The 115,343-nt window shown below is 74.2% G+C and carries 96 protein-coding genes, 1 tRNA gene, 1 pseudogene and 2 riboswitches (2 of these 100 running past the window's edge); of the genes and pseudogenes, 39 read left to right on the forward strand and 59 right to left on the reverse strand.

Annotated elements, in window-relative coordinates; genetic code table 11:
• Both JIG38_RS14785 and JIG38_RS14790 read right to left on the reverse strand, forming a co-directional pair.
• Window positions 1-546: the beginning of a DUF262 domain-containing protein gene (locus tag JIG38_RS14785; protein WP_199424588.1), read on the reverse strand. 1,653 nt of this gene lie to the left of the window's left edge; the window shows 546 of its 2,199 coding nt (coding positions 1-546); it begins with the start codon at window positions 544-546; the stop codon falls past the left edge of the window.
• Window positions 547-1,206: 660 nt separating this feature from the next.
• A complete protein-coding gene (locus tag JIG38_RS14790; protein WP_199424589.1) occupies window positions 1,207-1,839 on the reverse strand; it encodes a hypothetical protein in 633 nt (210 codons plus the stop codon).
• Between the two features lie 373 nt (window positions 1,840-2,212).
• Here JIG38_RS14790 and JIG38_RS14795 point away from each other — a divergent pair, with 373 nt between their 5' ends.
• The gene (locus tag JIG38_RS14795; RefSeq protein ID WP_199424590.1) at window positions 2,213-2,515 is read left to right on the forward strand and encodes a hypothetical protein; all 303 of its coding nucleotides are present in this window, start codon (window positions 2,213-2,215) and stop codon (window positions 2,513-2,515) included.
• Between the two features lie 143 nt (window positions 2,516-2,658).
• On the opposite strand, the gene JIG38_RS14800 is transcribed toward JIG38_RS14795, so the two are convergent.
• Together JIG38_RS14800 and JIG38_RS14805 are read right to left on the reverse strand one after the other, a co-directional pair.
• Window positions 2,659-3,435 (reverse strand): hypothetical protein, encoded by a 777-nt coding sequence (locus JIG38_RS14800; protein ID WP_199424591.1) that lies wholly within the window; start codon window positions 3,433-3,435, stop codon window positions 2,659-2,661.
• A complete protein-coding gene (locus JIG38_RS14805) occupies window positions 3,432-4,415 on the reverse strand; it encodes a hypothetical protein (RefSeq protein WP_199424592.1) in 984 nt (327 codons plus the stop codon). The genes JIG38_RS14800 and JIG38_RS14805 overlap by 4 nt, the downstream gene beginning before the upstream one ends.
• A 323-nt stretch (window positions 4,416-4,738) precedes the next feature.
• Between JIG38_RS14805 and JIG38_RS14810 the strand changes: the two genes are divergently transcribed.
• A complete protein-coding gene (locus tag JIG38_RS14810) occupies window positions 4,739-5,602 on the forward strand; it encodes an IS5 family transposase (protein ID WP_199424593.1) in 864 nt (287 codons plus the stop codon).
• Window positions 5,603-5,712: 110 nt separating this feature from the next.
• On the opposite strand, the gene JIG38_RS14815 is transcribed toward JIG38_RS14810, so the two are convergent.
• Window positions 5,713-6,177 carry a DUF4265 domain-containing protein gene (locus JIG38_RS14815; protein ID WP_199424594.1) on the reverse strand — a complete coding sequence of 155 codons (465 nt, stop codon included), beginning with the start codon at window positions 6,175-6,177 and terminating at the stop codon, window positions 5,713-5,715.
• A gap of 154 nt (window positions 6,178-6,331) precedes the next feature.
• Window positions 6,332-6,883, reverse strand: a complete 552-nt coding sequence (locus JIG38_RS14820) for a hypothetical protein (protein WP_199424595.1) — start codon at window positions 6,881-6,883, stop codon at window positions 6,332-6,334.
• A gap of 468 nt (window positions 6,884-7,351) precedes the next feature.
• Here JIG38_RS14820 and JIG38_RS14825 point away from each other — a divergent pair, with 468 nt between their 5' ends.
• Complete coding sequence (locus JIG38_RS14825; protein ID WP_199424596.1) at window positions 7,352-8,704, forward strand: hypothetical protein; 1,353 nt, start codon at window positions 7,352-7,354, stop codon at window positions 8,702-8,704.
• Between the two features lie 272 nt (window positions 8,705-8,976).
• Complete coding sequence (locus JIG38_RS14830; protein WP_199424597.1) at window positions 8,977-9,294, forward strand: hypothetical protein; 318 nt, start codon at window positions 8,977-8,979, stop codon at window positions 9,292-9,294.
• 338 nt (window positions 9,295-9,632) lie between these two features.
• On the opposite strand, the gene JIG38_RS14835 is transcribed toward JIG38_RS14830, so the two are convergent.
• Window positions 9,633-10,472: a hypothetical protein gene (locus JIG38_RS14835; protein WP_199424598.1), complete on the reverse strand. Its 840-nt coding sequence runs from the start codon at window positions 10,470-10,472 to the stop codon at window positions 9,633-9,635.
• A gap of 505 nt (window positions 10,473-10,977) precedes the next feature.
• Between JIG38_RS14835 and JIG38_RS14840 the strand changes: the two genes are divergently transcribed.
• Window positions 10,978-11,280, forward strand: a complete 303-nt coding sequence (locus JIG38_RS14840) for a hypothetical protein (protein ID WP_199424599.1) — start codon at window positions 10,978-10,980, stop codon at window positions 11,278-11,280.
• A 236-nt stretch (window positions 11,281-11,516) separates the two neighbouring features.
• Here JIG38_RS14840 and JIG38_RS14845 read toward each other — a convergent pair whose 3' ends face one another.
• From JIG38_RS14845 to JIG38_RS14855, 3 genes are all read right to left on the reverse strand, one after another.
• Complete coding sequence (locus JIG38_RS14845; protein ID WP_199424600.1) at window positions 11,517-12,140, reverse strand: hypothetical protein; 624 nt, start codon at window positions 12,138-12,140, stop codon at window positions 11,517-11,519.
• A 2,120-nt stretch (window positions 12,141-14,260) separates the two neighbouring features.
• Entirely contained in the window at window positions 14,261-16,672 is a 2,412-nt protein-coding gene (locus tag JIG38_RS14850; protein WP_199424601.1) for a Helicase associated domain protein, read from the reverse strand.
• 564 nt (window positions 16,673-17,236) lie between these two features.
• Complete coding sequence (locus JIG38_RS14855; RefSeq protein WP_199424602.1) at window positions 17,237-18,133, reverse strand: DUF6011 domain-containing protein; 897 nt, start codon at window positions 18,131-18,133, stop codon at window positions 17,237-17,239.
• Between the two features lie 1,346 nt (window positions 18,134-19,479).
• Here JIG38_RS14855 and JIG38_RS14860 point away from each other — a divergent pair.
• Entirely contained in the window at window positions 19,480-19,923 is a 444-nt protein-coding gene (locus JIG38_RS14860) for a hypothetical protein (RefSeq protein ID WP_199424603.1), read from the forward strand.
• Between the two features lie 94 nt (window positions 19,924-20,017).
• Window positions 20,018-20,215 (forward strand): hypothetical protein, encoded by a 198-nt coding sequence (locus JIG38_RS14865; protein WP_199424604.1) that lies wholly within the window; start codon window positions 20,018-20,020, stop codon window positions 20,213-20,215.
• 64 nt (window positions 20,216-20,279) lie between these two features.
• Here the strand turns inward: JIG38_RS14865 and JIG38_RS14870 are convergent, their stop codons facing one another.
• The 13 genes from JIG38_RS14870 to JIG38_RS14930 all read right to left on the reverse strand — a co-directional run bounded on the left by JIG38_RS14870 (window position 20,280) and on the right by JIG38_RS14930 (window position 36,006).
• On the reverse strand, window positions 20,280-21,374 hold the full coding sequence (locus JIG38_RS14870) for a DUF7662 domain-containing protein (protein ID WP_199424605.1): 1,095 nt from the start codon (window positions 21,372-21,374) through the stop codon (window positions 20,280-20,282).
• 271 nt (window positions 21,375-21,645) lie between these two features.
• Complete coding sequence (locus tag JIG38_RS14875) at window positions 21,646-21,957, reverse strand: hypothetical protein (protein WP_199424606.1); 312 nt, start codon at window positions 21,955-21,957, stop codon at window positions 21,646-21,648.
• Window positions 21,958-22,137: 180 nt separating this feature from the next.
• Window positions 22,138-23,394, reverse strand: a complete 1,257-nt coding sequence (locus JIG38_RS14880) for a hypothetical protein (protein ID WP_199424607.1) — start codon at window positions 23,392-23,394, stop codon at window positions 22,138-22,140.
• A gap of 127 nt (window positions 23,395-23,521) precedes the next feature.
• The gene (locus JIG38_RS14885; RefSeq protein WP_199424608.1) at window positions 23,522-23,914 is read right to left on the reverse strand and encodes a hypothetical protein; all 393 of its coding nucleotides are present in this window, start codon (window positions 23,912-23,914) and stop codon (window positions 23,522-23,524) included.
• Window positions 23,911-24,264: a hypothetical protein gene (locus JIG38_RS14890; RefSeq protein ID WP_199424609.1), complete on the reverse strand. Its 354-nt coding sequence runs from the start codon at window positions 24,262-24,264 to the stop codon at window positions 23,911-23,913. Before JIG38_RS14890 ends, JIG38_RS14885 begins: the two co-directional genes overlap by 4 nt.
• An 84-nt stretch (window positions 24,265-24,348) precedes the next feature.
• Window positions 24,349-24,846 carry a hypothetical protein gene (locus tag JIG38_RS14895; RefSeq protein WP_199424610.1) on the reverse strand — a complete coding sequence of 166 codons (498 nt, stop codon included), beginning with the start codon at window positions 24,844-24,846 and terminating at the stop codon, window positions 24,349-24,351.
• 722 nt (window positions 24,847-25,568) lie between these two features.
• A complete protein-coding gene (locus JIG38_RS14900) occupies window positions 25,569-30,257 on the reverse strand; it encodes a PDDEXK-like endonuclease domain-containing protein (RefSeq protein WP_199424611.1) in 4,689 nt (1,562 codons plus the stop codon).
• A 415-nt stretch (window positions 30,258-30,672) separates the two neighbouring features.
• Complete coding sequence (locus JIG38_RS14905) at window positions 30,673-30,972, reverse strand: hypothetical protein (RefSeq protein WP_199424612.1); 300 nt, start codon at window positions 30,970-30,972, stop codon at window positions 30,673-30,675.
• The gene (locus JIG38_RS14910) at window positions 30,965-31,288 is read right to left on the reverse strand and encodes a WXG100 family type VII secretion target (RefSeq protein WP_199424613.1); all 324 of its coding nucleotides are present in this window, start codon (window positions 31,286-31,288) and stop codon (window positions 30,965-30,967) included. Before JIG38_RS14910 ends, JIG38_RS14905 begins: the two co-directional genes overlap by 8 nt.
• Window positions 31,285-31,743, reverse strand: a complete 459-nt coding sequence (locus JIG38_RS14915; protein ID WP_199424614.1) for a hypothetical protein — start codon at window positions 31,741-31,743, stop codon at window positions 31,285-31,287. The genes JIG38_RS14910 and JIG38_RS14915 overlap by 4 nt, the downstream gene beginning before the upstream one ends.
• A gap of 76 nt (window positions 31,744-31,819) precedes the next feature.
• Window positions 31,820-32,224 carry a hypothetical protein gene (locus JIG38_RS14920; protein ID WP_199424615.1) on the reverse strand — a complete coding sequence of 135 codons (405 nt, stop codon included), beginning with the start codon at window positions 32,222-32,224 and terminating at the stop codon, window positions 31,820-31,822.
• A 453-nt stretch (window positions 32,225-32,677) separates the two neighbouring features.
• Window positions 32,678-32,751 (reverse strand) — tRNA-Met (locus JIG38_RS14925).
• 255 nt (window positions 32,752-33,006) lie between these two features.
• Window positions 33,007-36,006: a UPF0182 family membrane protein gene (locus tag JIG38_RS14930; RefSeq protein WP_199424616.1), complete on the reverse strand. Its 3,000-nt coding sequence runs from the start codon at window positions 36,004-36,006 to the stop codon at window positions 33,007-33,009.
• A 155-nt stretch (window positions 36,007-36,161) separates the two neighbouring features.
• Between JIG38_RS14930 and JIG38_RS14935 the strand changes: the two genes are divergently transcribed.
• Window positions 36,162-36,773 carry a PPA1309 family protein gene (locus tag JIG38_RS14935; RefSeq protein ID WP_233405066.1) on the forward strand — a complete coding sequence of 204 codons (612 nt, stop codon included), beginning with the start codon at window positions 36,162-36,164 and terminating at the stop codon, window positions 36,771-36,773.
• A 17-nt stretch (window positions 36,774-36,790) separates the two neighbouring features.
• Here the strand turns inward: JIG38_RS14935 and JIG38_RS14940 are convergent, their stop codons facing one another.
• Complete coding sequence (locus JIG38_RS14940) at window positions 36,791-38,002, reverse strand: YlbL family protein (protein WP_307844954.1); 1,212 nt, start codon at window positions 38,000-38,002, stop codon at window positions 36,791-36,793.
• 27 nt (window positions 38,003-38,029) lie between these two features.
• Entirely contained in the window at window positions 38,030-39,130 is a 1,101-nt protein-coding gene (locus JIG38_RS14945; RefSeq protein WP_307844955.1) for a Rossmann-fold NAD(P)-binding domain-containing protein, read from the reverse strand.
• A 69-nt stretch (window positions 39,131-39,199) separates the two neighbouring features.
• Between JIG38_RS14945 and JIG38_RS14950 the strand changes: the two genes are divergently transcribed.
• Window positions 39,200-40,690 carry a zinc-dependent metalloprotease gene (locus tag JIG38_RS14950; protein ID WP_199424617.1) on the forward strand — a complete coding sequence of 497 codons (1,491 nt, stop codon included), beginning with the start codon at window positions 39,200-39,202 and terminating at the stop codon, window positions 40,688-40,690.
• A gap of 211 nt (window positions 40,691-40,901) precedes the next feature.
• On the opposite strand, the pseudogene JIG38_RS20340 reads toward JIG38_RS14950, so the two are convergent.
• A pseudogene (locus JIG38_RS20340) lies at window positions 40,902-41,471 on the reverse strand (M48 metallopeptidase family protein); the annotation flags it as partial.
• A gap of 269 nt (window positions 41,472-41,740) precedes the next feature.
• Here JIG38_RS20340 and JIG38_RS14960 point away from each other — a divergent pair.
• Entirely contained in the window at window positions 41,741-41,899 is a 159-nt protein-coding gene (locus tag JIG38_RS14960; protein ID WP_199424619.1) for a DUF5679 domain-containing protein, read from the forward strand.
• A gap of 165 nt (window positions 41,900-42,064) precedes the next feature.
• Complete coding sequence (locus JIG38_RS20345; protein WP_199424620.1) at window positions 42,065-43,096, forward strand: ThiF family adenylyltransferase; 1,032 nt, start codon at window positions 42,065-42,067, stop codon at window positions 43,094-43,096.
• Window positions 43,097-43,168: 72 nt separating this feature from the next.
• Here the strand turns inward: JIG38_RS20345 and JIG38_RS14970 are convergent, their stop codons facing one another.
• The 3 genes from JIG38_RS14970 to JIG38_RS14980 form a co-directional block, all read right to left on the reverse strand.
• Window positions 43,169-43,528 carry a WhiB family transcriptional regulator gene (locus JIG38_RS14970; protein WP_199424621.1) on the reverse strand — a complete coding sequence of 120 codons (360 nt, stop codon included), beginning with the start codon at window positions 43,526-43,528 and terminating at the stop codon, window positions 43,169-43,171.
• A 134-nt stretch (window positions 43,529-43,662) separates the two neighbouring features.
• Complete coding sequence (locus JIG38_RS14975) at window positions 43,663-43,848, reverse strand: hypothetical protein (protein WP_199424622.1); 186 nt, start codon at window positions 43,846-43,848, stop codon at window positions 43,663-43,665.
• Window positions 43,849-44,010: 162 nt separating this feature from the next.
• Window positions 44,011-46,008 carry an ATP-dependent helicase gene (locus JIG38_RS14980; RefSeq protein WP_199424623.1) on the reverse strand — a complete coding sequence of 666 codons (1,998 nt, stop codon included), beginning with the start codon at window positions 46,006-46,008 and terminating at the stop codon, window positions 44,011-44,013.
• Between the two features lie 219 nt (window positions 46,009-46,227).
• Between JIG38_RS14980 and JIG38_RS14985 the strand changes: the two genes are divergently transcribed.
• Window positions 46,228-46,497: a mycoredoxin gene (locus JIG38_RS14985; RefSeq protein WP_199424624.1), complete on the forward strand. Its 270-nt coding sequence runs from the start codon at window positions 46,228-46,230 to the stop codon at window positions 46,495-46,497.
• Between the two features lie 30 nt (window positions 46,498-46,527).
• On the opposite strand, the gene nudC is transcribed toward JIG38_RS14985, so the two are convergent.
• Window positions 46,528-47,517 carry an NAD(+) diphosphatase gene (nudC, locus tag JIG38_RS14990; protein WP_199424625.1) on the reverse strand — a complete coding sequence of 330 codons (990 nt, stop codon included), beginning with the start codon at window positions 47,515-47,517 and terminating at the stop codon, window positions 46,528-46,530.
• A 138-nt stretch (window positions 47,518-47,655) separates the two neighbouring features.
• Here nudC and JIG38_RS20350 point away from each other — a divergent pair, with 138 nt between their 5' ends.
• On the forward strand, window positions 47,656-48,993 hold the full coding sequence (locus JIG38_RS20350) for a phosphotransferase (protein ID WP_307844956.1): 1,338 nt from the start codon (window positions 47,656-47,658) through the stop codon (window positions 48,991-48,993).
• Window positions 48,994-49,045: 52 nt separating this feature from the next.
• Here JIG38_RS20350 and JIG38_RS15000 read toward each other — a convergent pair whose 3' ends face one another.
• A complete protein-coding gene (locus JIG38_RS15000; RefSeq protein WP_199424626.1) occupies window positions 49,046-52,366 on the reverse strand; it encodes an ATP-dependent helicase in 3,321 nt (1,106 codons plus the stop codon).
• Window positions 52,363-55,581: an ATP-dependent helicase gene (locus JIG38_RS15005; protein WP_199424627.1), complete on the reverse strand. Its 3,219-nt coding sequence runs from the start codon at window positions 55,579-55,581 to the stop codon at window positions 52,363-52,365. The genes JIG38_RS15000 and JIG38_RS15005 overlap by 4 nt, the downstream gene beginning before the upstream one ends.
• A 159-nt stretch (window positions 55,582-55,740) precedes the next feature.
• Here JIG38_RS15005 and JIG38_RS15010 point away from each other — a divergent pair, with 159 nt between their 5' ends.
• Entirely contained in the window at window positions 55,741-56,577 is an 837-nt protein-coding gene (locus tag JIG38_RS15010) for a class I SAM-dependent methyltransferase (RefSeq protein WP_199424628.1), read from the forward strand.
• 34 nt (window positions 56,578-56,611) lie between these two features.
• Here JIG38_RS15010 and JIG38_RS15015 read toward each other — a convergent pair whose 3' ends face one another.
• The gene (locus JIG38_RS15015) at window positions 56,612-57,631 is read right to left on the reverse strand and encodes a DUF3152 domain-containing protein (RefSeq protein ID WP_199424629.1); all 1,020 of its coding nucleotides are present in this window, start codon (window positions 57,629-57,631) and stop codon (window positions 56,612-56,614) included.
• 137 nt (window positions 57,632-57,768) lie between these two features.
• Here JIG38_RS15015 and JIG38_RS15020 point away from each other — a divergent pair, with 137 nt between their 5' ends.
• A complete protein-coding gene (locus JIG38_RS15020; RefSeq protein ID WP_307844957.1) occupies window positions 57,769-58,419 on the forward strand; it encodes a TetR/AcrR family transcriptional regulator in 651 nt (216 codons plus the stop codon).
• A gap of 130 nt (window positions 58,420-58,549) precedes the next feature.
• A complete protein-coding gene (locus JIG38_RS15025; protein ID WP_233405067.1) occupies window positions 58,550-58,780 on the forward strand; it encodes a DUF3107 domain-containing protein in 231 nt (76 codons plus the stop codon).
• 65 nt (window positions 58,781-58,845) lie between these two features.
• Here the strand turns inward: JIG38_RS15025 and JIG38_RS15030 are convergent, their stop codons facing one another.
• Window positions 58,846-59,571: a ferritin-like fold-containing protein gene (locus tag JIG38_RS15030; RefSeq protein WP_199424631.1), complete on the reverse strand. Its 726-nt coding sequence runs from the start codon at window positions 59,569-59,571 to the stop codon at window positions 58,846-58,848.
• A gap of 254 nt (window positions 59,572-59,825) precedes the next feature.
• Between JIG38_RS15030 and JIG38_RS15035 the strand changes: the two genes are divergently transcribed.
• The 4 genes from JIG38_RS15035 to JIG38_RS15050 all read left to right on the forward strand — a co-directional run bounded on the left by JIG38_RS15035 (window position 59,826) and on the right by JIG38_RS15050 (window position 64,356).
• Complete coding sequence (locus tag JIG38_RS15035; RefSeq protein ID WP_199424632.1) at window positions 59,826-61,535, forward strand: DEAD/DEAH box helicase; 1,710 nt, start codon at window positions 59,826-59,828, stop codon at window positions 61,533-61,535.
• A 220-nt stretch (window positions 61,536-61,755) separates the two neighbouring features.
• On the forward strand, window positions 61,756-62,277 hold the full coding sequence (locus tag JIG38_RS15040; protein ID WP_199424633.1) for a sigma-70 family RNA polymerase sigma factor: 522 nt from the start codon (window positions 61,756-61,758) through the stop codon (window positions 62,275-62,277).
• On the forward strand, window positions 62,274-63,665 hold the full coding sequence (locus JIG38_RS15045) for a hypothetical protein (protein WP_199424634.1): 1,392 nt from the start codon (window positions 62,274-62,276) through the stop codon (window positions 63,663-63,665). The genes JIG38_RS15040 and JIG38_RS15045 overlap by 4 nt, the downstream gene beginning before the upstream one ends.
• A 31-nt stretch (window positions 63,666-63,696) precedes the next feature.
• Window positions 63,697-64,356 carry a hypothetical protein gene (locus JIG38_RS15050; protein ID WP_199424635.1) on the forward strand — a complete coding sequence of 220 codons (660 nt, stop codon included), beginning with the start codon at window positions 63,697-63,699 and terminating at the stop codon, window positions 64,354-64,356.
• Here the strand turns inward: JIG38_RS15050 and JIG38_RS15055 are convergent.
• Both JIG38_RS15055 and JIG38_RS15060 read right to left on the reverse strand, forming a co-directional pair.
• Window positions 64,340-64,960: a MarC family protein gene (locus JIG38_RS15055; RefSeq protein ID WP_199424636.1), complete on the reverse strand. Its 621-nt coding sequence runs from the start codon at window positions 64,958-64,960 to the stop codon at window positions 64,340-64,342. The genes JIG38_RS15050 and JIG38_RS15055 overlap by 17 nt on opposite strands.
• Window positions 64,957-65,799, reverse strand: coding sequence for a PHP domain-containing protein (locus tag JIG38_RS15060; protein ID WP_199424637.1), 843 nt, complete (start codon window positions 65,797-65,799; stop codon window positions 64,957-64,959). The genes JIG38_RS15055 and JIG38_RS15060 overlap by 4 nt, the downstream gene beginning before the upstream one ends.
• Before the next feature lie 96 nt (window positions 65,800-65,895).
• Between JIG38_RS15060 and JIG38_RS15065 the strand changes: the two genes are divergently transcribed.
• Window positions 65,896-67,470, forward strand: coding sequence for an aminopeptidase P family protein (locus tag JIG38_RS15065; RefSeq protein ID WP_199424638.1), 1,575 nt, complete (start codon window positions 65,896-65,898; stop codon window positions 67,468-67,470).
• A gap of 20 nt (window positions 67,471-67,490) precedes the next feature.
• Here the strand turns inward: JIG38_RS15065 and JIG38_RS15070 are convergent, their stop codons facing one another.
• On the reverse strand, window positions 67,491-68,144 hold the full coding sequence (locus tag JIG38_RS15070; RefSeq protein ID WP_233405068.1) for a YflT domain-containing protein: 654 nt from the start codon (window positions 68,142-68,144) through the stop codon (window positions 67,491-67,493).
• 136 nt (window positions 68,145-68,280) lie between these two features.
• Here JIG38_RS15070 and JIG38_RS15075 point away from each other — a divergent pair, with 136 nt between their 5' ends.
• Together JIG38_RS15075 and JIG38_RS15080 are read left to right on the forward strand one after the other, a co-directional pair.
• Window positions 68,281-69,573 (forward strand): magnesium transporter MgtE N-terminal domain-containing protein, encoded by a 1,293-nt coding sequence (locus JIG38_RS15075; protein WP_307844958.1) that lies wholly within the window; start codon window positions 68,281-68,283, stop codon window positions 69,571-69,573.
• Window positions 69,566-70,078 (forward strand): DUF1003 domain-containing protein, encoded by a 513-nt coding sequence (locus tag JIG38_RS15080; protein WP_199424640.1) that lies wholly within the window; start codon window positions 69,566-69,568, stop codon window positions 70,076-70,078. Before JIG38_RS15075 ends, JIG38_RS15080 begins: the two co-directional genes overlap by 8 nt.
• 1 nt (window position 70,079) lies before the next feature.
• Here JIG38_RS15080 and JIG38_RS15085 read toward each other — a convergent pair whose 3' ends face one another.
• Window positions 70,080-70,931 carry a maleylpyruvate isomerase N-terminal domain-containing protein gene (locus JIG38_RS15085; RefSeq protein ID WP_199424641.1) on the reverse strand — a complete coding sequence of 284 codons (852 nt, stop codon included), beginning with the start codon at window positions 70,929-70,931 and terminating at the stop codon, window positions 70,080-70,082.
• 75 nt (window positions 70,932-71,006) lie between these two features.
• Here JIG38_RS15085 and JIG38_RS15090 point away from each other — a divergent pair, with 75 nt between their 5' ends.
• The 8 genes from JIG38_RS15090 (at window position 71,007) to JIG38_RS15125 (ending at window position 80,785) form a co-directional block, all read left to right on the forward strand.
• Entirely contained in the window at window positions 71,007-72,149 is a 1,143-nt protein-coding gene (locus JIG38_RS15090; protein WP_199424642.1) for an Mrp/NBP35 family ATP-binding protein, read from the forward strand.
• Between the two features lie 79 nt (window positions 72,150-72,228).
• Window positions 72,229-73,068, forward strand: coding sequence for a DeoR/GlpR family DNA-binding transcription regulator (locus JIG38_RS15095; RefSeq protein ID WP_199424643.1), 840 nt, complete (start codon window positions 72,229-72,231; stop codon window positions 73,066-73,068).
• Window positions 73,065-74,303: a galactose-1-phosphate uridylyltransferase gene (galT, locus tag JIG38_RS15100; protein ID WP_307844959.1), complete on the forward strand. Its 1,239-nt coding sequence runs from the start codon at window positions 73,065-73,067 to the stop codon at window positions 74,301-74,303. The genes JIG38_RS15095 and galT overlap by 4 nt, the downstream gene beginning before the upstream one ends.
• A complete protein-coding gene (galK, locus tag JIG38_RS15105; RefSeq protein WP_199424644.1) occupies window positions 74,300-75,526 on the forward strand; it encodes a galactokinase in 1,227 nt (408 codons plus the stop codon). Before galT ends, galK begins: the two co-directional genes overlap by 4 nt.
• A gap of 280 nt (window positions 75,527-75,806) precedes the next feature.
• On the forward strand, window positions 75,807-76,850 hold the full coding sequence (locus JIG38_RS15110; protein ID WP_199424645.1) for a hypothetical protein: 1,044 nt from the start codon (window positions 75,807-75,809) through the stop codon (window positions 76,848-76,850).
• Window positions 76,851-77,031: 181 nt separating this feature from the next.
• Window positions 77,032-78,645, forward strand: coding sequence for an efflux RND transporter periplasmic adaptor subunit (locus JIG38_RS15115; protein ID WP_199424646.1), 1,614 nt, complete (start codon window positions 77,032-77,034; stop codon window positions 78,643-78,645).
• Window positions 78,646-78,713: 68 nt separating this feature from the next.
• The gene (locus JIG38_RS15120; protein ID WP_372419901.1) at window positions 78,714-79,376 is read left to right on the forward strand and encodes an ABC transporter ATP-binding protein; all 663 of its coding nucleotides are present in this window, start codon (window positions 78,714-78,716) and stop codon (window positions 79,374-79,376) included.
• Window positions 79,376-80,785, forward strand: coding sequence for an ABC transporter permease (locus JIG38_RS15125; protein WP_199424648.1), 1,410 nt, complete (start codon window positions 79,376-79,378; stop codon window positions 80,783-80,785). Before JIG38_RS15120 ends, JIG38_RS15125 begins: the two co-directional genes overlap by 1 nt.
• Window positions 80,786-80,809: 24 nt before the next feature.
• On the opposite strand, the gene JIG38_RS15130 is transcribed toward JIG38_RS15125, so the two are convergent.
• The gene (locus JIG38_RS15130; protein WP_307844960.1) at window positions 80,810-81,472 is read right to left on the reverse strand and encodes an ArsR/SmtB family transcription factor; all 663 of its coding nucleotides are present in this window, start codon (window positions 81,470-81,472) and stop codon (window positions 80,810-80,812) included.
• A gap of 55 nt (window positions 81,473-81,527) precedes the next feature.
• Here JIG38_RS15130 and JIG38_RS15135 point away from each other — a divergent pair, with 55 nt between their 5' ends.
• Window positions 81,528-82,793: an MFS transporter gene (locus tag JIG38_RS15135; RefSeq protein WP_199424649.1), complete on the forward strand. Its 1,266-nt coding sequence runs from the start codon at window positions 81,528-81,530 to the stop codon at window positions 82,791-82,793.
• Here the strand turns inward: JIG38_RS15135 and JIG38_RS15140 are convergent.
• From JIG38_RS15140 to JIG38_RS15165, 6 genes are all read right to left on the reverse strand, one after another.
• Window positions 82,781-83,575, reverse strand: a complete 795-nt coding sequence (locus JIG38_RS15140) for an exodeoxyribonuclease III (RefSeq protein ID WP_307844961.1) — start codon at window positions 83,573-83,575, stop codon at window positions 82,781-82,783. The two genes, JIG38_RS15135 and JIG38_RS15140, sit on opposite strands and share 13 nt — an antisense overlap.
• Before the next feature lie 108 nt (window positions 83,576-83,683).
• Window positions 83,684-84,163, reverse strand: coding sequence for a VOC family protein (locus JIG38_RS15145; protein ID WP_199424651.1), 480 nt, complete (start codon window positions 84,161-84,163; stop codon window positions 83,684-83,686).
• A gap of 115 nt (window positions 84,164-84,278) precedes the next feature.
• Entirely contained in the window at window positions 84,279-85,175 is an 897-nt protein-coding gene (locus JIG38_RS15150) for a bifunctional methylenetetrahydrofolate dehydrogenase/methenyltetrahydrofolate cyclohydrolase (protein WP_199424652.1), read from the reverse strand.
• Window positions 85,172-86,488, reverse strand: coding sequence for a serine hydroxymethyltransferase (gene glyA, locus JIG38_RS15155; protein ID WP_233405069.1), 1,317 nt, complete (start codon window positions 86,486-86,488; stop codon window positions 85,172-85,174). Before glyA ends, JIG38_RS15150 begins: the two co-directional genes overlap by 4 nt.
• A gap of 71 nt (window positions 86,489-86,559) precedes the next feature.
• Window positions 86,560-86,646, reverse strand: a riboswitch (ZMP/ZTP riboswitch).
• Window positions 86,647-86,686: 40 nt separating this feature from the next.
• Entirely contained in the window at window positions 86,687-87,190 is a 504-nt protein-coding gene (locus JIG38_RS15160) for a GNAT family N-acetyltransferase (RefSeq protein ID WP_199424653.1), read from the reverse strand.
• 92 nt (window positions 87,191-87,282) lie between these two features.
• Window positions 87,283-87,996, reverse strand: a complete 714-nt coding sequence (locus tag JIG38_RS15165) for a TetR/AcrR family transcriptional regulator (protein WP_199424654.1) — start codon at window positions 87,994-87,996, stop codon at window positions 87,283-87,285.
• A 144-nt stretch (window positions 87,997-88,140) separates the two neighbouring features.
• On the opposite strand from JIG38_RS15165, the gene JIG38_RS15170 reads away from it, so the two are divergent.
• Together JIG38_RS15170 and purU are read left to right on the forward strand one after the other, a co-directional pair.
• Entirely contained in the window at window positions 88,141-90,390 is a 2,250-nt protein-coding gene (locus JIG38_RS15170) for an MMPL family transporter (protein ID WP_199424655.1), read from the forward strand.
• 307 nt (window positions 90,391-90,697) lie between these two features.
• Entirely contained in the window at window positions 90,698-91,570 is an 873-nt protein-coding gene (purU, locus tag JIG38_RS15175; RefSeq protein ID WP_199424656.1) for a formyltetrahydrofolate deformylase, read from the forward strand.
• A 120-nt stretch (window positions 91,571-91,690) separates the two neighbouring features.
• Here purU and JIG38_RS15180 read toward each other — a convergent pair whose 3' ends face one another.
• From JIG38_RS15180 to JIG38_RS15195, 4 genes are read right to left on the reverse strand one after another with little or no spacing between them, the layout of a single operon-like run.
• On the reverse strand, window positions 91,691-92,932 hold the full coding sequence (locus JIG38_RS15180; RefSeq protein WP_199424657.1) for a sugar ABC transporter permease: 1,242 nt from the start codon (window positions 92,930-92,932) through the stop codon (window positions 91,691-91,693).
• Window positions 92,929-93,741 (reverse strand): ATP-binding cassette domain-containing protein, encoded by an 813-nt coding sequence (locus JIG38_RS15185; RefSeq protein ID WP_307844962.1) that lies wholly within the window; start codon window positions 93,739-93,741, stop codon window positions 92,929-92,931. Before JIG38_RS15185 ends, JIG38_RS15180 begins: the two co-directional genes overlap by 4 nt.
• Window positions 93,738-94,820 carry a substrate-binding domain-containing protein gene (locus JIG38_RS15190; protein ID WP_199424658.1) on the reverse strand — a complete coding sequence of 361 codons (1,083 nt, stop codon included), beginning with the start codon at window positions 94,818-94,820 and terminating at the stop codon, window positions 93,738-93,740. The genes JIG38_RS15185 and JIG38_RS15190 overlap by 4 nt, the downstream gene beginning before the upstream one ends.
• Window positions 94,817-96,001 carry an ROK family transcriptional regulator gene (locus JIG38_RS15195; protein WP_199424659.1) on the reverse strand — a complete coding sequence of 395 codons (1,185 nt, stop codon included), beginning with the start codon at window positions 95,999-96,001 and terminating at the stop codon, window positions 94,817-94,819. Before JIG38_RS15195 ends, JIG38_RS15190 begins: the two co-directional genes overlap by 4 nt.
• 217 nt (window positions 96,002-96,218) lie before the next feature.
• On the opposite strand from JIG38_RS15195, the gene JIG38_RS15200 reads away from it, so the two are divergent.
• Window positions 96,219-97,490: an ABC transporter substrate-binding protein gene (locus tag JIG38_RS15200; RefSeq protein ID WP_199424660.1), complete on the forward strand. Its 1,272-nt coding sequence runs from the start codon at window positions 96,219-96,221 to the stop codon at window positions 97,488-97,490.
• A gap of 3 nt (window positions 97,491-97,493) precedes the next feature.
• Here the strand turns inward: JIG38_RS15200 and JIG38_RS15205 are convergent, their stop codons facing one another.
• The 6 genes from JIG38_RS15205 to JIG38_RS15230 all read right to left on the reverse strand — a co-directional run bounded on the left by JIG38_RS15205 (window position 97,494) and on the right by JIG38_RS15230 (window position 107,817).
• Window positions 97,494-98,198, reverse strand: coding sequence for a hypothetical protein (locus JIG38_RS15205; RefSeq protein ID WP_199424689.1), 705 nt, complete (start codon window positions 98,196-98,198; stop codon window positions 97,494-97,496).
• A 261-nt stretch (window positions 98,199-98,459) separates the two neighbouring features.
• Window positions 98,460-104,351: a pullulanase-type alpha-1,6-glucosidase gene (gene pulA / locus JIG38_RS15210; RefSeq protein ID WP_199424661.1), complete on the reverse strand. Its 5,892-nt coding sequence runs from the start codon at window positions 104,349-104,351 to the stop codon at window positions 98,460-98,462.
• A 332-nt stretch (window positions 104,352-104,683) separates the two neighbouring features.
• Entirely contained in the window at window positions 104,684-104,950 is a 267-nt protein-coding gene (locus JIG38_RS15215; protein WP_199424662.1) for a DUF167 domain-containing protein, read from the reverse strand.
• 110 nt (window positions 104,951-105,060) lie between these two features.
• A complete protein-coding gene (locus JIG38_RS15220) occupies window positions 105,061-105,561 on the reverse strand; it encodes a hypothetical protein (RefSeq protein WP_199424663.1) in 501 nt (166 codons plus the stop codon).
• A gap of 5 nt (window positions 105,562-105,566) precedes the next feature.
• Window positions 105,567-106,553 carry a malate dehydrogenase gene (locus JIG38_RS15225; RefSeq protein ID WP_199424664.1) on the reverse strand — a complete coding sequence of 329 codons (987 nt, stop codon included), beginning with the start codon at window positions 106,551-106,553 and terminating at the stop codon, window positions 105,567-105,569.
• 46 nt (window positions 106,554-106,599) lie between these two features.
• A complete protein-coding gene (locus JIG38_RS15230) occupies window positions 106,600-107,817 on the reverse strand; it encodes an NADP-dependent isocitrate dehydrogenase (RefSeq protein WP_199424665.1) in 1,218 nt (405 codons plus the stop codon).
• Window positions 107,818-108,082: 265 nt separating this feature from the next.
• On the opposite strand from JIG38_RS15230, the gene JIG38_RS15235 reads away from it, so the two are divergent.
• The gene (locus JIG38_RS15235; protein ID WP_199424666.1) at window positions 108,083-109,096 is read left to right on the forward strand and encodes an aquaporin; all 1,014 of its coding nucleotides are present in this window, start codon (window positions 108,083-108,085) and stop codon (window positions 109,094-109,096) included.
• Window positions 109,097-109,111: 15 nt separating this feature from the next.
• Here the strand turns inward: JIG38_RS15235 and JIG38_RS15240 are convergent, their stop codons facing one another.
• The gene (locus tag JIG38_RS15240) at window positions 109,112-109,390 is read right to left on the reverse strand and encodes a DUF3017 domain-containing protein (protein WP_199424667.1); all 279 of its coding nucleotides are present in this window, start codon (window positions 109,388-109,390) and stop codon (window positions 109,112-109,114) included.
• Between the two features lie 23 nt (window positions 109,391-109,413).
• Between JIG38_RS15240 and JIG38_RS15245 the strand changes: the two genes are divergently transcribed.
• On the forward strand, window positions 109,414-110,667 hold the full coding sequence (locus tag JIG38_RS15245; RefSeq protein WP_307844963.1) for an NAD(P)/FAD-dependent oxidoreductase: 1,254 nt from the start codon (window positions 109,414-109,416) through the stop codon (window positions 110,665-110,667).
• A 75-nt stretch (window positions 110,668-110,742) separates the two neighbouring features.
• Here the strand turns inward: JIG38_RS15245 and purH are convergent, their stop codons facing one another.
• Complete coding sequence (gene purH, locus JIG38_RS15250; RefSeq protein ID WP_199424668.1) at window positions 110,743-112,380, reverse strand: bifunctional phosphoribosylaminoimidazolecarboxamide formyltransferase/IMP cyclohydrolase; 1,638 nt, start codon at window positions 112,378-112,380, stop codon at window positions 110,743-110,745.
• A gap of 73 nt (window positions 112,381-112,453) precedes the next feature.
• A riboswitch (ZMP/ZTP riboswitch) is annotated at window positions 112,454-112,546 on the reverse strand.
• A gap of 4 nt (window positions 112,547-112,550) precedes the next feature.
• Window positions 112,551-113,405: a TetR/AcrR family transcriptional regulator gene (locus tag JIG38_RS15255; RefSeq protein ID WP_199424669.1), complete on the reverse strand. Its 855-nt coding sequence runs from the start codon at window positions 113,403-113,405 to the stop codon at window positions 112,551-112,553.
• A 143-nt stretch (window positions 113,406-113,548) separates the two neighbouring features.
• On the opposite strand from JIG38_RS15255, the gene JIG38_RS15260 reads away from it, so the two are divergent.
• A complete protein-coding gene (locus JIG38_RS15260) occupies window positions 113,549-114,511 on the forward strand; it encodes an NAD-dependent epimerase/dehydratase family protein (protein WP_199424670.1) in 963 nt (320 codons plus the stop codon).
• 7 nt (window positions 114,512-114,518) lie between these two features.
• Here JIG38_RS15260 and purN read toward each other — a convergent pair whose 3' ends face one another.
• Window positions 114,519-115,151, reverse strand: a complete 633-nt coding sequence (gene purN, locus JIG38_RS15265; RefSeq protein WP_199424671.1) for a phosphoribosylglycinamide formyltransferase — start codon at window positions 115,149-115,151, stop codon at window positions 114,519-114,521.
• Between the two features lie 144 nt (window positions 115,152-115,295).
• Between purN and JIG38_RS15270 the strand changes: the two genes are divergently transcribed.
• Window positions 115,296-115,343: the 5' end (the start) of a hypothetical protein gene (locus tag JIG38_RS15270; RefSeq protein ID WP_199424672.1), read on the forward strand. 411 nt of this gene lie beyond the right edge of the window; only the first 48 of its 459 coding nucleotides appear in the window; its start codon is at window positions 115,296-115,298; its stop codon lies beyond the right edge, outside the window.

A 115,343-nucleotide genomic window follows, 5' to 3' on the forward strand; every position in this document is an offset into this window, starting at 1 on the left:
GTAGCGCCGTGCTTGGAGGTACAGGTGGTCCTTGCTCCCGGCGTAGGCCGGGACCACATCTGCCATCGCGGTGGGCCACACCTCGCGGTCCCGTCGCCGCGGCCACAGCTTGTGTACCTCCTCTGGCGAGTCCACGACGTCGTCGGGGTTGAAAAGCATGCGACGGACGGACTTGCGCCTGTCCGACCCGGTCTCTTGGAGGACGTCCAGCAGACCTCGAACCAGAAGTTGGATCGTTGTCAGCCTCTGTTGCCCGTCGATGACGGAGCGCAGCGCGACGCCGCCAGTGGCGAACGGGAGACTCGCGCACACGATCGCCCCCAGGAAATGGGGCGTAACGTTCTGCTCCTTGTTTTTCAAGACGACAGCGTTATCAACTTGACCCGCGCGCGCATCGACCAGCTTGTCCGCCGTGCTTTCCAGGTCCTCGAACAGGAGCCTCCACTGACCGTCGAGCGTCCATTCGTAGTCGCGCTGAAACGTCGGGATGATGTATCGGCGCTCAGGCTTGAGGATCTCCTGCAACGGGTAGGTCTTGGCGTCCACGGGGCTCCTTCGCATCTGCGGCGATGCTCATGATGCCAGCGGCACGCCCGACGGCGTCCGCGGCATGAACGAGCCCGGAGCCGAGCAGTGTCGCCGGCCTCGAAAAGTGCGCCTCATTGCACGGACGACGAAGGCCCGGACCGTGTGGCCCGGGCCTTCCTCACTGTGGAGCGGGGGGATCACCGACATCTGCGACCGCGCACTTCCCTGTCGTCTATCACCGCAGGTCAGTGGCTCGTGCATGGGCTCTGCAACCCGCTTCCGTCGTGTCCACGAATCGTCGCACACGGCCGGGACACGACCTGATCGCCCGGCCTCACGCAGTCTTCGATGTCAGCGGCAGGGCGGACGTTCACACGCGCCCGATCCGCAACACATGAGCGTGAGGTGCTGATGCCCCGAGGCGAACGTTTCGCAGGCGATCGTCGGGTTCCGTGGGCTCGCGCCCGCCCTCGGACATCCCGCCATCGGGGCTGGCGGGCAACGGTTGCTGCGCGACTGACGTGGCTGCCGGCGCGGCTACGCCAGCAACTCGGCTGGCTGGTCCGGCTGGAGCGCCACCCGGAGCGTCGGCGTGACCATCCCGAGCGGCCGCTACTACTGATCGGGGAGCACCACGGCCCGCCACCTCGATGAGGTGCCGGGCCGTGGCTGTTGGGCTCAGTTCTCGATCACGATGATGTCCCATGCGGCCGGGTTGGACTTGGTATCGATCCAGGCCTGGGCGGCGGCCACGGCGGACTCGCGGTCCGGACGGTCCATGGGCAGGTCCGCGTCGAAGTGCGGGGTCCCGATGAAGTACGACCAGACCGGCGTGTAGTCGCTCTCGAGCGTGTACCCGAACAGTCGGTGGATGACGACGAGTTTCTTGCCGGTCGCGTCCTCCTGCTGGTCCATGTAGCGGGCGAAGGTCTGGGCGAGCTGGCTGAGCTGCTCGTTGCTGTTGGGGTCCGTGAGCTCGGCGACCTCCGCGTCGTAGGCCGCCACGGCCGCCTTGCGCACCGCGTCGGGCAGCGGCTGGTCCTCGGCCACCGCGACGAAGGTCCCGTCGAGCATCGGGTACGAGGTGAAGTCCTTCGGCAGCGCCTCCGGCTCCTCAGGCAGAACCTGCCCGGGTGTGACGTCCGCGACCGGGGCCGTGGCGGAGGCCGTCGGCTGCGACGTGGGCGCCGCGGCGGGAGGTGACGTGACGTCACCGTCGCCGGACGTCCCCGAGTAGACGGCGAACGCGCCGCCGGCAATGAGTGCAGTGGCGATGGGAACTGCGACCATGATCTTGCGGCTGGTCCTCACAGAACCCACCTCCATCTTTGCGTTGGTCGAGTCCGCCGTTCGCGGACCGGGGTCGACCACGCACACCGTGACCGGCGACCGGCGACCGGCGACCGGCCGGAAGCAATGAGACTTGCGGACTGCATCGGCAGCGGACGCGTCCTCTTGACGCAGTGCCGGCCCGGGCGTTTGTCACACGCGCGCAGCCCCCGCTCCCGGTGATATCAGTGGGGGCTCACCTGGGTCGGGCCTATCGCTGCCCTATCGTCTTACGACGATCAACGCGATCTCGCTGGCCGATCTGACCACCCCGCTGTGCTTCGTGCTCGTTGGCGCCGGTGTCACCTCGTTCCTCGCGAAGCGCCCGACGCTCCGCGGTCGCAAGACCGCGACCATGGTCGCCGCACTGGTGGCGCTGTGGACGCTGGAGAGCGCCTGGGGTCTGGGCTCGCCGGTCAATCCGGCGACCACGACCGTCTCGTACACCGCCTCGGCGATCGCGCTGAGCGTGGAGGTGCTGCTCGTCTTCAAGGACTTCGGCTACCTCACCCTGGGCGAGGACCTGCCCGCGCGTGCGCGGGCTGAGCGACTCGCGGCTCGCAAGGCTGCCGAGTGGGACACGGCCCGACGGGCCGAGCGAGAGCGCCGCCGGCGCAACACCGCAGCGCGCAGGGCCGTCCTGGCCTTCCACCGCTGACCTCCACCCCGTCGTGGGGCGATCTGCCGATACCCGGCTCCCTTGTGGGGTGCGGGGCATCGCCGTCGCCTCTGTCCCGGGCCTCGTGCGCCGGGGGCGCGCAGGAGCACGACGGCGCGTGGAGCCCGAGAGTGGGGCCGGCGCTACGCGTCCGGGACGACGCGCAACGCCAGCGCGCGGACGCGTTCCTGGTCGGCGCGGCGGGCGCTGGCTCGGGTGGGGCCGGTGGCGTTGGGCGCCGCGAAGAACTCCCGAAGGATCTGGGCGGCCTCACGCGAGCCGGACGTCGTCGGCCACGACGTGGCGGTGTGCGACGCGGCGTGCGCCGCTTCCAGCAGCCGCCACACGTCAACCGCGTCGCGGTCGGCGAACCGGTCCCGGTAGGCGTAGGCCTTGAGCACCAGCGCTGCGCGCACGTCGGGAACCGCGACGCTCATCTTCAGGTGCGTTCCGTCGGTCAGTTCCGCGGCCACGTCCACGGTAGTCGCCGGGAGCATCAGGGCGGTGTGGATCCCGGGGAACGCATCGGCTGCGATCGGGCCGGCCGCCACCTCCCGCCTCCCCGACCAGGACACAGTCAGGACCTCGACCGTGATCGGCGGGTCGTCGCGGCCCTTGGTGAACTCGTTGCCCAGCAGGTCACCGTCGCGGCGGACGGGGCCGTAGCCGCGGCCAGCCAGGGCGTCGGCCAGGCCGGTGTCGGCGCACACGTCGCGCGGTACGGCCATGTCGGCGTCGGAGGTCTCTCGGGATGGGACGCGTGCCTCGACGCCGTGGTGGTGGGTCAGGAGGGTGACCGCCAGGCCGCCCACGAGCCGGTAGCCGATGCCGAGCTCGGCGGCTACCGCGGCGACGTCAGCGGCTGCGGTCCAGGCCTTGTCAGTAGCTCGGGACGGCGACACCAGCAGCAGCGCGCTCATCGCGTCAGTCGGTTCAGCAGCGCGTCGGCGGCCGCGGTGCTGCCCTGGTGGGCGAGGTCGACCCACACCCGCCATGGGGCGAGCAGCGGTGGGCTGTCGTCCGTGGTGCGCACCGCGTCCAGCAGGTGCGGGTCGTCGCTGACGGCGAGGGTGACGGTCGCAGACTCCGGTGCGGCGGGGGTCGCCGAGACGGCGGCGAGGTCAACGAGGGACGAGGTCCAGATCCATGCGCTGGCCGGTCGGGCCCACGGCGCCCAGGTGTCGGCTGCGACGTCGCCGCTGACGGCGTGCGGCACTCCGAGGATGTCCAGGTGCCTGGAGATGTACGCGGCGGCGTTCACCGGTGGGTCCAGGACGGTCCAGGTAGTCGCCAGGCGTGGTGTGGCCGGGTAGTTCGCGGCGAGCCAGGAAGCCAGCTCGCGGTGGTCGGCCGGTGCCCAACCGGCCGCGGTGCGGGTCACCAGCCCGTCGAGCTGGCTCAGCACCTGGGTGACGCGTACGCGCGACACGCCGGCGCGGTCGGCCAGGGCCTGCTGGGTGCCGGGGGTCTCAAGTAGCGCGAACGCGACCGCGTACGTGCCCCACGCCACCTGGCCCGGTCCTCGGGGCGCCGGGGCGCGCGCGGGTGGGGGCGGGCTCAGGCGGTGCACGCGGCCGGCGGCGTCGACGAGCACGCCATGCACGCCGCGGCCGCTGCCCGTCGCCAGCACGGAGATCCCGGCCTCTTCGGCGAGGCGGGCGACGTCGGGGGTGAAGCTGCTCGCGAACAGCAGCAGTCGCTTCCAAGGCGCTTGCTCGGCGGCGAGCTGAGCTACGGCCGCCGGGCGCAGCGGACGGCTGAAGGTCTTGACCTGGTAGACGGTCGTAGGCAGGTCCGGGCCGCGCAGGACCAGATCCCCGTGGGCGCCCTGTCCGGGGCTGTCGACGACGATGCCGTGCTCGGTGGCGAGCTCGCTCCACGCGTGTGCTGATGTCAGCATTATGCGCCTTCCCCGAGGAATGCTTACATCCTACGGGACCGCGCGCCCGGCGCGGCAGCGGTCGGTCACCGGGCCGAAGCGGGGTGTGTGCAGGGTCCTGAGCGGATGAGCAGTGAACCGCACAGCGGCGGCCTGTGGGCCGGAGGTCGTCGGCGACCGGGGCGTCGACGGGCCGCGTCGGGCGAGTTCACCCGAGTGCACGACGCCGAGCCGCAGGTTGATGCGAACGAGGCCCATGGCGTCGACGCGACGCTGGACCCTTACTGGCTGTGTCCCTACCGGGGGCGACTGCGTCGGCAGGTCAAGCGGGCACGGTCGTCGGCATGGCGTACGCGAGTGATCTCACCGACGAGCAGTGGATGCTGCTGCGGCCCGTGTTCAGTCCGCCCAGCAAGGCCGGTCGTAAGCACGGGGAGGGCCTGCGCACGGTGGTGGACGGGATGTTGTACATCGCGCACACGGGGTGTCAATGGCGCTTCTTGCCGGAGCGCTTCGGTCCGTGGACGCGCGTGTGGTCCCAGTTCCGCCGTTGGTCGGCCAACGGAACTTGGGCCCGTGCGCTGACCGTTCTGCACGCCGTGGCCCGCACGGCAGCGCGCCGGGGTGAACCGGCGCCGTCGATGGTCGTCATCGACACCCACCTCGCCCGTGGTGCGTCCAACGGCGGGCGCACCTTCCACGACCGGGGCGGGCCGTACGGGCGCACCAAGGGCGCCAAGCGGGTCGTCGCCGTCGATGTCACCGGCCTTCCGGTAGCGGCCCTGGTGGTCCCGGCCTCGACCCACGAGAACCACGCCTGCGACCTGGTCCTCCAGCACCTGACCGAACAGGGTGCCAGCGAACGACTCGAACTGGCGCTGGTGGACCGCGGAGTCACCGCGGCTGCCGCCGGCAGGCTCGGGCGCCGTCACGGTGTGGAAGTCCGCCGGGTCGGGTGGGAGGACAAGCAGCCGGTGTTCCGTCCCATCCGGCACGCCTGGCGGGTGGAGGTGGCCCACGCACGCCTGGGTCGCAGCCGACGCCTGGCGAAGTCGTTCGAGAACACCACGTCCTCCGCGACAGCCTGGCTACAGGTCGCCTGCATAGCCGACATCCTGCGCGCCCTGCCGAAGCTCACTGCGCGGCCAGCCGGCACCACGCCCGCTCCTGTCATCGGCTTGCGGGGCGGCGTCCTGTTGGTGGCATGACCGTGCGGCTCTCGGGGTCAATTGATGGTCGCACGCGCGGAGCCCGTCGCGGCAACCACCGACTCGGCCGACGCGGTCGACCATGCTGACCGATGTCTGCCCGGCGTATTTCACCACCAGTTGAGCGGCTGGTCGTCGTCGTCATAGACGTTGCCGTAAGACCACGCCGCGGTCGACAGGGACCCCCACTGCGCCATGGCCTCTTCGATCATCGCGAAGCCCAGCCCGACTGGAACGGTTGCGACCAGCCAGCGCCCGTCCGGGTGCGTCTCCACTGTGGCTCGAGGACCAAGCAGGCGCTTGAGTGCCTCCGCGTGCGGCAGCAGGCTCCCCGGGCCGGCGGCGTAGGAAACGACCGACACATTCCCGCCTCGCTCGGCGACGGTGTATCCGCCCGTGTCGTCCACCGAAAGCAGGTCGCCCGCTGCACATCCCTGCGCGAGCGCCGGCGTTCCCCGCAGTTGCCACAGGCCGTCCGGGCGCCGCTCCGCAGGAACCACCTCGTACGCGGGCTCCCCGTCCTGCCGAAACCCGGCAAGAAGTGCGAGGTGCTCAGTGATCTGTCCGTCGGCCACGACTCGAAGGTAGTTCCCCGCATCCGCACGAGAGGCTTGAGCGACAACAGGTCATCGGCGCGAACGCGGCTTTCGGCATGACCGGGCGGTTCGCTGTCCGTCCGTCGGCGTCGCCCCCACGGATGGCGGCGGCCCGGGATAGGAACACAGCCAGTTAGTGCGGGACGTCGCCGTGACGATACGTGTCGGACTCGACAGCGCCGAAGACGTCGCTCAGGTTGACCAGGAGCCCGCGGATTGGGGCGAGGTCGAGGGCCAGATGAAGGCTGGTTGTGTCGTGGGCGATCGGCGTCCACACGCCGTGGCGGGCGGCCTCGAGGTGTCGGGCCATGACGATGCGCCGAAGTGCGTGCTCCGGTGCGAGGAACATTCCGGTCGGGCGTGACCTGCCGACGGTGAGCGCGACCCAACGACGCGGGTCGGGGTTAGCGAGAGCGTCACCGAACGATCCTGGGAAGCTCCAAGCGTCGGTGGCGTCATGGTCTGGGTCGTCGGTGATGACGGTGACCGTGAAGTGGCGTCCCTTTGTGGTCTCGGCGTGCACTTGGCTGAGCTGGTCGGTTCGCCCAGCGGCTGCGTCGGAGTCCGCATCAGGTTGCGGTTGGCGAATGCGGGCGGCAGCGCAGCGCGGCTCCTGGAGGAGCGTGGCGGCGACCCAGGCGACGGCCGCCCGCGGCGCCGGAAGGGTCTTGGGGATGTCGGGCATGGGTGATCGTGGCGCTGACCACCGACATGCGAGGCTGGTTAGGCGTCTGAGCCGAGGAGCCGAACCACCGGGCTTGACGGAACGCTTGCGTAGCGCTCGGGGCGCCGCGGGTCGCTCGTGTCGAGATCTCGCTCGAGGCGGCGCCTCGGATCGGACTGCGCCGCGTGGGTGAACCGTCGGTTGGTGTAGGGGTGGCGCTGCTGATCGACGCTTGAGCGATGGGTACTGTCGTCGGCGCTGGAGGACCGCCACGCTCTCACCGGGCAACCGTTTGCAGGTTCATCGCGCCGGGGCTTCGGGCTCAGCCAGGGATGGTGTGCGGTGGGCGCGAGTCACCCGGAAGAGCTCATGGGTTTTCCGGGGTCGGGTAGGCGCTCGCTACGCCGATGATCCGACCCGCGGGCACCCGGTGAGGCCGTGGCGGTCTTCCTTTCAGTGACTTGTATCCGAGAACGCAGGGATGTAGCCGTGAGCAACCGTCAGCCTGTGGAGTCTGGTTCGGTCGCGGAGATGGTTCGCGAGTTGGCTGAACTGAGGGAGCGGCAGTTCGTTGAGGCATTCTCGGAGAACGTCGGCGATGAGCGCCGGATCGAGACACAGGCTTTCCGGTCCCCCGAATTGGCTGTTCGCTCGTTGACTGCGGCGAGGCAGCTTGTCGACAACGTCAACAGTGCTATTCGTGCGCGTGAGGGTGAGTCGAACAAGCAGTGGCAGCGCCGTGCGGAGGGGTTCCGCGCCGCCGTGGGGCGGGAGCGTCGTCTCCTTGAGGCGATCGTGGCTGGCCTTCGCGCTCAGGAGGGCGTGTTGCCCGCCGCTCCGAATCCGCGCGCGCGGGCGTTTCGGGAGTTGGCGCGTAACCACCCGGAGGAGTACGTGCGGCTCGTGCGCAAGCACCAGCGCGAGGTTGTCGAGGAGGCCCGGGCCAGGAAGGCGGAGCGGAGGCTCGCGCGCCAGGCAGCGGCGCACGTGGCTTCGGGTCGCGGCACGGCGATGGATGGGTCGCTCGCCTCGAGCGTCCCACCGTCACGAGACGAGGGCGTGGTAACGGTGACGTACGAGGCGCCCTTTGACCTCTTCGCGGAACCAACGCTCTTTGACGACGAGATCTCGACGGCGGCTTCTGGGGGTGTCGAGAGGAATTCGCCGAGGAGCGGAGGCGTCTCGGCTCACGACCGGACCAAGGTTGCCCTCGAGGGTGGTGCGGCTGTCGCAAGAGCGAGTCAGCCGTCTCGCGCAACTAAACAACGCCTCCCTCGGCTCTTGAAGGCCGAGATTGCGAGCGAAGCCAGGGCTGAAGTCCATCGGCTCCTTGACGGCGTGGTCGATGATCGGGCGCGGCTGGAGGTGAGCCGAGCAGTGGTCGATGAGGCGGAGTGCCTCATACCAGGGCTGCGCGACCGCCGCGATGCGTTGCTGGTCTCGCTGTCCGTTTTCGAGGAGGTACGCGGCGTCTCCCACGTTGCTGGTCTCGGTCGCACGCAGGTCGCGAAGATCAAGGGCGCCGCAATCGGTGGTGGCGTTCCGGTCATGGCCGGCACGAAGCAGGCGATTGATCATGACGCGCAGCGTGAGATGGCGCGCGAACGTGGCTTCGAACGCATTGAGGACTCGTTCGACTTACTCCCCGTGGTTGCGAGAGAGTTGACACGGCTGGAAGCTCGATCTGCGGCGGCCCGCGCGATGCGTGATGAGGCGGCGCTCGCTCTGGTCGATCGAGGCGCGCTGTCGCAGTCCGATGTAGCGGCGGCGATGGGTGTAACGGCGAGCCGCTTGTCTCACGTGACTCGGCGGCGAAGTGAGAGTGACGGCTCGGCGTTCTGACGAACGCGATCGATGATCGTCCGGCAGAGTCCGGTTTGGGTTGTCGCTTGTTGAGTTGGGCCGAAGCGGATGGCAGCGAGCGGGTGCACATGCCCTCTGGCTTCGGTGCCGGTCGAGCGGTCGGTGCGCGCTCGGGCGGATCGCGTCCACGTACGCATCTCTGGCGCGCTCGTGGCGTAGAGCTCGGGCGCGGCAGCGTCGGCCGTGCCTCTGCGGCACCACCGTGCGAGCACGGCGCTCACCATCATCCTCGGTCGGCCGATAGGAGTTTCGTGCCCAGGAACTCCGTCCCTGCCGTCGCGGCGGCGTGCACCGCTGTCCTTCTCATGCTCACGCTCGCCGGGTGCGACACGGGCAGCCCAGCCGCCGGGCCGCAGGAACCGGTCGCTACTCAGGTGGAGGGCACGGCCGCAGCACCCACCACCGAACAGGACGTGGCTGCAGAGCCGACCCCCACCCAGACCCTCGTCGCGAACGAGTTTTCCCAGGTCGTCGACGGCGTCCTGTACCAGGGCACGGAAAGGGCGCCTGTCCGCATCGGGACGGACATTCCGGGCCAGCCACCCGCCCCCCCTCTGATCGCGGTGTGATCTCGCAACCCACGTCGCCCACTTAGGCCCCGGTAGGGCGGTCCTCCCCATCCATTTCTGAGGCGTGTCGCTTGGACCCGGCGTACAGGGCGAAGGTCACGACCGACAAGAACCCGAACACGCCTCCGACCCAGTTGCCCACCGAGTCGCTGACGAGGAGGCTTAGGGCGATCTTGAGAACGAAGCCCACGATCCACAGACCGAGCGGCAACTTCCATGTAGTGACTCGGGGCACGCGTCCACACCTCGGCTCGTTCATCGGCTGGTGTGAGCGCACGCTACCGACGGCCGCGCGGGACTGCGCGCCCGGGCGTGCCGACCGACGACGCAAGGGAAGCTCAACGAAGGGAGGCGACGCGCCTTCCTGTCGCTGGGTCCGTGCCGCCGTCTCGGTTGGTGCGCTGGAGGACGGGCGCTCGGCCGTCGTTGAGCGACGCCTGCTCACGAAGGATGCGGTGGTAGGTACCGACGTCGTCCGCGTTGTTGATGTGGAGGCGGGCGAGCCCGAGCAGCGCGTTCGTGCGACGAGCGTTGCGCAGCGCGAAGGCACGCTGACCGAACAAGTCCCGCAACTTCGCCGCCGCCGCCTCGGCCGCAGCGGTGGAGTAGTGCGCTGGCAGCTCGTGACGAACCACAACCTGCCTGGAGATGAGGCGGTCGTTGGCGGCGACCCATGCGGCCGTCGCGTTCAGCGGCGCGCATGCCTCACGGAACTCCGCCCAGCCTTCGGGACGCCGGAACGCGGTGTCCAAGCGCCGGCCCCATCGACCGCCCAAGGCATGCGCCTTGTCGCGCTCGAGCGCCTGAAGCGCCCTCACACGCAAGTGGTGCTCGCAGGCGAACGGCACCGGCGCCCCGGCCGCCGGCCACGCCTGCTTCACGGCGGCCGCGATGGCCGAGTCGGCATCCGACACGACCGACAGCGGAGGGCCAGGCAGCCCCAGCCCGTTGAGCAGGTCCAAGTAGTCGCTGGTCCGCGCGGTGGCGCTGGCCCGGGCTCCCAGGAGCCGCCTTCGGCCGTCGGGGAGGTAGCCGTAGGCAAGCAGCACGGCGAACTCACGGCGGCGCGTCCCGGTGCGTCGGTTGGTCCACCAGAAGTCGGTGCTGTCCAGGACCAGCGTCTCGACCGGCTCCGGGATCCTGAGAGCGTCGATGACGACCGGCCCCCAGGCGTCCACCCACTCAGCAACAAGCTGGCCAGCTCCCTCACCAGCAAGCGGGTCACGTCCTGCGGCGACTCGCGCGCGTTGGGACGCTCGCGCGTAGCTCACACCCCGACCCACCGCCACGAGCGCTTCGGCGATGAGGTGAAGCCGATGGCCGTACATGCGCGAGACGACCGGGCCAGCATGCGCGGCGACCTCGGTGTCGCACGAGGTGCAGACGCCGCCCGTAGTCAGTTCACGCGGGAGGGTTGGGGTGAACCGATGGAACGTACCGGCGGGGCCGGTGCACCGGTAGCGCTGGCGGCCCGGAGGGCGGCCGTACCGCCCATCACGCACCACCGCGAACCCATGTTCGGGAGTGTGCTCAGGCCGCGGACACGGCGGCGCTCCGACCGTGAGAGGTCGAGACACAACCGGAGCGTGCCAGGAGCTCCGAACGGCGCAGTGGGACCTCCGACGCTTGCCACATCACACCGCAATCAGAGGGGGGGCACCCGCCGCCGAGGCGTCGTTCGTCGTGGAGAACTGGGAGCAGGTCGCCCGTGACGCCGACAAGTACATCGTCCTGCTGTCCCCGGGGTACTCCGATAATGTCGGCGGAACGGCCGGCGGACACCTGGTCGGCTGGTATTGGAAGGTCTTCGGGCTCAGCCGGCACGGGTCCGTGCGTGAGCTGGACAACTCCGGGTATCAGTCGGGAACGTACCTGCCGTCGCGGGAGGCGGTCCTCGCGGGCCCTTACACCGTCGACGGTCGTGTCCTGGACCGCGCGGAGTACATCCTGTGCCCGATCAACCCGGAGTACGACGGAATCCCGTAACCCTCGCCCGACGGCCGACCGCGCGCCCGATAACACTCGCATGGAGGGAGCGAGAACCGTCGCCGCCGAACGCGGCACCAAGACGGAGATGAGCGGTGATCGGCGGGCCCGCTGTCTGGGTGTCGATCGGACCGCCGGGCAAGGGCTCATCGCTTGGGGGCGGTGATGGGGTGGCCGCCGTGACTCGATAATCCGCGTTCTGCGTTCGTGCTTGTCGGGCCGTGTCGTGGTGTCGTTCAGCTCGTCAGGTCGACGAACTCGTAGATGCTCGGGTCCGGCTGGGCGTCGATGCGCGGCTGGAGCTTGTCGCGGACCTCCTGCGGGCTGGCCGGCTTGTTTAGCGGGCCGGTGCGCAGCTCGGCCGGGATGTACGCGCCGTAGTGCGTCGCCTTCAGGTCGTCGTCGTCCCAGTCGCCGTACGTGCCGGTCTGGAAGATGAAGATGACCTTCTTCCCGGCGGCCGCGGCGCGCGTGACGACGGCCTCCAGGACGGCCATCTGGGCGTCGACGGTTGCCCGGTCCGGTGGCGCCGCGGGACCGAGACCGCTGGCGCGGGCCTCGTCGATCACGACCTGCGGGACGGGTGCCTTCGGGTCGATGACGAGCTGGGTGCCGTCGTTCGTGACGTACACCCCCAGGCCAGCGGATTGCGCTGCAGTGACCTGCGCCGGTGTGGTGACGACCTCCCCGACGGTGGGGACGACCTGCTCGGGCTCTGCGGTCACGGTCGGCATCGGCTCGTCGACCACCGCCACGGGACTGGTGTCCGGGTCGGGCGGCTGCTCGGCCGTGGCCGTGCACCCGCTCAGGGCGGCTGCTGTGACGAGCGCGGCGAGCGCCGGGATGAGCGCACGTCTCATTAAATGACTCCGTACCTTCGTGGGCGCCCGCTGACCGCGGGCCTACATGCACCCCACCGTTCCGGGCCGAGGTCCTCCAACAAGGTCGGCGGACCGGCAGGCCATCTGTAGCGGCCGAACGGGCGACGCCCCCGCCTTCGGGACACGAGCGTCCTCGCTGTGGCCCGGGATCGTCGGGTCGGGGTCAGCGATTGTTCCGGACCTGCGGCTGCTGGCGTCGTACTCAGGCCCCCTCGAGCGCGCCGGGCGGCGGAACCTGACCTGACACGCTCGGGGGGCGCAGTAGGGGGTCGCGCCGACCGGCTTCGCCCCGGCTCCCCTTCGGGCCAGTCGGCAGCGAACGTGATCGATGATCGTCTGGCATGTGACGACGGGTGCTTCACCTCTGCCACGAACGGGCGAGAGTGTGACGACCGGCGGCGATCGGGAGTCTGCGATAGGCGATCGGAGATGCCTGGAGACGGTCCTGGCGCGCTGCGGTGGGCACTTCTGTGTTGGGTCGGCGATGTGTGCCGCGTCTGGGACGCCTTAGGCGGGGTCGATCCGCTCTTGCGTCGTCGTCCAGGTGATGTCGATCAGGGTGTCTGCGGCGCGGCCCGCGCGGGTCGGCTGTGAACTGGGACAGTGACGTGGGTTGCCTGGTGAGGTGGAGCCAGCGCGGCGTCGGGCGTCGCGATGGAGCGAAACGGGGGGCGCGATTGCCAACTCCGTCGAGTGGTACCGGAGGAGCGGGGGTCCGATGAGTGGCGAGCGTGACCATGACCGTGAGCGAGCGACATACGGCGATTGCGGGCCGTGGGTGGACCATCTGAGCGCGGTGTGGCAGGCGTGCTCAGGTGCGCACCTGGCGTTTGAGCCGCCGTTCGCTACGTCGCTTCAGGGTTCAGCATTGGGACGAGGTGAGGTGGGCGCGTCGGTGTGGTCACCGCTGATGCACCTCTTGATGTTCGGCTTGGGTTGGTCGCGCCCCGATCGTGGACTTGCGCGGTGGGACCGAGCGGGGCGTTCCGTCGATGACCCTGTACTGGCGGTCGTGCGGGGGTGGTGGGGGCCCCACCTGGATGACCTGATGGCTTTCCTGTCTGGGGCTTCGTTCGGCTGCGAACAGCTCGGTCGGCGGTTTGCGGAGGCTGCGGAGCCCGTGGGCATGCGCGCGTTCAATGCGGCGCCGCTACCCGATGCGTTTGAACGTGTGCGGGCTACCGAGCGGTGGCGTGAGAACTGGGGCGGCGGGTGGGACCCGATGCACCTGTCAGGTCACGTGCTGAGCCCGGTGGAGCAGGAGGGGCACCTCGTCGTGTCGGAGCTCGGGCGTGACATGGAGGGGGTGCCGCGGGCAACTGCGAGGGCCGCGTCCTACACAGGGTGGTACCGCGCGCTGATGCGCAGCAGCGTTCCGACCCGCGTCGGCGTCCACGACGTTCGGGTCGATGTGTTGTGCGCGCCGATCGGGTGGCTGGGTAGCTACCGTCGGTCAACGGTCACTGGGCTGTGGTTCCGGTGTAGCCACGCGACTCACATGCTTGGCAATTGACGAGAGTGCTTTCATCGCGGCGCTCGCGCCTGCTCGTGCGCGCGCCCACGGGCTTGGGCTGCGGATGGCTTGGGCGGCATCGCGCGCGGCGAATTGGCCGGCTGGTGGCGGCGCGGGCCCGTTGACTCGGCCTGTTGGTGTTCAGGCCTCGTTCTGCCGGGTTCGGGCGGCGCGCGCTTCGCGCTCGAGTGCGCGGTACATCCAGTCCACGGGACGGTTGCCCGCGTCAGCGCCGAGGCTGCCCGCTGCAGGATCTCACCTGCACGGATGGCGTGGCCGGAGTGAGCAGCGACCTGCTGCTCATAACGGTTCTATCTACTTGCGGGGGCGGTTGCGCTTGTCGTGCCCGTGGAAGCCGCACACGCTGCAGGTTCCTGCGTTGGGCGAGACGGAGCACGACCGCTTGTCGTGCCCTTCGCGGCCGCACCAGGAGCATGTACGGCTTCCGGCCATTGCTTCTCCCTGCTGAGGCGCGGGTTCACGGGTTCGTGTCGGAGGCTACCGGGTGACCGAGCGTGGCGGGATAGGCCAATGGGGTGCGGGGGTGACCGACGGGCGACGCCATCAGGCGCGGGTACGGCGAGGGTCACGTGACCTGCCGGGAGCGGCCTCTCGGTGCGATCCACTGCCATCCCGGGAGCGTCTGCAGTCTGTGCACTCGGTCGGGGTCGAGAGTGCCCGTGCGGAAGGCTTGCCGCTGCGCGACGACCCAAGCGCCGAGGGGGTGACCCTGTTCCCGGTGTGCGTAGGGGACGCGGGCGTGTCCTGCGCGGTCGGTGAAGGCCTGGAGTCGTGCGAAGTGTTCGTCCCATCGTGCAGCGAGGGGGTCCCAGGTCCAGCCGGGTAGAGCCTGAAGGCGTTCGATCCGGTCGGGTGGCACCTTGCCGGCTTTGTACTCGTAGCGGTGTCGTATCACCCAGCTCGCGAGTTGGAGGTGTGACTCGGTGTGGCCTGTGGGGACGCGGGCGTGGCCTTCGCGCGCGACGAAGGCGAGCAGTGCGGTGTAGTGCTGCTCCCAGCGGTCGGTGAGTGCGTTCCATGTCCAGCCGGGCAGCGCTTCGAGGCGTTGTCGGCGGTCGGCCGCGATGGTGCCGGCGGTGTGGCGGGCGCGCTGTTCTCCGACCCAGGCACCGAGGGGGTATTGGTTGATGACGTCGTCGCGGCGGACGGCTGCGGTGCCGGTTTCGGCGACTCGTTGAAGTAGTGCGCGGAAGCCGGCTTCCCAGGCGTCTTCCTGGTGGTGCCAGGTCCAACCGGGGATGGCTTCGAGTCGCGTGGCACGGTCTTTGGGGAGTTGGCCGTGCTTGTGGCGGTCTCGTTGCCGCTTGGCCCAGGAGTCGATGTCGATGCCGCTCTCACGGTGGTGGCGGGGAGGTCGGCAGTGGCCTTCACGGTCGGTGTAGGTGCGGAGTGCTTGGAGCGCCTTGTCCCATCGGGCTTTGGTCGGCGGGGCGCTGGTCCATCCTGGGACTGCTTCGAGGCGGGCGCTCTGCTCGTCTGTCATGGTTCGTCGGCCGCCTCGGCGCCGGTGTGATCTGACCCATGAACCCAGTGGGAACCCGTCCTCGTCCCAGTAGTGCGCGGGTACTTGGAGGTGCCCTTCGCGGTCTTGGAAGGCGAGCAGGCTCTTGAGGCCGGTTTCCCACTGGAGCTCGACTGCGTCCCATGTCCAGCCCGGCAAGGCTGCAAGGGCGGCGATGCGTTGCGGGGCCATGCGGCCGCGCCGGCGCTGTGCGCGTTTGGCACCGACCCACTTGCCGAGTGGGAAGCCGTCCTCGATGTGTTCCCAGGGCACGTTGGCGTGGCCTTCGCGCTCGGCGTAGTTGGTGAGGATCCGAAGTCCGTCTGTCCAGCGGGCTTGGCGGGTGAAGGTGGGCGGTCCGGGGAGGCGGATGGACTTGCCTGGCCGCTCGGCCCGCAGCCGCGCGAGTGCTTCTTCGGTGTGGCGCGGCTCGGGTTCTTCCAGGTAGGAGGTGATGGCGCGCTGGTCAAGGTGGATCCATGTGAGTTCGAGGAGTCGACGCAGGGTGGCGTCGGCTGTCTGCTTCACGGTTGCGTCCTTGGGGATCAGGACGTCGTGGCCCGTGACGGGCTGCAGTGGTGCTTCGCGGATGCGCAGGACGCGGTACCCGTGCGTTGCCAGGAGCCGGGTCTTGGTGGTGTCACGGGTGTGCGCGTCGGGCCCGTTGTGGTGGTGGCGTCCGTCGACCTCGATGACGATGCGTTCGCGGCGTAGGAGGAGGTCGACGTGTCGGATGACGCCGTCGATGACGACCTTGTCGTCGTCGAGCTCCAGCTCTGGGAGGAAGTCGGCGAGCTCGTAGGCGAGGCAGACCTCGCGCACGGAGCGCAGGTGCTTGATGCAGTGAGGGCAGCCGCTGCCGCGGACCCGGTTGGCGCCTGTGGCTTGCCAGACGTGCTCGGGTTGTTCGAGGCAGCGCCACCAGAGCTTCGCCCCGGTGCCTGCGACGACTTGGTCGGGCTGTAGCTCGTCGTTGGCTGTGGGGTGCCACTCGGCGGCGAGCTGAGGGTGACTGGCGACGGTGTTGGTGACGGAGGGACGTTTGCCGGCGCAATACGGGCATCCGCGGTTGCCCTTGGCGAGGCTCTGTTTGCCCAGTACGAGCGGTGAGGCCTGCCACTCGTGGTCCGGTCCGGCCGGGCACTTCCACCACGCGGGGTCGGGTGACCCGCCGAGCACCTGGTGCGGGCGTAGGTCTCCGTTCGCTGTCGGGTGCCACAGCGCAATGCCGTCGGGGTATCGGGCGGCGAAGCTGTTGGTGATGGACAGCCGCTGGCCGGCGCAGTAGGGGCAGCCCGTCCGCCCGATCGCGAGGGATCGGGCGATGGCGGCTGGCGGCGCGACCCATCGGTGGTCGTCCGCGACTGGGCAGCGCCATGCCTTGCGATGGCTGGAGCGGGCACCGGCGCCCGTTGGGTCGAGCTCACCGTTAGCTTTGGCGTCCCACAGGGCGAGCATGCGCTCGTCGTCCGCCACGGCTCGTGTCGGTGGTCGTCTCATTACATCCCCTGCTGTGTCGCCTCGCCGTCTTCGTCGGGACCGTACCGGCGAGGCCCGACAAGGCAGTCACCCTCTGACGTCGGTTGTGTCGAAGCACTGCTTGTCGCGCGAGGTTTCGTGATCGGTGATCGGTGATCGGTGATCGGTGATCGGTGATCGGATGTTGCCTTGGCTGTGCATGCCGGCGGTGCGGTGTGCTGTGCCGTGCTTCGTCCTGCGTGGTGGTGTTCGACCTCCGGCTTGGGTCGGGGGCGGTCTGGCTGCGAGGGAGGAGGTGTCAGGTCTGTCGCCGGGTGGAGCGTGGGCCCTTTGGGTTGGCGCTGAATGGACGTCCGCGCTACTCCGGACCGGTGATGGAGTCGGGCCGTTCTGCCCGCTGCCGGTTTCCACTGTGAGCACGTCGGTCTTGGTGTCGGGCGGGTGTGCTGTGCGCGCGTCGTGGACGTGGCTGCCGGTTCCGTGCCGCGTTGGCCACCCGTTGCCGGCTTCCCCGGGAGCCGGACGAGCGGAGACGCCGTCGTCCCCTGCGGCGGACTCGGGCTATGCCGGGCCGAGCAGTGCGGCGGCGATGAGTGCTGGCACACAGAGTGTGGCGAGCACGCGGTACTGGTCGCAGAGTTGAGCTGCGCCGTGTCGAGGGTCGGTGGACCACTTGCGGGTGGCGGCGATGTGATGTGCGTGGTGGCCTCGCCAGGCGGTGAGGGCAACGTCGTACTGCGCCTGGAGTTCGTCACGGGTGGCGACATCGAGTTCCCACAGGCCCACGGCTCGAGCGTGCTTCTGTCGTGCCATCCTCACGGCGGCCGCGTGGGCAATTACGGCGGTGGCGAGGTTCGCTTGGTGTTCTTGAGTCAGGCGCTCGACCTCTGCCTCCCATTCGAGGTGCTGTGGATTGGGTGGACCGCTGGGGTAGTAGATGCGTGTTCGTCGGTAGCAGTCGGGGCCGACGCCGCGGTAGGCGCTGGTGGCGTCGTAGAGCGGCCTGCCGCAGTTGTTGCAGTGGGTCCAGTGTCCGGGGAGCGACTCGGGCGGCTCGGGCGGCAGTGTCAGCGGCACGTCAGGTTTCGGCGGTAAGTGGAGCGCGGGTGGCTTGAGGCCGCACGGTCGTGAGGGCTTCGCGGTCTCGATTGGTGGCGGACCGACCGCTGTCCGCAGAGCGTTGCTCTTCCGTTTCAAGATCACGGCCTGGGCGATGAAGAGCGCGCCGACCGGGAGGAGGAGTGCCAACCGCGGCGTTTGGTTGGGGGCCAAGGGCGAGACGACGAATGCTGCGATCGCGACGGAGCAGACCAGATGGATGTGAGCGGCGGCCTTCGCGGCGAGTGACTGTCTGCGGGGCGAGCCCAATCCGCTCTGGTCAGCGAACTGTGGCGGGTCGGTTGAGGTCGCGAGCTGTGGTGCCGTGTCGACGTCGTCGTGAACGTGAGGCTGAGGCACACCTCGTCTTGGCGGGGCAGCGGGCGCAGTTGGTCTGGCTGCTGCGACGGTCTTGGCTCGAGGCGACCGGGGCGGTGCGTGCCTTGTCGGGTCGGTCGGAGCGTGGGTGGTTGGGTTGCGGTTGATCGGTGGCGCGGTTGCGGATGCGGGTGGGCCGAGGCTGCCGAGGAGCTTGAGGCGGTGGACGGGTACGACGATTTGAGGCCGGTCCAGCCGGCTCCATACTCCCCCGGGTTGCGCGACCCACGTGACCCCGTCGGCGGTGTAATGGGTACCGACTGGTTGGCGCAGCAGTTCGGTCGCTCTGACGAAGTTCGTCATCAGACAGTCGCTCCTCGTCAAGGACGCCAGGGAGGGCAGGCTCCGCGGCAGTTCGCGGGTGCCCTTGACCTATCGGCAGGATCTCGTAGCTGCGAGAGCCTCGGCGCACCGACTGCCCGTTGCTTCGCCGATGGTGGTCTGAGCGTCGCGGTCCCGGGTGCGCTCCCGCAGGGGCGGACGGCGCGCGGCTGTTGCTGTCAGGACGGGGCGCGAGGAGTCGTGAGACTCGGCGCCGTCTCGTGCGACGAGATGCGCGTCTGGACGCTTGCTGAGTTGGTTGACGTCGCCTCGGCGGTGCTTGGACGACCCGCCGGCACAGCGCTGGGTCCGCGGTGGCCGTTTGGGGGCCCTTTGCGTCCTTTAGATTGCCGCGGAGTGGCTTCCGGAGGCTGGTCGAGTAGCGCTCGCGACCGTTATCCAGTTGCGAGTGGTGCACATGCATACAAGAGCCCGAACTACCTCGGTGAGGGCTCCCGTCCGCTGTTGGTGCCGGGTCTGAACGGTGGCGGGGTCGCGTCGTCCTCCTCGGCCGCTGCCTGGCGGCGCTCGTGCAGCAGTTCGTCTACTACGCCTGCGTTTCTCAAGGGCTCTCGGAGGTTGGCCAGGAGCTGGGCGCGATCGGCTGGGTGCAGGCCTTCGCGCCGGGCGCCTGCCTTGAGCGCGGTGGGGTCCGTGGCGCGGTTGGGGCGCAGGCGCGTGAGCATCTGCAGGCGTCGAGAGAGTTTGCTCACGCCTGCACTCTGCCAACGTGCAGAGCTGATCGGGAAGCGACTTGCGAACAGTCGACGAGCGCGGCACTCACTGCAGCGCCTTGGCAGTCGCTGCTTGCCAGCACGTCGGTCCGACTGCGCTGTCACTTGCTACCGGCATCCTGACGTCTGAGCGCGGCCGGCGCTGGCCCCGCCTGGCCCTGCGCCTTCGCTGCGGTGGTCGTGGTGCGGCGCGGTGATGAAGTTGGACCTCAGCTCGGCAGGAGGGTGTGGGCGCCGTGGATTGGACTGCTCGCGCGATGCGGCGGTGCGTCGATGACTGAGCCGGACGCGCTGATCTGGCGGGAGGTGGGCGCTCACGTGTGGGGTACTGAGGTCGGTGCGCGTGAGGCACGGGTGCCCGCGGCGGTTGAGGCGGCTGACCTCCTCGCGGGCCTGGGCCGGCCGGTGGCGTTGCGGCTCTTGGCGGAGGCGTCGGAGCGCCTCGCGGTCCGGGAGCGCGAGGCTGCGCGCAGACAGTCGAGTCCGGCTGAGCGAGCTGACTGCGCGCAGTGGGCTGCCGGGTACTGGCATGCGGCGATCGACTTTCTGGAAGGTGCGGGAGTGTTCGACCGGCTGGCGGCGGATGTGGCTCGGTCGATGACGCCGGTGGCGGATGTCGCTTGGGAGCGGTCGCTGGGGTCGGTGTCGGTGTGGCCGGGGACGCTTTCGGATCTGGTGGCGGCTGTTCGTGCGGTGATGGCTGAGCCGGGTGTCTGAGGCGGGCGCGCCGGCGGGGTGGGAGTTGTGTCGCCTTGGTCCGGCGACGGCTCGCGAGCTGGCCGCGGTTCAGGCCGCCGATGCGGCGGCGGTCATGGCAAACGAGGTCGTGCGACCTGGTGCTCGGCTTGAGATCGCTTACGGGTCTTGGCGTCGTGCGCTGGTGTTGCTGCGCCGCGGAGGTGTCGTTTCTGACGGCGAGATGGCGGTGGCGCTTCAGCTGGCGTTGAACGGTTGGTTCGGCAGCTTGGATGAGCTGGTCGATGCGGCACGTCACCTCACGGGTGGCTGATCGACGGCGGCGTCCGGGTGTCCATCGGCCGTTCAGGCTCATGCCGAGCTGCGGTGGTGGGTGCTCAATGGTCCCGGACGAAGGTGACCCGTCGTGCGGTGAGGTTGACGTTGGTGGCCCGCCAGCCGGCGTCCGCGATGGCGCGCGCGACGGCCGAGCCTTCGTAGCCGTGCCAGTGAGGGGGGTGGTTGTAGGAGGACGGCGGCAGTGGGAAGCCGAGGATCTGCTCGATCTGGTCGAAGGTGGCGTGGACTTCGTGGGTGTGCTGGTTCGCGAGCCAGCGTGACAGGGCTCGGTACTTGCCCGTGTGGTTGGTGGCGGTGTGCGTCTGCTCTGGCGCTGGGAGTTCGGCGACGCGGTCTTTGGCCCACCAGAGGAAGGCGGAGATGCGCTGGGTGTGGGCGAAGCCTGGTCCGGCGGCTTCGACGAGGAGGTCGTTGCTCCAGGTGATGAGGCGGCCGATGGGCGAGTGGGTGCGGTCGCGTGCTGGTAGCTCGAGGCCGAAGACGGTGCGTGCGATCTCTCGTTTGCCGCCGTTGGGGCTGGTGTAGATGAGGATGGGCAGGAACCTTGTGGGCTGCATGATGCACAGCACCTTGGTGAGCAGCGCTTCTTTGAAGCCGCGCATCTCGAGGGCGTGTGGTCCGTCGATGAGGTGGGTGAGCCGGTCTTCGAGGGGTACGTGGTCGGGTCCGTACAGGAGGTAGTTGATGGCTCCGCGGGTGCGTTCTGCGGCTTCGTCATCGCCGAGCTCGTTCCAGGCGGTGTTGAAGACGGACATGTTTCCGGGGTGGGCTCCGGTGTCGCTGTTGGCGAAGTCCTTGAGGTCGCGTGGGTTGCAGTGCGGTAGGCCTTCGGCGCTGAAGACCTGCTGGTAGCGGGCCCAGTACTGCTGTACGTCGTCGTCGGGTGCGGGGTGGGCTGCGAAGAACTCGTCGCGGAGCGTGTCGACCGTTGCCTGTCGGCGGGGACTGACCTGGTGGGTGGCGTGGAAGGAGTCTCGGAGCTCGGTGATGCCCTTCGGCTGGTAGGCGGTGGGCTTGGGTTCTCCGCGCCACCAGTCGTGCCCGCAGTTGTTGCAGCCGATGTGCCGCCGGTCGTCCGGTGCCTTCTCGAGGAGGTCGAGGTCGTCGGAGTCGCACTTGGGGCAGGTGACCATGTGCCGAGCCTTCCAGTGAGGCGGACGGTTGAACATGACTCTGGCTTGCTCGGGTGGATCCACCCGAACAAGCGGGTGTGGCCCGGTGACTGGTCGCACGCCGCGGGCTTGGGGTCGCGTGACGCGGGCTGGCCAGCCGCTGTGTCTGAGTCATCGAGGAGGGGGCAGCGTGCCGCCGTGTTGCGGACGTGGGCCGCACACCAGGACGGCGATCGGTGATCGGTGATCGCCATCGGTGGTTTGCGCGTAGCGAGCTGGGTTGATGGGCCCCTCAGCGGCGACGGCCGGGGTGGAAGTTCCTCGGCAGTGCGATGGAGGCCCACGATTCGTGGTGCGCTCCGAGGTTTGGTGCGCAGGCGACGCATGCTTCTGCCCCGGGGGTCTGCTTTGCGACGCCGGGGAGGAAGGGACCGTCGACGGTCGAGTACTCCCACATCTGCGGGCACAGGCGGTCGGTGTGGAGCCAGACGTGACGGCGGCCGGTCAGTGGGTTGATCAACGACTCGCGCCAGGTTTGGGGCGGCGTGTAGGGCATGGAACCTCCGATGAGCTGGTTCTTCAGCGCTTCGAGCGTGGAGTGCATGCGTGTGGTTGTGGTCCGTGAGCGCGGCGCGGGAACCGACGCCCTGGCGGATTCGGCGATGGCGACGCGATCGTGGTTGGACTGCGGGCGTTGGGTCTGGCATGCGCCGTGTCACTGCGATGTGCTGGTGGAGCTGTACCTCTGCCGAAGGTTGCCTCCGTCCGCGCGCCGCTGTCGTGCTCACGGGTCCTCGTCGACCCATCCGCGGCCGCGTTCGGTGCTGCAGTACTCGTCTTCCAGCATGCATCCGTTGGCACGGCAGGAGCGGTCGTCGCACTGGGGCGGCGCCAGTTCTCCGGGGTCCGGCATGAGGTGGCTGGCGACGGTTGATTGTGGGTGTAGGACCCGGCCGTCATCTTGGGTGAAGAGTGCGACGCCGGCGGCGTCGGCGAGTCTGGTGGCCTCGCGAGTGAACCAGGTGCGGCAGATGACTGCGGCTCGGTTGCCTTGGATGACAGCCTTACCGAGTGCACGCTCCAAGACGGCTTGCCCGGCGGGTGTGTTGGCGCGGTGGAAGTGCACAGTCAGGTGCTTTGCGTGCACCTCGTTGTGCTTCTTACCGCTGTGGGCAGCGTCGGTGAAGCCACACCAGCGGAGCCAGGCGGCGGCGTAGCGAGCGTCCTGCTGCTCGTCGTGAAGCTTGAGCTCGGCGCCGGTCAGCCAATCGTTGTGGCCGGCTGCGCGGGGAGGGGACGCGTAGGCGAGGAGGGCTGGTGCCTTGGGGCTTGACGGCGCATCCGGGTCTTGCCCGTGCAGGAGCGCAGCGAGCTGTTCGGTGTCGAGGAGCCCTTCGGGTATCACGGGTGTGGGCTCGGAGTGGCCGCTGACGGCTCGTCTCAAGTCCAGGCGCCGTCGTGAGCCGACTTGGTCCGAGTGGACGTAGTCGACGGCCCAGCCGGTGGTTGCGTTGTGTGTCACTTCGTAGGTGTCGTCGTTGAAGTGGACCGCGACGATGTCGGTTCGGCCTGGCGTTCGGTGGATGTTGGAGCCCTCCAGCGTGCAGGGGCGTGGGATCACGACCTCGTCTTCGGTGAGGCCCAGAGCGAGGAGGGCGTCGGCGAGATCGGTTAGCGGCGACGGTCGGGTCCTCCCCCACCGCCACGGCGTAGGGATCGGTTCGCCGGTGACGCACTTGGCGGCGGTGTGTGCGAGCAACTGGACGAGTTCGGCGGATTGGGTGTCGGCGGGCCACACAGTGGGTTCGCCCAGCTCAGGTGGTCCGCCGACGATCCAGGAGCCGTCACGATGGGTGAGGGCGAAGACGTTGCCTCCGTCGGGCAGCGGGACTCCGACGTACTGGGTGAGTGACCGCTGGGTGAAGTCGACCTTGGCCGTGAGCCCGAGGGGTTCCATGTGCTTGGTGAGGTCGTTGGCGATGCTTGTGAGGTTCAGGAACTCCATGTGAGCCGCGAGGACGTCGGCGGTTGGGAATTGCATCAGTCTCTCTTCCTGCGTCGACACACGGTGACCCCGGGGTCGACCGGTCGCTCCTGGCTCGTGGCATGCCATGGCACATGGATGGGTGGTGTCTCTTCGAGTTGGGCTTGTGGGTGCTGGCCGGTGCTCAGGGTTGGGTTCTTGTGCGCAGCAGCTCCGTGATGGCGACTCGTGCTGCGTCTTGGGTGCCGAACGTGCGGGCGTATCCCTGCTTGTTGGGAACCGTCGTCCCGGTGGCGTTGTCGATGATCAGGTACTTGCCGCGGGGGTCGGTGGCGATCGTGTAGGGGCGCTGGGCACCTTGGTCGGGTGTGGTCGGGGCGAGGGCCTTCTCGATCTCGCGCTGCTTGATGCGGGCGGTGGCGGTGCTCATGGTGAGTCCGCTGTGGATCACGGTGCCGCCCGGCATGGTCCAGCGGACGTGGGTGCTGCCCGTGACTTCGACGGTCCCGCCGGCGCGCCGGACGGCGCGGACGAGTGGTTCGAGGTCCTTGTTGATGCCGAGTCCCTTGCCGGTCATGCCGGTGCCTCGGTTGCGTCGGTGGTGATGCCGTACGGGAGTGGGAGGCGGTGGGTGATGGTGAGGCGGGTGGCTCGGGTGTGTGCGACGTGGAGCGCTCGGGCGGCTTGGGCTTCGTCGTCGTAGGCGCGGAGGAACGCGGCAGGTTCGAGGAGGACGACGTGGTCGAGCTCGAGGCCCTTTGCGTCGGCTGGGGTGCTGGCGTGCTTACCGCGAGGGACGGCTCGGGCGTGCACGTCCGCTCCGGCGTCGCCTGTATGGGGGCCTTGGCCGGTGAGCTGGTCGATGCAAGCGTGGACGTTGCCCTCGACGTACGTATGCCACTGTCGTTCGGCGGCGAGTTGAGGCATCGGGGTTCCTTCGTCGGCTGGTGTGGCCGGAGCATTGCAGCGGCCGGTGACACGCATCGGGTGTGCGGCCCGGTCGTGTGGTCGTCAGTCGAGGTAGTTGTTGCCGCCACGCCAGTCGTTGTCGTCGTCGGTGCGTTCGCCCAGGAACTCTTCGTGGTTCTGGCCGTATGCGGCCGCTCCCCACCCGACACGGCTCGCGTTGTCGAATCGGAGGTCGTGGGCGGAGCTTGGCGCGCCGTAGGGCACAGTGACCTGGCCGGGGTCGTAGTCGCGTCCCGTTGTGATGCGCAGATGGCTCGTGGATGTGCTTGCAGCGATGGGCAGTGGCTGGAGTTTCGGGCGTGAGCGGCGTTTGCGTTCGCCACTGGGGACTGTGCCGAGGGTGACCTTCAGGGAGTCGGCGAGTTCGCGGCCGCAGGAGGGGCACGGGTTGAGGCAAGACTGGTACGCGTGGTCAGCGCGGCATGTACCGATCGCGTCATCGGAGTTGAGAGCCGCAAGCGCCGTGCACTGGGGGTCGGCGTGGTAGATCGGGCCGTCGCCGCGGACGTACACCTTCGTGTGCGCCGACGGCTCTTGCACGCGCTCACTCCCCTGCGGCGACGGACCTTCGGCACTGCTCGCGAAGTTACGCCGTCGCGCTCACTCGTCACAGCCTTTCGATGGGTGAAGTCGCACCGCTGGCCGCGATCGCGTGATCGCGCCAGGACGGTGGTCGATGATCGCTGGTTCGGGGCGTTGGCCTCGGTGACTCGACGACGCACGTGTGTGCGTGCCGCGGTGGCTGCGGAGGACAACGACCTCCGCCGCCAGTGCAACTCGATGGCACCGGCTGTGCAGGCCGGGGTCGTCCGACGCTGCGTTGGACGACTGACAGGGTGACCGTTCGTCCCCCAGGCGGCGGGACCAAGGTGGCCCTGGATCGGCGGAAAGGCACTCGTCGCACAGGCTGCGCAACCGACGTTGGTGGAGCTGCCGGCGGCCGCTGCTTCCGGCGTCAGTGACCGATCACACGGCTCGAGCTGCCGCTGCTCGCGACGGTGTGCAGCGGGCGAAGAAGGGCACCTTGGCACGGCGGCGTCAGGTTGGCTGGCAAGGCCAGCGAGGACCGCCTCATGCCCAGTTCTGATCGCGTCACCGACTTCACGCGGCTGTGGCGGAACCCGCCCCGGCCCTGCTCTGAGTCCGCCCGTCGCAGGCGGGCGCGGCGCTGGACTGCGGCCAAGCGTGCGCGGAGCTTCGCTGGCAATGACGCCACTTGGGGCGGAGCCCTCGCTCAGTTGTGTGGACGACGTCGGGGCTGCTCAGTCGCCCTCTGGGTGCGCTTGGTCGTATGCCGCGATCACCTCAGGCCGTAGACGGCCGCGAGAGCCCACCTCGTAGCCCTGGCTTCGCGCCCACTCGCGGATTGCTGCGGCGGTCGCGCCGTCGCGGGGTGCCTCCGCAGAGCGAAGCGAGTACGACGCGGCCTCACCGGGCGGCTCGTACCACTGCGCCGCTTCATGGTTGAGCGCCACTTCTTGGTCAACCTCGGCTTCGCGTTCTTGTTCGCGTTGGGCGGCTTCCGCGGCGGCGCGTGCAGCGCGCTCCTGCTCACGGGCGGCTGCTGCATCAGCGCGCGTCCGCATGTGCTCCAGGCGGTCCCAGAGCGGAGCCATCGCGGTCTCTCTATCGAGGTAGTACGAGGACGCGCGCACCCGCCAGAACGACCATCCGAGTCGTTCGAGGACTCTCTGACGCCGGATGTCGTTGTCCCATTGCTCGGGCCCGTGGAACTGGTCACCGTCGCACTCCACCGCGAGGCGTTCGCCTTGTGCGGCGTGCACGACCATGTCGATTCGGTAGGCACCGACGCGGTACTGCGGCTCGAGCCGGTAGCCGCGGCGGACAATGTCGCTCATGACGTCTCGCTCGAATCCGGACTCGGCGAGGTCGAAGATGTCGTCGTTGTTCGCGCCGCGTGGCGTGTCCGCGGCGTACTGGATGAGGGCGCGGCGTTCGTCATCGGCGTGGAGGGTCGAGGGGTCCACCGAGTGGAAGACCCACAGCTGGTCCTGTGCACGGGACGCGGCGACGTTTACGCGCTGCTTGTCGCCGGTCCGTGTAGCCGCGTAGGAGTTTGAGTCCGCGACGACCGACAGGAACATGACGTGTCGCTCGTCGCCCTGGAAGTTGGCGGCGTTCCCGACCCGCAGCCGGCGACGCTGGAATTCCTCCACGCCGAGCTGCTCCATGAGCATCGCCTCGATGATCTGAGCCTGAGGACCGGACTGAAGGGCGACCACGCCGAAGGTCAGGTTTTCGTAGGCGGGGTCGGCGGCGCATTGAAGCACCTGGTCGACCAGAGCCTGCGCTTCGATGCGGTTCACGGTGCTCGAGCCCGTGCGGACCGCAGCGCCGGGCACCCTGACGGCGCGCAGGGGTGGGCCGATCTGCGGGTACTTGCGCTCACGGAGAGGCCGGATGCCGCCGTCGTAGTAGCGGTTGGAGAACTCGATGATCTCCGGCACGCATCTGAAGTGCTCACGCAGCATGATCACCGATGGGAAGGCTCTTTCGGCGATCGAGTAGAGCGACTCGTCCAGCGTGAGCAGCTGGCGGTGGTCGACGTCGGGGATGTGGACGTCTTGGAGCGCGCGTACCCGTTCACGGTCGACGCCCACGGCAGCGGGCGAGGTTTGCTTGTCGTCTCCTACGACGACCGCCTTGCGCCCGAGGGCCAGGACGCCGGCCGACAGCAGGTCGCATTGGGATGATTCGTCGACGATGACGACATCGAACAGCTCGGACCTGGTCGGGTCGAAGTTCTCGATGACACGGTGGATCGGCATGATCCACACCGGAACGGCGCCCATGGCTACGGGCAGCAGGTCTCGGGCTTGCGCCTCCCAGTAGGGGGCGTACTTGCCTGTGCCCTTCCCGCGGCGTCCGAGCGCGTTCAGCCATGCCGACAGGGCTCGGCGCTGGGTGTCCTTGAGGTTGAGTCGGAGGAACAAGCGTGCTGAGCGGTTCGCCATCTTGAGTACGAGGCGTTCGAGGGCAGCTGCGCTTGCGAGGGACTGCGCCATGAGGGCGTCGATCTGTGGCCCGGAGTGGAGGTCGTTCAGCCACGTGCGGGCTTGACGCCACCGCCACATGTCGGCGGCGTCGTGCGGGTGACCGACGACGGCGGGGTCGGCACGGGTGGTGAGGATGGCCTTGGTCCAGAGGGGTGCGGCGGCCGCGAGGCGGGTGTCGAGGGCTGCCCGGCGCAGCACCTTGGGTCGCAGGGATGCGAGCCGGGACGCCTCTTGTAGTGCTGCTTCCCACGCCGCGAAGTCGCGGCGGGCGAGCGCGGAGGACAGGACGGACCACAGCGGGGAGGCGCCGGTCGTCTGGGAGGCCGCGTTCACTCGGTCTGCGAGCGCTGCCAGTTCACTGCTGAGGCGCTGCTCTTCGAATCTCGATCGAGCGGCGTCGAGGGTGTCGGCTGCGGCTCGCAGCGATGAAGGCGTCGAGGTGGGTGCTGGAGTGGTCAGGACGCGCGCGAGGTCGGAGGTGAGAGCTGGAGCGGTGCGATCGTGCCAGTCGAAGACCCGCGTCAGCTGTGCAAGGAAGTCCTCTACGGCAGCGAGGAAGCCTGCGCTGGCGGGGAAGGTCGGCAGGGGTGTGCCTTCGGCGAGCTGTGTGAGGCGGGTGGCGAGCTTTCGTTCCGCTACCCGCAGTGCAATCTGGGCGCGGGCGAGCCCGACCTCTTCGACTGTGCGGAGCTCGAGGCCGTCGATGCGGACGGTGGCGTGCAGGGCGCGAAGGTCCTTCCCGCCGAGGAGCTTAGGGACACCTTGCCCGGCAGCGAATCGAGCTTCGAGGGCGTCGAGTGTCTGGTTCTGGAGGCGGTGGTCGCCGTCGGGCACGACGACGTCGCGCCCGATGAGGCCTCGGCGCAACTGCATGCATAAGTCGACGTCGGCTCGGAGCTCGGACAGCTGTGTCGTCCAGTGCTCCCTGAAGCCTGGGGAGCGCACGAGCGCCTGGCCGACGTAGGTCTCCCAGGTGCCGGAGATGGCGGTGAGGTCGTCTGCGCCGCGTCGCGCTCGGTCGGCGAGCGAGGCGAGGCTCTCCGGTGATGAGGCGTCCAGGGCGTGCGCCCGAAGGCCGGCTACTTCGAGGTCGGCGACGGTGTCTCGGAGCCGGTCGAGGGTTGCGTGCTGTTCGGTGAGCGTGGCTGCGGTGGGCAACTCGCTGGTGGCTGGAAGTTCTGCGAGGGCAGCACCGGCGTCGGTGGGGTCGATGTCAGTGGCGAACGCGAAGAGTTCGCGGAGGTCGTCGGCCGACAACGGCATCGTCGCGTCCGGCGTGAGGGGGTCTGCGATGAGATTGAGGTGCTGGTTTGAGCTGACCCATGCGGCTACGTCGGCTGCTCGGGCTGGGCCGGTAGGTAGTGGGAACTCGCGGCTTTCGGAGCGGAGCGCTTCGACGAGGGCGAGGTCGGTGAGGCGCTGCTCGTCGCGTGCTGTGTCGATTTGGCGTGCGAGTTCGTCGATGCGTCGGCGTTCGGTGGTTGGGTCGAGGGATGCTGCCGAGTCCATGACGGTCTGGACTGAGGCTCTGACTTGGTCCATGGCTGCGGGGGTCGATCCGAGGACGGCAACGGCGAGGTCGCGCATCTCTGCGGGGATCTTGTCGCGCAGTACGGACAGCGCCTGCTCATTCTGTGCGGTGACCAGGACGCGCTTGCCTTCGGCGACGAGGTGGGAGACGAGGTTGGCGATGGTGTGGGACTTGCCGGTTCCCGGGGGGCCTTGGACGGTGACTCCTCGCGATGACGCGAGTTGCCGGGCGATGCGCTCTTGTTCCGTGTTGGTGGGCAGCGGCATGAGCAGGCGGACTGGTTGTGTGTCGCTGGCGCCGTCGGCTTGTCCGAGTTCGACGAGCGTTCGGGCGACCTGATGTTCTTCGGCGACTATCGATGCGAGCGCCTCGGGTAGGAACTGCTTGTCGGTCAGGACGTGGGCAAGCTCCGTGTAGAACCGCTCGTGTCGCATGGGACGCGGGCGGATGAACAACACCCATCCGTCGTTGACGGCGGGGTCGGGACCGGCGGCCGGTAGGTCGGAGCCGTCGGTGAGTGTCGCGTTGAGCCCGAGTGGGGCGGTGAAGGACATCCGGACGGCGTCGATTGTGGCTTGCGACCACGGGTTGGGCGGTGCGTCGCGGAGCTGGCTGCGTAGTCCTGCCAGTTCCTCGACGCCTGGGAGGTTGAGGCCTTCGACGGCGTCGAGTTCGAGCTCCATGGCACGCTCGGGGCTCACGCTGATGGTGCCGGTCGCGGGGTCGATGTCGATGGTCGCCGGCACGGTGAGGATTGGTGTGCGGATACGTGCGCCTGGCGGCGCCCATGACAGGACCGCGCGGCCCCAGACAACCTCGTGGGTCGCCTCGTCGCGCTCGGCGCGAAGGTGCATGGCGTACAACCGCTCGTAGAGTTCGCGCGCCTCGACTACGACGACGGCGCCCGAGGCCCAAGGGGTCCATGTGGTGGTGATCCACTGTGCGAGTGTGGCTGCGCGTTCTTGGCGTTCGTGGCACAGTGCGTCGGCGCGTGCAAGGGTCTCGATGGTGAGCTCGTCGGCCGATTCGTCGCGCTGTTGGTCGATGGATGCGAGCCAGGCGTCGAGTTCGGGGTCAGCCCGAAGTGAGGGCTGGTCTCGTGGGTCGGTGACGGTGGCGGGGTCGACGTGCTCCACGAGGGCGGCGGGGAGCTCGGGCGGGGTGGGGGCGGGGAGTCGATCGACGCGCAGCCATTCTGCGTGTTCGCCGCTTGGTCCGAGCCGGACCTTTGGGTGCTGTGGGACGGCGTCGGGCCACAGGAGGTCGCCGTAGGTGGTGATGTCGCGCACCGGTGCTGGCCCGACGTCACGGGCGAGTGCTGCGAGGAAGTCGAGCAGGCGCGCGGTCTGGTCCACGACCGTGTGCTTGGCGCGTGCTGCTGCGCTCGCGTCGGGCACGTTCACCTCCGTGGTTCTGACGTGGGGTCATCCTGGCACCCGGCGGGGACAGAGCCCACGTGCGCTCTTGAGTCGTGTTGACTCCACGCAGACAGGCGGGCTGTTCGCCGCGGCGTACACGTCGGCGTCCCGTGACGCTCCCTGCGAGGCCAGCTCCCCGGGTACATGTCCGTGTGACTGTCCGGAAGGTACGTCGTCCCGCTGCCTCGGCACAGCCGTCGCCTGGGTGAAGTCGCGGCGACGGTTCCCACACCGCTTGCACACCGAGCTCGGCGACATCCCACCCGCCGAGCACGAAACTAACCCCTGCCGTGATCACCGCCGCGAGACGCTCAGCGCGGCACAACCGAGCCTCTATGGAACCCGGAACGGTTCACACTGCGCGGCGCGCGCGCCAAGCGGAGGTTGAGGGCGATGGGGCCTAATCCAGGAGAGCGGCGTTTCGCACTTCAGTGTCTCGACCGTCTTCGCGCACGCCCGCGAGCGCAATCTTCACCGTTGCGAGGGCTTCGGTGAGGCGAGCGACACCAGCCCGAAGTTGCTGCTGATAGGCCTGCTCTGCAGCCCGCGACGGTGTCGCCGGGTCCCAGCCGGCAATCTGGGCGTCGACCTGAGCGAGCAGCGTGGTGATCTGTTGCTCGATGGAGCGGCTGGCGTCCGTGAGCGCTGTCTCGATCTCCTCAAGGGCGCCGAGGCGCACGATGAGGCTGCGCTCACTCATAGGTCATGCCTCCCAGGCGGGCGGCGAGGCGTGCATAAGCGGTCTGCTGCTGTTGTTCCTGCGCGGCAACGGTCGCGTCCACTGCGACCAACTTGTCGGCGTACGAGTGCAGCGTCGGGATCAGCTGGCCCGCGACGGTGAACCACTCCTCCACCGCGGCGATGAAGCTTGCTGCGGCTCCGCCCGCGAAGCCGGACATGGACGTGGAGATGGTCTTCGCCAGGTCCGTCAGCGTTGCGTCAATCGGCGTTGTGGCCTCGGCGACCAGCGACGCGGCGCGACGTTGGTCCCCGATCGTCAACTCGGTGCCGGTCACTTGCCCCCCTTGATGTTTAGAGCGTGACAACCATGCGCCTGCGCCCCTCCGTGGCTGACGGCACCGGCGTCCAGAACGGTCAGCCAGACGCAGGTCAGCGGACTGCGGCGCAGGAGATCTCCGGCCACGGTGGCGGCCGGGAGGCGGTCTTCGCCGGACAGCACGCGGGCGAGCTTCTCGGCCTCGGCGAACCACAGGTCCGCGACGCCCCGCTGGTCGATCGGCTTGGAGGCGGCGAGCTCGAGGAGGAAGGGCAGGTGGTAGCGCTTGAGGTTGCTGGCGAGGTTGTTCGACCGGTCGCCGTCAGTGCGGCGCATCGTGCCGACGTGGTGGACGTACCAGGCCACCAGCATGGTGGCCGGGGTCACGGTGTCCGGGTCGGTCGCCGGGTCAAGGATCTGGGTCCCGGCGTTGACCAGTGCGATGAGGTCGCAGTCCGCGGCGTCGAGAAGCATCGGGTGGCCATCGGTCAGGGCGACCAGGGGTGCGCGGGGACGGCCGGCAGGTCGCGCAGCAGGCGAAGCGGGGCGTTCACCGGGCCACCGCCGTGGTGGCGCGCAGGTCGGCGATGAACGCGGCCTGCGTGGCCAGGTGCGCCCGCAGGTCGGTGACAAGCTGCTCGTGCTCCGTGTGGCGGCCGAGCAGCTCGGCGTGGACTCGGCGCAGGTCCTCCAGCTCGGCGCGCAGGGCGATGGCGTCGGCGACCTCGCGGGCGCTGATCTCGGGGTCCAGGACCGCGGCGGGGATGCGGCCGAGGTCGATGAGGTCGCCCAGGCGCAGCAGGACGCAGTTGTTCGGACCGAGGCGGGTCGGGAGGTTCTCGTCGCGCTGGATGCGCCGGACGGTGTCCTCGACCTTGCCCATGAGGGTGGCGAGGGTGGGGCGGTCGAGCCACTGGTCGCGGTCGAGGCCGCGGGTCAGGGTTGCGGTGGCCATGGTGGTGCTCCTGGTTCCGGCGGCCGGGTTGGCCGCGTTCGCAGGGGGACCGTGATGAGTCTTGGGGGTGCCGCAATCACCGCACGTGCAGCTCTGCGTGGCCGGCCCGTGAGCCCGCTCGCGGCGAGACGCAGGGGCTCCCGTTGGGGCGCCTGGTGCTGGGACACCCACCCGGTGCACACGTGGGCCGTCGTTGTCCTGGTGCGTTGGCGCAGGCCAGGGACGGGGTGGCAGGGGGCGTGCATGCCCAGGACGCCCGCGCAAAGGGTGTGCGCTGATGTGGTCTTCAGGGGCGCGGTAGCGGCCGCGCGGGCTTCCCGGCAGCCGCAGGCTCACGTACAGACGGGCCGGCACCGGTGCGTCCTTGCAGGTCAGCGGGCCGTGAGACGACGAAGGCCTCCCGGGTGATCCCGGGAGGCCTTCGCGTAAACCTGCGTTCGCAGGTTCCCACAGTAGCGGGGGCAGGATTTGAACCTGCGACCTCTGGGTTATGAGCCCAGCGAGCTACCGAGCTGCTCCACCCCGCGTCGGTGCCGTAACCATACGTGCCGCCCGGAGCCCGGAGCAAATCGCCCGAGCCCTCCCGCGCTGTGACGTCACGCACGCTCGCCGCCACGCGCGGCGGTCGCCCAGGACGGCGGAGGGGTGGGGGGGCCCCCCCGGGCGGACCCCCCCCCCCCACCCACCCCCCGGCCGGGGGGGGGGGTGACCCCTCCGGGGCGGCGGGTGGCCCTGTCAACTCGCCCCCAACCCTCCGCGTCACCGCTCCTGCGTTCGTGCGGTCAGCCCTCGAGCTCCGCCTCCGCCGCGACGGCCGCCTCGAGCGCGGCCTGCAGGCGCTCCTGCGCCTCGCCGTACGCGACCCAGTCCTGCTCGGCGAGGGCCGACTGACCCTCCTGGATCGCCGACTGCGCGTCCTGGAGCGCCGCGTCGAGGCGGGCCCGCGCGTCGCCCGACGGCGCCGTCGTGGGCTGCGTCGTCGGCTCGGCCGTCGGCGTCGGGCTCGGCGAGGCCGTCGCGTCGGGGTCGGTCACCTCGGGTGCCTCGCCGTCGACCGGCGCGTCGGGCACCTCCTCGGCGTCCTCACCCGGCTGGACGCCCTCGACGCCGGCGTCGCCGCCGAACACCTGGTCGAGCGCCTCCTCGAGCGTCTCGGCGAAGCCGATCTGCTCGCCGAAGGAGACGAGGACGCGCTGCAGCAGCGGGAACTGCGTGCCCTGCGACGACTGCACGTAGACCGGCTGCACGTACAGCAGGCCGCCGCCCACGGGCAGGGTCAGCAGGTTGCCGCTGACGACGGTCGAGTTGCCCTGTCGCAGCAGGTTGAGGTTCTGCGACACCTCCGGGCTCGAGTTGAAGTTGTTCTGCACCTGGCCAGGGCCGGGGACGGTCGTGTTGCGCGGGAGCTCGAGCAGCCGCAGCTGGCCGTACCCCTCGCGCCGCTCGCCGTCGGCGTCGCCCGGTTCCGCGTCCACGGCGAGGAAGCCCGTGAGGACGTTGCGGTCGGTGTTGCCGCCCGGGATGAACGTGGACGTCAGCGAGAACGTCGGCTCGTCCTGCTCGGGCATCTGCAGCGTCAGGTAGTACGGCGGCTGCGTGAGCGACTCCGTGACCGGGTCCTGCGGGTTGCGCCAGAAGTCCTGGCCCGAGTAGTACTCGGCCGCCGAGTCGACGTGGTACGTCGCAAGCAGGTTCCGCTGGACCTTGAACAGGTCCTCCGGGTAGCGCAGGTGGCTCATGAGCTCGCCGCTGATCTCGCTCATCGGCTCGATCGACGCCGGGAAGATCTCCTGCCACGCGGCGAGGATCGGGTCCTCCTCGTCCCACGCGTAGAGCGTCACCTCGCCCGTGTACGCGTCGACCGTCGCCTTGACGGAGTTGCGCAGGTAGCTGACCTCCTGCGGCGCGAGCGCGGCGATCGTGTCCGACGTCGCCGTGAGCGCGTCGGCCGTGACGTCGTCGAGCGGGCGGGACGCCGCGTACGGGTACATGTCCCCCGTCGTGTAGCCGTCGACGATCCACAGCACCCGGCCGTCGACGACGGCGGGGTACGCGCGGCTGTCGAGCGTGAGGTACGGCGCGACCTTCTGGACCCGGTCGTGCGGGTCGCGGTCGAACAGGATCTGCGAGTCCTCGGTGACGCGCTCGGAGAACATGATCTGCTCCGAGCCGAACTTGAGCGAGAACAGCAGCTGGTTCCACAGGTTGCCGATGCTCGGGCCCGCCGCGAACTCGTCGGTCGGGAAGGTCGTGTTGACCTGGCCGCCCGCGGCGTCGTCCGGGTAGTCGAGCTCCCACGGCTCCGTGCCCTCGGGGGCGCCGACGATCGAGTACTCGGGCGAGTTCTGGCCGAAGTAGATGCGCGGCTCGTAGTCGCCGAGCGAGCCCTCCGACGGGATGCCGCCCTGGTAGAACGCAGGCCGGCCGTCCTCCGCCGTCGTGTTGCCGTAGGCGGCGACGACCCCGAAGCCGTGGGTGAACACCGTGTGGTCGTTGACCCAGGTGCGCTGGTCCTGACCCAGGCCGTTGAGGTTGAGCTCGCGCACCGCGATGACGGTGTCCCGGCTCTCGCCGTCGATCTCGTACCGGTCGACCGAGAGGGTGTCGGGGAAGTTGTAGTACTGCTTGTTCTGCTGCAGCTGGCGGAACGACGGGCTGACGATCGCCGGGTCGAGCAGGCGGATGCTCGCGGCCGTCTCGGCGTCCTCGCGCAGCGCGCCCTGCTCGGCCTCGAGCGTCGCGTTGTACGGCGTGACCTCGACGTCCTCGAGGTCGAACGCGGCCTTCGTCGCGTCGATGTTGCGCTGGATGTACTCGGCCTCGAGCTCCTGCGCGTTGGGGACCACCTGGAACCGCTGCACGACGGCGGGGTAGATGCCGCCGATCGCGATCGCCGAGACCACCATGAGCCCGACGCCGATCGTCGGCAGGCGCCAGTTGCCGCGCACCGCGGCGACGACGAACATGCCCGCGACGAGCACCGCGACGCCCGTGAGGATCGCCTTCGACGGCAGCACCGCGTTGACGTCGGAGTACGACGCGCCCTGGATGAGGTCGCCCGCCTTGGTCAGCAGCGAGTAGCGGTCGAGCCAGTAGTTGGCGCCGATGAGGAGCATGACGAGCGCCGCCGTGACGCCGAGGTGCACGCGTGCCGCCGGCGTGGTGCGCTCCCCGGTGCCGCCGAGGCGCAGCCCGCCGTAGAGGTACTGGGTCGCGACGCCCGCGATGCCCGCGATGACGACGACGGCCATGAGGAAGGACACGACGAAGCGCAGCACGGGCAGGTCGAACATGAAGAACGACAGGTCGAGGCCGTACTGCGGGTCCCGGGTGCCGAAGTCGCCGCCGTTGAGGAAGAGCAGCACGTCCGCCCACTGCGCCGACGTCGCGGCGCCGGCGAAGAAGCCGAGCACGAGCGGCGCGACGATCATGACGAGGCGGCGGAGCGGCTCGATCATCTCGCGGTACTGGTCGAGCGAGGCCTGCTCGGGCGTCGACGGCGCGTACACGGGCCGCGTGCGGTACCCGATCTGCAGCGACGCGTACACGGCGCCCGCCATGAGCAGGAAGCCGGCGGCGAACAGGGCCGCGCGCGTCAGCCATTCGGTGCGCAGCACCTCGACGAAGCCGAGCTGGTCGAACCACAGCACCTCGGTCCAGACCTGCGCGGTGATCATCAGCAGGATGCCCGCGATCACCAGGACCACGATGGTCGGGCCGAGCGCTCCTCGACGTCGTGGCCCGGGGCGTGCTGCCGGGCGCGGGGTGGGTGCGAAGGTCACGTCGTCAGTACCTGTTCCGTCGGTCGAGCGGGTGCAGTCGGCGCCGGACGCCGTCCGGGGCCCCGGGCGCACCGCGCCGGGGCGCGCGCGTGCCGGTCACGGGGTGAACGTCCCTGCCGCTGCACAGGTTCCCACACGCCTGCGACCATGACCGGATGAACGAGCCCACCGCCGCCACGCCCGAGCCCGCCGCGACCGAGGGGTCCGCGGGCAGCACCGACCGCCCGACGCTGCCCGCCGGCACCGCCTCGCTCGCCGAGGCGGTGCACGAGATCGAGCGCCACGTCGCGGGCGCGGGCTGGGACGGCCCGGTCCGCGTCTTCGCGCTCGTCGCGACGGGCCGCGCGCTCGAGACCGAGCCCGGCCTCGAGGCCCAGCTGCCGGCCGAGGTCGTCGCCCGCGCGCGCCGCGACCCGCACCACCTCACGTCGGTCGAGCAGGAGGACCTGCCGGACGCGTCGTCGCTCGAGGACCTGCTCGCCCGGCTGTCCTGGCCCGAGACCGTCGACGGCGCCGCCCTCGTCGTCGAGCGCGTCGTCCTCCCGCCCGCGGCCGAGGACGCGATGCCCGCGGAGCCCGACGAGGCGGTCGCCTACCTCATGGCCCACCCCGACCGGCAGGACGTGCGCATCGCCGTCGGCGTCATGCGCGGGGGCGAGGCGTGGTGCGCGGTGCGCACGCGGCAGAACGACGCGGACGACGCCGTCGGCGGCGGGCCCGACCTCGTGCCCGGCCTGGTGCACGCGGTGGGCGCCACGCTGCTCTGACCGGCAGCGCGCGCCGGTCAGCAGCGCGGCAGGTCCGCACCCTCGCCCGCACCGATCGCCGTCATCGCGGCGCGCGCCTCGGCGAGCGTGGCGACCCGGACGACCTCGAGGCCGTCCGGCACGTGCCCGACCACCTCGTCGCAGTTCTCCTCGGGCGCGAGGAACCAGGTCGCGCCCGCGTCGCGGGCCCCCGCGAGCTTCTGGCGGATGCCCCCGATGGGCCCGACGTCGCCCGCGAGGTCCATGGTCCCCGTGCCGGCGATCGTCAGGCCACCGGTCTCGTCCTCCGGCGTGAGCCGGTCGATGATCCCCAGCGCGAACATCGTCCCCGCGCTCGGCCCGCCGATGTTCTCGATCTCGATCGTCACCTCGACCGGCAGGTCGAACTCGGGGTCGATGAAGACGCCGAGCAGCGCACGTCCCCGCCCGTCGTCGCCCGTGGTCACCTCGACGTCGACCCGCTCGCCCGCGCGCTCCACGCCGATCGTCACGGCGTCGCCCGGCGTGACCTCGTCCAGCTCGCGGCTGAGCTCGGAGAACGCGTCGACCGGCGTGCCGCCGACGGCGACGACGACGTCCTCGGGCTCGATGACGCCGTCGGCGCCCGAGCCCTCCATGACGGCCTCGATGGCGAGGCGCGTGGGGACCTCGTAGCCGAGCTCCTCGAGCGCGGCGACCGTCGCGTTCTCCTGCGAGCTCACCATCGCCGCGGCGTTGCGCTCCTCGACCTGCTCGCTCGTCTCGTCCGGCGGGAACACGAGCTCGACCGGCGAGACCGCGACGGTGCCGTCGAACCACCCGCCGACGACGTCCACGAGGCCGACCGGGCTGCGCGGGCCGCCCGCGACCTGCACCGTCGTCAGGAGCAGGCGACCCGTGGACTCGAACGTCTCCTCGCCCGCGACCGAGATGAGCGGCGTGCCGTCCTCCTCGCCCAGCGTGTCCCGCGTGGGACCGGGCGACTGCACCGCGTAGGGCAGCGGCAGCGCCGCGGCGGCGGAGAGCAGCAGGGCCGTCGCGACCGTCGCGACCGACGCCGTGATCGCGCGCGGGGTGAGCGGCGCGGGCCCGGGGTCGCGCTCCGCGTCCGGGAGCAGCGCGACGGGCACCGCCCACTCGGGCAGGCCCGGCGGCTGCGCTGACGGGTCCCGCGGCCCGGCGGACGGCGCGGCGGGCGACGCGGCGGCGGGCGGAGGCGGCGGCGCGCCGGGGTCCGTCGGGTGGGTCACGGCCCCATCATCCCCCGGCGCCGGTCGTCACCCGTAGCGCCGGGTGCGCGCCTGCTTCCAGACGGCGGCGGTGCCCAGGAGGGCGACGGCCGCGCCCGCCGCGCCCAGGGCGACGTCGCGCCCGTCGACCTGGCGGCCCCCGAGCGCGACCCGTCCGCGCACGCCCGCGATCAGCACGTCGAGGCAGGCGCGCGCGTCGTGCGCGGGCTCCCACCCGGCCGCCCGCAGCCGGGCCGGGTCGACGGTCCACGGGTAGACGGTGAACGCGAGCTCCTCGGCGGGCGCCGGGAGCACGCCGACGCGGTGCAGCCGTTCCGCCGTGCCGAACGCCGTCACCGCCGCGAGCTCGATGCGCCGCATGCCCGCGACGCGCACGACCTCGTCCGGGTGCAGCACCGGCTCGGCGGCCACCGTCGCCGCCCCGCTCCACCGCTCGCGCACCGCGACCTCGACCGCCGAGGCGACGTCGTCCACGTGCACGAGCTGCCATGGACGCTCGACGCCGCGCACCACGAGCAGGCGCGGCGCGGCGAAGTGCCGCGTGACGAGCGTGTCCACGCCGGGCCCGACGACGGCGGCCGGGCGCAGCACCACGACGCGCGGGGCGCGCGGGCCGCGCTTGGCCGCGGCCCGCGCGAGGACCGACTCGACCGCCACGAGGTCCCCGACGAGTCCGGGACCCGGCGTGGTGAGCGGCGCGTCGTCGTCGTGGATCACGGGCCGGTCCGGCGCGGCGCCGTGGACCATCGCGGACGTGACGGCGACGACCTGCTCGACCCGCGCCGCCCGCGCCCCCGCGACCGTGCGCTGGGCGAGCGCGACGGCCGCGGCCCGGCGCTCGGCGGGGCTGCCCGGGCCGGTCCCCGACGGCGCGGCCGACAGGTCGGCCGGGTCCGCCACGAGCACCACGACGCGGGCGCCCGCGAGCGCGCTGCCCGGCGACCGCTCGGGCAGGTCGGGCAGCGCCCGCACGGTGCCGGACCCGTTGCCGGCGCCGGCGGCGGCCAGCCGGTTGACGACGGCGGTGGCGATCGGTCCGCCGCCCACGACCACGACGTCGCCGGCGGGCGTCGCGCCGTCGGGCGCGCCGCTGCGCCCAGAGCGAAGTGGACCGCTCACCTCGGGCACCCCCGCCTCCCCGCCGTCGTTGTGTGGTTACCGTGGACCGTCCCAGCCCATCGTCTCAGGAGCGCCCCGATGAGCACGCCGCCAGCCGACGACCGTCCGGGACCCGACGTGCCCCCGCAGTGGGAGCAGCTGCTCCGTCAGGTGCTCGGCCCCGACGCGGACGCCGTCCTGCGCGAGATGTCGGAGCGCGGCGGGCTCGGCGCCCTCGGCCTCACCGGCCCGGACGGCACCCCCCTCGACCTGGGCGCGATGGCGGCGGCGGCCGGGCTCCCGTCCGACCCCGCGGCGCTCGGCCAGGTGCTCGGCCAGATCCAGCGGATGCTCGCCGCGAGCGGCGACGGCCCGGTGAACTGGGACCTCGCGCACGACCTCGCGCGCCAGGCGTCCGTCGCCGAGGGCGACCCGAGCGTGTCCGCGGCCGAGCGACGCGAGGTCGCCACCGCCTTCGGCGTGGCCGAGCTGTGGCTCGACACCGCCACGAGCCTGCCACCCGCGGGCGGCCCGGCCGAGGCCTGGAGCCGCTCGGAGTGGGTCGAGCACACGCTCGGCACCTGGCGCACGCTCGCCGAGCCCGTCGCGTCGTCCGTCGCGGACGCGCTCGCGGCGGCCCTCGCGACCCAGGTCCCCGAGGGCCTCGAGGCCCTCGGCGGCGCGGGCGGCGCCGAGGGCGCGCTCGCCGGCGCCGGGTCGATGATGCGTCAGCTCGGCGGCGCCGTCTTCGGCATGCAGGTCGGCCAGGCGGCCGGGACCCTCGCCCGCGAGGTCTTCGGGACCACCGACATCGGGCTGCCCCTGACGTCCGGTCGCGGCACCGCGCTGCTGCCCCGCAACGTCGCGACGTTCGCGGAGGGCCTCGACGTCCCCGCCGACGAGGTGCGCCTCTTCCTCGCGGTCCGGGAGGCCGCGCACGCGCGGCTCTTCACGCACGTGGGCTGGCTCCGGGCGCACCTCCTCGGGGCGGTCCAGGCGTACGCGCGCGGCATCACGATCGACACGGACACGCTCGAGGAGGCGGTCCGGTCCATCGACCCCACCGACCCGACGGCGCTCCAGGAGGCCCTCTCGGGCGGCGTGTTCTCCCTCGGCACGACGCCCGAGCAGCAGGCCGCGCTGGCCCGCCTCGAGACGGCGCTCGCGCTCGTCGAGGGCTGGGTCGACGAGGTCAGCGCGGCCGCGACGGCGCCGCACCTGCCGCACACCGCGGCGCTGCGCGAGATGATGCGCCGCCGCCGGGCAGCCGGGGGCCCGGCCGAGGACGTGTTCGCGACCCTCGTGGGTCTCGAGCTGCGGCCGCGCCGGTCACGCGACGCCGCGGCCCTCTGGGCACGGCTCGCGGCCGACGGCGGCCCCGACGCGCGCGACGCCGCGTGGGGCCACCCCGACCTGCTGCCCACGGCCGACGACCTCGACGACGCGACCGCCTACGTCGCGCGGGGTGCGTCCCCCGAGTCCGACGTCGACCGCGCGATCGACGAGATCTTCCGCGTCGACGAGGCGGGGACGGACGGCCCGACGGACGGCCCGACGGACGAGCCCGGGGCACCCTCGGCGGACCGGTAGGCCTCGCGGACCGTCGTCGTCGGGCGCGACGGCGTCAGAAGAGTCGGCCGTCGGGCGAGCGTGCCGGGACGGGTCCAGGGGGCGGCGCGACGGGCGGCGGGTCCGACAGGTCCGCCGGCGAGCCGTCCGGCGGGGCGTCCGCCCGCGCGACGAGCTCCTCCGGGTCCGGCGTGACGTCGAGGACGTCGTCGTCCTGCGCCGGGGCGCCGTCGTCGGGGTCCGGGTCCGGCGGGGCCGCGCCCCGGGCGTCCGTCGCGAACGCGAACCCCTCGAGGAAGCCGCGCGCGCGCTCGGTGCGCGGGTACGCGTCGACGAGCGCCCAGAACTCCGGACCGTGCCCGCCCTGGAGCAGGTGCGCGAGCTCGTGCAGCAGCACGTAGTCGAGCACCCAGCGCGGCATGCCGCGCACGCGCGTCGAGATCCGGATCGACCCCTCCGACGGCGTGCACGACCCCCACCGGCGACCCTGCTGCGTCGACCAGCGCACGCTGGTGGGCCGGGCCCGGCCGCCGAGGTAGCGCTCCGAGAGCTCCGCCGCCCGCCGCGCGAGCTCGACGTCGGAGGGGCGGCGCTTGACCTCCTGCGACGCGAGCCGGGTCACCATGCGCCGGACCCACTCGCGCTCCTGCGCGCGCGTGAAGCGCGCGGGGATCGCGACGACGATGCGGCCCTCCTCGCGGTAGGCGGTCACCGTGCGGACGCGGCGCCGGCTGCGCCGGACCTCGACGTCGGCGAGCGCGGCGTCGACGACGTCGTCGAGCGGGGTGCGGGGCGCGGCCACGGCAGCACGCTAGCCCGCGGCGCGCCCTGCGCACAGGACGTCCGCCCGGCCTGGGGACGGCCGCGGGCCGTGCGGCGCCCCGCGGGCCCTCGCGCACGGGTGAAGCGCGGCCCGTGCGGCGCGCCGTGCAGCCCCCCGCACGTGCGCCGTGCGCCGTGCGCACTACGCTGTCGGTGCACGATGACGCCCGACCGACCCCCGGTCGCGGCGCACGGAGCCGGCCGGGTCGATCACGTCCGGTGCGCAAGCCTTTCGAACGGAGACACCTCATGGCCGACGAGACCTACAAGGGCGAGTTCTACTGCGTGAAGTGCAAGGAGAAGCGTGAGGCCGAGGGCGACGTCGTCGTCGCGAACGGCCGCAAGATGGCCAAGGGCGTGTGCCCCGTGTGCGGCACCAAGCTCAACCGGATCCTCGGCAAGGCCTGATCCCCAGGTCTGACGGTCCTCGAGAGGCGGCTCCCCGACGGGAGCCGCCTCTCGCGCGTCCGGGGCCGGTCCGTCGGGCCGCGGCCTGTGGACGACCGTCCCGGATGCCGACGCCCCGGCAGGCTGGGTGCGCCGCCGACGGCCGGCGGGCGACGGGAGGACCAGGTGGGCGCACGCGACGGACGCGGTACCGACGAGACGGCGCCACGGCTGCGAGCCGGCCTGCCCGTGCTGTGGCGCAGCGCCACGAGCGTCCAGATCGGCACGGACGCGCGGTGGTCGGTCGCGCTCGAGGACCTCGGACCGCCGGCGGCACGCGCGCTCGCCGCGCTGGGACCGGGCGCCGACCGCCGCGCCGTCGTCACCGCGCTGCGACGCGCGGGATCGCCCGAGCCCGAGGTCAGCGCCGTCCTCGGCCACCTCGAGGCCGCGCGGCTCCTCGTCCGCGCGTCCCCGGCTCCCGGCGACGAGACCGCGTGGGCGCTGCTCGACGCCGACGGGGACGCGTCCGGGACGGCCGCGCGCCGGGCGGCGGCGACCGTGGCCGTCCACGGTCTCGGACGGACGGGGACGGCGGTCGCGGCGCTGCTCGCCACCGCGGGCGTGGGCACGGTCGCGCTCGTCGACCCCGGGACCGTCACCAGGCACGACGTCGGCGTCGGCGGGCTGCGCCTCGAGGACGTGGGCCTGGCGCGGACCACCGCCGCGGCGCGCCACCTGCACGGCGTCGCGCCGGGCGTGCGCACGGGTGCGGTCGACGGCGCGGACCTCACCGTGCTCGTCGAGCACCACGCGGCGGACCCGGTGCGCTACACCGCGCTCCAGGACCAGGGCGCGGTGCACCTGTCCGTCGTGCTGCGCGAGGCCTCGGTGCTCGTCGGCCCGCTCGTGCGGCCCGGGGTGACCGCGTGCCTGGGCTGCCTCGACCTCGAGCGCAGCCGGCTCGACGCGTGCTGGCCGACCCTGGCGGCCCAGCTCACGCGCACTCCCCCGGTCGTGGAGGAGACGACGCTGGCCGCGACGTCGGCGGCGCTCGCGGCCGCGCAGGCGCTCGCGCACCTCGACGGAAGGCCGGTCGCCACGCACGACGCGGCGCTCGTCGTCGCGCTGCCCGACGCCGTGCCGCGCCGGGTCGCGTGGGACCCCCAGGACGCCTGCGGGTGCCGCGCCCCGGTCGTCACGACCGCGGGCGGCTGAGGACGCACGGACGGCCCCGGCAGGCGGACCTGCCGGGGCCGTGCGTGACGACGACGGTGCGCGGGTCCCGCGTCACGCCGCCGAGGTCTCGTCCTTGCGAGGACGGCCACGGCCGCGCTTCCGCGGGACGACGACGCCACCGATGAAGACCTCGCCACCCCAGACGCCCCAGGGCTCCTGGCGTGCGACGGCGCCCTGGAGGCAGCCCTCGCGCAGGGGGCACTGGTGGCACAGGGCCTTCGCCCGCTCGACGTCCGCGGTGGACTCGGCGAACCAGAGCTCGGAGTCGTACTCCCGGCACGGGATGAGCGTGGCGACCAGCTGGTCGAAGGTCTCGGCCTCGGAAGGGGCCGTCGTCGTGGTCGGGCGGCTCGTGGGCCACGGGCCGGAGCCGCTGTCGTTCAGGGTGTCGAGCAGCGTGGTGAGCCGCACGGTGGTCCTCCTGGTCCGGAGTTGATCAGCTGGTCTTGCGGTGTGGGGACCGCGACCTGTGCCGACCGCCGGGGCGGAGGACGAGAAAGGCCGCGGGTCCCGAGTGGACTCCGCGGCCGGTGCGTTCTGGTCGGTCAGACCAGAGGTGCCCTGGGGACGGAGTCGTGCTCGGTGGACGTGGTGCGCCGCGAACGAAGTCGCACGCCGATGCCGGCTGCGGGCACACCCGTCCCCTGCACGGAGATCTGGATGGGTGCGGCCGGACGCGGCACAGCGTTCGAGGCAAAGCCGCCGAACGTCACCACGGTCATCGTGTCCATCAGTGCACCCACCCCCTCTCCGGCTCAGGTCTCGCCTCTTCGGCACGACCTCCAACAAGGACGTGAGAAACCCTAGAGGTGCCGCCACAGGCCGGACAACCGAATTAGCCGAGAACTTCGAGAAGTTTTTCCCGGCCCCCGCCGGTCCCCCTCCGGGGGCGGTCAGCGGTGCTGCGCGACGATCGCGAGGACCGCCGGTCCGTACCGGTCGATCTTCGCCGGGCCGATCCCCCGGACGCGCGCGAGCTCGGCGACCGTCGTCGGGCGCTGCTCGGCGATGCCGTCGAGGACCGCGTCCCCCAGGACGGTGAACGCCGGCTTGTCGGTCGCGGCGGCCACGCCCTGGCGCCACTCGCGGAGCGCGCCGACGAGCGCCGGGTCGAGGTCGCCGCGCGGACCCGCGGTCCGCGACCCGCCCGCGGTGCCCGTGCGCCGGCGCGCGTCGCCGTCGGGCCAGATGCCGTCGAGGAAGCGGCTGCGCCGCCGGCCGGCCCGGCCGCCCGGGTGCCGGGCGCGCGCGAAGCTCAGCTCGAGGTGCTCGCGGGCCCGCGTCACGCCGACGTAGAGGAGCCGGCGCTCCTCGGCGACCGCGTCGTCGGTCTCCGCGAGCGAGATCGGCAGCAGCCCCTCGCTGAGACCCGCGAGGAAGACCGCGTCCCACTCGAGGCCCTTGGCCGCGTGCAGGGACGCCAGCGTCACGCCCTCGACCGCGGGCGCGTGCTGGGCCGCGGCCCGCTCGTCGAGCTCGCCGACGAGGTCGGCGACCGTGACGCGCCGGTCCTCGCCGGCGGCGGTCGCGAGCTCGTCCGCGAGGCCCACGAGCGCCTGGAGCGAGTCCCAGCGCTCCCGCACCGCGCCACGCGCCGCGGGGGGTTCCGGCGACCAGCCCGCGCCCGTGAGCACGTCGCGGACGGCCTCCCCGAGGGGGATGTCCGCCGTCGACCGGGCCGCGCCGCGCAGGAGCACGATCGCGTCGCGCACCTCCTTGCGCGCGAAGAAGCGCTCGCCGCCGCGCACGAGGTAGCCGATGCCCGCGTCCGCGAGCGCCTGCTCGAACGCCTCGGACTGGCCGTTGGTGCGGTAGAGCACGGCGATCTCGCGCGCGGGGGTGCCGGCGGCGACCAGGCGGCCGATGCGCGCGGCGATCCCGGCGGCCTCCGCCTCGTCGTCGTCGTACGTCGTGTAGCCCACGGGCGGCCCCGACGGCCGCTGCGCGAGGAGCTCGAGGCCCGACCCCCGGCGGCGGCCCGTGGCGGCCAGCAGGCGGTTCGCGACGTCGACCACCTGCGGGGTCGAGCGGTAGTCGCGCACGAGGCGCACCACCTGCGCGCCCGGGAAGCGGCGGCCGAACGTCAGCAGGTGGTGCGGCGTCGCGCCCGTGAAGGAGTAGATCGTCTGGCTCGGGTCGCCGACGACGCACAGCTCGGTGCGACCCCCGAGCCACTGGTCGAGGAGGTACTGCTGGGCCGGGGAGACGTCCTGGTACTCGTCGACCACGAAGTGGCGGTACTGTCGGCGGACCGTCTCGGCGACGTCCGGGCGGCTCTCGAGGACGTGCCCGAGCATCGTCAGGACGTCCTCGAAGTCGATGACGCCGCGGGCGTCCTTCGCCTCCTCGTACGCGGCGATGAGGCGCGCGACCGTCGCGCGGTCGTAGCCCGCGGGCGAGGGCCGGCCGGTCGCGGACGCCGCGCGGACGTAGTCGTCCGCCGAGACGAGGCTGACCTTCGACCACTCGATCTCCGAGGCCAGGTCCCGCACGCTGAGCCGGTCGACGCCGAGCCCGAGGCGGTGCGCGGCCTCGGCCACGACCGGCGCCTTGTGGTCGAGCACGCGCGGCGGCGCGCCGCCCACGACCTGGGGCCAGAAGAACGAGAGCTGCCGCAGGGCCGCGGCGTGGAACGTCCGCGCCTGGACGCCCGCGACGCCGAGCTCGCGCAGGCGCGCGCGCATCTCCCCCGCGGCACGGGCCGTGAACGTCACCGCGAGGACGCCCGTCGGCGCGTAGGTCCCCGTGCGGACGCCGTACGCGATGCGGTGCGTGATGGCGCGCGTCTTGCCCGTGCCCGCGCCGGCGAGCACGCAGACGGGGCCCGTGAGCGCGACGGCGACCTCGCGCTGGTCGGGGTCGAGGGCGTCGAGGAGCTGGTCGGGGGACATCGGGCCCAGTCTCGCAGCCGGCGCCGACACGGCGGGCCCGTGCATCGGCGCCCGTCCCGGTCCGCGGACCGGGCCCCCTCGGTGGCCGCCAGCCCGCCAGCCCGCCAGGTCGGGACGACGGGGAAGCAACCGGCGGCGATGATGGTTGGAGCACCCGACGGCCCGCACAGCGGGCCGCACGCGCACCACCACAGGACGACGGACGACCCGAGGAGAACGATGAGCGACACGACGACCGCCCTGCCGGCCGCCGGGACCGTGACGATGTACTCGACCACCTGGTGCGGGTACTGCCGCCGGCTCAAGTCGCAGATGGACGCCGCGGGTGTCGCCTACGCCGAGGTCAACATCGAGGAGCACCCCGGCGCGGCCGAGTTCGTCGAGAAGGTCAACGGCGGCAACCAGACCGTCCCGACCGTCCTGTTCCCGGACGGCAGCGCCGCGACCAACCCGTCCCTGGCCCAGGTCCAGGAGCGCCTGGCCCGCTGACGGCGGGACCCGCCGACCGCTGGCGGCCCGTCAGCCTCCCGCGAGCGGGCCGCCGAACCACTCCTCGACGAGCGCACGGGCCACGGACGTGCGCATCGGCAGGAGCACCTCGCCCGAGCCCACCGCCGCCCCGAGCTCGGCGCGCGTGAACCACCGTGCCTGCGTGACCTCGACCCCGTCGACGGCGAGGGCGGTCGAGGTCGCGTGCGCCACGAACGCGAGCATGAGCGACGCGGGGAACGGCCAGGGCTGGCTGCCCCGGTACTCGACGGCGCCGACCTCGACGCCGACCTCCTCCGCCACCTCGCGCCGCACGGCGGCCTCGAGCGACTCCCCCGGCTCGACGTAGCCCGCGAGCGTCGAGAAGCGCCGGGCGGGCCAGTGCGCGGCGTGCCCGAGGAGCAGCCGGTCGTCGGCGTCGACGACGGCCATGATCACGGCGGGGTCGGTGCGCGGGTAGTGGTCGGAGCCGTCCGCGGTGCACGTGCGGGTCCAGCCCGCCGACGACGACCTCGTCGGCGCGCCGCAGCGCGCGCAGCGCGGGTGCCGCTCGTGCCAGGCCGCGAGCCCGACGGCGGCCGCGGCGAGCCCCGCGTCGCGGTCGGGCAGGGCGTGCCCGACGTCGCGCAGCACCGACCAGCCGCGCGTGGTCCTGGGCTCCCGGCCGCCGTCGTCGTCCGGCGCCCCCGCCGGGACGCCCTCGAGGTCCACCGCTCCGCCCGGGGCCTCGGCGACGACCCACGCGACGTAGTCGACGTCGTCGTCGGAGCCGAGGAAGAGGGCGAGCGGGGGCTCGGCGTCGGCCGGGCGGTCCGCGAGCGCCGCGCGCGCCTCGGCCGGCGAGCGCAGGTCGAGGCTGGTGCCGCCCGGGCCGGCGAGCGTCGCGAGGCGTCCGTCGGCGACCACGAGGACGCGCGTGGTGGGCGCCGCGCCGAGGCGCTCGAGGAGCCCGTCCTCGGTGCGGCGGTGGGCGGCACGGTCGACCCCCGCGCGGGCCAGGGGCAGTCGGGTCCAGTCCACGGGGTCACCGTACGTGGCGCCCGCCCCGCCCACCGACGGGCGCCCGCGGGTCGGCGCGCGCGGTCGGCGTGCGCACCAGATTCGGACACGCCCTCGGCGCACGTCGCCCGCGTCCCGCCGGACGCCTACCGTGGGCGCGTGCCCCGCTCCCCGCTCGCCCTCGCGGCCCTCGCGACCGTCGCCGTGCCCGGGCTCGACGCGTTCGACGTGCGTCGCCCGGCGCACCCCGCCGCGGGTGTCGACACCGCCGTGGTCATCGACGCGACCGGGCGGCGGTGGGTCGTGCGCGCGCCGCAGGACGCCGCCGCGGGGGCCGCGCTCGAGGCCGAGGTCGCGCTGCTCCAGTCGCTCGTCGCGCACGTCGACGGCGGCGACCTGCCCTTCGACGTGCCGCGGCCCGGCGGCTTCGCGCCGCTGCCGGAGGGTGGCCGCGCCGTCGTGCACCCCCAGCTGCGCGGGCGACCGCTGCGCCTCGAGCTCCTCGGGCCCGGTCCGGGCCTCGCGGCGTCGGTCGGCCGGGCGATCGCCGCGCTGCACGAGCTGCCCGTCGCGCTCGTCGAGGACGCCGGCCTGCCCGTGTACGACGCCGAGGCCTACCGCCAGCGGCGCCTCGCCGAGGTCGACGAGGCCGCGCGCACGGGCCACGTGCCGACGGCGCTGCTGCGGCGCTGGGAGCGCGCGCTGGAGGACGTCGCGATGTGGCGCTTCCGCCCGACGGTAGTGCACGGCGACCTGTCGGCCGAGCACGTGCTCTGCTCGGGCACGGAGGTCTCGGGAGTCCTCGGGTGGTCCGAGGCCAAGGTGGCGGACCCGGCCGACGACCTCGCCTGGCTGCTCGTCGCGGCGCCGCAGGAGGGCGTCGACCCCATCCTCGAGGCGTACAACCTGCGCCGGACCGAGCTGTCCGACCGCCACCTCGCGGCACGCGCCCTGCTGGCGGGCGAGCTCGCGCTCGCGCGGTGGCTCCTGCACGGCGTGCGCGCCGACGACGCCGCGGTCGTCGACGACGCGACGGCGATGCTCGCGGACCTCGCCGAGCACACGGCCGAGGAGGCACCGGAGCCGGCGCCCGCCCCCGCCGCGGCCGGCTGGACCCTCGGGACACCCTCCACGGGCACCGCCGCCGACGGCGAGGCCGCCGGTCCCACCACCCCGGCCCCTGACGCCCACGAGCCAGGGGCCACGGGCTCCGAGGACGCGGGCACCGGGGACGCGGACCCGGACACGGCGGACCTCGCCGAGGTGGACGCGGAGGGCGCTGAGGCCGCAGGCACCGGGCCCGAGGACGCGGGGCCCGAGCACGCGGAGGCCGCGGAGGCCGCAGGCACGGGGCCCGAGCATGCGGAGGCAGACGCCGTGGACGCGGGGGCCGGGGACGCGGATCCCGAGGCCGCTGGTCCTGGCGGCGACGGCACGGTCGACGGGGACGGCGTGGACGCGGACGGCGCGGACGACGCGGGCCGCCCCGCCCGCTGACGCGGCCGCCGCCTCGGGCGAGGTCGGCGCGCAGGACGGCCTCGATCTCGCCTCAGGCGAGGTCGGCGCGCAGGACGGCCTCGATCTCGGCGGCGCCGAGCAGGCGCTCGGGCCGGACGGTCGTGCCCGTCGCGACGTAGAAGAACGCGGCCCGGACCTTCTCGAGAGGCGTCCCCGTCCACCGGGACCAGGCGAGGCGGTACACCGACAGCTGCAGCTCGCGCGTCGTGGCGGCCGCGGCGTCGGTGGGCGGCCGGCCCGTCTTCCAGTCGACGACGACGACGCCGCCGTCGGGCTCGGGGAAGACCGCGTCGATCCTCGAGCGCAGCACCACGCCGCCGACCGGGGTCTCCACGTCGACCTCGACCGCGCTCGGGGTCCGCACCGCCCACTCGGACGCGAGGAACGTCGCGCGCAGCGCCTCGAGGTCGAGCGGGTCGGCGGTCGCGTCGTCCGCGCCCGGCAGCGCGTCGACGTCGACGAGCGCGGCGGCGCCGTAGTACTGCTCGACCCACGCATGGAAGGCGGTCCCGCGGCGCGCCTCGGTCGAGGGCGCGAGCGGGACGGGCCGGCGCAGCTGGAGCGCGTAGGCGTCCCGGTCCGAGGCGAGGCGCACGAGCGCGGACGCGGACAGGTGGGCCGGCAGCGCGACGGTCGAGCGCCCCGCCCTGCCCCGCCGACGCTCCTCGAGCAGGGTCTCGACGACGTCCTCGAGCTCGGCGAGCGCCGGGTCCCCCGACCCCGGGCCAGGGCCGCCGGGGACCGCGCCGCCGGCCCCGGAGCCGCGCGCGGCGACCGCGGCGCGGACGGCGTCGGCCGCCTGCTCGAGCACCGCGTGGCGCCGCGTGCCGAAGGGCGCCGCCGCCGGCCAGACGGGCGCGGCCGCGACGACCGGTGCGGGCTTGACCGGCGTCCGCGGCGTGCCGTGCTCGTCGGGCGCCGCCGGGTCCTGCGCCCACTCGAGCACGCAGCCCGGGCCGACCGCCTCGACGACCTCGTGGAGGAACACCGACGGCGCCGTCGGGCGCCGGCCGTCGCGCCACACCGACCCGGTGACCAGCAGGCTCCGCCGTGCCCGGGTGAGCGCGACGTACGCGAGGCGCCGCTCCTCTCCGAGCTGGTGCGTCGCGTGGTCGGCGACGTACTGCTCGAGCCGGCGGGCGGCGTCGCCCCGGTCGGTCGCGACCGCGAGCTCGACGTCGGGCAGGCTGTCGCGGTCGCCGCGCAGCGCCGTCGGCAGCGCGCCGTGGTCCTTGATCCAGCCGGACGTGCGCGGCGCCATGGGAAACGTGCGCTCGACCAGGCCGGGCACGGCGACGACGTCCCACTCGAGCCCCTTGGCCGCGTGGACCGTGAGCAGCTGGACCGCACCCGGGTCCATGTCGCCGACCGGCGCCTCGAGCCCGCGCTCCTCGCGCTGCGCGGCCTCGAGCCACGCGAGGAAGGCGCCCAGCGTGCCACCCTCGGTGTCGCTGAACCCTCCGGCCACCGAGCGGAACGCGTCGAGGTTCGCGCGCGCCGTCGCGGGGGCGACGCCCGGACGGGCCGCGACCTCGATGTCCAGGCCGAGCAGCCGCTCGGCCTCCGCGACGAGGTCGACCACGGGCAGGAAGGTGAGCCCGCGCAGCGCCCGCAGGGCCGTCGCGACGTCCTCGAGGCGCGCGCGCCCGGCCGCGGAGAGGGTCCGCCCCTGCCGGCTCACCCAGCCGGGGCGGGGCAGCGCGTCGAGCGCGTCCACGATGCTGCGCTCGTCCGCGACGTCCCCGGCGCCCGGACCGCGCCCGGGCGCGCCGTCGTGGCTCTCCCGCGACCAGTCGGCGAGCGCGTGGAGGTCGGCGAGGCCGAGCCGGGCCCGCGGACCGGTGAGCAGGCGCATGAGCGAGTCGCCGCGCGAGGGGTCGTGCGCGGCCTCGAGCGCGGCGACGACGTCGACGACCTCGGGCGCGCTGAGCAGGCCGCCGAGGCCGACGACCTCGACCGGCAGGCCGGCGTCGAGCAGCGCCGCCTGGAGGGGCGCGAACTGGGACCGCTTGCGGCACAGCACCGCGGCGGTGCGCGGGGAGCCGTCGGCGCTCTCGCGCCGAGCCCGGACGAACGCGGCGACCGCGCGCGCCTCGTCGTCGACCGTCTCGAGGAACGCGGCCGCGACCTCCCCCGGGCCTGCGCCGGGCCGGGGCCGCAGCTCGGGCAGGGTCACGCCGCCGGGGGCGAGCCGCGCCGCGTCGCGCAGCGGCGCCGCGGTCGCGTTCGCCACCGTGAGGACCGCCTCGTCGTTGCGCCACGACGTCGACAGCGCGCGGTGCGGCGCGGGCACCGGGCCGTCGTGGCCGTGGCCGAGCGGGAAGTCGAGCGGGAAGCGCTCGAGGCCGCCCGCGCTCGCCCCGCGCCAGCCGTAGATCGACTGGTGCGGGTCCCCGACCGCCGTGACCGGGTGGCCGACGCCGTCGGACGCGCCCCCGAAGAGGTGCCGCAGGAGGCTGAGCTGGGCGACCGACGTGTCCTGGTACTCGTCCAGGAGCACGACGGCGAACCGGGCGCGCTCCCCCGCGCCCACCTCGGGCACCTCGCGCGCGAGGCGGGCCGCGAGCGCGACCTGGTCCGCGAAGTCGATGAGGTCGCCCTGCCGCTTGCGCAGCGTGAACTCCTCGACGAGGTCGACGAGCCGCGAGCGCAGCCGGACCGAGGTCGTCACGTCCCTGACGAGCTTCTCGTCCTTGGCGCGCGACGGGGAGGCCGGCGGGAGCGCCACGAGCCGGTCGGCGAGCCGCGCGGCCTCGTCCCGCAGGGCGTCCGGGTCCACGAGGTGCTCGGCCAGCGCGCCCGCCAGGTCGAGGACGGCGGCCGTGACGGTCGACGGCGCCAGGTCCACCTCGAGGTCGCCCGCCCACTGCTCGACGACGTCGTGGGCGAGCTGCCAGCGGGCGGCCTCGCCCAGCAGCCGTGCGGAGGGCTCGATCCCCAGGCGCAGGGCGTGGTCGCCGACGAGTCCCGCCGCGTAGGCGTTGTACGTCGAGATCGTGGGGACGACCAGGGTCGGCTGGTCGAGCTCGCGCCGGGTGACCAGGCGCAGCGCGCGCAGCCGGCGGCGCACGCGCTCCGACAGCTCGCCCGCCGCCTTGCGCGTGAACGTGAGGCCCAGCACCTGGTCGGGCTGCACGAGCCCGTTGGCGATGAGGAACACCACGCGCGCGGACATCGTCTCCGTCTTGCCCGACCCGGCACCCGCGACCACGAGCAGCGGCTCCAGGGGCGCCTCGATGACCGCGACCTGCTCGGGCGTGGGCTCGGGCAGCCCGAGCATCCGGGCGACGTCGGCGGCACCGAGCCGCGGGCGTCCCGTCGCGACCGCCTCGGAGGTCTCCACCAGCGTCATGCGCCCACCACCCGGCCCTCCGGCTGCACGGGGCAGGACCGGCGCACGGCGCACGTGCGGCACAGGTCGTTCGCCGTCGCGGCGACCGCCGACGCGCTCACCGTCGCGGCGACCTCGTCGAGCAGCGCCTCCGCCCAGCCGGGCTCCGCGTCGTCCGCCACGGCGACCTGCTCCCGCAGGCTGGGCCGCTGGGTGCCCGTGCCGACGTACACGAGCGCCGCGCCCCCGCTGCGCGCGCCCCCGGTGCGCTCGGCGAACGCGCCCGCGTCGAGCGAGACCTGGTAGGCGCCGAGCTGCGCGTGCCGCGCCACCGCGTCGGCCGTCACCGCGGACCGGCCCGTCTTGAGGTCGACCACCCGCGCGCGCGGCGTGCCGTCGTCCGCGTCGGGCAGCCGCTCGAGGCGGTCGACCGTGCCGCGGAGCCGCACGCGGCCGACGTCGACCGCGAACGGCTCCTCGACCGCGAGCACCTCGCCCGCGCCGCGCAGGTAGGCCGCGAGCAGGCGGATCATCGCGTCCGCGCGGCGCCGCTGGACCGCGCCGACCCAGCCGTCGCCGAGCCCGAGCTCGCCCCAGCGCTCGTCGAGCAGCGCCGCGAGCTCGGCCTCGTCCCCCTCGGGCAGGGCGGCGGCGACCGCGTGGACGAGCGTGCCCAGCGACTGCTCGCCGGAGTCGGCGGCCGTGCCCCCGGCCGCCTCGAGCGCCCAGCGCAGCGCGCACGTCGCGGCGGCCTCGAGCTTCGACGGCGACAGCGGGACGGCGGCGTCGGCCGGCCAGAGCGGTGCGTCGGTCGACGACGGGCCCACGCCGTACCAGGTCGCCGGGTCCGCGCCCGGGACGCCCTCGGCCGCGAGCCGGGCGAGGAGCACCGCCGCGGGGTGGGCGGACGCCGCGACGCCGTCCGGCGCCCCCGCCTCGTCGAGGGCCTCGGCGACGGCGCGCTCGAGCACGCTCCGGCAGCGCGCCACGACGGCACGCAGGTCGAGCGCCGAGGGCACGGTGACCAGCCGCCGGTCCTCGCCCGCCTCGTCCGGCCCCGGGTCGACGAGGTCGATCAGCCCGGACGGCTGGTGGTCGGTGTCCTGGACCGCGGTGACGAGCACGCGTCGCCGGGCCCGCGAGAGCGCGACGGCGAACGCACGCAGCTCGTCGTCCAGCACGGCGGCGCGTGCCTCGGCCGAGACCGCCGGCGCCCCCGACGGCCCCACGGCACGACCGGCGAGCACCTCGACGAGGTGCTGGGCCCCGAGCAGGGAGTCGCGCAGCCGCAGGTCGGGCCACACGCCCTCCTGGACGCCCGCCACGACGCACACGTCCCACTCCCCGCCGGCCGCGGCGGCCGCGGTGAGCACGGGCACCGACTCCTCGACGTCCGCCTGGGCCGCGAGCGAGTCGGCCGGCAGGTCCTGCGCCCCGAGGTGCTCGAGGAACGCCGCGGGGGGCGCCATGGGCAGCCGGTCGACGAACTGCTCGGCCGCCGCGAACAGCGCGAGCACCGCGTCGAGGTCGCGGTCCGCGCGCGCGCCGCCCGGACCGCCCGCGAGCGCGCGGCGGCGCCACGCCTCGGCGAGGTCCGCCGTCGACCAGAGCGCCCAGAGCACGTCGAGCACCGTGCCCTCGCGGTGCGACGCGGCCTCCCGGCCCGCGCGCAGCACGGCCGCGAGCCGCTGGACGGGGCGGCGCACGGCCGCGGGCAGCGTCGCGGCGCGCTCGGGCACCGCGAGGACCTCCATGAGGAGCGGGTCGCTCGTGCGCGTCCCGTCGCCCGCGAGCTCCTCCGCACGCAGCGCACGGCGCAGGCGCCGCAGGCCCACCGCGTCCGTCCCCCCGAGCGGCGAGACGAGCAGCTCGGCCGCGACCGCGGCGTCGAGCGCCGCAGGGTCGAGCGCGACGCCGAGCGCGAGGAGCAGCGGGCGGACCGCCGGCTCGGCGCGCAGCGCGACGTCGCTGCCGACGACCGCCGCCGGCACCTGGGCCGCGAGCAGCGCGCGCCGGAGCTCGGTGACGTGCGCGCCCGACCGGACGACGACCGCCATGCGGCTCCACGGCACGCCGTCGTGCAGGTGGGCGGCGCGCAGCGCGTGGGCGACGTACGCGGCCTCCTGCGCGGGTGAGCGGAGGAAGCGCACCGCGACGTCGCCGTCGGCGGCCGTCGCGGCGAGGGCCTCGCGGTGGGCGCGCCCTGGTCCGCGGATCTCGTCGGTGACCGCCCGGACGACGCGGCGCACCGCCGCCCCGTGCCGCCAGACCCGCCGCAGGACGACCTCGTCGGCGCCGAAGGCCCCGAGCTCGCTCCCTGCCGGGCCCACGACGGCGCGCTCCGTGAGCGCGGGCGTCGCGCCACGGAACGTCTGCACGGCCGCGTCCGGGTCCGCCAGGAGCACGAGGTCCGCACCGCCGTCGGCGAGCACGTGCAGCAGGCGCGCGGTCGCGGCCGTCGCCTCCTGGTAGTCGTCGACCACGACGAGCCGCCAGCCGGGCCGGGGCGCGCCCGGCACCTCGGCGTCCCACGCGCGCAGCGCCTCGGCCGCCTCGTCGACGACGACCGCGGCGTCGTACCGCGCGCCCGCGTCGGGCGTCCCCGAGCGCAGCCTCGTGACGTCGAGGTACTCGGCGTACACCGCGGCCGCGGCGACCCACTCGGGCCGCGCGTGCTCCTCGCCGAGGCGTGCGAGCTCGGCGGGCCTCAGGCCGCGCTCCGCCGCCCGCATGAGCAGGTCGCGCAGCTCGTCGCGGAAGGCGCGGAGCCCGAGCGCACCCGCGGGGACGCGCGCCGGCCAGACGACGCGGGCGCCCTCGCCCTCGGCGTGACCGGCGAGCAGCTCGGCGAGCACGAGGTCCTGCTCGGGCCCCGAGATGAGCGTCGGCGCGGGCTCCCCCAGCAGCGACGCGCGCGCCCGCAGCACCGAGAAGGCGGCCGAGGCGGCGGTGCGGACGACCGGCTGGCCCGTGGTGCGCCGCAGCCGCGCCGACAGGTCGTCACGCAGGCGCGCGGCCGCGCGGCGGGTCGGCGCCAGCACCAGGACCTCGTCGGCCCGCAGCTCGCCCGCCGTCACCCGCTCGGCCACGAGCGCGAGCGCCGTCGTCGTCCTGCCCGTGCCCGCGGCGCCGCGCACGAGCAGCGCCGGGCCGCGGTGCGCGATCGCCCGGGCCTGGTCCTCGTCGGGCGCCGGCCACGCGGTGCGGGCCGTCGGCGCGGCGAGGGTCACGGTCACGCGGAGATCCCATCACAGGCCGCCGACACGCCCGCCGCCCCGCGGCGCGTCACGCCGGCCCCACCCGGCCGCCCCCCCGGCCGGCCGGCCGCTCGCCGTCGGCGTCCGGCAGGCGGGCCGCCGGTGACGGAGGGGCCTTCGTCACGCGATGCTGCGGCCATGCAGCCGAGCCGGCCGCCCGCGCCGGGCAGCCCCCGCACCCCGGACACCTACACGTTCGGCGACGGCCCGACGGCGGCCCGCCGGCTCGCGCTGCTCGCCGAGGTGTTCGACCCGCCCACGCGCGCGCTCCTCGTCGCGTGGCGGCCGCCGACCGTCGAGCACGCCCTCGACCTGGGCTGCGGCCCCGGCCACACCACCCGCCTCGTGCACGAGACGAGCCGGGCGGTGCGCACCACGGGGCTCGAGCGCTCCGCCGAGCACGTGGCCCGGGCGCGCGCCGAGGCCCCCGCGGGGGTCGACGTCGTGCAGCACGACGTCACGGTCGCGCCGCTGCCCGTACCGCCGGCGCAGCTCGCGCTCGCACGCTTCCTGCTCACGCACCTCGCCGACCCGGCCGGGGCGCTCCGGACGTGGGCCCGGGCGCTCACGCCGGGGGGCCGCCTGCTGGCCCAGGAGACCGCGCGGCTCGCCTCCGCTGACCCGACGCTCGCGCGGTACTACGACCTCGTCGCGCAGGTGCAGGCGCACCACGGGCAGGCGCTCGACGTCGGCGCGCGCCTCGCCGCGCTCGCCGCGTCCGTCCCGGGCACGAGGCTCGTCCACGCCGCCGTGCTGCACCTGCGCCCGGCGGTCGCCTCGATGGCGGCCCTGCACGCGATGAACGTGCGCACCTGGCGCACCGACGCGTGGGCGGCCGCGCACCTCGACGCCCGCGAGCTCGACGACCTCACGGACCGGCTCGACGCCCTCGCGGCCGGCGAGCCGGCCCAGGGGGACGTCGCGCTCGACCTCGCCGAGGTCGTCCTCGAGCGGGAGGCGGGCCCGGCCGACTGAGTCCCGCGGGACCCGCGGCGCGGGCCGGGAGCCGTCAGCCCGGGAAGGGCCACCCGTTGGCCACGCACGCACCGGTCGTCTCGGTCTGCTGCTGCATGAGCGGGGCGAGCCGGCCGGGCCCGGGGCACTCGACGTGGCGGTTGCCGAGCAGGTGGCCGACCTCGTGGTTGACGAGGTACTGCCGGTAGAGGGTGCGGTCCGGGAAGTCCTTGCCGCCCTGCACCCAGCGCAGGTGGTTGAGCACCGCGCGGCCGTTGGTCCCGCACGAGTAGCGGCCCACGGTGTCCAGCGGCGCGCACAGGTCGTCGACGAGGTCGGGCGACGCGAGCACGACCACGAGGTCGGCCGGGCCGTCGGTCCGCGCGAAGCTCACCGAGCCGTCCGCGCCCCACCCGCGCGGGTCGTTGAGCGTGACCATGACCGTTCGCGCGAAGAGGGCCCCGTCGACCTCGAGCCCGGCCTCGACCTCCACCCGGACCGTGCGGACCGGGCGCTCGGGGGCCGGGGCCGCCTCGACGCCCGGGACGACGACGACGTCGCCGCCCGCGGCGGTCGGCACGGCCGTCGACAGCAGGCCGGCGTCGCGGTCGGCGAGGGTGAGCCCCGCCGCGTCGACGGCGTTCGGGTCGACGGTCGCGGCGGTCGCGGGCGGCGCGGGAAGCACGAGCGGCTCGGTGGCCGCGAGCGCCTCGGCCGGCAGGGGCACGCGGTCCGCGGTGGCCTCGACGCCGTCGGCGCTCGTGCCCCGCGACGTCCGCGGGCCGACGGTCGGCTCGGCCGTCCGGGTGACGTCGGCGGCCGTCGGCGTGACGGTCGTCAGCGACGGCGGCCCGACGAGCGCGGCCGCGGTCGCGACCCCGCCACCGAGGGCGAGCACGCCGGCGAGCGCGAGGGCCGCGCCCGGGAACCGCCGGGCCAGGTGCCCGGCGCGCGTCGTGCGACCCGTCGTCCGCGCGTGCGCCGCGCCCGCCCCGAGGGCCCCGTGAGCACGGTGCGCGCCCGTGCGGGCGGCCTCGCGGCGCGCGCGACGGGAGGTCTCGGGGGGCGGGGGCACCGACCCATGGTGACATCCGTCCGCCGCGCCGGGGAACTCGTGCGGCCCGTCGGGTGCGCCCCGCGCCCCGCCGCACCCGCTCGCGACCAGGGCGGACGTGCTCACCCCGCAGAGCTACGCGTCGGTAGCATCGCCGTGTGACGACGCCCACACCGCCCCGCCCACGCGCGACGCGCATGGGTCGCGAGGCGCGCCGGGCTCAGGTGCTCGCGGTGGCGCAGGACCTCTTCGCGCGCGAGGGCTTCCACCACGTCTCCATGGACGACATCGCCGACCGCGCCGAGGTGAGCAAGCCGGTCCTCTACCGCCACTTCCCCTCGAAGCTCGACCTCTACCTCGCCGTCGTGGACCACCGCGGGCAGGCGCTCGTGACCGCGGTCGACGAGGCCCTCGCGGCCGTGGACCGGGGCGAGCAGCAGAGCGGGCGCGCCGTCGTGCGCGGCATCGTCCAGGCCTACGTCGAGTTCGTCGAGCAGGCCGGCGACTCGTTCTCCCTGCTCTTCGAGTCCGACGTCACGCGTGACAGCGGCGTCCGGTCGCGCGTCGAGCAGGCGTCGGCCGACGCCGCGCGCGCGATCTGCCGCGCGCTGCGCGAGCTCGCCGGGCTCCCGCTCGAGCACGCCGAGCTGCTGAGCACCGCCCTCGTGGGCATGGCCCGGGTCGCCGCGACCTCGCGCTACCGCACGCAGGACGTGGGGGTCGAGGACGCCGTCGACCTCGTCACCCAGCTCGCGTGGCGCGGCGTGGCCGGGCTGGTGCGCGACCGCGAGGGCGCCGACGCGGGCTGATCCGCCCGCCGCGAACAACACCGGCCCCCGGCGGCCGCTCCCCGGCGCCCTGCCTAGGATGGGCGCGACAGTCGGTGCCGGGCGGACGACGTGGGTCGGACGCCGCAGCCGGACGCGGACTCAGGAGGCGATGGGCGTGGAGATCACGATCGGTGTGCAGCACGTGGCACGGGAGCTGGTGCTGGAGACCGACCAGACCTCCGAGAAGGTCGTCGCGGACGTCCGCACGGCGCTCGAGTCCGGCGCGCCCCTCGAGCTCACCGACACGCGCGGCCGGCGCATCGTCGTGCCCGCGGCGTCGCTCGGCTACGTCGAGATCGGTGGCGACGAGGCCCGCAAGGTCGGCTTCCACAACCTCTGACGGGGCCACCCCCGGCGGCGCGGACCGCGGCCGCCGGGGTGCCCGTCCGCCCGGCGTGCCGCGCGTCAGGGCGTCAGGCCCAGGCGCTCCATGCGCCGGCTGTGCTCGGCCGTGAGCGCCGCGAACAGCCGCTGCTGACCGTCCGGCGCGTCCTCGACGAGCGCGCGGATCTCCGGGTGGTCGGCGAGCACGCGCTGGACGACGCCGAGCGCCTCGCCCACGAGGCGCCGCCCCCACAGCGCGAGGCGCGAGGCGAGCGTGGGGTCCTGCGTCGCACCGCCCGCGAGGGCGTCGACGACGAGCTCCGCGTGGCCGGCGTCCGTGAGCGCGTCGACGACGAGGTCGCGGCTCGCCGGGTCGAGGCGCGCCGCCACGATGCGGCTGAAGTCGTCGGCGACGCCGTAGCCCACGTACCCCTTGAGCAGGCGCTCCCACCAGCTCCCCGGGCTCGTGCGCTCGTCGAACTCGACGAGCGCCCCCGCGAACGGTTCCATCACGGGCTCGAGCTCCGCGCCCAGCTCCTCGACCCTGGCCCGCACCCGCTCGAGCCGCTGGAGCGCGACGCCCGCCTGGCGGCTCAGCTCGAGCCGCTGCGCGAGCTCGGGTGCCTGGGCGGCGTCCGCCGCGAGACGTGAGAACGCGGCGAGCTGGCCGTAGGCGAGCATCCCGAGCACCGCGAGCGCGCTGCCCGCCGGCGCCTCGGGGGCGTCCTCGGTCGTCGCGGCGGGACCGGCGTCCGCCCCGGCCGGCTGGGCGTGCGCGAGCGGGTCCGGTGCCGCGGGGAGGGTCATCGGGCCAGGCTAGCCCTCGGCGGACGGTCGTCCGGTAGCATCGTCGACGTACATCGGTTGACCGGTCGTCCCGACATCCTCGCCCGCGAGCGCACGCTGCACCCAGCACGACGAGCACCACCGCAGCGCGACGCGCCCGCCCGGGCGGCGCCTTCCACGATCGGCTGCCGGCCCCCGCCCGCGGCGCGGCCCGCTCCGGTGCGACGACTCGTCGCCGGACGCGTGTGGCCCCGCGGACCGACAACCGGAGCACCATGACCACGAGCACCACCGACCCGACGGCCGGCGAGCAGGACCACGACACGGCCGAGGTCCACGAGGCCGGCCAGTCCGCCTCGGGCGTCCAGAGCGCGCACAACCCGTCCTTCGCGGACTTCGGCATCCGCGAGGAGATCGTCCGCGCGCTGTCCGACGCGGGCATCAGCCACCCGTTCCCGATCCAGGCGATGACGCTGCCGGTCGCGCTCTCGAAGCACGACATCATCGGCCAGGCGAAGACCGGCACGGGCAAGACCCTCGGCTTCGGCATCCCGCTGCTCGAGCACGTCGTCGCGCCGGGCGAGGACGGCTTCGAGCAGCTGCCCGCGCCCGGCAAGCCCCAGGCCCTCGTCATCGTCCCGACGCGCGAACTCGCGGTGCAGGTCGCGGGCGACCTCGAGACGGCATCGCGCCACCGCAAGGTCCGCGTCGTCCTGCTCTACGGCGGCCGCGCCTACGAGCCGCAGGTCGAGGCGCTCGCGCGCGGCGCCGAGGTCGTCGTCGGCACGCCCGGTCGCATGATCGACCTCATGAACCAGGGCATCCTCGACCTCGCCCGCGCCCGCACGGTCGTGCTCGACGAGGCCGACGAGATGCTCGACCTCGGGTTCCTGCCCGACGTCGAGAAGCTGCTGGCGCGCACGCCCGCGTCGCGCCACACCATGCTCTTCTCGGCCACGATGCCGGGCGCGGTCGTCGCGATGGCGCGGCGGTACATGACGCAGCCGACCCACATCCGCGCACAGGACCCCGACGACGGCGGCGCCACGCTCAAGGCGATCAAGCAGGTCGTCTACCGCGCGCACGCCCTCGACAAGGTCGAGGTGCTCGCGCGCCTCCTGCAGGCCCGCGGCCGCGGCCTGACCATCGTGTTCGCCCGGACCAAGCGCACGGCCGCCAAGGTCGCCGACGACCTCATGGAGCGCGGCTTCGCGGCCGGCGCGATCCACGGCGACCTCGGCCAGGGCGCGCGCGAGCAGGCGCTGCGCGCGTTCCGCTCGGGCAAGATCGACGTGCTCGTCGCGACCGACGTCGCGGCGCGCGGCATCGACGTCGACGACGTCACGCACGTCGTCAACTACCAGTGCCCCGAGGACGAGAAGACCTACCTGCACCGCACGGGCCGCACGGGCCGCGCGGGCCGCACCGGCACGGCCGTGACGTTCGTCGACTGGGACGACATCCCGCGCTGGGGCCTCATCGACCGGGCGCTCGACCTCGGGTTCCCCGAGCCGCTCGAGACCTACTCGAGCTCCCCGCACCTCTACGAGGACCTCGACATCCCCGCGGGCACGAAGGGCCGCCTCCCGAAGGAGGCCCGCACGCGCGCCGGCCTGGACGCCGAGGTGCTCGAGGACCTCGGCGAGACCGGCAAGCGCCACACGAAGAGCGGCGGCTCCGACCGCGGCCCGCGCGACGGCGGCCGGGGCGACGGCGGGCGAGGTGACGGGGGCCGCGGCGGCCGCACGGGCGACCGCGAGCGCGGCCGGGGCCGCGGCGGACGCGGCGAGGGCCGCGAGGACCGCGAGCCGCGCGAGCACGCGCCGCACGCCGAGGCCTCGACCGGCCCCGACGCCGGCTCCACGACCGAGGGCGGGGACGCGCCGCGCAAGCGCTCGCGCAGCCGCCGTCGGACGCGCGGCGGACGTCGCGGCGAGGGCGACGCGAGCGCCGAGAGCGCCGCGCCGGCCGCGAGCGAGGGCTGACCGCCACGCGGTAGCCGCACGACCCACGAGACCCCCGGGCGCACCGCCCCGGGGGTCTCGTCGTCCCCGGGGGCCGCGTCGCAGCGCCCACCGGCGGCCGCGGTGCGGGTGAGATCGGGGCACCACCCCAACGATCCGACCCGTGCCGTCGTCTGGGTGGGGCAAGGATGCGAGGCAGCGCCCTGGCCGGCACGCCGGCGGGCCGACGACGGGAGACGCCGTGGCGTGGCAGGACGACCTGGCGGTGCTGGCTCGGGAGCGCGGCCCCGCCCTGGTGGGCTACGCCTACCTGCTCACGGGTGACCTCCACCGGGCGCAGGACCTGGTGCAGGAGGGGCTCGCCCGGACCTTCTCGCGCCGGCGCACGGCCGACGTCGAGTGGCTCGAGGCGTACGTCCGCCGCGCGATGCTGCACGCCTACCTCGACGAGCACCGTCGCGACCGGCGTCGTCGTGAGGCGCTCCCCGCGCCGGCCGTCCCGCCCGTCCGGCCCGACGACGTCGCCGCCGGGCGCGCCGACGTCCACGCCGCGCTCGCCGCGCTGTCGCCCCGCGAGCGCGCCTGCGTGGTCCTGCGCCACTTCGAGGACCTCACCGTCCCCGAGGTCGCCGCCCGCCTCGGGCTCAAGGAGGGCAGCGTCAAGCGCTACCTCTCCGACGCGCGGGCACGCCTCGGTGCGCTGCTCGCCGACGAGGAGCCGTCCCACGTCCAGGTCGTCCCGAACCGGAGTGTGCCCCGATGAACGACGACCTCAGCTCCGCGCTGCACGACCTCGTGCGGTCCGCCGCGCGCGCCCAGGGCAGCGGTGACGCGCTCGTCACGCCCGACGTCGTCCGCCGCGCCCGGCGTGGGAGGCGCCGGCACGACGCCGTCGTCGGCGCGGTCTCCGCGGCGGCCGTCACGGCCGTGGCGCTGACGGGCGGGACGCTGCTGCGCGACCGCGAGCCCGCGCCGCCCGCGGTGACCACGACCCACGCCCCGAGCCCGACGCCGACCCCCCAGCCGACCGCGACCGTGGCCCCCACGGTCCTCCCGGCCGGGGACCCGGCGCTGCCCGAGGGCGCGTGCGGGTCGGTCCTCGGCCCGCCGCCCGAGGACGACGGCTACTTCGCGCTGTACGGCGCCCCCACGACCACGGAGGTCCCTGCGGGCGCGGCGCTCCCCGTCGAGGCGCGCGCCGGCCTGGGCGGGTACGAGGACCTCGCCGTCGTGCCGGACGACGGGCCGACCTTCCTCGTCACCCGGGACGACGTCGTGGTGGCGCGCGGGACGGCCTTCGCCGGGGCGACGGGCGTGCTCGTCCTCTCGACCGGAGGGCCGAACGAGTCCCGCACCGTCGTCGGGAACCTCGACCTGGCGGTGTGCGCGCCCGAGGGCCAGGCCGCGGTCACGCCGGGCCGCGCGCTGCCCGCGGGCGAGTACGAGCTGCACGCGACGCTGGCCGTGACGACGTTCCCCACCGGGACGGAGCTGGCGGACCGCAACAGCGGCGACCCCGCCGAGGACCTCGTGGACGCCCCCGGCGCGGCGGCGCGGGTCCTGCGCTCCGCCCCGGCGGCCTTCACCGTCGTCGGGGAGGCGCTGGAGCCCGCCGCGCGGGTCCGGCCGCCGGTCACCGCCGCGCTCCCGGAGCCGCCGGCGTTCGCCGACGCGGTCTGCGGCGCGCCGGCGCCCGCGCGCTGGGACGCGGGCGGGACGCTCCGCCTCGAGCACCCCGTGGAGCCGCTCGTCGTCGGGGCCGGCGAGCCCGTGGACCTGGGGGCGCACCTGGTGTACTCCGGTCCGGGCCGCCTCCAGGGGGTCCTCACCCACCGGGTCGACCACTGGGTGCTCCAGGACGGCGCTCTCGTCGGCCGGGGGTGGCCGGGACCGTCGGACGACTGGTGGTCGCAGGCGACCCTCGACCACGGCGCGACCCTCGCGCCCGAGCTGTTCTCGCAGGAGTGGACGCTCACGAGCTGCGACGAGGAGTTCGGCGTGGGCGACCCGCTGCCTCCCGGGGAGTACGTGCTCGTCCCCGTGACCGAGCTGTCCGTCGACCGCCTGGTCGCGGACGACGGCTCGGTGGTCGGCACCGGGGAGCAGCTCCACCAGCTCTTCGGCGACCCGGTGCCGCTGACCATCCGCTGACGATCCGCGCCCGACCGGGCAGGATCGCGCCATGAGCCTCTACGCGGACCACCCGGCGCACCGGACCCGTCAGGTGGTCGGCGACCTGCTCGTCGCGGCGTGGGTCCTCGTCTGGGCCCTCGTCGGCCGCGCGGTGCACGACGCGGTCGCCGAGCTCGCCGCGCCCGGCCGCACGCTCGAGGACGCGGGGACGTCGCTCGAGTCCGGGCTCCAGCAGGCGGGCGAGCGCGTCGCGGACGTGCCCCTGGTCGGCGACGACCTCCGGGCACCGTTCGACAGCGCGGGCGAGGCGGCCGGCACGCTCACCCAGGCCGGCGTCGACATCCAGGACGGCGTCGCCCAGGCCGCGACGGTCGCGGGCTGGTCGGTCGCGCTGTGGCCGGTCGTCGTCGTGCTCGGGGCGTGGGTGTGGGCTCGCGTGCGGTTCGCGCGGCGCTCGACGAGCGCGCGGCGGCTCGTGGCGGCGGGCGCGGACCTCGACCTCTTCGCGCTGCGCGCGCTCGCGCGCATGCCGCTGGCGACGCTCGCCCGCGTGAGCGACGACCCGGCCGGCGACTGGCGGCGCGGCGACGAGGACGTCGTGCGGCGGCTCGCAGCCCTCGAGCTGCGCAGCGTGGGCGTGCGGCTGCCGGGCGCGGGCGCGCCGGCCGCTCCCGCCCCGGGGGACGGTGCGGTCAGCCCGCCTCGATGAAGGCCCGGACCGCGTCGGCGACGAGCTGCACCGCGATGGCCGCGAGCAGGAGGCCGGCGATGCGCGTCACGAGCGTCACGCCGCTGTCCTTGAGCACCCGGTGGATGACGCCCGCGAAGCGCATGGACAGCCAGAGGCACAGGTGCACGGCGACGACGGCCAGGCCGATCGCGACCCAGTCCGCGGGCTCGCGCGCCGCCTGGACGAAGACCATGGTCGCGACGATCGCGCCCGGCCCGGCGAGCAGCGGCGTGCCGAGCGGCACGAGCGCGACGTTGACGCCCTGGTTGCCCGAGGGCTGCGGCTCCTCGGACTTCCCCGTGAGCAGCTCCATCGCGACGAGCAGGAGCAGCAGCCCGCCGGACGCCTGGAGCGCGGGCAGGGAGATGTGCATGTAGGAGAGGAGCTGCTGCCCGAAGAGCGCGAAGGACACGATGACGCCGAACGCGACGAGGATCGCCTGTCGCGCCGCGCGACGGCGCTGCTGACGCGTCATCGCGCTCGTCAGCCCGAGGAAGATCGGCACCGTCCCGGGCGGGTCCATGATCACGAAGAGCGTGATGAACGCCTCGGCGAGCAGGCGCAGGTCGACGACGGCGCTCACGGGCGCACCACCGCGAGCCGGCCCTGCTCCTCGATCGCGGCGAGCACGTCGGGCGACGTCGTGCGCTCGCCGAGCAGGTTCGGCTTGCCCCCGCCGTGGTAGTCGCTCGAGCCCGTGACGAGCAGGCCCGCCTCGCGTGCCAGCCCCGCGAGGCGGCGGCGCTGGGCGTCGTCGTGGTCGCGGTGGTCGACCTCGATGCCCGCCAGGCCCGCGTCGACCAGGCGCCCGATCGCCGCGTCGGTGAGGATCCGCCCGCGCACGAGCGCGCCGGGGTGCGCGAGCACCGGGACCCCGCCCGCCTCGCGCACGAGCCGCACGGCGCGGGCGGCGTCGGGCGCGTAGTGCGGCACGTAGTAGGGCGACCCCGCGGCGAGGACCGTCGCGAAGGCGGCCGAGCGGTCGGTCACGTGGCCGCGCGCCGCGAGCGCGTCGGCGATGTGCGGCCGGCCGACCGTGGTGCCGGGCGCGGTCTGGGCCTCGACGTCGTCCCACGTGAGCGCGAGATCCTCGGCGATGAGGTCGACCATCCGGCGCGCCCGGTCGAGCCGCGCCGTGCGCGTACGCTCGGCCTCGGCGAGGAGGCCCGGGTGCGTGGGGTCGTGGAGGTAGCTGAGCAGGTGGACGCTGAGGTGCCCCGCGAGGCACGAGATCTCGGCGCCGCGCACGAGGGCCACGCCGTGCTCGGGGACCGCGGCCTCCGCCTCGGCCCAGCCGCGCGTGGTGTCGTGGTCGGTCAGGGCGACGACGTCGAGCCCGGCCCGCGCGGCGGCGGCCACGAGGGCCCCCGGTGCGTCCGTGCCGTCCGACGCCACGGAGTGGGTGTGGAGGTCGATGCGCACGGGCCCCAGGATAGGTGCGCCGGGGCAGGGCCCTGGTCGGGCCCGTCGCCCGTCGACCCGTCGATCCCAGGCGCCCGGTGGTGCGAGCATGGGGGCATGGCAGACCAGCACCGCCCGGACGCCGACGCCGGAGCCCTCGCCCCCACCCCGCCGACCGCGACGTCGCCCGACCCGGGCGCCGAGGCCGCGGCGGACGCGCAGGCGCTCGAGGACCGCGGCTCGAACCGCTCGCAGCGCCCGACGTCGGCCGCGTTCCTCGAGTTCGTCGCCGACCGCTGGGGCCCGCGTCCGGCCGGACCCACGGGGCCCCTGCCCTCGGCGTCCTGGGCCGCCGCGCGCCGCGAGCGGCTCTCGCGCCTGTTCCCGGGCGAGCGGCTCGTCGTCCCGGCCGGGCCGCTGCGGACGCGCTCGAACGACACCGACTACCGGTTCCGCCCGCACTCGGCGTTCGCGCACCTCACGGGCCTGGGCACCGACCAGGAGCCGGACGCGGTCCTCGTGCTGCACCCCGTCGACGACGGCCACGAGGCGGTCCTGTACTTCCGGCCGATGGCCGGGCGTGACACCGAGGAGTTCTTCGCGGACTCGCGCTACGGCGAGTTCTGGGTCGGCGCGCGGCCGACGCTCGCGGACCTCGAGGTGCTCACGGGCATCGCGACAGCCGCGCTCGACGAGCTCGCCGCGGCGCTCGCCAAGGACGTCGGCGAGGACGGCGTGCAGCTGCGCGTCGTGCCCGGCGCCGACGACGTCGTCACGGCGCAGGTCGACGAGGTGCGCGGCGAGGTGCAGGACCGCGAGGCGCGCGACGCCGAGCTCGCCGAGGCGCTGAGCGAGCTGCGGCTCATCAAGGACGCGTACGAGGTCGAGCAGATGCGTGCCGCGGTGGCGGCGACCGCCGAGGGGTTCGCGCGGGTGGTGCGGAACCTGCGCCGCGCGGTCGAGCACGAGCGCGGCGAGCGCGTCATCGAGGCGACGTTCGACGGCCACGCGCGCGAGGCAGGCAACGCCGTCGGCTACGAGACGATCGCCGCGGCGGGCGACCACGCCACGACGCTGCACTGGATCCGCAACGACGGCCGCGTGCGCGCGGGCGAGATGGTCCTCGTCGACGCGGGCGTTGAGGTCGAGTCCCTCTACACCGCCGACATCACGCGCACGCTGCCCGTGGAGGGCACGTTCACGGAGGTGCAGCGGCGCGTCTACCAGGCCGTCCTCGACGCCGCCGACGCCGCCTTCGCGGTGGCGCGGCCGGGCAACCGGTTCCGCGACGTGCACGCGGCGGCGATGGAGGTCATCGCGGCGCGGCTCGCCGCGTGGGGCCTGCTGCCCGGTACCGCCGAGGAGTCGCTGGACCCCGAGGGGCAGTTCCACCGGCGCTGGATGGTCCACGGGACCAGCCACCACCTCGGTCTGGACGTGCACGACTGCGCCCAGGCACGCCGTGAGCTCTACCTCGACGCCGTGCTCGAGCCCGGCATGGTGTTCACGATCGAGCCCGGCCTCTACTTCAAGGCCGAGGACCTCGCCGTCCCCGAGGAGCTCCGGGGCATCGGCGTGCGGATCGAGGACGACGTCCTCATCACCGTCGACGGCAACGAGAACCTCTCCGCCGCCCTCCCCCGGCGCCCCGACGACGTCGAGGCGTGGATGCGCGGGTTGCTCGAGGGCTGATCGCCCTCAGGCGGCACCGCTCAGGACTGCGGACCTGCCGGCGGCTGGGGCGGCACGGTCGGCGGCTGCTGCGGCGGGTACACCGGCTCGCCGGGCTGCGGCGGGACGTCCTGCGGCGGGTGCGGCGCGACCGGCGGGTGCGAGGGCGCGCCGACCGGGGCCGGCCGGGCCCCGCCGAGGCCGCCGACGGTGCCGCCGATCTCGCCGAGCAGGCCGCGGGCCTGGTGCGCGTGCTCGCTCGCGCACAGGAGCGCGTACTGCGAGGCGACGATCTGGCTCGACGACGTGAAGTCGCGCTTGCCGCCCGTCAGCGCGTACGAGATGACCGAGAAGAGGATGCCGAAGGCGGCGCCGATCGCGATCGCGGGGAGGATCGGCAGCACCGTGTCCTCCGGGCTGGCGAAGAGCGAGAGCAGGACGCCGACGAAGAGGCCGAACCACGCGCCCGACGCGAGGCCTGCGAGCGCGACGCGCGGGTAGGACAGGCGCCCCGTCACGCGCTCGACCATCTGCAGGTCGGTGCCGACGATCGTCACGTGCTGGACCGGGAACTCCTTGTCGGAGAGGTGGTCGACCGCGCGCTGGGCCTCGAGGTAGGTGGGGTAGCGCGCGATCTGCTCCCCCTGGGGGAGGGTCGGCACGCCGGGCACCCGGGACGTCCGGTTCATCGTCATGCGGGTGATTCTCGCCCACCCCGCGCGCGGGGGCCACAGCCTCGCCCGGCACGGTCCCCGCGGGCGCCGCGACGGCGTCGGCGCGTGCGCGCGGACGGACCCGTCGCACCGCAGGTCAGCCCACTACGCTGACCGCGTGAGCAGCGTCGGGACCCGCGTCTTCGTCGCGCGCCTCGCCGGGACGGCCGTGTTCGACCCGATCGGCGACCAGGTGGGGCGCGTGCGCGACGTCGTCGTGCTGCTCGCGGCCAAGGGCGCGCCGCGCGCCGTCGGCCTCGTCGTCGAGGTGCCCGGGCGACGCCGCGTCTTCCTCCCGCTCACGCGCGTGACCAGCATCGACAGCGGCCAGGTGATCAGCACCGGGCTGCTCAACCTGCGCCGCTTCGAGCAGCGCCCCTCGGAGACGCTCGCGATCGGCGAGCTGCTCGACCGGCAGGTCGAGCTCACGGACGGCTCGGGCGCCGCGACCGTCGTCGACGTCGCGGTCGAGCAGCAGCGCTCGCGGGACTGGCTCGTGACCAAGCTCTACGTGCGGCGCCAGCCGGCCGGCAAGGGCGGCCTCATGCGCCGCCGCGGGGAGACGCTGCTGGTCGACGTCACCGACGTGCGCTCGCTCGCCTCGGCGGGCGCCCAGCGCGCGGACCTGCTGCTCGCGTCCTACGAGGACCTCAAGCCCGCCGACCTGGCCGACGTGCTCCACGACCTGGGCACCATCCGCCGGATGGAGGTCGCGAGCGCGCTCGACAACGAGCGCCTCGCCGACGTGCTCGAGGAGCTGCCCGAGGACGACCAGGTCGCGATCCTCTCGGGCCTCACCCTCAACCGCGCCGCCGACGTGCTCGACGTCATGCAGCCCGACGACGCCGCGGACCTGCTCTCGGAGCTCCCCGTCGAGCAGGCGACCGAGCTGCTCGAGCTCATGGAGCCCGAGGAGGCGCGCGACGTGCGCCGCCTGCTCGCGTACGACGACGACACCGCGGGCGGCCTGATGACGACCGAGCCCGTCGTGCTCGGCCCCGAGACGACGATCGCCGCCGCGCTCGCCCACGTGCGCCGGCAGGACCTCACGCCCGCGCTCGCGTCGATGGTGTTCGTCGTCCGTCCCCCGCTCGAGACGCCCACCGGGCGGTTCCTCGGCGTGGTGCACTTCCAGCGGCTGCTGCGCGAGGCGCCGCACGACCCCATCGGCGGCCTGCTCGACAACGAGATCGAGCGCGTCCCCGCGGACGCGCCGCTGAGCCAGCTCACCCGGCTCCTGGCGACCTACAACCTGCTCGCGCTGCCCGTCGTCGACGACGAGCGCCGCCTGCTCGGCGCGGTGAGCGTCGACGACGTGCTCGACCACCTGCTCCCCCAGGACTGGCGCGAGGCCGACGCCGAGGACACGGACCGCGCGATGACGGAGCAGAGGGAGGCGGGTCGTGGCTGAGCGGCTCGACACCCCCAAGGAGAAGCGGCGGTCGCTGCGGCCGCAGTTCGACGCCGACATGGTGGGCCGCGGCGCCGAGGCGTTCGCGCGCTTCATGGGCACGGGCCGCTTCCTGCTCTACATGACCGGCTTCGTCATCCTGTGGGTCACGGCCAACGTGCTCGCGCTGTGGGGCCTGCGCTGGGACCCCTACCCGTTCATCCTGCTCAACCTGTTCTTCTCGGTGCAGGCGTCCTACGCCGCGCCGCTCATCCTGCTCGCGCAGAACCGGCAGGACGACCGGGACCGCGTCGCCCTCGAGCAGGACCGGCAGCGGTCCGAGCGGTCGCTCGCCGACACCGAGTACCTCGCGCGCGAGATGGCGGGCCTGCGCATCGCGCTCGGCGAGGTGGCGACGCGCGACTTCGTCCGCTCCGAGCTGCGCAACCTCCTCGAGGAGATGCAGACGGACCGCGCGTCCGAGGACGGCGAGCCCGCGCGGCGGGCCGCGGACGAGCGCGTCTGACCTACTGGGTCGCCTCGGTGACCAGCTCGCGCAGGCGCGCGAGCAGCGCGGCGTCGCCGCGGACCTCGAGCGCCTCCACCCCGCCCCGGCCCCAGAGCCAGCGGTCGAGGTCCCAGGCGCGCCCGCGCACGACGAGCGCGGCGTCGTCGGCGACGTCGGCGTCGTCGGCGCCGACTGTGCCGTCGGAGCGTGCGGCGCCCCGCTCGACGTCCGAGACCGCGGCGGCGTCGAGGTCGAACGCACGCCCGGACTCCGGGCCGGTCCCGGTGAAGCGCCCGAGGTCGAGGCGCCAGGCGGCGTCGGCGTTCGTGCACTCGAGGCGGACGGCGACGCCGTCGGGCGTGAACGTGCCCCAGGACGGCACCCCGTCGACCATGACGCGCAGGAGCTCGTCGACGCCGTCGACCGCGAGCTCGACGGGCGGCGGGGTCACCTCGACGCCGGCCGCGAGCTCGGCGTCGACCCGGTGGACGAGGGCCTCGTGCGCCTGGCGCCGGGCCGCCCAGCCGACCGTGCCGCCGTCCTCGTGCCACGACCAGCTCGGGTCGCCCGGCGAGCGCTCGGCGAGCGCCTGCACGAGGGCCGTGCCCGCCGCCGCGGCCGCGGTGAGCAGCGCGTCGTCCGCCGCGCGCGGCGGGGCCGCCTCCTCGGGGCGCTCCGTGCCCGTCGTCACCGCGTGCACCCAGCTGTCCTGGACCTCCGTGAGGTGGTGGACGAGGTCGGCGGCGGTCCAGCCGTCGCACGCCGGCACCGGCGCCGTGAGGTCCGTGCCACGGAGCACCTCGACGAGGCGCTCGGACTCGCGCCGGACGGTCGCGACGTAGACGGGGTGGTCGAGGCGGTGGTCGGTCATGGGTGCAGCCTAGGGACCGGCGGACGCTCCCCGCGGGCGTCCGGGCCGACGGCGCCGCCGACCTACGATGGGGGCATGTCCGCCCCGACCGTCGAGTCCGTCACCGCCGCGCTGGCCGGGGTCATCGACCCCGAGATCCGCCGCCCCATCACCGAGCTCGGCATGGTGCGCTCGGTCGACGTCGCGCCCGGGCCCGACGGCGCCGCGGTCACGGTGGGTGTCGACCTCACGACCGCGGGGTGCCCCATGAAGGACACCATCACGCGCGAGGTCACCGCGACGGTGCGCGGGCTCGAGGGGGTCACGTCGGTCGCGGTCGACCTCGGCGTGATGTCGGCCGAGCAGCGGGCCGAGCTGCGCTCGATGCTGCGCGGCGACGCGGCGGAGCCGGTCATCCCGTTCGCGCAGCCGGACAACCTCACGCGCGTGTACGCGGTCGCGTCCGGCAAGGGCGGCGTGGGCAAGTCCTCGGTGACCGCCAACCTCGCGGTCGCGATGGCGCAGCAGGGGCTCAAGGTCGGCGTCGTGGACGCGGACGTCTACGGGTTCTCCATCCCGCGCATGCTCGGTGTGACGCAGGCGCCGACCAAGGTCGACGACATGATCCTGCCGCCCGTCGCGCACGGGGTGAAGGTCATCTCGATCGGCATGTTCGTGCCCGCGGGGCAGCCCGTGGTGTGGCGCGGGCCCATGCTCCACCGCGCCCTCCAGCAGTTCCTCGCGGACGTCTTCTGGGGTGACCTCGACGTCCTGCTGCTCGACCTGCCGCCCGGGACGGGCGACATCGCGATCTCCGTCGCGCAGATGCTGCCGACCAGCGAGCTCCTCGTCGTGACGACGCCCCAGCCGGCCGCGGCCGAGGTCGCCGAGCGCGCGGGGTCGATCGCGCTGCAGACGCGGCAGCAGCTCGTCGGCGTCGTCGAGAACATGTCCTGGCTCGAGACGCCCGACGGCACGCGCGTCGAGGTGTTCGGCGCGGGCGGTGGCCAGGCCGTCGCCGACAACCTGTCGCGTGCGACCGGCACGCCCGTGCGTCTGCTCGGCCAGATCCCGCTGGACCTCGAGCTGCGCGCCGCGGGCGACGCGGGCACGCCCGTGACCCTCGCGTCGCCCGACTCCCCCGGCGCGCGCGTGCTGCACGAGATCGCCTCGTCGCTCGCGCACCGGTCCCGCGGCCTCGCCGGCCGCTCGCTGGGCCTGACCCCCGTCACCCGCTGACCCGTCCCGCCTCCCGGGCGACCGGTGTGTGGCGGGCGGGTCTGTTGTGTTGTGTTCGTTCGTGGTGGATACTGTTCGCATGCTTGCGCAGCAGCGTCAGGAGCTCATCCTGAGCCGCATCCGCACCACCGGGGCGGTGCGCGTGGCGGACCTCGTCGCGAGCCTCGACGTCTCCGACATGACCGTGCGCCGCGACATCGCCGAGCTGGCCCGGCGCGGGCTCGTCCACCGGGTCCACGGCGGCGCGGTCGACGCCCACCCCGCCGCGCACGAGCCCGAGTTCCGCGCCAAGCGCGAGCTCGCCGCGGGCCAGAAGGCCGCGATCGCGGAGGCCGCGCTCGTCCACGTCGAGCCCGGCAGCGCCGTCGCGCTCTCCGCGGGCACGACGACGCACCACCTCGCGCAGCTCATCGCCGCGAGCCCGGCGCTGCGGCCGCTCACGGTCGTGACGAACTCGCTGCCCGCCGCCGAGGCGCTCCACCGACCGGACGACCGCGACCTCACCGTCGTGCTCACGGGCGGGACGCGCACCCCCTCCGACGCGCTCGTCGGGCCGGTCGCGCTGCGCGCCCTCGACGGGCTGCGCGTCGACGTGACCTTCCTCGGCGTGCACGGCGTCGACGCCCACGCGGGCCTGACCACCCCGAACCTGCTCGAGGCGGAGACCGACCGGGCCCTCGTGCGCGTCGCGGGCCGCACGGTGGTGCTCGCGGACAGCTCCAAGTGGGGCACCGTCGGGCTCAGCCGCATCGCCGACCTGTCCGACGTCGCCGTCCTCGTGACCGACGACGCGCTGCCCGCCGAGGCGGTCGAGGACCTGCGCGCGCAGGTCGGCAGCCTGGTCCTCGTGGCCGCGCAGGACCACCCCGAACCCGCCGCCGACCCCGCGACCGCGGGACCCGACCGAGGAGAACCGTGACCGCACCTGGGACGCCCGACGGCGGCGGGGCGCGCGTGCGCCGCACCGCGACGACGCTCGCGGACGGACGCGAGCTCCTCTACTTCGACGACTCCGAGCCGTACGTCTCGGGCGGCGCCACGCGGCGTCTCGACGACCCGCGCCCGCTGGGCGACCGGTTCGTCGTCACCGACGCGGACGGCTCGACCCGGCCCATGACCGGGCCGGAGATGCGCCTCGACCCGCTCACGGGCGAGTGGATCCCCATGGCGTCGCACCGCATGAACCGCACGTTCCTCCCCGCGGCCGACGCGTGCCCGCTGTGCCCGGCGCGGCCGCAGACGTCGGGCACGGGCTACTCGGACGGCGAGATCCCCGCCACCGACTACGACGTCGCGGTCTTCGAGAACCGGTTCCCGGCGCTCATGCAGGTGCCCGGCATCACGCTCGACGACGGCTGGGACGTCGACGGCGAGCCGCTGTGGGCGGCGCGCCCGGCCGCCGGCCGCTGCGAGGTCGTGTGCTTCAGCGCGGACCACACGAGCTCGTTCGCCGACCTCACCCCGCAGCGCGTGCGCACGATCGTCGAGGCGTGGGCGAACCGCACGACGCAGCTCGGCGCGCTGCCCGGCATCGAGCAGGTGTTCGCGTTCGAGAACCGCGGGCGCGAGATCGGCGTGACGTTGCCGCACCCGCACGGCCAGATCTACGCGTTCCCGTTCGTCACGCCGCGCACGCGCGCGATGCTCGCGCAGGCGGCGGCGTACCGGGACCGCACGGGCGGCCACCTGCTGCACGACGTCGTCGAGGCCGAGCGGCGCGCGGGCACGCGCGTCGTGCTCGAGTCCGAGCACTGGGTCGCCTACGTCCCCGCCGCGGCGCGCTGGCCCGTCGAGGTGCACCTCGCGCCGAAGCGCGACGTCCTCGACCTCCCTGGCCTCACCGACGTCGAGCGCGACGACCTCGCGGTGACCTACCTCGAGCTGCTGCGCCGCCTCGACCGGTTCTTCGTCGAGCCGGACGCACCCGACGGCGAGCCCGGCCGCCCCATCCCGCTGCCCTACATCGCGGGGTGGCACCAGGCCGTCGTCGGCGAGGGCCGGGAGCTCGGCCGGCTGCACCTGCAGCTGTTCTCGGTGCTGCGCGCGCCCGGCAAGCTCAAGTACCTCGCGGGCGTCGAGTCCGGCGTCGGCGCCTGGATCAGCGACACGACGCCCGAGCGCATCGCCGCGCGCCTCCAGGAGGTCGTCGCGTGAGCGCCGGCGCCTGGACCCGGGCCTGGTCCCCCGCGGAGGGCGCGGAGCGCGTCGCCGCGGCCTTCGCCGAGCACCTGGGCGGCGCGCCCGACGGCGTCTGGTCCGCGCCGGGCCGCGCCAACGTCATCGGCGAGCACACCGACTACAACGGCGGGCTGTGCCTGCCGGTCGCGCTCCCCCACCGGACCTACGTCGCGCTGCGTACGCGCACGCCCGACGACGGGCTCCCGCGCGGCACGGTGCGCCTGCTCTCGGCCCAGGAGGCGGGCGCGGGCCTCGTGACGCTCGACCTCGCCGACGTCGGCCCGGGGACCGTCCGCGGCTGGGCCGCGTACGCCGTCGGCGTCGCGTGGGCGCTGCGCGAGGCGGGCCACGACGTGGCGGGCTTCGACGCCGTCGTGGACTCGTGCGTCCCGTACGGCGCCGGGCTGTCCTCCTCGGCGGCGCTCGAGTGCGCCGTCGCCGTCGCGCTCGACGAGGTGCACGGGCTCGGGCTCGGCGACGACGCCGGCCGGGCGCGGCTGGCCGAGGCGTGCATCCGCGCCGAGAACGACATCGCGGGCGCCGCGACGGGCGGCATGGACCAGGCCGCGTCGCTGCGCTGCCGCGCCGGCCACGCGCTCCTGCTCGACACCCGCGACGGCTCGACCCGGCACATCCCCCTCGACCTCGAGCAGCACGGGCTCGCCCTGCTCGTCATCGACACGCGCGCCGAGCACCAGCTCGTGGACGGCCAGTACGCGTCCCGCCGCGCGGCGTGCGAGCGCGCGGCCGCCCACCTCGGCGTCGCGACGCTGCGCGAGGTGACGGACCTCGACGCCGCCCTCGCGTCCCTCGCGACGCTGCCCGACGGCGACGTCGTGCAGCGGCGGGTCCGGCACGTCGTCACCGAGATCGCGCGCGTCGAGGAGGTCGAGCGCCTGCTCGACGCCGGGCGGGTCGAGGACCTCGGACCCGTGCTGAGCGCCGCGCACGCGTCGCTCCGGGACGATTACGAGGTCTCGTGCCGCGAGCTCGACGTCGCCGTCGACGCCGCCTGCGCCGCCGGCGCGCTCGGCGGACGCATGGTCGGCGGCGGCTTCGGCGGCTCGGCGATCGCGCTCGTCCGCGCCGACGAGGTCGGCGCGGTGGCCGATGCCGTGGCGCGCGCCTTCGCCGCCGAGGAGCTCCCCCCGCCCGCGTTCCTCGTCGCGGTCGCCGCGGGACCGGCCGCGCGCGTCTGAGCCGCCCTCCCCGGCCTCGCCCGGTCGCGACGGCCCCCGACCACGGTCGGGGGCCGTCGTGCTGCCTGGGCAGGTGACGGCGGGACCCCAACGAAACGCGCGCGCCGGACGTCGTGTGATCAGGGGGAGGTGTGCGGCCGCGGCGTAGCCACGGCCGTCGCTCATCCGGACGTCCGAGGCGGGTCCGACGAAGGTCATCCCGCAGAACGATCTCCGGCGCGCACAGCCCTCGATAGGTTTCCACCGCACGGCTCAGCCCGCACCTCGAGAGGGTCCTTCGATGACGTCCACACTCCTGCGCTCGCTCGGCGTCGCCACGAGCGCCGCGCTCCTCATCACCCTCACCGCGTGCGGCGGCGGCGGCCAGGGCGGCGGCGACGGGGGCGGCGCCGCGTCGGACGACCTGCCGAAGGGCCCGCTCGACGAGATGTTCGAGGAGATGTACGGGGGCGGTGACACCGAGGCCCAGGACCGCCAGATGATGGAGGCCGAGGAGATCACGGCCGAGTGCATGGCCGAGCTCGGCTTCGAGTACACGCCGGTCGACTGGTCGCAGCCCGGGACCATGGGCGGCGGCGAGGAGCCCGAGGAGGAGTGGGGCACGCTCGAGTTCGCCGAGAAGTGGGGCTACGGCGCGACGACGAACCCGTGGGGCGGCGGCGAGCCGGTCGAGGGCGAGCAGGAGTTCGTCGACCCCAACCAGGCCTACGTCGAGTCGATGTCCGAGACCGAGGCCGCGGCCTACTACGCGGCGCTCTACGGCGAGCCGGTCGAGGGCGAGGGTGAGGAGGGCGAGGCCGTCGAGTGGAACTGGGAGACCGCGGGCTGCAGCGGCAAGGCGCAGCACGAGGTCTACGAGGCCGGCAACGGCATGGACGAGGACCAGTTCACGGCCCTGCAGGAGGAGATGGACACCATGTGGCAGTCCATCGAGTCGGACTCGCGGCTCACGGAGCTCAAGGAGTCCTGGGCCTCGTGCATGGCCGACGCCGGCTACGACGGGCTGGCCGAGCCGGCCGACGCCGAGAACCTCATCTACGAGAAGACCAACGCGATCTACGACGAGTTCTACGCCGAGGGGAACATCGACCCCGAGGCGACCGAGGAGGACTACGCCGCGATCCAGGAGCAGATCGACGAGCGCCTCGCCGAGATCACGCCCGAGGAGATCGAGACCGCCGTCGCGGACTTCACCTGCCGCGACGAGGTCGAGCTGACCCGGACGCAGGCCGAGGTCTCGGTGGAGTACCAGCAGGAGTTCTACGACGCCCACAAGGACGAGCTCGAGGCCTGGCGCGACTCGATGGTCGAGCAGAACGGCTGAGGCCGACGTGCGGCGGGCCTGACGACCGCCGCGCACGGACCGGGGAGCGACGCCTGTCAGGGGGCCAGGCGTCGCTCCCCGGTGGGAGCGCGTCGACACGGCGCGCGTCCGCCGCGGCGGACCAGGGCACGCGCTCCGCGAGCGCACCGACGAGGGGGCAGGACGCATGAAGGCACCGAGGATGACCGGGTCCACGAGGACCATCTGGATCATGGCGGTCACGGCGGTGATCAGCCTGGGCGCCGGGCTCGGGCTCAGCCGGCTCATCGTCTCGCCGGCCGACGCCGCCGCGAACGCGGCCCCGCCGGCCGCCGGACCCATCACGGTGCCGGTCGAGACGCGCGCGCTCGCCAACGACATCGTCCTGCGGGGCGACGCGGTCTACGAGGACCCGGTCGACGTCGTCGTCGAGACCGGCGACCTGGGCGGGCCCGCGGTCGTCACCGGGCAGGTGCGCGAGGTCGGCGCGACGCTCGAGGCCGGCTCGGTCGTGCTCGAGGTGGCGGGCCGCCCGGTCATCCTCCTGCCCGGCGAGCTGCCGGTGTACCGGACGCTGCGGGTCGGCGTCACCGGCCCCGACGTGCTCCAGCTCAAGGCCGCGCTGGTCGCCCTCGGGCTCGACCCGGGCGACGAGACGTCGGCGTCCTACGACGCCGCGACCGCGACCGCGGTCCAGGCGCTCTACGCCCGCGTGGGCTACGAGGCGCCGACCGGCGGCGAGGAGAGCGACCTGGCCGTGCAGGCGGCGCGCGACGGCGTCCGGTCGGCCGAGGAGCAGGTCGGGTCCGCGCAGCGCGCCCTGACGACGGCGCGCGCGGGGCTGTCCGACAAGGACCGCGTGGCCCTGCAGGCCGAGGTCGACAGCGCGACCTACGCCCTCGAGGCCGCCCGCCACGAGTGCGCCGAGGCGACGGGCACGCCGGACCAGGCGCGGGCGTGCGGGCCCTCGGTCGTCGAGGCCGACGGGCGGCTCAAGGTCGCGGTCGCGGCGCAGGCCGAGGGGCTCGCCGCCCCCGACACGGCCGAGGAGCAGGCGGCCGTCGCGTCCGCCCAGCGGGCGCTGGACGACGCGCGCGAGCAGCTCGCCGAGGCCCAGGAGGACGTCCTCACCCCGCTCCCCGCGAGCGAGGTCGTGTACCTCTCGAGCCTGCCGCGGCGCGTCGACGACGTCGCCGTGCGGCGCGGCTCGACCGTCTCCGGCACGGCCGTGATGACGGTCTCCGGCGCGACGCTCCAGATCGCCGGCATGGTCTCGGCCGACGACGCCGCGCTCGTCGCCGCGGGCACGCCGGTGACGATCGCGCTGCCCGACGGCACGGATGCCCCCGGGACGGTCCACTCCGTCGGGGTGGACGCCGAGGAGAAGGAGTCCGGCGACGGCGCCGACGGCGACGGGCAGGGCGGCACGCCGGGGGCCGACGGCCGCAAGCGCGTCGTCGTCGTGCCGGACGCGCTCACCGACGATCAGCGCGCGCAGCTCCAGGGCGCCAACGTCCGGATCACCATCCCGGTGAGCGCGACGGAGGGCGAGGTGCTCGCCGTGCCCACCGCCGCCCTGACCGCGGGGCCGGGCGGGGAGGCGCGCGTCGAGGTGCTCGGCGAGGGCGACGAGACGACGCTCGTCACCGTCGAGACGGGCCTGGCCGCGGACGGCTACGTCGAGGTCACGGCCGTCGACGGGACGCTCGCCGAGGGCGACCGCGTGGTCGTGGGCGTGACCGGCGAGGAGGAGCCGGCCGACGGCGACGAGCCGACGCAGGACGAGGGCGCCGAGGACGAGGGCTCCGGCTCGTGAGCGTCGTCGAGCTCTTCGAGCCCGGGCCCGCGCCCGACCCACGGGCGGCCCACGAGCACGTCCCCGTCATCGAGCTGCGCGGCCTGAGCCGCACGTTCCCCGGCACTCCGCCGGTCGAGGCCCTGCGCGGCGTCGACCTGCGCGTCGGCCGCGGGGACTACGTCTCGGTGATCGGGCCGTCCGGCTCGGGCAAGTCGACGCTGCTGCACATCCTCGGGCTGCTCGACCGGCCGACGGCGGGCGACTACCTGCTCGACGGCCTGCCGACGGGCGAGGCGTCCGACGAGGACCGCGCGACCCTGCGCGGGGGGCGGATCGGGTTCGTCTTCCAGTCCTTCCACCTGCTCCCCCACCGCAGCGTGCTCGACAACGTGCTCCTCGCGACGCTCTACAGCGGCGTCCCGCGCGCCGAGCGGCGCGACCGGGCGCTCGCGGCGCTCGACCGCGTGGGGCTCAGCCACCGCCTGGACTTCCTGCCGACGGTGCTGTCGGGCGGCGAGCGTCAGCGCGTCGCCGTGGCGCGCGCGGTCGTGTCCTCGCCGCACGTGCTCCTGGCCGACGAGCCCACGGGCAACCTCGACTCGGAGAACTCGGCGGGCGTGCTCGCCCTGTTCGACGAGCTCCACCGCGACGGCCTCACGCTCGTCGTCATCACGCACGACCCGACGGTGTCCGCGCACGCGGGCCGCCGCATCCGGATCGCCGACGGCCTGCTCACGGAGGTGGCGTGATGACCGCCCCGGCACGCACCGAGGCCGACGCCGCCAGCGAGCCGGGCACCGCGGACCTCTCGGGCACGGCGGACGGGACGGCCGGGCGTCCGCGCGCCGGTGTCGGCGGGCGGCTGCGCGGCGTCGTCGGGTCCCTCCGGTCGCGGCTCCCGGGTCGGCGGCGCCGCCCGAGCGTCGTGCCGCGCGGCTCGAGCCGCGACCGGTTCGGCGTGCGCGACCTCGTCAACGAGGCGGCGCACGGCATCGGCGCGCGGCCCGGGCGCCTCGTCCTGACGATCGTCGGCACGGTCCTCGGGGTCGGGTCGCTCGTCGTCACGGTCGGCCTCGCGCAGACCGCCGCGGGGCAGATCGCGCGCCAGTTCGACGCCGTCGCGGCCACGCAGGTCGTGGTCGAGCCGGCGACGGTCCGGTCGCAGCAGGGCGAGCGCAACGCGGGCAGCATCCCGTGGGACGTCGAGGACCGGCTGGGCCGCATCGCCGGCGTCGAGGCGTCCGGCGCCCTCGCGCCCGTGGACATCGGCGAGGCGGAGATCACGGCGGTGCCGGTCAACGACCCGTCCGCGCCGTCGCTCGCGGCGCCGACCGTCATGGCCACGACGCCGGGCCTGCTCGACGCCGTCCGCGGCCGCGTCGTCACGGGCCGCTACTTCGACGCCGGGCACGACGAGCGCGCCGACAAGGTCGTCGTGCTCGGGTCGCGGGCGGCCACGCGCCTCGGCGTGCACCGCGTCGACCGCCAGCCCTCGATCTTCATCGGCGAGGAGTCGTTCACGGTCATCGGGATCGTCGACGACGTCGCGCGGCGCACGGACCTGCTGGACGCCGTGATCCTGCCCGTCGGCACGGCGCGCGCCGAGTTCGACCTCGGCTCGCTCGAGCAGGCGCACGCGACGATCGCCGTCGGTGCCGGGCCGGTCGTCGGCGAGCAGGCACCGATCGCGCTCGCGCCGAACCAGCCCGAGTCGATGGACGTCCAGGTCCCGCCCTCGTCCTCGCGCGTCCGGGAGAACGTCCAGGCGGACATCAACGCGATCTTCCTCGCCCTGGGCGCCGTCGCGCTGCTCGTGGGCGGCCTCGGCATCGCGAACATCACGCTGCTGTCGGTGCGCGAGCGGATCGGCGAGATCGGCCTGCGCCGGGCGCTCGGCGCGAGCAAGCGGGACATCGGCAGCCAGTTCCTCGTCGAGTCGGTCGTGATCGGCCTGCTCGGCGGGCTCATCGGCGCGGCCCTCGGCGTCTTCGTCGTCGTCGCGGTGTCGCTCGCGAAGGAGTGGACACCCATCCTCGACACGATGGTCGTCCTCGGCGCCGCGCTGCTGGGCGGCGTCATCGGTCTCGCCGCGGGGACGTACCCGGCGCTCAAGGCCGCGGGGATCGAGCCCATCGCGGCGCTGCGCGGAGGGACCTAGGCGGCGGCAGCGGGGCGGCGGCACCTAGGCGCCCGGCGGGCCGGCCTCCGGCGCGCCCGTCCGCGGCGCTCCGGCCGCCGGTGCCCCGGTCCTGCGTGCGCCGGTCCGGCGTGCGCCCGACGCGCGTCCGAGGCGCGCACTGTCCTCGTGCACCGCGAGGAACAGCGACCACGGCGTGCCCTCCGGGTCGGGCTCGCGCGCGGCGAACTCCTCGAGGACGGCCGAGAGCCGCTCGTCGAGCTCGGCGCGCGCCTCGGGCCCGAGCCGCAGGCCGAGGCGGGTGGTCGCGACCGACGCCGGGTCGGCCTCGGCGACCTCCTCGAGGAACGCGTCGATGAGGACGCGCTCCTGCGCGGGCAGGCGGGGTGCGTGCCAGGACTTGCGGGTCGCGAGGTACGGGATCTCGCGGGACCCGCGCGTGCCGCGCCGCACGGGCTGGGCCGCGAGGAAGCCGCGGTCGACGAGCGTGCGCACGTGGTGCAGCACGGTCGCCGGGTCCCGCCCCAGGCGCTCGGCGATCTCCTTGTTGGTGCGCGGCTCGTCGAGGCAGAGCCGCAGGATCCGCATGCGGACGACGGACGCGAGCGCGCGGGCGTCCGCCTCGTGCTCGGCGTCGAGGACGTCCGCGGCGGCCCCGTCGGGGCTCGGGTCCGGCTCGGGTGCCGCGGACGTCGGGGAAGGGCTCACGCCTCATCGTAGCCACTGATTGACATCTCCCAATCAGTGGGCCCATGCTCACCCCGTGACCGACCGCCGCTCCCTCGTGCACCACCCCGACTTCCGCCGCCTGTGGACGGGCGACGCGCTCGGGCAGCTCGGGGCGCAGCTGACGTTCCTCGCCCTCCCGGTGTACGCCGTCACGCACCTCGCGGCGACCGAGTGGCAGATGGGACTCCTCACGGCGGCCGAGTCCGCGGCGTTCCTCGTCATCGGGCTGCCCGCGGGCGCCTGGGTCGACCGGATGCGCAAGCGGCGGACGCTCATCGTGGCGGACCTCGTCCGCGCCGCGGTGCTCGCCGTCGTCGTGGTCGCGGCCTTCACGGACCACGCATCGATGCCCCTGCTGTACGCGTGCGCGCTCGTCATCAGCGCGGCGACGGTCTTCTTCGACGTCGCGCACCAGAGCTACGTGCCCGGCCTCGTCGGGCTCGATCACATCGTCGAGGGCAACTCCAAGCTCCAGGCCACCGCCTCCGTCGCGATGGTCGCGGCGCCCGCGCTGGGTGGCGCGCTGCTGCGCGTGGTGACCGCGCCGGTCCTCGTGCTCGGCACCGTGGTCACGTACCTGCTCTCGGCCCTCGCGGTGGGGCGCATCCGGCAGGTCGAGGAGCTGCCCCGACGTGAGGACCGGCGCCCGCTGCGCACCGAGATCGCCGAGGGCCTCGCGTTCGTCGTCCGGCAGCCGTTGCTGCGGCGCATCGTCGCCTGCACGGGCCTCGGCAACTTCGCGGGCGGCGTCGCGGGCGCCCTCTCGGCGCTGTACATCCTGCGTCACCTCGGTCTCGACGCGGCGACCCTCGGCCTCGTGCTGTCCGCCGGAGCCGTGGGCGGGCTCGTCGGCGCGGTGCTCACGGAGCCGCTGTCGCGGTGGGTCGGCGAGGCGCGCATCATCCCCGTGAGCATCGCCCTCGGCGTGCCGGCCATGGCGCTCACCCCCCTGGCCGCTCCCCTGGCCTCCGCGGGCGTGCCCCCGGTCGTCACCCTCGTGCTCGGTGGCGTCCTCTTCAACCTCGCGGTCGTGGTGTACAACGTCGCCCAGGTGAGCTTCCGGCAGCGGCTGTGCCCGCCCGCGCTGCTCGGCCGGATGAACGCCTCGGTGCGGTTCATCGTCTGGGGGACGCTGCCGCTCGGCGGTCTGCTCGGCGGCGCGCTCGGGGCGAGCATCGGCGTGGTACCGACGCTGTGGGTCGCGGCCGGCATCGAGGCGCTGTCGGTCCTGCCCGTGCTGCTCTCGCCGCTGATGCGCCTGCGCGAGCTCCCGGTCGCGGAGCCCGCTCAGACGTCGTAGGTCACCACGACGGGCGCGTGGTCGCTGAACCGCTCCGCGTACGACGGCGCCCGGTCGACCTCGGCCTTGAGCGCGAGCGGCGCGAGGGCGGGCGACGCGACCTGCAGGTCGATCCGCCAGCCGGCGTCGTTGTCGAACGCCTTGCCGCGCCACGACCACCACGTGTACGGCCCCGGCCCGTCGCCCCCGAGGCGCCGCCCGAGGTCCACCCAGCCGGCGTCGAACCACCGGTCGAGGTACGCCCGCTCCTCCGGCAGGCAGCCGGCGGCCTTGAGGTTGCCCTTCCAGTTCTTGAGGTCCTCGTTGCGGTGCGCGACGTTGACGTCCCCCGCCACGACCGCGCGGGCCCCTGCCTCGCGCAGGGCGTCCATGCGCGCGGTCGCGAGGTCGAGGAACGCGTACTTCTCGTCCATCGACGGCGTCCCGAGCGTGCCCGAGTGGACGTACGTCGAGACGACCGTGAGCGCACCGCCGTCGGGCAGCTCGAGGTCGGCCTCGATCCAGCGGCCGGTGTTGGTCGCGATGCCCTGGTCGAGCCCGATGCGCACCGCGCTCAGCGGGACGCGCGACGCCACGGCCACGCCCGAGCGGCCCTTCACCTCGGACTCGGCGTGCGCCACGTGCCACTCGGGCCCGGTGAAGACCTCGCCGACCGCCTCCTGCGGCGCGCGCACCTCCTGCAGCAGGACGACGTCGGGCCGGCGCGACGCGAGCCACGCGTCCATGCCCCGGCGGACGGCGGCACGCAGGCCGTTGACGTTGATGGTCGCGATCGTGAGCACCCGGTCATCCAACCCCATCCCCCCGACACGGCCGGCCGCACACCTCGCCGAGGCACGCCCTCCGCCGAGGTCGACACCCTCCGCCGGGGCAGGGAGTGCGGGGCTGGCTCAGCGGCCCTCGTACGCCGCCTCGAGCGCGGCGACGTCGAGCTTCTGCATGCCCATCATCGCCTCGAACGCGCGCTGGACGCCCGCGGCGTCGGGCCGCGACATGAGGTCCTCGAGCTGGCGCGGGACCACCTGCCAGGAGACGCCGAAGCGGTCCTTGAGCCAGCCGCACTGGCTGTGCTCGCCGCCGTCGGCCACCAGCGCCTCCCAGTAGTGGTCCACCTCCGCCTGCGTGTCGCACGTGAGGTAGAACGAGAAGGCCTCGTCGAGCCGGAACTGCGGGCCCGCGTTGATCGCGGTCACCGGCATCCCGTCGAGGACGAAGTCGACGATGAAGGCCGCCCCCTCCTCGACACCCGGCGTGCCCGGGAGCGCGGTGACGACGTTCGTCACCGACGAGTTCTTCACGGTGGCGGCGTAGAAGGCGGCGGCCTCCTCTGCCCCGGACGCGAACCAGAGGTGCGGTCGGACGTTGCCCATGACGGTCTCCTCACGAGGTGCGGACTGTACGAGGACAGACCACGCCCCGCCCCGCTTCTCATCCCCCACCACGCGACCCCATCCCCCCACCCGAACGCACGGGGGCGGGGGTGGCTCAGGCGGGGTTCGACGCCTCGGCCGCGTCGACGACGTTGGCCAGGAGCATCGCCCGCGTCATCGGCCCGACGCCGCCCGGGTTGGGCGACAGCCAGGCCGCGACCTCGGCGACCCCCGGGTCGACGTCGCCGGCGACCCGGCTCTTCCCGGTCTCCGGGTCGGGCACGCGCGAGACGCCGACGTCGACCACCGCGGCGCCCGGCTTGACCATGTCGGCCGTGATGATGCCGGGCACGCCCGCCGCCGCGACGACGACGTCGGCCGTGCGCGTGTGCGACGCGAGGTCGGCGGTGCCGGTGTGGGTCAGGGTCACCGTGGCGTTGACGGCGCGGCGCGTGAGCAGCAGGCCGATCGAGCGGCCCACCGTCGTCCCGCGGCCGACGACGACCACGTGCGCCCCGCGCAGCCCGACCCCGTGCCGCTCGAGCAGCTCGATGATGCCGCGCGGCGTGCACGGCAGCGAGGACGTGACCTCCTCGTTGACCCGCAGCACGAGCCGCCCGAGGTTGGTCGGGTGCAGCCCGTCGGCGTCCTTGTCGGGGTCGACGAGCTCGAGCACCCGGTTCGTGTCGATGCCCCGCGGCAGCGGCAGCTGGACGATGAACCCCGTGCACGCCGGGTCCTCGTTGAGGCGCCGGACGGCCGCCTCGACCTCCTCCTGCGTCGCCGTCTCGGGCAGGTCCTCGCGGATCGAGGCGATGCCGACCTCGGCGCAGTCGCGGTGCTTGCCCGCGACGTACCAGGTCGAGCCCGGGTCGGACCCCACGAGCAGCGTCCCGAGGCCCGGCCGGACCCCGCGCGCCGCGAGCGCGGCCACGCGCTCGGTGAGCTCCCCCTTGATCGCCGCCGCGGTCGCCGTCCCGTCGAGGACCTGCGCCGTCGTGCGGCCCGTCACTGCTGCAGGCCCGGGTAGAGCGGGAAGGCCTCGGTGAGGCGCGCGACGCGGTCCGCGAGCGCGTCGACGTCGGTGCCCTGACCGTGCACGAGCGCGGTCGCGATGATGTCCGCGACCTCGGTGAACTCCTCGGCGCCGAAGCCGCGCGTCGCGAGCGCGGGCGTGCCGATCCGCAGGCCGGATGTCACGCGCGGCGGGCGCGGGTCGAACGGCACCGCGTTGCGGTTCACGGTGATGCCCGCGTCGTGCAGGAGGTCCTCGGCCTGCTGGCCGTCGAGGTCGGACCTGCGCAGGTCGACGAGCACGAGGTGCACGTCGGTGCCGCCCGTGAGGACCGACACCCCGGCGCCCGCGACGTCGGGCTGCGACAGGCGGTCGGCGATGATCCGGGCGCCCTCGAGCGTGCGCTCCTGGCGCTCCCGGAAGCCGGCCGACCCCGCGATCTTGAACGACACGGCCTTCGCGGCGATGACGTGCATGAGAGGGCCGCCCTGCTGGCCCGGGAACACGGCGGAGTCGATCTTCTTGCCGAGCTCCTCCGTGGCGAGGATGAAGCCCGACCGCGGACCGCCGATCGTCTTGTGGACGGTCGAGGAGACGACGTCGGCGTGCGGCACGGGGCTCGGGTGCAGGCCCGTCGCGACGAGCCCGGCGAAGTGCGCCATGTCGACCCAGAGCTTCGCGCCGACCTCGTCGGCGATCGCGCGGAAGGCGGCGAAGTCGAGGTGCCGCGGGTACGCGGACCAGCCGGCGACGATGACGTGGGGCCGGTGCTCGAGCGCGCGAGCGCGCACGACGTCCATGTCGACGAGGAACGTGTCGGGGTCGACGCCGTACGCGCCGACGTCGTAGAGCTTGCCCGAGAAGTTGATCTTCATGCCGTGCGTGAGGTGGCCGCCGTGGGCCAGCTCCAGGCCGAGCAACCGGTCCCCCGCGCTCGCGAGCGCGTGCATGACGGCGGCGTTGGCCGTCGCGCCCGAGTGCGGCTGGACGTTCGCGTGCTCGGCGCCGAACAGCGCCTTCGCGCGCTCGATCGCGAGGTTCTCGGCGATGTCGACCTGCTCGCAGCCGCCGTAGTAGCGACGGCCGGGGTAGCCCTCGGCGTACTTGTTGGTGAGGACGGAGCCCTGCGCCTGCAGGACGGCGCGCGGGACGAAGTTCTCGCTGGCGATCATCTCGAGCGTGCCGCGCTGGCGCGCGAGCTCGCCGTCGAGGACCGCGGCGATCTCGGGGTCCAGCTCGGCCAGCGGCTGGTCCAGCGTGGCGTCGACGGTCCGGGCGGGCGTCGGGTCGGAGGTCACTTCGGAGCTCATGCGGCTCTCCTCGGCATCAGCGGTGTGGTGGTGGCCCCGGCTCGGTCCGGGCACGCACACGCGGTGTGGTGACCGGGGGCCCAGGCGTACGACCCGAAGTCTGATGCTGCGTCGCTCCCCGGTGGTGACCCACCTCTTCGCCAGTCGCGACGCGGCCAGACTAGCAAGCCCGGCAAGTCCCCACGGACGTCGGCGGTCTCAGGTGGCGGGCTCGGGCTCGGGGTCGTCGCCGAGGATCTTGCGCAGGTACGCGTACGTGAGGTCGCCCGCGGCCTGGTCGTACTGGTGCTCGTAGCCGTGCTTCGTGTACATCGCGAGGTTCTGGACCGAGTCCTGGCCGGTGAAGACCCACACCTCGGTCGTGTCGGCGGGCAGCCGCTCGGGCACCGCGAGCAGCAGCTGCGTGCCGATGCCCTGGCCCTGGAGGTCCGGCGCGACGGCGAGCCGGCCGAGCGTCGCCTTGGTGCCGTCCCTGCCGATGCGGATCGAGCCGACGAGGCGGTGGCCGAGCCAGGCGCCGAGCGTCACGACGTCGGGGTCGGCGAGGTCGGCGCGCAGCTCCTCGAGGGTCTGCGTCAGCGGCGGGATGTTCGGGTCGTCGTACAGCTGTGCCTCGCTGACGAACGCAGCGCGACGCACGGTCAGCAGCTCACCGGCCGTCTCGTCGCCGACGACGTCGATCCTCACCTCGGGCGCGCTCATGGCGCCATGGTCCCATCGACCGCGCGACGGCGGCGAACCGACGCTCCCCGTGAGACGCCGGGGCGCGCGGTGCGACCGGTCCGGGTGCAGCGTCAGGCCGGCGGCACGTAGGCGATGCCCACCTCGCGCGCGACGGCGGCGAGCTCGGCCTCGAAGTACGGCTGGACGTCGGAGAACATGAACCCCAGCTGCCCCAGCACCTCCATGCAGATGACGCCGTACAGGCGCACCCACGAGCGCGCGAAGACCCACAGCGCCCCGGGCTCGACGTCGACCCCGTGGACCCCCGCGAACTCCGCCAGCTGGGCGCACGCGGCCGGGTTGAGCTCGTCGGCGGGCGGCACCGGGAACGGCTGCGCGCGCCACATCGTGAGGAAGAGCTCGAAGAAGAGGGCCGCGAAGCGCAGCGGCTCCTCGGGCTTGTCGCCGTGCAGGTCGTCGTGCTCGCGGCTGAACATCATCGAGAACTCGGCCGGGTGCTCGACCGCCCAGCGGCGGAACGCGCGGATCGCCGCGTGCATGCGGGCAGCCAGGTCCTCGCCGGCGTCGTCGAGCGCGGCACTGATCACGTCGCTCACGTCGCCGAACAGGTCCGCGCACAGCGCCTCGACGAGGTCGTCGAGGCTGGCGAAGTACCGGTAGAGCGCGGGCGCGGTCATGCCCATCTCCCGCGCGATGCCCCGCAGGGACACGCCCTCCATGCCGTGCGCGGCGAGCTGACGCCGCGCGACGCCGCGGATCTCCGCCTCGGTCGCGGCGCGCTGCCGGTCCCGCCGCGACTCCGTGGTCGTGGTCTGCGTGGTCATCGGGCCCTCCGGACGCTCGTGGCGACGGGCGCCGCGAGACGCCCTTGACCGCCGTGAACGGTGCATGCTTCAGTACACACCGTTAGCAAACACCGTTCACGTCGGTGATCGCCGATCACCAAGGGTACGCCACGGAGGTCCCTCATGTTCGTCGCACTCGGCCGACTCGCCCACGACCGACGACGGTGGGTGCTCGCCGTCGTCGCCCTGCTCACCGTGCTCGCGGCCGCCTACGGGCCCGGGGTCGCCGACGCCGTGCGCGGGGGCGGCTTCCAGGACCCGGACAGCGAGTCGGCGCGGGCGGCGGAGGTCGTCGAGGACGCGCTGACCCGGTCCCGGGCCGACGTCGTCGTGCTCTGGGAGCACCCCACGCTCGCCGCGCAGGACCCGCTCGTCGCGGCCGAGGTCGCGGCGCTGGCCGACGCCCTGCCCGCCGACGCGGTCGAGTCCGTCGTCCACCCGTGGACACCCGGGCTCCCCGAGCCCGTCGCGGCGGGCCTCGTCGGCGCGGACGGCCGCACGGTCATGGCCGTCGTCACGCTCGCGGGCGCCGACGAGGACGCGCGCACCGCGTCCTTCGAGGCGGTCGAGGACGCGCTCGCGGCGCCAGGCCCGTGGACGACGCACCTGGCCGGGCCGGTCCCCGCCATGGCGGACCTCCAGCACCGCGCGGAGCAGGACATCGTCCGCGCCGAGATGCTCGCCATGCCCGTGCTCTTCGTGCTCATGGTGCTCATCTTCGGCAGCCTCACCGCGGCGCTGCTGCCCGTCGTCGTCGGGGTCGTCGCGATCCTCGGGGCGATGGGGCTGCTGCGGGTCCTCACGCTCGCGACCGACGTCTCGACCTTCGCGCTCAACGTCACGACGATCCTGGGCCTCGGCCTCGCGATCGACTACGCGCTGTTCATGGTGAGCCGGTTCCGCGAGGAGCTGGCGCGCGGCACCGAGGTCGACGCGGCCGTGCGCCGCACGGTCGCCACCGCGGGCCGGACCGTCGCGTTCTCGGGCCTCACCGTCCTCATCGCGTTCGCCGGCCTGCTCTTCTTCCCCCAGATGTTCCTGCGGTCGATGGGCCTGGGGGGCATGGCCGTCGTCCTGCTCGACATGGTGCTCGCGCTCACGCTGCTGCCGGCCCTGCTCGCGGTGCTCGGCCGACGCGTCGACGCCGGCCGCCTGCGCCTGCCGGCCGCGCTGCGCCGCACCCCCCGTCCGGCGGCCGACGGCGGCTGGGCCCGGCTCGCGCGCGGCGTGCTGCGGCGCCCGGGTGCCGTGGCCCTCGGCGCGACGGCGCTGCTCGCCGTCGTCGCCCTGCCCGCGCTCGACCTCCGCGCCGGGACGAGCGACGTGCGGGACCTGCCCGCGTCCTCCGCGCCGCGCCTGGCCGCGGACGTGCTCGCCGCGCAGTTCCCCGACGCGGACCGCGTGGGGCTGGACGTCGTCGTGCGGGGCGACGTCGACGACGCCGCGCTCGCGCAGTGGGTCGGAACGCTCGAGGACGTGCCCGGCGTCACGTCGGCGGCGGTCGAGGGGCAGGGCGAGTCCGGTGGGACCGCGGCGACCGTCGTCGCGGTGACCACGGACGGCACCGTCGACTCCCCCGCGACGCAGGACCTCGTGGCGGCCGTGCGCGACCTCGCGCCGCCCGCCGGGGCCGACGAGGTGCTCGTGGGCGGCCAGCCGGCCGTGACCGTCGACTCGGTCGCCGCGATCGCGCGGACCCTGCCCGCCACGATCGGGTTCGTCGCCGGCGTGACGCTCGTCCTGCTGTTCCTCGCGCTGGGCTCGGTGCTGCTCCCGCTCAAGGCGGTCCTCATGAACGTGCTGTCGCTCGGGGCGACCGTCGGCGCGGTCGTGTGGGCGTTCGACCAGGGCAACCTCGCCGGTCTGCTGGGGTTCACCGAGACGGGCCGGCTCGACCCGAGCAACCTCGTCCTCATCGGGGTCATCGCGTTCGGCCTCGCCATGGACTACGAGCTGTTCCTCCTCAGCCGGGTGCGGGAGGAGCACCTGCGCGGCGCCGACCCCTCGGCCGCGATCGCCGCGGGCCTGCAGCGCTCGGGCCGGACGATCACGAGCGCCGCGCTGCTGCTCGTCGTCGTGCTCGCCGCGATGGCGACGAGCGGGATCACGTTCCTCCAGCTCATCGGGCTGGGGCTCGCCTTCGCCGTCGCGGTCGACGCGACCGTCGTCCGCGCGCTGCTGGTCCCCGCGACCGTGCGGCTCCTGGGGCGTGCGGCGTGGTGGCTGCCCGCACCCCTCGCCCGCCTGCACCGCGCCGCCGGCCTCGGCGAGGGTGAGGCGCCCGCGGCGGCCGCGGCCGGGCGGCGACCGGCGGGCGACGCCGGCCCCGCGGCCCCGGGCCGCGTGCCCGTGCTGGCCGGCGGGGCGGGCTGACGGGGGCGCGCCGACACGCTGGTCCCGGACGCGGGACCGTGCTGGCCGGCGGGGCGGGCCGGCGCGGGGCGCGCACGGGACGTGCGGCGCACGTGACGGAAGTGGCCGCCGGGGGGGGGGGGGGCGACCCCCCCCCCCCGCGGGCGGGCCCCGCCCCGGCGCCGCCCCACCCCGCCGCCCGGGGCTCGCCGCGCGGCCCGGGTCGGGTCGGGCGAGACCCCCGGCCGCGGGAGTGGCGCGGCGCGGGAGTGCGCGGGCGCGCGGACAGGGCCGGGATCGCGCGCGGGCGGCGGGTAGCCTCGGGCCCGTGACCAGCGACCTCACGCCCGCGACGGACCCGACGCACTGGGTCCTCAGCCTCTCGTGCCCCGACCGCCCCGGCATCGTCGCCGCCGTGGCGGGCCTGCTCGCCTCGCACGGGGGGAACATCACCGAGTCGCAGCAGTTCGGGGACCCGCTCACCGGGCTGTTCTTCATGCGCGTGCAGGTCGAGTCGGCGGCGCCGCGCGCGGTGCTCTCCGCCGCGCTGGACACGCTCGCGGCCGAGTTCGCGATGACCTGGCGGCTCGACGAGGCCGGACGCCCCATGCGGACCGTGGTCATGGTCTCGACCGCCGCGCACTGCCTGCACGACCTGCTCTTCCGCCGGCAGTCCGAGGGCCTGCCCGTCGACATCGTCGCCGTCGTCTCGAACCACACGACGCTCGCGGGCGTCGCGGAGTTCTACGGGATCCCGTTCCACCACGTGCCCGTGACGCGCGGCACCAAGGCCGACGCCGAGGCCCGGCTGCTCGAGCTGGTCACCGAGCTCGACGTCGAGCTCGTGGTGCTCGCGCGCTACATGCAGATCCTGTCGGACGACCTCTGCCGCGCCCTCGCCGGCCGGGTCATCAACATCCACCACTCGTTCCTGCCGAGCTTCAAGGGCGCGCGCCCCTACGCCCAGGCGCACGACCGCGGCGTCAAGCTCATCGGCGCGACCGCGCACTACGTCACGGGCGACCTCGACGAGGGCCCGATCATCGAGCAGGACGTCGAGCGCGTCGACCACTCCAAGCGGGTCGAGGACCTCGTGGCGCTCGGGCAGGACGTCGAGCGCCGCGCGCTGGCCCGCGCCGTCCGCTGGCACGCGGAGCACCGCGTGCTCCTCGACGGCCACCGCACGATCGTCTTCCGCTGACCGCACGCCGAGGTCGACACCTCGCGCCGAGGTCGACACCCGCAGGTGTCGACCTCGGCGGCAGATGTCGACCTCGGCGGGGACCCGGCGCGGGACGCCCGGGTGGGCTCAGCGCGGGGGTCAGTGCGGGGTGGCCACGCGCCGGCGGGACAGCGCGTCGATCGTCACCGCGAGCGCGAGCACGACGCCCGTGACGATGTAGCGGATGGACGCGTCGAGGTTGAGCAGCGTCAGCCCGCTCGAGATCGAGTGGATGACGAACGCGCCGAGCACCGCGGACCACGCGCTCCCCCGGCCGCCGAAGAGGCTCGTGCCGCCGATCACCGCTGCGGCGATCGCCGTGAGGTTGGTGTCCGAGCCGCCCGTCCCCTGGTTGGCCGCCGCGAGGCGCCCCGCCGACAGGACGCCGCCGAGCGCGGCGAGCGCGGTGCACGCCATGAACACCGACATGTAGACGCGTCGCACCGCGAACCCCGCCCGGCGCGCGGACTCGACGTTGCTGCCCACCGCCCGCACGGACCGCCCCCAGCGCGTGCGGCGCAGCAGCAGGTCGGTGGCGCCGACCAGCGCGACGAAGACCGCGAACATGGCCCCGACGCCGCGGTTCTGGTTGAGGTACCAGGTGACCAGCAGGAGCCCGCCGCCGAGCAGCGCGGTCGGCACGAGGACCGCGGCGAGGCCGGGTGCTGGCAGCTCCGCGGCGATCCGTCGGTGGCGACCGACCCACCGCGCGACGCCGAACGCGACGGTGACCACGACGACGAGCGCGTACGCCGTCGCCGGCGCGAGGAAGACCTGCTGGCTGAACCGGACGAGCCAGGACTCGTAGGGCAGGTTGATGGACCCGGTCGCGCCGAGCACGCGCACCTGGAGGCCCACGCACACGAGCAGGCCCGCGAGCGTGATGACGAAGCTCGGCACCCCCAGGCGGGTGAACAGCCACCCGTAGCCCGCCCCGACCGCGGCGCCCAGGGCGACCGCGGCGAGCACCGCGGACCACAGCGGCCAGCCCTCCTGCACGAACCCGACGGCCACGACGGCGGCCGCGAGCCCGCTGACCGCCCCCACCGACAGGTCGATCTGCCCGACGAGGAGCACGAGGACGACGCCGAGGGTGATGACGCCGGTGACCGCCGACTGGAGCGTGAGGTTGACGAGGTTGTCGCTCGACAGGAAGTTGCCGTTGAACGCCTGGAAGACGAGCGCCAGCACGACGAGGGCGCCGACGACGGGCAGCGAGCCCAGCTCGCGCTCGCGCCACGGACCGGGCCACCACGAGCGCGACTCCCCGAGCCCGGCCGGGCCCCGCACCGGGTCGAGCCCGCGCTCGGCGCCGATCGCGCCCGTCGCTCGCGTGGTCATGCGTCCTCCTGACGGCCGCGCGGTCGGCGCACCGGGCTCGCGCCCGTGATCGCGGCGATGATCTCCTCGTACGACGTGCGGTCGGCGTCGAAGTCGCCGTTGAGCCGCCCGCGGCGCAGGACGACGACGCGGTCCGCGACCGCCTGCACGTCCGGCATGGTGTGGCTCACGAGCACGACGCCGTACCCCCGGTCGCGCACGCGCTCGACGAGGCGCAGCACCTCGGCCGTCTGCGTGACGCCCAGCGCCGCCGTCGGCTCGTCGAGGACGAGCACGCGCGGCTCGCCGAGCAGCGCGCGGGCGATGGCGACCGCCTGCCGCTGCCCGCCCGAGAGCTCCCGCACCGGCATGCGCACCGACGGGACGCGCGCGGCGAGCTGCGCGAGCAGGCGCCACGCCTCGCGCTCCATGGCGACCTCGTCGAGCACCGGCCCGCGCCGCAGCTCCTGGCCGAGGAACAGGTTCTCGACGACGTCGAGGTCCTCGCACAGGGCGAGGTCCTGGAACACGGTCGCGATGCCGAGCTGGCGCGCGACGCCCGGCGAGCGCAGCTCGGTCTCGCGGCCCTCGACGACGACCTCGCCGGCGTCCGGGACGAGCACGCCCGACATGACGTTGACCAGCGTCGACTTGCCGGCGCCGTTGTCCCCGACGACGGCCACGACCTCGCGCGCGTGCACGTCGAGGTCGACGTCGACGAGCGCGCGCACGGCGCCGTAGCTGTGGGACACCCCGCGCAGCGAGATCACCGGCTCGTCGCCGGACGTCACGGGCAGGTCGGCGGGCAGGCCCGCGGCGTCGGCGCTCACGAGCCCTCCCCGATCAGCCCGAGGTCCCGGCAGGCCTGGGTGTAGGGCTCCACGCAGATCTCCTCCGTGCTGTGCACGCCGCCTCTGACGATCACGCTGTCCACCTGCTCCCGGGTCACGGCCACGGGTGCGAGCAGCACCGACGGCACCCCCTCGACGTGCGCGACGGCGGCCGGCGTCTCGCCGCGGCTCAGCCGCACCGCGAGCTCGGCGGCCGTGCGCGCCTGCTGGCTGATCGCCTTGTAGACGGTCATGTACTGGTCGCCGGCGACGATCCGCTGGATCGCCGCGAGCTCGGCGTCCTGACCGGTCACGGGCGGCACGGGCTCCATGCCGGCCGCGCGCATCGCCGAGATCGCCCCGCCCGCGGTGCCGTCGTTCGCCGCGTAGACGCCGACCACGCGCCCCGCGTACTGCGTGAGCTGGCCCTGGACCCACTCCTGGGCCTTGTCGGGGCTCCAGTCCGGGGTGTCGTACTCCGCGAGCACGGTGAGGCCGGAGTCGGCGAGCGCCCGGGCGAGCCCGGCCTTGAGGCCGGCGACGTTGGGGTCCGTGCTCGCCCCGTGGACGAGCAGCACGCCCTGCCCCGGCTCGGTCGGCCCGACGGCGGCGACGAGCGCCTCGCCCTGGAGCTGGCCGACGCGCGCCGCGTCGTAGGCGACGAAGTAGTCGAGGGGCGCGTCCGCGACGAACCGGTCGTAGGCGATGACCGCGACCCCGCGCTCGGCCGCCGCGGCGACGATGCTCTGCGCGGCCGAGCTGTCGACCGCGTCCAGCACGAGGACGTCGGCGCCCTGGGTCAGCGCGGACTCGGCCTGCTGCTGCTGGCGCGCCGCGTCCTGGCTGGCGTTGGCGTAGAGCACGGCGCAGTCCTCGCAGCGCTCGCCGACCACCTGCTCGAACACCGGGCGGTCGATGCTCTCGTACCGCGTCGTCTTCGACTCGGGCAGCAGGAGCGCGATCGTCACGCTGCCCCCGGGCGACGGCGCCGAGGCCCCGGGCTCGACCGTGCACCCCGCGAGCGCGAGCGCCGCGAGCGCGAGGCCGGCCGCGGCGCGCGCGACCGCCGGCGCCCTCACCGGGCACCCGCCGTGGCGGGTGCGGCGACCTGGGCGGCGTCGACCGCGAGCGCGAGCGCGCCGCGCACCTCGGCCTGGTCCCCGAGCGCGGACGCGACGACCTCGACCGGACCCGCCGTCGTCTCCACCGCGCGCTCGACCACCGCGCGACGCAGCGGTCCGAGGAAGATCTCGCCCGCCTGCGCCAGCTCGCCGCCCACGACCACCACCTCCGGGTCCACCAGCGTGCAGACGACCGCCATCGCGGTGCCGAGGCGGTGCCCGACGTCGGCCACGACCGCCGTGCAGGCCGCGTCGCCCTCGCGCGCACGCACGACGAGGTCGCGCAGCGCGAGGTGGTGCCGGTCGCCGAGCCGCCGCACCACCGCGGTCGAGCCCACCACGCCCTCGAGGCAGCCGCTGTTGCCGCAGCGGCACGGCTCGCCGCCCTCGTCCACGACGACGTGGCCCAGCTCGCCCGCGGCGCCCGCGCGGCCGTGGAGAACGCGCCCGTCGAGCACGAGGCCCAGGCCCACGCCGTACGACGAGCGCACGTAGGCGACGTGCCGCCGGCCGCGCGCGGCGCCGAGCCGCGTCTCCGCGAGCGCGCCGAGGTTGGCGTCGTTGTCGACCTGCACGGGCACCCCGAGCCGCCGGCCGAGGACGTCGGGCACGTCCACGTCGTCCCAGCCGCGCAGGATGCCGACGCCGGAGACGCGCCCGGTGCGCACGTCGACGGGCGCCGGCACGCCGACGCCGATCGCGAGGACCTCGCCCAGGGTCGCGCCCAGGGAGTCCACCATCTCCTCGACGAGCAGCGCCGCGCGGTCCAGCCCGCTGTCGGCGCGGTGCTCGGGGGGCAGCGGCAGGCGCTGCTCGGCGAGGACGCGCTGGGTCACGTCGCCGAGGGCGACGCGCATCGACCGCTCGCCGAAGTGGACGCCCGCGATGACGCCGAGGTTGCGGGCGAGCGTGACGAGCTGTGCGCGGCGGCCGCTGCGCGAGGTCGGCGTCGTGCTGAGCACGCCCGCGTGGGTGAGCTCCTTGACGATGTTCGAGATCGTGGCCGCCGACAGCCCGGTGAGGGCGGCGAGCTCGACCTGCGTGATGGAGCCGCGCTGCTGGACCGCGGTGACGATGCGGGCGCGGTTGGCCTCCCTCAGGGAGGTCTGGGAGCCTGGCGGCACCCGCTCGTTGGCCACGCCCGAGGATACCGTGGCCGCGCGCACCGCCGGTGCAGCCGGACGGGTCACCGCGAGCCCGGCCCGGACGCCGAGATGTCCCCTGACCTGCGGCGACGGCGCGGCGGACCGGGGCGTGGCGGGGCGGTCGACGGCGTTCGCCGGCGCGGCGTGCGCGTGTTTGACTACCCCCGGCCCGCACAGTTGGATGGCGCAGGCCCGCACGCGAGGAGTGGCGATGAGGACGGTCCGCAGGAGGCTCGTCCCCGCGTGCGTCCTGCTCGTCGCGACCACCGCCCTGGCCGCGTGCTCCGGTGGCTCCGCGGACCAGCAGGCGCCGTCGGGCGAGCGCGTCGAGGTCTACACGTGGTGGGCCAGCGGCTCGGAGAAGCTCGGGCTCGACGCCCTCGTCGCGGTGTTCGAGGAGCAGCACCCCGACGTCGCGTTCGTGGACGCGGGCGTGGCCGGCGGCGCGGGCTCGGCCGCCAAGGACCTGCTCGACTCCCGGCTCGCCGCGGGCGACCCGCCCGACACCTTCCAGGCGCACGCGGGCGCCGAGCTCGCCGACTACGTCGCCGCCGGCAGGCTGGCGGACCTCTCCGACCTCGTGGACGACGAGGACCTGGGCGACGCCTTCCCCCCGGGCGTCCTCGACCGCCTGAGCGTGGACGGCCGCGTGTACGCGATCCCGTCGAACATCCACCGCGCGAACGTCGTCTGGGCCAACCCCGACGTGCTCGAGGCGGCCGGCCTCGACCCCGCCGCGACGTACGCGTCGGTCGACGAGTGGCTCGTCGCTCTCGAGGCCGTCGAGGCGTCGGGGCGCACGCCCCTCGCGCTGGCCACGACGTGGACCCAGGTGCACCTGCTCGAGACGGTGCTGCTCGCCGGCCTCGGCCCGCAGGCGTACACCGGGCTGTGGGACGGGACGACCGACTGGTCGGGACCCGAGGTCGGCGCGGCGCTCGAGGACTTCCGCGACCTGCTCGCGTACACCAACGCCGACCGGGACGGGCTCGACTGGCCCGACGCGACCCAGCGCGTCGTCGACGGCGAGGCCGCCTTCAACGTCATGGGCGACTGGGCGGTCCCCGCGTTCGAGAACGCGGGGCTCGAGCCCGGGCGCGACGTCGTCCACTTCCCGGTCCCGGGCACGGCGGGCGTGTTCGACTTCCTCGCCGACGCGTTCACGCTCCCCGTCGGGGCGGGGAACCCCGACGGCGCGCGTGCGTGGCTGGCGACCGTCGCGTCGCTCGACGCGCAGACCGCCCTGAGCGCCGAGAAGGGCTCGATCCCGGCCCGGACCGACGTCGACCCGGCCGACCTCGACAGCTACCAGCGCTCGGCCCTGGCCTCGTTCGAGCAGGACGTCGTCGTGCCGTCGCTCGCCCACGGGGCCGCGGCGCCGGCCGCAACGCTCACCGCCGTGACGGCGGCGGTCGCGCGCTTCACGTCCGGCGCCACGGACCTCACGACGTTCCAGGCCGAGCTGGCCGACGCGGCCGGCTGACCGTCAGCGGGACGGCGCGAGCACCTGCCGCAGCGCGGTGCTCTCCGCGCGCGCCATCCGGACCGCCCCGCGGACCACGGTGACCAGGCCGAGGGCGACCGGCCCCCAGAGGACGACGTACGTGTCGCCGATGCCGGCCGCGACGTACCCGAAGACGGTCACCCCGAGCCCCACGAGGAGCAGGAGGATGCCGACCAGGACGGCCTTGCGCCCCGCGCGGCGCTCGTCGGCCTGGAAGAACTGGACGAGGTCGACGGCCGGCGCCGCTGCCGCGGGGACGAACGGCACGGGCGCCGGGGCCGGCGCCGCGACCGCCGCGCCGGGCGTGAAGACCCCGGGTGCGGGGGCCGGGACGGGGGCGCGCCACTCCGCCACCGGCGGCTGCACCGCGGGACGCTCGGGCGTGAGCTCGTGCAGCGCGGCGAAGGCCGCCGCGCGGCCGCCCGGCGCCTGGTCGTGCGCGGGGGACGGGTGGCCGCCTGCGAGCACGAGCGAGGGCGCCTCACGGGGTGCGGGGACGTCGTCGTCGAGGGGCTCGAGCGCGGGGACGTGGAGCCCGGAGGGGGCGGACGGGGCGGCGGGCGCCTCGGTCCACCAGACGTGGTCGGACGGGGCCGGCGGCCACGAGGGGTCCGGCTGCCACCCCTGGGGAGGGGTCCAGCCGGGTGGCGGTGTCGGCCATCCTGGGGGGGAGTTGAAGATCGGCACGTCTCGACGCTAGCGGCCCTCCGAGGGCGTCATCAGCGCTCACGGCGGACCTCACCCACTGTTTCACCCGCGCCTCAGGACAGGGTCGCGCCGCAGGTCAGGACCGCTTCAGCGCCTAGTTCACCCCGTGTTTCACCCGCCGACCGGCGTCATGCCGGACGTCGACGCAGGTGGCCCGCCGGGCGGGGCCGCGGACGCGACGACGCCGCCCCCGGGCGGGGAGCGGCGTCGTCGGTCGGGCTCACGGTCGGCGCGTGCAGGTCACCCCCACGGCCACCACACTGGCGGCCACCAGCCCCAGAACCAGCTCCACCACTCGGACCAGCCGCCGCCGGGGCCACCGCCGTGGCCGCCGCTCTCGGCGTCGTCCACGAGCGCCGCGACGGTGCGCGCCGGGAGCGTGACCGTCCCCGTCTCCTCGTCCCACGTCGTCTGCTTCACGACGTCGTCGCTGCCCTCGGCGAGGACGGGCGAGAGCGCGTAGTCCGCACCCGCCAGCTCGGCGACCCGGACCTCGACGGGCTCGTCCGACGCGTTGAAGACCACGAGGAGACCGTCGAGGTCGCGGTCCACGTCCTCCCCCACGGTGTCGTCGACGTGCATGGTGACGACGCCGGGGAGCGCGTCGGGGCCGCTGCCCGGGAACGTCACCTTCTCGTGGATGAGGTCGGCGTCGCCCAGGCGGAACAGGTCGGTCGAGAACCGCAGCCGCAGGAGGTCCTGCGCCTGCGCGGTGGCCGCCGCGATGTCGGCGGGCGTCGGCTCGAGCGCCGGGTCGGCCAGCAGGGGCTGCTGGAACGGCCACTTGTCCTGGTTGTCCGCCGCGGGCGGCAGGCCCCGGCCGAAGGTGCTCTCCTGGCCGGACCAGTCGACCTCGTTGAACCAGTCGCCCGAGTTGTAGCTGTTGCGGTCGAGCGACTTGCTGCGCAGCAGGTCGGTGCCCGCGTGCCAGAACGACGGCGTCTGCGCCAGCGCCGTGGTGGCCAGCGACACCGTGTTGAGCCGCACGCGGTCCGCCATCGGGGTGTCCTGGGGCAGCTTGAGCGTCATCGAGTCGAAGAGCGTCTCGTTGTCGTGGGCATCGACGTAGGTGACGACCTCCTCGGGCGAGGTGGCGTACCCGGCCGGCTGGCCGTTGTAGTCGATCTCGGCGCCCGTGCTCAGCTCGCCGTCGGCCGTGACGAACGCGTAGTCCTCGAGGTTGCCCGCGAGGCCGAGGCGCACGAGGTCGGCCTGGTGCTGGAGCCGCGCGAGCTGCTCGGCCTCGGTCCCGTTCACCGGGTCCCCGTTGGGGTCGGTGAAGGCGCCGCTGCCGAAGCCCTGGATGCGCGGGTTCTCGTCGAACGGCCCGCCGCCGCGGACGGCGTCGCGCAGCCGGTCGCTGAACGTGCCGATCCCCGTGCCGTCGAGCTGGCCCTGCGTCGCCTGCGTGAAGAGGCGGTTGTCGGCGACCTCCCCGAAGTTCCAGCCCTCGCCGTAGAGGTACACGGCCGAGCCGTCGACGCCGTCGCGGCGCTCGGTGAGCGCGTCGAGCGCGTCCCGGACCGCCTGCATCGTCTCCACGCTGTGGTGCCCCATGAGGTCGAAGCGGAAGCCGTCGACCTTGTAGTCGCGCGCCCAGGTGACCACGGAGTCGACCATGAGCTTCTCGGTCATGAGGTGCTCGGTCGCGAGGTTCTGGCAGCACGTCGAGGTCTCGACCGTGCCCGTCGCGCTCAGGCGGTGGTAGTAGCCCGGCACCACGCGGTCGAGGACCGACTTCGGGTCCTGCCCGCTCGCCGCGGTGTGGTTGAACACCTGGTCGAGCACCACCTGCAGGCCGTCGGCGTGCAGCGCGCCGACCATGCTGCGGAACTCGGCGACCCGGGCACCGCCGTGCGCGTCGACGGCGTACGAGCCCTCGGGCGCGGAGAAGTGCAGCGGGTCGTAGCCCCAGTTGTAGCCGTCCTGGTCCCGGATCGGGTCGATGCACGCCTGCTGCTCGGTCGAGTCCGGCGCGAACGACGCGAGGTCGCACGGCGGGGTCGCCTGCAGGCTCCGGTCCTCCTCGATCGTCGCGATGTCGAACGTCGGCAGCAGGTGCACCGTCGTGAGGCCGGCGTCGGCGAGGTCCTGCAGGTGCCGGCGCCCGTCGGTCCCGCGCTCGGCGAACGCGAGGTAGGTGCCACGCAGCTCCTCGTCGACCGTCTCGTCGCTGATCGAGAAGTCGCGGACGTGCAGCTCGTAGATCGTCTGGTCCACGGGCCGGACCTCGGGCTGCTCGGCCCTGCGCCACTGCCGCGGCTGCCACGCCCGGTCGTCGAGGTCGACGACGACGGAGTGCGTCGAGTTGAGCGTGAGCGCCACCGAGTACGGGTCCGTGACGACGTTCGTCTCGACCGCGTCGGTGCTCGGCGCGTAGACCGTCACCTCGAACTGGTACGCGCCGTCGGTCCACGACCGGTGGCCGCGCACCGTCCACGTGCCGTCGGCCTTCCGCTCCATCGCGACGCGCTCGGGCTCGGCCGCGAGGTCGACGTCGCCGTAGCCGTCGGCCTTCCACAGGAGCAGCTCGACGTCCTGGGCGGTCGGCGCCCAGAGGGCGAGCGACGGGCGGTTGCCCTGCCAGCTGATGCCCAGGGCGCGGTCCGCGGCGTCCTCGGCGAACAGGTCGTCGACGACGCCCGGGATCTGCACACCGGTCGCGGCCGTGAGCGTGCCGTCGGCCGCGTACCGGGCGACGAGCAGCTCACCGCGCAGCAGCTCCTCGACCGCGGCGCGGTCGGCGTCGATCGTGAGGGCGAGGTAGCCCTCGAGCGCCGGGAAGCGCTCGAGCTGCTCGTCCGAGAGGCCCGCCGGGTCGAGCGTGAGGTCGATCGCCTCGCCGCCCTCGACGACGTCGTCCGCCACGCCCACCGAGCCGTCCGGCGCGTGGTGCAGGCGCCAGGCGTCACCCTCGGCCGGCGCCTCCGGGAGCGTCGCCGGCCAGGCGATCGTGCCCGCGTCGACCCAGTGCGCCTGCGCCTGGCCGAGGCCCGGGATGCCCGGGGCCGCGTCGCCGATGGTCAGCAGGTGCGTGGCGATGTCGTAGGTGAAGGTGATGGGCTCGCCGGAGGCGACGAACGGGATGTTCGCGCCGCCGGGCGCCCCGCCGACGCCGTAGTTCTCGTCCCAGCTCAGGCCGTGCGCGACCTTGAGCTCGTACGAGCCGGCCGGGATGCGGTCGGTCGTCCAGGTGTAGGTGCCGTCGCCCTCCTTGTCCTGGAGGGACGTCACGACGCAGTCGGGCTGCCAGTCGCCCGGGCAACCGACCTCGCTCTGGAAGGAGCCGGGCAGCGTGACCAGCGGGCCCTGCGCGCTCGAGGAGAACCACTTGGTGGCGTCGTCGTAGACGAACGTCACGCGCTGCGGCGCGTCGAGCGTGATGGTGACGTTGTCGCCGCCCGCGACGCCGCCGGCGCCGTAGTTCTCGGTCCACGTGCCGCCGACGGCGATCTTGTACTGCCACGTGCCGGCCGGGACGTCGAAGGCGCCGGAGTAGACGCCCGCGCCGCGGTGCGTGAGCTGGACGGCCGTGCACTCGGGCTGCCAGTCGCCCGGGCAGCCGAGCTCGCTGTTCAGGTCGCCCGGGATGGTGACCAGGAGGTCCTCGCGGCCGCTGCCGCCGGGCTCCTCGGTGGGCACGACGCCGTCGACGGCGACGCCGACCGAGGCGAAGGTGGAGCCGGCCACGCGGGTGCCCGCGGCGTCGGTGCTCACCGCGCGGTACTCGACGAGCGTGCCGGGCGCGAGGTCGGCGACGTCGTGGAAGACGCGCGGCTCCGTCGTCTCGGCGGTGCCGAGCGGCGTCCAGCCGTCGTCGCCCGCCACGCGGTAGGAGAACGAGGTCTCGGCCCACACGTCGGCGACGTCGGCGGCCACGGGAGCCACGCCGGTCACGGCGGCGCCCGGCGAGGGCACCTCGACGACGAGGTCGTCCGCGCCCGCCGCGACGGTCGCGTCCGCGACGAGCGCGACGGCGCTGAGGGCCGGGACGGTGAGGGTGACGAGGCCGTCCGCGTCGGCCACGACGTCGGCGTGCCCGCCGAGGAGCGAGGTGAACGTCGCCCCGGGCGTCAGCGTGTCGACGGTGACGACGGCGTCGGAGGCCGCGTTGTTGGCGGCCACGAGGTGCTCGACCTCGTCGTCGCGGTGCACGCGGGAGAACGCGTAGACCGAGCCCTCGCCGGCGCCGCTCACGGGCCGCTCGACCTGCGCGCCGCTCTCGAACGCGGGCGTCGTGTCGCGCAGCTCGGAGAGCGCGGCGATGTGCTGGTACAGCGGCGCGTCGGTGTCGAACCGGTCGACCGAGCCGACCGTCTCGCCGGTGAGCAGCTGCTGGTCGGTGTACTCGGCGACCTGCGACGCGAAGAGCGTCTGGCGGGCGCTCTTGTCGCCGCCGAGGCCCGCGAAGCCCTGCTCGTCGCCGTAGTAGACGACCGGCTGGCCGCGCGTGAGGTACATGAGGCTGTGCGCGAGCTCGGAGCGCTCGAGGCCGCTGCCGTCGCCCTGGACGAAGTAGCCGATGCGGCCCATGTCGTGGTTGCCGAGGAAGGTCGGCAGCGCGGTCGAGCTCGTCGTCGGCGTCGTGTACATGTCGTCCGACGCGAACAGCTGGCTCAGTCCGAGCGGGCTGAAGCCGCGCGAGTACGTCGAGACGGCCGACTGGAAGGTGAAGTCCAGGACCGAGTTCATGTCGGTCCGGCGCACGTACGGCGAGAGCTTCGCGGCGTCGGCGTCGTAGACCTCGCCGAACATGAAGAAGTCCGGCTTGCCCTGCGCGTGGGCGTAGTCGAGGACCTCGGTCGTCCACTGCTCCCAGAACTCGAAGTTGACGTGCTTGACGGTGTCGATGCGGAAGCCGTCGATGCCCAGGTCGATCCAGTCCTGGTAGACGTCCACGAAGCCGTCGACGACGGTCGGGTGCTCGGTCATGAGGTCGTCGAGGCCGTCGAAGTCGCCGTAGGTGACGGACTCCCCCGCCCACGTCGAGTTGCCGCGGTTGTGGTAGAGCGTCGGGTCGTTGAGCCAGCCCGGGACCTTGAGGTCCTGGTCCTCGGGCGCGACGACCGGGGTGTACGGGAACGACGCCTCCGCGCTGAGCGGCGGGAACGTGCCGGTGCCCGCGTAGTCCGCCGGGTCGAACGGGGTGACGCCGTCGGCCTCGTAGTAGGGCGCCGTCGCCTGGTCGACGTACGCGTACTGCTGCTCGGCGTAGTCGACGACGTCCGCGGTGTGGTTGGTGATGATGTCGAAGTAGACCTTGATGTCGCGCGCGTGGGCGTCGGCGATGAGCGCCTCGAGCTCGGCGTTGGTGCCCAGGTGGGGGTCGATCTGCGTGAAGTCGGTGATCCAGTACCCGTGGTAGCCCGCCGACGCGTTCGCGCCCGTGCCCTGGACGGGCCGGTTGAGGAACGACGGCGTGAGCCAGATCGCCGACGTGCCGAGGCCCTCGATGTAGTCGAGCTGCGCGCGCAGGCCCGCGAGGTCGCCGCCCTGGTAGAAGCCCTTGTCGGTGGGGTCGAGGCCCGTGACGAGGCGGTCGCCCGTGAGCCCGCCGGTGTCGTTCGTGGGGTCGGCGTTCTCGAACCGGTCCGTCATGACGAAGTAGAACTGCTCGGCGGAGCCGGCCTGGCGCACGGGCTCGGCCACGAGCGCGTCGTCGGCGTCGGTGTACTCGCCGGCGAGGTCGAGGGGCGTGAGCGCGATCCGGTGGGTCGCGTCGTCGTAGGTGACGCGCAGGCGGGTCGGGCCGGCGACGACGAGCGGCACGTTGTCCTGGCCGCCGTCGCGCCCGTACGCCTCGTCCCACGTGTCGTTGAGGGCGACCTTGTACTCCCACTCGCCGGCCGGCACCTCGAACTCGGCGGCGAACTGCCCGGGGACGTCCGTCGGCGCGAGCTCGGTCGCGGCGCAGTCCGGCTGCCAGTCGCCGGGGCAGCCGAGCTCGCTCTGCAGGCTCCCGACGAGCGCGGCGCTCGAGGCGGCGGCGGTCGCGGGCGCGGTGAGCGGGCCGGCCTGCACGGCGGCGCCCGTGAGCGCGACGGCGAGCGCGGTGCCGAGGCGGGCGGCGGTCCGGGCCCGGCGGGCGGGGTGCGCGGGCCGGGCCGAGCGCGCGGGGGTGGCCGAGGTCATGGGGACTCCCTTGTCGCCAAACGTCACCCGGGTGAACTCCCACGGGTCGACTGGACCGTAACCCGTTGCTGCAACGCGTTACAACGCCCCGACCCACGCCGTTGCAGTGGACGCGCGCCCACCGGGCCTGTCGTGCGGGAGGACGACTGCTCGCGTTGCAAGGGTCGAAGGGCCCTGCCCACTCCTCGGACACGCGGCCCACGCGTCGGATGGTCCAGGCGCGCGCCCCGGCCGGGCGGTCCCTCGCCTGAGCCCGGGGCCCGGGTTCTGGAAGGGACGCTGAGGTCGGGGCGCCGGATCGGTTCCAGAGGTCGGCGGGGGCGGCGGGGCGGTCAGCCGCGGAGCAGGTCGGCGAGCCGGGCGGCGACGACGTCGGCAGGCGCGTCGACCGCCACCACCTTGTCCCGGGCCGTCGCGCCGGACACGAGGGTGACCGCGCGGCGGCGGACGCCGAACGCCCCGGCCACCGCCGCGAGGGCGGCCTCGGTCGCGGCCCCGTCGACCGCCCGCGCCGCGACGGCCACGACGAGGCGTCCGGCGTGCTCGCCCCCGACGCGGGTCCGTGACGCACCCGGCCGGACGCGGACGCCGACGCGCACCGGGCCGTCGGGCGCCGTCGACCCCGCCCTGGTCCCTGCCCCGCTCGGTGCCCCGTTCCGTGACCCGTTCCGTGCCCCGTCCCGTTCCACGGCGGCTCGCCCGCGCCCGCTCAGACCCAGAGGAGGAGCGCGGCGAGCTCGACGCGCGCGCCGACGTCGCCGTAGTCGCCCCGCACGGCGGCGTCGTACTCGGCCGTCGTCGTCGCGGCCGCCGCCTGCTCGGCCGACGCCACCGCGTCCCCGAGCACCTCGACGACCGAGGCCGCCGACTCCGCGTACCCGGACGACCACGACGCGGCCTCGAGCTCCTCGAGCATCGGCCGGGTCGCGTCGGCGTACGCCGTCGCGGCGGCCCGCGCCGTCGCGAGGTCGCCCGTCGCCTCGCCCGCGCGCCACGCGTCGAGCAGCGCGTCGTACCCCGCGACGACCGCGTGGAGCCGCTCGCTGTCCCCCGCCGACGACGACCCTCCGTCGTCCTCCCCCGCACCGCCCGCGGGCTGGGCCGACGTCTTCACGGGCTTGGGCGCCGGCGCCGCCTGCGGGACGCACCCCGACACGGCGAGCGCCGCCGCGACCGTCACGGCCGCGGCGGCGCGTCGGACCCCGCGCACGGGGGTCAGATCAGCCCGAGCTGGCGGACCGCGTCGCGCTCCTCGGCGAGCTCAGCGACCGAGGCGTCGATCCGGGTGCGCGAGAAGTCGCTGACATCCAGCCCCTGGACGATCTCCCAGTCGCCGCCGGTCGACGTCACCGGGAACGAGGAGATGAGGCCCTCGGGGACGCCGTACGAGCCGTCGGACACGATGCCGGCCGACGTCCACGACCCCTGCGGCGTGCCGAGCACCCACGACCGCACGTGGTCGATGGCGGCGTTCGCCGCGGACGCCGCCGACGACGCGCCGCGGGCCTCGATGATCGCCGCGCCGCGCTTGGCGACCGTGGGGATGAACGTGCTCTCGAGCCACGCCTGGTCGTCGATCACCTCGACGGCCGGGCGGCCACCGATCGTCGCGTGGAAGACGTCCGGGTACTGGGTCGCCGAGTGGTTGCCCCAGATCGTGACCCGGTCGATGTCCTTGACGCCCACGCCGGTCTTCTCGGCGAGCTGCGACAGCGCGCGGTTGTGGTCGAGCCGCGTCATCGCCGTGAAGCGCTGGGCGGGGACGTCCGGCGCGTGCGCCTGCGCGATGAGCGCGTTGGTGTTCGCCGGGTTGCCGACGACGAGCACCCGGACGTCGTCCGCAGCACCCGCGTTGATGGCCTCGCCCTGGGGCTTGAAGATGCCGCCGTTCGCCTCGAGCAGGTCGCCGCGCTCCATGCCCGGCCCGCGCGGCCGCGCGCCCACGAGGAGCGCGACGTTGACGCCGTCGAACGCCGCGCGCGCGTCGTCGAAGATGTCGACGGACTCGAGCAGCGGGAACGCGCAGTCGGCGAGCTCCATCGCGGTGCCCTCGGCGGCCTTGACCGCCTGCGGGATCTCCAGCAGGCGCAGGCGCACCGGCGTCTGCTCGCCCAGCATCGCGCCGGACGCGATGCGGAACAGCAGCGAGTAGCCGATCTGCCCGGCGGCGCCGGTGACGGTGACGTTCACGGGTGCGGTCATCGTTGACTCCTTCTCAGCCTGTCTCGGTCTGGTCTCGTCGCCGACGTCAGCCGAGGCGCGCCGCGAGGTTCTCGTCGAGGGCCGCGAGGAACGCCTCGGTGGTCAGCCACTCCTGGTCCGGGCCGATGAGCAGCGCCAGGTCCTTCGTCATCTTGCCGCTCTCGACCGTCTGGATGACGACGTCCTCGAGCGTCTGCGCGAACTGCGTGACCTCGGGCGTGCCGTCGAGCTTGCCGCGGTGCATGAGGCCCCGCGTCCAGGCGAAGATCGACGCGATCGGGTTGGTCGACGTCGGCTTGCCCTGCTGGTGCTGGCGGTAGTGGCGCGTGACCGTGCCGTGCGCGGCCTCCGCCTCGACCGTCCGGCCGTCGGGCGTCATGAGCACCGACGTCATGAGGCCCAGCGAGCCGAACCCCTGCGCGACCGTGTCGGACTGGACGTCGCCGTCGTAGTTCTTGCACGCCCAGACGTAGCCGCCCTCCCACTTCATGGCCGCGGCGACCATGTCGTCGATGAGGCGGTGCTCGTACGTGAGGCCGGCGGCGTCGAAGTCGGCCTTGAACTCGGCGTCGAACACCTCCTGGAAGATGTCCTTGAAGGCGCCGTCGTAGGCCTTGAGGATCGTGTTCTTGGTCGACAGGTAGACCGGGTAGCCGCGCTGCAGGCCGTAGGCGAACGAGGCGCGCGCGAAGTCACGGATCGAGTCGTTGAAGTTGTACATGCCCATCGCGACCCCGCCGTTCTCGGGGTAGGTCACGACCTGCTGCTGGATCGGCTCGGAGCCGTCCGCGGGCGTGAACGTCAGCGTGAGCGTGCCGGCGCCCTCGACCTTGAAGTTCGTCGCCTTGTACTGGTCGCCGTGGGCGTGGCGGCCGATGATGATCGGCTTGTTCCAGCCGGGGACCAGGCGCGGGATGTTGCTGATGATGATGGGCTCGCGGAAGACGACGCCGCCGAGGATGTTGCGGATGGTCCCGTTGGGCGAGACCCACATCTTCTTGAGGCCGAACTCCTCGACGCGCGCCTCGTCGGGCGTGATCGTGGCGCACTTGACGCCGACGCCGTGCTCCTTGATGGCGTTCGCCGCGTCGACCGTGACCTGGTCGTCGGTCGCGTCGCGGTTCTCGATCGACAGGTCGTAGTAGCGCAGGTCCACGTCGAGGTAGGGGTGGATCAGGCGGTCCTTGATGAACTGCCAGATGATCCGCGTCATCTCGTCGCCGTCGAGCTCGACGACCGGACCCACGACCTTGATCTTGCCCATGCGGAGACTCCCGTTGCTGAGGTGGTCGGCGCGGCCGCGGGCCGCACCGTGTCCCCGGTGGTCCCGGTGGTCCCGGTGGACCTCGGCGGACCTCGGCGGCCGAGCACCGCGGCCGGGGCGACGTGCGTTCGCGCCAGATTACTCGACATCGAGAGACCTGGCTCCGCCGTCGTCCGGGGCACCTGCGGACGCCGTGGGCGCCGTCGGGACGTGCGGCGGTGCGATGATGCCCGCTGGTCCACGCCGCTCGACCGACAGGGGAGCCATGTCCAGCACCAGTCCTGACCGCGAGCCCCGCACGCCCGCCCCGCGCGACCCCGACGACGACGCCACCGAGGCCGTCGTGCTCGCGGTCGACGACGACCAGGACGTCGAGCCGGACGAGCTCGACGAGGACGACGACGACCTGGACGACGAGCCCGACGACGGCGCGCTGGCGGGCCCCGAGGGCGCGGGCGCCGGCCTGGGCACGCGGCTCGGCGTCGAGGCGCTGGGCACGTTCGCGTTCGTGCTCGTGGTCACGGGCGTCGCGCTCTACGCGCCGATCTCCCAGGTCGACGTGGTCGGCGTCGCGCTCGCCGCGGGCCTCGTCCTCGTGGGCCTCACCGCGGCGTTCGGGCACCTCTCGGGCGGCCACTTCAACCCCGCCGTGACGCTCGGCACGGCCCTCGCCGGCATGACGCGCTGGGCCGACGTCCCGCTCTACTGGCTCGCCCAGCTGGCCGGTGCGGCCGCGGCCGGGGCCACCGTGTTCCTCACGGTGCCGACGTCGCTCCCGACCGCGCTCGGGCTCGACGGCGTCCCGGCGTTCTTCGCGGGCACGGCGAACTCGTGGGGCGAGAGCTCGACGCTCTTCACGGCGAGCCAGGAGATGACCTCGTTCGACCAGCGCGCGGCGTTCGTCGTCGAGCTCGTGGCGGCCGCGGTGCTCACCGCGGTCGTGGTGGGCACGGCCCGCCGCCGGTGGAGCTTCTCCCCCGCGCCCGCGGCGGTCGGCCTCACGTACGCGGCGCTGTTCCTGCTGACGAGCCCGATCACGGGCGGCTCGGCCAACCCCGTCCGCTCGACGGCCGTCGCGCTCTTCGCGGGCGAGGCGGCGCTCGGGCAGCTGTGGCTCTTCTGGGTCGCGCCGCTCGCGGGTGCCGCGCTCGTCGGCCTCGCGGCCTTCGGCTTCGGCCGGGGCGGGTCGCCGCGCGCCGGCGACACGGTCGACGCCGTCGACGAGGCCCCCGTCGACCGGTTCCCCAGGGTGGAGCGGGTCGGCCGGGCAGGGCTCTGAGGTCGCGCCGGGCGGTCAGACGCCCGGCGCGAGCATGAGGGCGCCGATGCCCGCGGCCAGCCCGAGCAGGATCGTCACGTCGACCCAGGTGGAGCGCACGGCGATGCCCTCGGGCCGCCGGCCGCGGCCGATGATGCGCGCGACCGCGGCGCCGACCAGGGTGCTGACCAGCACCGCCGCACCCGTGAACGCGCCGTCGAGCGCGGCGGCCACCGCGGCTGCGGCGATCGCGGCGACGACGAGCCAGAGCGCCGGGGCCCGGTGCCGCTCGGCGGCCTCGGGCGGGGGGTTCACGCCCGGGAGACTACCGTGGGCGCGTGCCCGCCGTTCCGCCCGCCTCCGTCGTCGTCGTCGGTGCGGGGCTCGCGGGCGCCATGGCCGTGACCGCGCTGCGCTCGTCCGGGTTCGCCGGCGAGGTGGTCCTCCTGGGCGCCGAGGGGCTCGAGCCCTACGACCGGCCGCCGCTCTCCAAGGAGCTCCTCACGCGCACGGAACCGGCCTGGCTGCGGGACGAGGTCGGCGCGGACCTCACGGGCGCGGACGCCCGGCTCGACGAGCCCGGGACCGCGCTGGCGGTCGACGCCGAGGGCGTCACGGTCACGACCCGGTCCGGCGAGGTCCGGGCCGACGCCGCGGTGCTCGCGACGGGCGCCGAGGCCGTGCGCCCGCCGGGCTGGGACGGCGCGCTCGTGCTCCACACCGCCCTCGACGCCGCCGTGCTGAGGGCGGCCGTCCGGCCCGGCGCCGAGGTCGTGGTCGTGGGTGCGGGGTGGATCGGCGCCGAGGTCGCCGGGGTCGCCGCGGCGGCCGGTGCGCGCGTGACCGTGGTCGAGGCCGCGGACGCCCCGCTCGCGACCGCGCTCGGCGCGGCCGTCGGCGCGCTCACCGTGCCCTGGTACGCGGCCGCCGGCGTCCGTCTGCTCACGGGCGCGCGCGTCGCGTCGGTCCACGCGGGCGCCGTCGCGCTCGAGGACGGCAGGTCGCTCCCGGCCGACGTCGTGCTCGTCGCGGTCGGCGCACGGCCGCGGTCCGCGTGGCTCGCCGACGCGCTCCCGCTCGGGCCCGACGGCGCCCTCGCGGTCGACGCGCACTTCCGGGTCCTGACGGACGACGGCCCGCTGGACCACGTGGTCGCCGTGGGCGACGTCGCGCGGCGCCGCTCGCCGCGCCACGGCTGGGTGCCCGGCGGCCACTGGGACGGCGCGCTGCGCGGCCCCGCGATCGCCGTCCGGACGCTCCTCGAGGGCCCGCACGCGCAGCCCGGGCCGGGCGACGACCCCGCGCCCTACGTGTTCTCGACCCAGCTCGGCCACGAGCTCGCCCTGCACGGGCACCCGCAGCCGACGGACGACGTCGTCGTGCGCGGCGGCACCGACGGCACCGACGGCACCGGCGGCACGACGGTGCTGTGGTTCCACCCCGGCACCGACGAGCTCTCGGCGGTGCTGGCCGTGGACCGCCCGCGCGACGTCGCCGCCGCCCGCCGGCTGTTCACGGGCGCGGCGCTGCCGCGGCTCGACCGGTCGGGCGCCGAGGACGACGCCCGACCGCTCCGGGCGCTCGCGCGCTGAGCGCGGCGTGCCGGCCCGGCGCTCTCCACGCGGCGCACGCCGCCCGGTGCGAGACGCCGCGCTCGCCCGCGGGACTCAGTGCGCGAAGTGGCGCGTGCCCGTGAGGTAGAGCGTGACGCCCGAAGCGGCCGCGGCCGCGACGACCTCGTCGTCGCGCACGGACCCGCCCGGCTGGACGACGGCGCGCACGCCCGCGTCGAGCAGCACCTGCAGGCCGTCGGCGAACGGGAAGAACGCGTCCGACGCCGCGACGGCGCCGCGCGCCCGCTCGTCGTCGCCCGTGTTCGCGCGCTCGACCGCGAGGCGGCAGGAGTCGACGCGGTTGACCTGGCCCATGCCGACGCCGACCGACGCGCCGCCGCGCGCGAGCAGGATCGCGTTGGACTTCACCGCACGCACCGCGCGCCACGCGAACGCGAGGTCCGCGAGCGTGGCCGCGTCGGCGGGCTCGCCCGCCGCGAGCGTCCAGGCGGCCGGGTCGTCGCCCCCGCCCTCGACGACGGCGTCCAGCCGGTCCGCGGTCTGCACGAGCAGGCCGCCGGTGATCGGGCGCACCTCGAGCGGCGCCGCGTTCGCGGGCGCGCCGACGCGGAGCAGGCGGACGTTCTTCTTGCGCGTGAGCACCGCGACGGCGTCGGGCTCGAAGTCGGGCGCGAGCACGACCTCGGTGAACACGGGCGCGAGCTGCTCGGCCATCGCGGCCGTCACCGGGCGGTTGGCCGCGACGACGCCGCCGTAGGCGGACACCGGGTCGCACGCGTGGGCCTTGGCGTGAGCGTCGGCGACGTCCGTCCCGACGGCGATCCCGCACGGGTTGGCGTGCTTGATGATCGCGACGGCGGGCTCGGCGTGGTCGTGCGCGGCGCGCCAGGCGGCGTCCGCGTCGACGTAGTTGTTGTAGCTCATCTCCTTGCCGTGGAGCTGCTCGGCCTGGGCCAGACCCGGCGTCGCGGCGTCGACGTAGAGCGCGGCGCGCTGGTGCGGGTTCTCGCCGTACCGCAGGACCGCCGAGCGCTCCCACGTGGCCGCGGTGACCGCCCCGAAGCCCGACTCCCGCGCGACGTCGTCGGGCGCGTAGGACGACGCGAACCAGGACGAGACCGCGACGTCGTAGGCGGCCGTGTGCGCGAAGGCCGCGCCCGCGAGCGCACGCCGCTCGGCGAGCGTGAACCCGCCCGCCGCGAGCGCCGCGACGACGTCGTCGTAGCGCGCCGGGTCCACGACGACGGCGACGCTCGGGTGGTTCTTGGCCGCGGCACGGACCATCGACGGTCCGCCGATGTCGATCTGCTCGACGACCTCGTCCGGCCCCGCGCCCGACGCGACCGTCGCGGCGAACGGGTAGAGGTTGCCCACCATGAGGTCGAAGCCCTCGACGCCCAGGTCGGCGAGCTGCGCGACGTGCTCGGGCCGGCGCGTGTCCGCGAGCAGGCCCGCGTGCACGCGCGGGTGCAGCGTCTTGACGCGGCCGTCGAGGCACTCCGGGAAGCCGGTGAGGTCCTCGACGCGCGTGACCGGGACGCCCGCGGCCGCGACCGTCGAGGCGGTCGAGCCGGTCGAGACGATCTCGACGCCCGCGGCGTGCAGCGCGGCGGCGAGCCCGGCGAGGCCCGTCTTGTCGTAGACGCTGACGAGCGCGCGGCGGATCGGGCGGCGCGTGCTCGCGGCGGTCGGGTCGGCGACGGGGGCCGTCGGGGCGAGGTCGTGCGACATGGCGTCTCCTGGGTCGGTCGGCGCGCGTGCGCCGCTCGGTCGGGCAGCGCACGCGTGCGCCGCTCGGGCGGGACCCAGGCACCCAGGCGGACGGTGCTCTGCAGGGGACTGCGGCCGCTCCCTGGTGGTCGGTTCCACCTGAGGTACGCCAGTCACGGCCGGGAACGATGCTACCCCGCGGGCGGTGCGGGGCGGGGCGCGGTCCCGCCGGCCGCGACGTCGCCGGCGTCGAGGCCGACGTCGAGCCCCACGCCGACGGCGGCCGTGGCGGTGGTCACGTCGAACACCCGGTCGAGGTCGACCACGAAGTTGTGCAGGTGGCCGAAGAGCTCGGCGGTCACGGCGCCCACGAGCGCGGCGAACAGGGTGACCGAGCGGGTGACGTCCGCGGCGAGGACGCCGGCGTCGACCGGGCCCTCGTCGCCGCCGGACGGGACCTCGGCCGAGGGCGACGTCGCGTAGGCATCCGCGGGCGTCCGGCCGCGCGCGATCGCCGCGGCGACCGCGAGGACGCCAGGCTCGACGAGCCCGGACGCGTCGAGCGACCGCGGCGGGTGCACCTCGTCGGCGGCGCGCCCGGCGACCAGCACGCGCGCGACGACACCCCACACGCGGACCGCGGGGCCGACGGTCTCGCGGGGTGCGGCGTAGCCGGGCACCGGGGTGCCGTAGACGAGCGAGAACTGGTGGGGGTGCGCGCGCGCCCACGCTCGGAAGGCGCGCGCTACGTCGAGCCACGCGTCGCCCGCCGACGCCCCGCGCGCGAGCGCGGCGTCGAGCGCCCGCTCGCACGCCTCCCCCGCTGCGTCGTAGGCCTCGACGATCAGGGCGGTGAGCAGCGCGTCGCGCGACTCGACGTAGCGGTACACCGCGGACGAGGCGACGCCGAGCTCGCGCGCGATCGCCCGCAGCGACAGCTGGGCCGGGCCGTCGGTCGCGAGGTGCCGGCGCGCGGCCGCCAGCAGGTCGCGCTCGAACTCGGCGCGGGCACGCTCCCGCGGGGTCCTGGGGCGGGCATCGGTCACCGCGCCATGGTCCCGGACGAGAGCACCCCTCGCAAGTACGAGCACCGCTCTTGACGCGGTCGCCCGGGCGGTGAGAGCGTTGCTCGCGCCAGAGAGCACCGCTCACACTCCCGGCAGCGGCCGGGCCACCTCCGGAGGAAGCCATGCAGCACGTCGTCGTCGGCAAGGGTCCGATCGGCAGCCACCTCGCGCACGTCCTCGCCGGGCAGGGCCACGAGGTCCTCGTGCTCAGCCGCACGGGCGGCCCACCCCGCAACCCCGACGGCGGCGCACCGCTGCCGGGCATCAGCCACGGCGTCGTCGACGCGACGGACGCCGGCGCGCTCGCGAGCGCCGCCCGCGGCGCCCACGCGCTGCACAACTGCCTCAACCCCGCGTACCACCGGTGGCCCACGGACTGGCCCCCGGTCGCCGAGGCGCTCCTCACCGCCACGGAGCGCACGGGCGCCGTGTACGTCATGGCCGGCAACCTCTACGGCTACCGGCGTGGCACGCACCTCATGACCGAGACCACGCCGCTCGCGACGACCGAGCGGAAGGGACGCGTGCGCGCGGCGATGTGGGAGGAGGCGCGCCGCCGGCACGACGACGGCCGCCTGCGCGCGACCGAGGTCCGGGGCAGCGACTACCTCGGCCCCCTGGCGCTCACCCACGCCCATGCCGGGCCGCGCGCCCTCGAGCCCCTGCTCGCCGGACGGACGGTCCGGCCCGTGGGCGGGGCCGACGCGCCGCACACGTGGACCTACCTGCCGGACTTCGCCCGCGCGATGGCCGCCGCCGCCGACCTCGAGGCGGCGTGGGGTCGCCCGTGGCACGTCCCCTCGCCCGAGCCGCTCACCTTCCGGGAGCTCATGACCCGGTTCGCGTCCGTGGCCGGCGCGCCCGCGCCCCGCATCGCACCCGTCCCGCTCGCTGCGGTGCGCGCGCTCGGCGTCGTCCAGCCGATGATGCGCGAGGTCCACGCCATGGGCTACCAGCTGGTCGAGCCGTTCGTCATGGACAGCACGGCCTCGCAGCGCACCCTGGGACTCGCGCCCACGCCGTGGCCGACGATCGCCACCGAGACGCTCGCGGCACTGCGCCGGCCGGCGCCCGCGGCCGCCTGAGGCCCCCTCAGCCGAAGCGCGTGGCGCGCCCCTCGACCGTGAGCCCCTCGCGCGCCGCGCGGCCGACGACGTCGACCAGCAGCGCGCGCTCCTCGACCTTGATCCGCTCGTGGAGCGTGGCCTCGTCGTCGCCCGCCAGGACCTCGACGGCGCGCTGGGCGAGGATCGGCCCGGTGTCGACGCCGGCGTCGACCAGGTGGACCGTGCACCCCGTGACGCGCACGCCGTGCGCGAGCGCGTCCCGCACGCCGTGCGCGCCGGGGAAGGACGGCAGCAGCGCAGGGTGGGTGTTGATCACCCGCTGGGCGAACCGGTCGAGGAACGGGGCACCGAGGATCCGCATGAAGCCCACGCTCACCACCCACGCGGGCTCGAACACGCCCACCGCCTGCGCCATCCCCCGGTCCCACGCCTCGCGGTCCGGGAAGTCGCGGGGCGCGACGACGGCGGTCGCGACCCCCGCGGCGCGCGCGATCTCGAGCCCGCCCGCGCCCGCCCGGTCGCTCACGACGCCGACGACGCGCGCGCCCCAGGCCGGGTCCCGCTGCGCCTCGAGGAGGGCGGCGAGGTTGGACCCCCCGCCCGAGACGAGGACGACCACACGGGCGGACGAGGGGACGACGTCGGGCGAGGCGCGCACGCCGCGACCCTAGCCGCCCGCCGCGACGTCGGCGGCGGGCGCCCGCCCGACGGTGGGACACTGGGCGCTGACCAGCACGACCCCGCGCCCGTCGGTCCGCCGGCGCACCGTCCGGCCGCGGCCGGGTACCCGAGGAGCCCAGGCATGACGTCCCCGACCGGCGTGCGACCGCCCGCCCCGCCCCGCCCGCCG

Origin of the sequence: Actinotalea solisilvae (assembly GCF_016464425.1) — a bacterium.
In the GTDB taxonomy this organism is placed as follows: domain Bacteria; phylum Actinomycetota; class Actinomycetes; order Actinomycetales; family Cellulomonadaceae; genus Actinotalea; species Actinotalea solisilvae.

Bases quoted from the DNA above. Each gene is read 5' to 3' on its own strand.
- JIG38_RS14795 (WP_199424590.1), top strand. From the start codon at position 2,213: ATGGTCGCCGCACTGGTGGCGCTGTGGACGCTGGAGAGCGCCTGGGGT.
- JIG38_RS14800 (WP_199424591.1), bottom strand. From the start codon at position 3,435: ATGAGCGCGCTGCTGCTGGTGTCGCCGTCCCGAGCTACTGACAAGGCC.
- JIG38_RS14805 (WP_199424592.1), bottom strand. From the start codon at position 4,415: ATGCTGACATCAGCACACGCGTGGAGCGAGCTCGCCACCGAGCACGGC.
- JIG38_RS14810 (WP_199424593.1), top strand. From the start codon at position 4,739: ATGGCGTACGCGAGTGATCTCACCGACGAGCAGTGGATGCTGCTGCGG.
- JIG38_RS14820 (WP_199424595.1), bottom strand. From the start codon at position 6,883: ATGCCCGACATCCCCAAGACCCTTCCGGCGCCGCGGGCGGCCGTCGCC.
- JIG38_RS14845 (WP_199424600.1), bottom strand. From the start codon at position 12,140: ATGAGACGTGCGCTCATCCCGGCGCTCGCCGCGCTCGTCACAGCAGCC.
- JIG38_RS14860 (WP_199424603.1), top strand. From the start codon at position 19,480: ATGACTGAGCCGGACGCGCTGATCTGGCGGGAGGTGGGCGCTCACGTG.
- JIG38_RS14865 (WP_199424604.1), top strand. From the start codon at position 20,018: ATGGCAAACGAGGTCGTGCGACCTGGTGCTCGGCTTGAGATCGCTTAC.
- JIG38_RS14870 (WP_199424605.1), bottom strand. From the start codon at position 21,374: ATGGTCACCTGCCCCAAGTGCGACTCCGACGACCTCGACCTCCTCGAG.
- JIG38_RS14875 (WP_199424606.1), bottom strand. From the start codon at position 21,957: ATGCACTCCACGCTCGAAGCGCTGAAGAACCAGCTCATCGGAGGTTCC.
- JIG38_RS14880 (WP_199424607.1), bottom strand. From the start codon at position 23,394: ATGCAATTCCCAACCGCCGACGTCCTCGCGGCTCACATGGAGTTCCTG.
- JIG38_RS14885 (WP_199424608.1), bottom strand. From the start codon at position 23,914: ATGACCGGCAAGGGACTCGGCATCAACAAGGACCTCGAACCACTCGTC.
- JIG38_RS14890 (WP_199424609.1), bottom strand. From the start codon at position 24,264: ATGCCTCAACTCGCCGCCGAACGACAGTGGCATACGTACGTCGAGGGC.
- JIG38_RS14905 (WP_199424612.1), bottom strand. From the start codon at position 30,972: ATGAGTGAGCGCAGCCTCATCGTGCGCCTCGGCGCCCTTGAGGAGATC.
- JIG38_RS14915 (WP_199424614.1), bottom strand. From the start codon at position 31,743: ATGCTTCTCGACGCCGCGGACTGCGACCTCATCGCACTGGTCAACGCC.
- JIG38_RS14920 (WP_199424615.1), bottom strand. From the start codon at position 32,224: ATGGCCACCGCAACCCTGACCCGCGGCCTCGACCGCGACCAGTGGCTC.
- JIG38_RS14935 (WP_233405066.1), top strand. From the start codon at position 36,162: ATGAACGAGCCCACCGCCGCCACGCCCGAGCCCGCCGCGACCGAGGGG.
- JIG38_RS14950 (WP_199424617.1), top strand. From the start codon at position 39,200: ATGAGCACGCCGCCAGCCGACGACCGTCCGGGACCCGACGTGCCCCCG.
- JIG38_RS14960 (WP_199424619.1), top strand. From the start codon at position 41,741: ATGGCCGACGAGACCTACAAGGGCGAGTTCTACTGCGTGAAGTGCAAG.
- JIG38_RS14975 (WP_199424622.1), bottom strand. From the start codon at position 43,848: ATGGACACGATGACCGTGGTGACGTTCGGCGGCTTTGCCTCGAACGCT.
- JIG38_RS14980 (WP_199424623.1), bottom strand. From the start codon at position 46,008: ATGTCCCCCGACCAGCTCCTCGACGCCCTCGACCCCGACCAGCGCGAG.
- JIG38_RS14985 (WP_199424624.1), top strand. From the start codon at position 46,228: ATGAGCGACACGACGACCGCCCTGCCGGCCGCCGGGACCGTGACGATG.
- JIG38_RS15000 (WP_199424626.1), bottom strand. From the start codon at position 52,366: ATGACGCTGGTGGAGACCTCCGAGGCGGTCGCGACGGGACGCCCGCGG.
- JIG38_RS15010 (WP_199424628.1), top strand. From the start codon at position 55,741: ATGCAGCCGAGCCGGCCGCCCGCGCCGGGCAGCCCCCGCACCCCGGAC.
- JIG38_RS15025 (WP_233405067.1), top strand. From the start codon at position 58,550: ATGGGCGTGGAGATCACGATCGGTGTGCAGCACGTGGCACGGGAGCTG.
- JIG38_RS15030 (WP_199424631.1), bottom strand. From the start codon at position 59,571: ATGACCCTCCCCGCGGCACCGGACCCGCTCGCGCACGCCCAGCCGGCC.
- JIG38_RS15035 (WP_199424632.1), top strand. From the start codon at position 59,826: ATGACCACGAGCACCACCGACCCGACGGCCGGCGAGCAGGACCACGAC.
- JIG38_RS15045 (WP_199424634.1), top strand. From the start codon at position 62,274: ATGAACGACGACCTCAGCTCCGCGCTGCACGACCTCGTGCGGTCCGCC.
- JIG38_RS15050 (WP_199424635.1), top strand. From the start codon at position 63,697: ATGAGCCTCTACGCGGACCACCCGGCGCACCGGACCCGTCAGGTGGTC.
- JIG38_RS15065 (WP_199424638.1), top strand. From the start codon at position 65,896: ATGGCAGACCAGCACCGCCCGGACGCCGACGCCGGAGCCCTCGCCCCC.
- JIG38_RS15070 (WP_233405068.1), bottom strand. From the start codon at position 68,144: ATGACGATGAACCGGACGTCCCGGGTGCCCGGCGTGCCGACCCTCCCC.
- JIG38_RS15085 (WP_199424641.1), bottom strand. From the start codon at position 70,931: ATGACCGACCACCGCCTCGACCACCCCGTCTACGTCGCGACCGTCCGG.
- JIG38_RS15090 (WP_199424642.1), top strand. From the start codon at position 71,007: ATGTCCGCCCCGACCGTCGAGTCCGTCACCGCCGCGCTGGCCGGGGTC.
- JIG38_RS15095 (WP_199424643.1), top strand. From the start codon at position 72,229: ATGCTTGCGCAGCAGCGTCAGGAGCTCATCCTGAGCCGCATCCGCACC.
- JIG38_RS15110 (WP_199424645.1), top strand. From the start codon at position 75,807: ATGACGTCCACACTCCTGCGCTCGCTCGGCGTCGCCACGAGCGCCGCG.
- JIG38_RS15115 (WP_199424646.1), top strand. From the start codon at position 77,032: ATGACCGGGTCCACGAGGACCATCTGGATCATGGCGGTCACGGCGGTG.
- JIG38_RS15125 (WP_199424648.1), top strand. From the start codon at position 79,376: ATGACCGCCCCGGCACGCACCGAGGCCGACGCCGCCAGCGAGCCGGGC.
- JIG38_RS15145 (WP_199424651.1), bottom strand. From the start codon at position 84,163: ATGGGCAACGTCCGACCGCACCTCTGGTTCGCGTCCGGGGCAGAGGAG.
- glyA (WP_233405069.1), bottom strand. From the start codon at position 86,488: ATGAGCTCCGAAGTGACCTCCGACCCGACGCCCGCCCGGACCGTCGAC.
- JIG38_RS15160 (WP_199424653.1), bottom strand. From the start codon at position 87,190: ATGAGCGCGCCCGAGGTGAGGATCGACGTCGTCGGCGACGAGACGGCC.
- JIG38_RS15165 (WP_199424654.1), bottom strand. From the start codon at position 87,996: ATGACCACGCAGACCACGACCACGGAGTCGCGGCGGGACCGGCAGCGC.
- JIG38_RS15170 (WP_199424655.1), top strand. From the start codon at position 88,141: ATGTTCGTCGCACTCGGCCGACTCGCCCACGACCGACGACGGTGGGTG.
- JIG38_RS15180 (WP_199424657.1), bottom strand. From the start codon at position 92,932: ATGACCACGCGAGCGACGGGCGCGATCGGCGCCGAGCGCGGGCTCGAC.
- JIG38_RS15200 (WP_199424660.1), top strand. From the start codon at position 96,219: ATGAGGACGGTCCGCAGGAGGCTCGTCCCCGCGTGCGTCCTGCTCGTC.
- pulA (WP_199424661.1), bottom strand. From the start codon at position 104,351: ATGACCTCGGCCACCCCCGCGCGCTCGGCCCGGCCCGCGCACCCCGCC.
- JIG38_RS15225 (WP_199424664.1), bottom strand. From the start codon at position 106,553: ATGACCGCACCCGTGAACGTCACCGTCACCGGCGCCGCCGGGCAGATC.
- JIG38_RS15230 (WP_199424665.1), bottom strand. From the start codon at position 107,817: ATGGGCAAGATCAAGGTCGTGGGTCCGGTCGTCGAGCTCGACGGCGAC.
- JIG38_RS15235 (WP_199424666.1), top strand. From the start codon at position 108,083: ATGTCCAGCACCAGTCCTGACCGCGAGCCCCGCACGCCCGCCCCGCGC.
- purH (WP_199424668.1), bottom strand. From the start codon at position 112,380: ATGTCGCACGACCTCGCCCCGACGGCCCCCGTCGCCGACCCGACCGCC.
- JIG38_RS15260 (WP_199424670.1), top strand. From the start codon at position 113,549: ATGCAGCACGTCGTCGTCGGCAAGGGTCCGATCGGCAGCCACCTCGCG.